Below are 115,343 nucleotides of genomic sequence, written 5' to 3'. Positions count from 1 at the left end.
CGGTGAGTATCGCTTCCGGTACTGCGGGTTGTTTTTGTTGCTCCGGTTGTGGCGATGGGACTTGCTCTGGTGTAGGTGCTTGCGCTTCAGCAATAAAGCAACTGTGTAGTCGTTGTAACAGGCCCATAGCAGACTCCGCTAATCTGTCAAATAATTTACAGGCTAACGGTTATTTTCTGAACAGTCACTGAATATTTCTGCTAAACCCTACAATTAGGGGCCGACATGCGGCCCCTATTACGAAACGGTTATGACATCTTTGTTTGGATGTAATTTTGTAGGCCAATCATCTTGATTAGGCTCACTTGCTGTTCCAACCAATGCATATGATCGTCTTCAGTATCTTCTAACAGCACTTCAAGAATTTCGCGTGTCTGATAGTCGTTATACTGTTCACACAGCTCAATCGCAGTACGCAGGCCAGCAGCAACTTTGTATTCATATTGCAGATCCAGCTCCAGCATTTCCTGTACGTTTTGGCCGATGGTCAATGCATCACGCTTTTCAATATCAGGAGTGCCTTCAAGGAAGAGAATGCGAGAGATCAATTTAGCCGCATGACCGCGCTCATCTTGAGATTCATGGTTGATGCGTTCATACAGCTCATTCAAGCCCCAGTCTTCATACATGTGCGCATGTACAAAATACTGATCCATTGCGGTGAGTTCACCATTGAGCAGTTGATTTAATACTTCAATAATCTTTGGATTGCCTTTCATGGTGATACTCCTATTCCTTGTCCATTTGTGATTGCAGGTAGTTTTCGATAGTGGTGAGTTTGATCAACTCGAACTGCGATTCGAGCCAATCAAGATGCTCTTCTTCGTCTTCCAGCAGATCTTCCAACAAATCACGCGTCACAAAATCTCTTTCCGCTTCACACACGGCGATGGCATTTTTCAGCAGGGTAATTTCGTCTTCTTGCATTGCTTGGTCGCAACTCAACATCTCTTGTGGATGTTCACCAATACGCAATTTGTCGAGTTGTTGTAAATTTGGCAGTCCTTCCAGAAACAACACGCGTTCGATCAGCTTATCGGCGTGCTTCATGTCCTGAATCGACTTTTTATATTCGTGATGGTTCAGCCCAGCTAGGCCCCAGTTTTTAAACATGCGGGCGTGAAGAAAGTACTGGTTGATCGCAGTGAGTTCTGTGGTCAGCACTTTGTTAAGTTGGGCAATAACGCTAGGTTGGCCTTTCATAATGATTTCCTTATGGATAAATCTTGATCTGCATCAATGTTCCAAGCCTATATACAAATCATCAAAGTTTCAATAAAACTTACAATTTCAATCACTTACAAATAAAAATCATTATCATTAGCATAAAAATTAAACACTAGATTGAACTAAGATCAACCGCTTAGCTTCAGCAATAAAAAAGGCGACTTATAAAAGCCGCCTAATAAAATCGTGCTAACCAACTAAATAATGCGATGCTTTGCTAGCTTTTCTTGCCGTTCACGCTCTTTGGCATCACGTGCTTTGCGGCGATCGCAGGGTTCATCGCAATCACAGGCTTTTTCAATGCCGAGAGCCCCTAACCCGCCGCAGCTGCCTTGCACCGCTTTACGCTTGATAAGATAACCCACAGACATCAAAAGGAAAAAAACTAACAAGAACAGAAACGCTGCAATAAAGGTTGCCATAAATTTACCTCACTGCTTCAAGAAGGGTTTAAAGGCTGAGCTGTAGTATACCTTAAATCCATCATCTTGTTTCTCAATTAACATAATGGCTAGGTGCTCTTTCTCGGCTAACGCTAACGATTTTTCGGTCCCAAGTACCATCATTGCCGTAGCGTAACCATCGGCGGTCATACAACGCTCATTCAATACGGTCACCGAGGCTAACCTATGCTTAACGGGATAACCAGTGCGCGGATCAATAATATGGGTAAAACGCTCACCTTCTTCTTCGTAGTAGATACGATAATCACCGGAGGTAGCCACGGCCATATTGCCCGGTTCAATCACCTGCTGTACTTCACGGTCTTCTTCGGTTGGTTTTTCTACCGCGATGCGCCAAGCTAAGTTCCCCGGCTTCACCCCTTTGGCTCTCACTTCACCGCCAATTTCAACTAAGTACCCCTCGGCTTGATAACCATCCAACAGATCTGCCACTTTGTCGACACCAAAGCCTTTGGCAATGGATGACAAGTCCACGTAGAGCGATGCTTTGGTTTTAGTCAACTGATTACCGTCGATGGTAATCCCATCGATGCCAGTGCGTTCTTTCGCGGCAGCAATGGTTTCTGGTGATGGGATCTTAATGGGGCGTTTATCCGGGCCAAAGCCCCAAAGATTGACCAATGGCCCTAAGGTGATATCTAACGCACCGTCGGTGGTATGGTTAAGGCGAATGCCCTCTTTAATCACTTCAACGGTGTCAGCAGAAACCTGAATCGGCTGGCCCGGCTCTAACTGATTAAAACGTGACAGTTCGGAGTTAGGGCGATAGGTGGACATCTGATTGTTGACGTTATCAAGCAGCAGGTCGATACGCGCCTGTAGCAACTGCGCTTCAGGCATACGCTCATTACTCACCACTTTAATGTGATATGTGGTGCCCATGGTGCTGCCTGACAGTGAAATCACTTCAGGTGTTTTTGAACATCCCGCTAGCACAATTACTGTGGTAGTTAACAACAGCAACTGCTTAAGCGATTGGGTTACCGTAGCCTTGAGTGGCAAAACAAACTGCATCATAGATTTCCCTAAAAAAACGGCACAGCGATTGCTGTGCCGAGATTTCTTGTGTGCCGACTAGCCGCCGAAGTCATCCAGTAGGATGTTTTCGTCTTCAACACCTAAGTCTTTCAGCATGGCGATCACTGCGGCGTTCATCACCGGAGGTCCACACATGTAGAACTCACAATCTTCTGGCGCTTCGTGGTGTTTGAGATAGTTCTCGTACAACACGTTATGAATGAAGCCAGTGTAACCGTTCCAATCATCCTCAGGTTGAGGATCAGACAGGGCTACGTGCCATTCAAAGTTGTCGTTCTCTGCGGCCAAACCGTCGAAATCTTCTACATAGAACATTTCACGTCTTGAACGCGCACCATACCAGAAGCTTATCTTACGGTTAGTTTTGATACGTTTAAGTTGATCAAAAATATGCGAACGCATTGGTGCCATACCCGCACCACCACCGATAAATACCATTTCTGCATTGGTGTCTTTCGCAAAGAACTCACCAAATGGACCAGAAATCGTCACTTTATCACCTGCTTTTAGGCTCCAGATGTAAGAAGACATCTTACCGCAAGGCAGGCTCAAGTTACGTGGTGGCGGCGTAGCAATACGCACGTTCAGCATGATGATGCCGTGCTCTTCTGGGTAGTTCGCCATGGAGTATGCACGGATCACTGGCTCATCAACTTTTGATTCCAATTTGAAGAAACCAAAGTGATTCCAGTCACCACGGTATTTCTCAGGCACATCAAAATCTGCATATTTGATGTGGTGAGCTGGTGCTTCAATCTGAATATAACCACCCGCACGGAATGGCACAGATTCACCTTTTGGAATACCGAGTTTCAGCTCTTTAATAAAGGTCGCTTTGTTATCGTTAGAGATAACTTCACATTCCCACTTCTTGATACCGAAGATGTGTTCATCCAATTCGATATCCATGTCAGATTTCACGTTAACCTGACATGACAAACGGCAGCCAGTACGCGCCTCGCCTTTGTTGATGTGGTTCAGTTCAGTGGGCAGAATATCGCCGCCACCGGATTTAACAATCACACGACACTGACCACATGAGCCACCGCCACCACAGGCAGATGACACGAAAATACCGTTGTTAGCTAATGCGCCCAACAGCTTGCCACCGGCTTGTGTGGTGATCGCTTTATCAGGATCACCGTTGATTGAAATTGTAATATCGCCTTCAGATACCAGCTTAGATTTAGCAAATAAAATCACTAACACCAAAACCAGTACGATGGCGGTAAACATACTCACACCGAGGTATACCTCAAGTGGAGTGGACTTAAAAATACCAAGAATATCCATTAACTTATCCTTAGAAGGTCCAGATCGGTTGTTTACCGATGCCGCTTATAAAGAGACACCAGAAAACGACATGAAGCCCAACGCCATCAGGCCAGCAGTGAGGAAGGTTACCCCTAAGCCTCGTAACCCTGCAGGCACGTCTGCATATTTGAGTTTTTCACGAATACCCGCCATCAGCATGATTGCCAATGCCCAACCGGCACCAGAACCAAAGCCGAAGACCACGCTCTCACCCAAGTTGTAATCGCGTTCGACCATGAAAGATACCGCACCGAAGATGGCACAGTTCACCGTAATCAACGGCAGGAAGATACCTAACGCGTTGTATAGTGGTGGAAAGTACTTATCCAATGCCATTTCGAGGATCTGAACTAACGCTGCAATCACCCCAATAAAGGTAATGAACTTCAAAAAGCTTAAGTCAGCGTCAGGGAAACCTGCCCAAGTCAGTGCGCCCGGAGCCAACAAACCTTGATAAATGAGCTGGTTCGCAGGTACTGAGATACTCATTACCACAATAACAGCGATACCTAAGCCAATCGCGGTTTCAACTTTCTTAGATACGGCCAAGAAAGTACACATACCCAAGAAGAAGGACAGCGCCATGTTTTCAATGAAAACAGAACGGATGAACAGACTAATATAATGTTCCATTATGCTTATCCTTTCGCTTCTACTTGATCAGGCTTGTAGGTGCGCAACGTCCAAATCACAAATGCAATCAGGAAGAAGGCACTTGGTGGCAACAGCAACAAGCCGTTTGGTTGGTACCAACCGCCATCAGAAATTTTCTGCAGGATTTGGAAACCAAACAACGAGCCGCTACCCAGTAGCTCACGGAAGAAGCCAACGGTCAGCAAAATTGCGCCGTAACCTAAACCGTTACCGATACCGTCCATAAAGCTCATCATCGGTGGTGATTTCATCGCGTAGGCTTCAGCGCGGCCCATCACGATACAGTTGGTAATAATCAACCCAACGAACACCGACAACTGCTTAGACACGTTGTAAGCGTAAGCTTGCAGGAACTGGTCCACCACGATTACCAGTGACGCGATAATGGTCATCTGTACGATGATACGCACACTGTTAGGAATGTGGTTACGGATCAAAGAGATAAATAGATTCGAAAATGCGGTTACCGCGGTCAGCGCTAACGCCATGACCAATGCGGTTTCCATTTTGCTGGTTACCGCCAGCGCACTACAAATCCCCAGAACCTGCAACGCAATTGGGTTATTGCTGAGAATAGGTCCGGTGAGAACCTGCTTGAGTTCTTTAGCGTCGGCCATTAGCTCAATCCTCCATTGCGTGCTTTCTTGATGAAGTTAGCAAACCCTTCTTCGCCCAACCAGAAGGTCAGCGAATGCTGTACACCGTTACTGGTCAGCGTTGCACCAGACAGCGCATCAACACCATATGGCGTTTCGGCAATTGCAGGGTTTTTAGTTACTGAAATGGCAACATTACCCTGTTCATCAAACAGTTTTTTGCCTTTCCATTTCGCTTTCCACACAGGATTTTCAACTTCGCCACCCAGCCCCGGAGTTTCACCTTGGCTGTAGTACACGAGGTTTTGTACTGTGTTCAGATCTGGCTCAACCGCGAGGAACGCATACATGGTCGACCACAGGCCGTAACCATGCACAGGCAAGATCACGCTGGTCACTTTACCGGCTTCGTCATGAACCAAGTAAACCACAGCATTGTCCGCCACACGTTTAATCGATGCGATGTCGTGCTCAGGAACTGAAGATGTTTCAGGATCACGTGATGCTTTTTGTTGGTCAAAAGTATCTGCATTGACACCAGTCACTTCGTCACCGGTTTTCAAATTGATCACTTTCGCTTCAACAAACTTCTCGTAAGTATCCAAAATCTCTTGCTTGGTGACCTGTGACTTGCTGTCGATCAGGTTAGCCGCTTCAAGGATGTATTTTTGTTTGTCTAATAACTTGTTTTCTTGCTGTGTAGGCTTCAATAACACCGCGGCGGTCGATACGAAGATTGAGCAAATTAAGCACAAGCCGACAACGATAAATAACGTCCGAGCGAACGATTCTTTATTCTTAGCCACGAGCAATCCTCCGTTTGATATTCGCCTGAACCACAAAATGGTCGAACAATGGCGCAAACAGGTTGGCAAACAGAATCGCCAACATCATGCCTTCAGGGAACGCAGGGTTTACTACACGAATGAACACCACCATGGCACCAATCAAAATGCCGTAGGCCCATTTGGCTTTGTTAGTAAATGAAGCCGATACTGGATCGGTTGCCATAAACATCATACCGAAGGCAAAACCACCCAAAACTAAGTGCCAGTACCAAGGCATGGCGAACATTGGGTTAGTGTCAGAGCCGATGACGTTCAGCAGCAAAGAAACGGCAACCATCCCCACCATGACACCACCGACGATGCGCCAAGAAGCGATACGGGTATAGATGATAATCAAACCACCAAGCAGAATAGCTAGCGTTGATACTTCACCCACAGAACCTGGGATAAAGCCCAAGAAGGCATTCCACCAGTTTTGGTCTAAGGCGTAGCTCATTTGACCAGCAGCAGCTTGACTCAGCGCCGTCGCACCCGAGAAACCGTCAGCCACAACCCAAGTTGTATCACCTGACATATTCAGTGGGTAAGCGAAGAACAGGAACGCACGTCCAGCCAGCGCAGGGTTTAAGAAGTTACGGCCAGTGCCGCCGAATACTTCTTTCGCCATCACCACACCGAAGCTGATACCTAAGGCCACCATCCACAATGGGATAGTTGCTGGCAACGTCAGCGCAAACAGTACCGAAGTAACAAAGAAGCCTTCGTTAATTTCATGACCACGCACTGAGGCGAAAATCACTTCCCAAATACCACCGACGGCAAACGTTACCGCGTAGATAGGTAGGAAGAAACAGGCGCCATAAAACATCAAGCCAGCCCAGCCAGTGTTAGCGGTTAAGTCACCACCCAACAACTGAAACAGAGCCACTTGCCATACGTCTGGCGTACCAAAGCCGCCAGCCAAGGCGATTTGCGCTTGTAAACCGACGTTGTACATGCCCACAAACATGGCCGGGAATGTACAGGCCCACACAGTAATCATCATGCGCTTCAGATCGATGTTATCTCGAACATGCGTTGCGCCTTTGTTGACCTTACCCGGGGTGTAGAAAATGGTGGCGGCAGCTTCATAGAGCGCATACCACTTCTCGTACTTACCGCCTTTTTCAAACTGCGGTTCAATACGCTCAAGAAAATCTTTTAAACTCATAGACCTTCCCTCTCGATAGTATCGAGGCAATCACGCAGATAGGTACCGTAGTCATATTTGCCTGGGCAAACAAATGTACACAGCGCCAAATCTTCCTCATCTAACTCCAGTGCGCCGAGAGCCACTGCGCCATCGGTATCACCAGCCAGAAGATCGCGTAACAGCATAGTCGGCAGAATATCCATCGGCACCACGCGTTCATAGTTACCAATCGGTACCATGGCACGTTCTGAGCCGCCGGTGCTGGTCGTCATATTGAACAGCTTTTTCGGGCTCAAATGGCTGAGGAACGCACGGGTAATTGAGAATTTATCTGCGCCGGGCATTACCCAGCCGAAGAATTCTTTCTCGGTGCCTTCTTCCAACAAGGTCACTTGGTTAGTGTAACGGCCAAGGTAGGCATGAGGCCCTTTAGCAGTAGCACCGTAGAGCACTGAACCAGAGATAGTACGCACATCGCCAGTCGCCTTTTCACCAGCGAGCAGCTCATCAGTACTCGCACCAGCAACAGTGCGCACTAAACGAGGGTTGCTTGCTTTAGGGCCGCCGATAGCCACCACGCGTTCGACGTTCAGTTCACCGGTAGTGAACAGTTGGCCGATGGCGATGACATCTTGATAACCGACATGCCACACACTGCGTTTAGAAGATGCAGGCAGTAAGAAGTGAATATGTGTGCCAGCTAAGCCCGCTGGGTGCGGTCCGGCAAACTCTTCAACTTGAGCATTGGCTGAGGGGATATCCGCACCCGGCGCTTTACACAAAAAGACTTTGTCAGTCAGGCGAGAGATAACTTTTAGCCCGTTGCTAAACGCCTCTTTTTGAGCGGCAATCACAACTTGAGGGTCAGCGGCGAGGGGTTGAGTATCGATGGCAGTAACGAAAATTGCTGCCGGAGCCGCATCTACTGCGGGTGCTTTACTAAATGGTCGAGTACGGAATGCAGTCCATAACCCTGATTCAACAAGGTTTTCTCGTACTTTTTCCGCTTCAAGCGTGTCTAGCTGTTGTGCATCGAACTGAGCAAATGAAACAGATTCATTTCCTTCAACTTCGATAACGACAGACTGCAAAACACGTTTGGCGCCGCGGTTGATTTCAGTAACTGTGCCACTGGCAAAAGCGGTATATTTGACGCCAGGATTCTTTTTGTCTTCAAAAATTACCTGTCCCTTGCTCACCTTATCTCCGACACGAACTTTCATGGTCGGGCGAAGGCCAATATACTCTTCACCTAATGTAGCTACGTGTTTGATGGCTGGCCCATCATGGATAACTTGCTTTGGAGTACCTGCAACAGGTAGATCCAATCCTTTCTTGATTGTAATCATATCCACATGCACTACGTTTTGGAGGAAAGACAATGCGCCGCGTTCCTGTCAACACAGAGGAATCACACTTATAAATTCCAGCCCGTTGAGCTAGCGCAGATTTATCTCAGAAATGCGATCGCAATCACGTTGAACGGCGGCATTCTAACCCAATTAACACCTTATCGCCACGAAAATTGTGGTGTTATCCCACTGCATAAATATTCGGCATTTCAGTAACTTCGTCGACATTTTCGCTAATATCGAACAATCTGCAAAACACCGCAACAGTTTGATTATAAAGAGATTCAGCAGCTATTCAGCAAACCGTTTCTTTTTCATGATAAGACGTATCATTGAATAATTTAACGCCGCCATTTCCGTAACACGTAACTTTCTTACAACTAAAGTTGAATACGCAAACCGAAAATTTATTTCAGCAACCCCATTTCCTTGGTCACTAAAGCAGCAATAGTGAATATTACTAGCGACTTTGGATGTTACTAGCGATTAATCAATCATCAACGTGACTTTATTCATAATTGATCAACACCTTTACATCACATTTTAGTAACTTATACCGAAATTTGTGTAAAAAAAAGCGGCTCGAATTATCAAGCCGCTAGTTCATTTGTTGCTAAATTACAGTTTTTGCAAGATCTCATCGCTGAGCTTCAGCTCATCGTTGCGATTCACCTGCACGCCTGACGTGATAACTTCACGAGCAATCGCTTGCGCTTGCTCTAGTGAGTGCATGCTGTAAGTGCCACATTGGTATTCATTCAACTCTGGAATGGCGGCTTGATCTTGTACTTGCAGCACATCATCCATAGCAGCCAGCCAAGCATCGGCAACGCGTTGCTCTGATGGCGAGCCAATCAAGCTCATATAGAAACCGGTACGGCAGCCCATTGGCGAAATATCAATGATTTCCACACCGTTGCCATTCAAATGGTCACGCATAAAACCGGCAAACAGGTGCTCTAAAGTATGGATACCACGTTCACTCAAAATCGCTTTGTTTGGCACACAAAAACGCAGGTCAAACACGGTAATGGTGTCACCGCCTGGGGTGGTCATGGTCTTCGCAACGCGCACCGCAGGTGCGTGCATACGAGTATGATCAACAGTAAAACTATCTAACAATGGCATAATTTCTTACCTCTAATTCAAGTTGTCTCAGGCATTCAAAGGTTAATTAGCCTTTGCACTTTGGCGATGCTGGCACTTGCTGTTCTGATGTCCACTCTGCGGCGGTGTATGTGTGCATCGATAACGCATGCACTCCGTTAGCCAACTCATGGGCCAACGTTTCATTCACTTTACGATGACGCGCCAACAAACGTAAACCATCAAATTCATCGCTAACAATAACCACTTTAAAATGGGTTTCAGAGTTAGGCGGCACATGGTGATTATGGCTTTCATTAATCACTTGCAGATAACTAGGTTGCAGTGCGGCGTGTAACTTTTGCTCAATAACGGCGGCAACAGACATATATTCACCCATTCCTGTAATGACTGCGCGGCAGATTACTGCGTCAGCCGTTAAAGATCAATCCAACGGCGACGCGATCACTGCTGGTGATAAAACGGTATCAACTGACGAAATGTAAGATTAAGCCGATCTGACGCTATTTTTTTACGCTGCGGTAAACTGTGCTGCCAGTGCTGCTGCATGGCTGGCTGCATCACTAACATATCGCCACTCGCCAATGGAATACGATGTCGTTCCGGCCGTTGTTTGTGGCGAATATCAAAGTCACGCGCTGCGCCTATCGAGAGAGAAATCACCAGACTGCCCGCCACCATTTCTGGCTCATCGTCACTATGCCAGCCCATTTTATCTTGGCCGTCACGGTAATGGTTCACCAACACGCCGTTAAACGGCTGATTAAACTCACGTTCTAATTGCTGGCGTAGCCTTGATAAATAATGAGGCCACGGCTGGGCACAAATCATCAAGCCAGAGTAGAGATAATTGCAGCCCGCATCGGCAAACCACGCTTGTTCACGCGGGATAAGATGTTGTTTACCAAATACGGTCAACGTTGGCCGTTCAAATGGGTATGACGCCGCCTCGGCGCGCAATAACTGTTGCTGCTTAGCTGACAAATATTGCGGTATATGTCGCCAAGGCAACACGGTGTTATCCGTTTGCGCTGGCGGTTCAAGTAACGAAAGCTGCGACATAACCTCGGCCAAATTAACTAGGGGCTGTTTACCTTTGATGTTTAATTTTTGTTCAAAAAAATTAACACATTATGAACGAGGCGCAACCAGTGACGCTTAGTCAACTACGTAAGCTGGGAGCTGCAACGTTCAGGAGGCGTTTAAATGAACCCTTCGGGCAGCGCCAGAGCGCAATTTATTCAGCGTTAGGTGCTGTTGGTGGAGAATAACTACACGGCACATCACCTGCCTTGCCTAAATCACGCTCTGTCTGCTGCAAAAACAACCAGCAAAGATAAACAGCCCCTAATATCTTCACAGGCAAGCTTAATTGATCTCGATCGAATACGCTAAACCCCGTGGCTTTTAGCCCAATTACTGCGATAATTGCCGCAGCCAAGAGTTAACCCAATACGTTATGACGACCCAGTTTCAATTAGATGATTTACAACTTACGCTAGCGCGCTACCCCGCCACGGCCAATGCCAACCTGCAAGCTTGGGATGCTGCCGATGAACACCTGCTCAAGGTTATCGCCGCAGAGCCCGCTGCAAATTCCGTATTGCTCATCAACGATAGCTTTGGCGCCTTAGTATGTGGCCTGCGCCAGCGCCAATCTGCGATGCAGATCCATTGGGTAGCCGATGCCAAAACCAGCCATTTAGGCGCGCAGGCAAACCTGCTAGCCAATCATCTCAATAGCGACGCCATCAACTGGTTAACTGATGCTGCACTCACCGGTGTTTCAGCGGACGTGACCTTGCTGAAATTGCCGAAAAATCTCAACTATTTTGCGGAACAACTCAAAGCCTTGAGTCAATGTCTGCCAGCCGGTAGCCGCCTATTAATTGGTGCTAAAGCCAAGAATATTAACCAAGCGCTACTCGTATTAATTGCCCAACATTTTGGCCCTGCTAACGCTAGCCTCACGTGGAAAAAAACACGGGTGATCACCGCGGTTGCCGATGGTAAAGCACGGCCATTAGCAGCACCCGTGCGCTGGCAAACTGATGAACAACTGACGTTAATCGGCATGGCGAACGTTTTTGCTGCGACTAAGTTAGATATCGGTGCGCGTTTTATGTTACAGCATCTACCAGCGGGCGATTTCAAACAGGTGGTTGATTTAGGCTGCGGTAATGGTGTGCTTGGGCTGACGGCTGCCCAACGCTATAGCGAAGCGGATATTCACTTTGTCGATGATGCCTACCAAGCCGTTGCCAGCGCCCAACTCGGCGGGCAAGCCAACAACATTGCCAGCGAACGCTTACATTTTCACTGGGATGACTGCCTGACTAGCTTGCCAGATAGCGTTACTGCCGATTTAGTGCTGTGTAACCCGCCATTTCATCAGGGCGAAGCGATCACCGACCACATCGCATGGCAGATGTTCGTCGACGCCAAAAAACGGTTGCGTGAAGGCGGCATGTTACAAGTGGTCGGCAACCGCCATTTGGGCTACCACATCAAACTGAAAAGGCTGTTTGGCAACTGCGAAACAGTAGCAGGCAATCAGAAGTTTGTTATTTTACGGGCCAAGCGTTAATACACACATTCTGCCTTTGATAGTAAAAAGCCTGACATCAATTCGAGTCAGGCTTTTGCTATTTAGCGCAATTACAGCGCGCGGCGGCGCCAACCGATGAAACCTAACGCAACTAACGCCAACGCCGATAGACTGCCGCCGTGCACCACCACTTCTTCGCCGTAGCTATCATTATCACGATCAAAGCTTTGCAGCGGCAATGCGTAGAGGCTGTTGCTATTATCACTGCTAATGGTCGCCACCACATCGTCATAGCCGTACTCATACAGATCAATCAGCACATCGTAATAATCGGTCGGGAAGCCGCGATCAAGCGAAGTGACCACTTCATAACTGTCATAAGCACTCTCGCCTTGCAGATAGAACACGTCAGTGGTGTGCAGATGGCGCCACTCACCACCGTTACGACTGGTATAAATTACCGCATACACTGGCACTTGCTCACCTGCCGCCGCGCCATAAACATCAGCGTCAATGTTCAGTGAAAAGGTGTGGTAAAAACCATCATAGTTGAAGTCATCCAGCAGATAAGTTTGCACATCGTAAAAGCGAAATTCGTGGTAATAGCTGTGGCTAGCAAAACTTACAGCTTTTAACGGCCCAGTCGATTTGGTCTTGCTCGCTGGCGCTGCGCTTATCTGTTTTTGCATCGCGTCACGCGTAATATTGGGCAAACTGGCCGCCGCTGATTGGGGTAACCGTTCCAATTGCTGCTGTCTCATTTCATCAGCAGGCTGTGAATGGTTGACGCCATACTCAATGGTTTTCACTGCTGAAGCGGCTGCGGCATTGGCAGTAAAAGTTAACCCCAGCATTAGCAGTGCAATATAGTAAGACGTTTTCATAACCTTTCCCTCGATTGGTGTTATGGCGCCATTTAACCTGCCGTTAAATGAATGCAACATGAACGAAAATGTTCAGCCAATGTTCATCTGCATTTTTGATAATCAGCGCTCAATATGATTGTTTTGATCCAGCGAGCGAATCTTTTACACTAACCCCAAATATTTGATGAGCTTGAGTTATGGCACAGCGTTTTCGTAAGTCGCGTTATTATCTGCTTAGCATGCTGATACTACTGGTGTTCGGCATGTCACCGGCTGCGCCCTCGCTGGCAAAAAATCAGCATGGTGATAAAGAACAACAAGCACAATTGCGCGTGCGTAGCGGTAATGAAGCCGCGCAGATCGCGCAACGCCAGTTCGGTGGCAAAGTCCTCAAAGTGCAAAAAAGAAATAACAACTATGTGGTTAAGCTGGTCACTAACGATGGCCGCATCATGTATGTCAATATCAATGCCGTAACCGGTGCAATCGAATAAGAGGTGCTGAGTATGCGGATCTTATTGTTAGAAGATGACCTGCAATTACAACACAACCTCAAGTTACATCTTGAAGAAGCCAGCTACAGCGTCGATACCGCTGCCGATGGCGAAGATGGGCTGTTTTTGGGGCAAGAGTATCCTTATGATGCGGCGATCATTGATATCGGCTTACCTAAACTCACCGGTATTCAAGTGATTGAAGCGTTACGTGCCCAGCAAGTCGATTTTCCTATTTTGATTCTCACCGCTCGTGATAGCTGGCAAGACAAAGTGGAAGGCTTGGATGCTGGCGCCGATGACTATCTCACTAAGCCCTTTCATCCGCTGGAGTTAGTGGCGCGCATGAAGGCGCTGATCCGTCGCGCAGCCGGTAAAGCTAGCCCGATTAGCACCAATGGTCCGCTCGCCATCAATACCAGTGCCGCCGAGGTCCGCCTCAACGACAAAACCGTTAACTTAAGTGCGTCGGAGTATCGGCTGCTGGAATATCTGTTTTTACATATCGGTGAAGTACAATCTAAAACGGTGCTGATAGAACACCTATACGATCAGGACTTTGATTTAGACTCTAATGTCATTGAGGTTTTTATCAGGCGCTTACGCAAAAAGCTCGACCCCGATAACCAACTCAATTTAATTGAAACATTGAGAGGTCAAGGTTATCGCATGAACGCCTTGCCGGCGAGTTAACCCGCCATGGCAATGCTGAAGTCCGCTCGACATTGGTCCCTCAAAAGCCGCATCATCGCCAGCACCCTGCTCCTAAATTTAGTGTTAGTGCCGCTAATCGGCTTTGCCTTGTCTGATGCCTTTCGCATGGAGATGACCAATGCCGAGCAAAGCGAAATGAGTGCCGCAATGTACGGTATTCTCGCCTTGGCGGAGCAAGATAATGGCGAACTTGAACTCCCCGCAGCATTGCAAGACAAGCAGTTTAATATTGATCAATCCGGTGTGTATGCACTGGTGACCGCGCCAGACGGCGACATTTTGTGGCGTTCAGGTTCACTACTCAGCGCACCTGCGCCCACACAACTGCCCTTTCCGCCATTAGGTCAAAGTCAATTTGGGGAGTTTGAGTTTAATCAGCAGGCCCATTTCATCTTCAGCTTTAGCGCCAGTTTTGCCGCGACCAGCGCCGATCAGCCACCGCTGACCTTTGCGGTGCACATTATTAAAACTGAGCAGATCCTCGCCGCCACACAAGCGCAATTTAGCCAAACCATCTGGCGTTGGCTGTTGGTATTGATGTTGATTTTACTGCTGTTTCAAGCGGGCTGGTTGTGGTGGACCATTCGGCCCTTGGCACGTTTTAGACAAGAGCTTATCGCCGTTGAGCAAGGGCAACAGCCGCACATTACCAGTCATTACCCGACCGAATTAGCGCAAGTTGCCGAGCAACTGAACTTGCTGATCAGCAACGAGCAGCGCCAACGGCAACGCTACCGTAACGCGCTATCTGACTTGGCCCATTCGCTAAAAACGCCGCTTGCGGTGCTGTCGAGTATCAAGGCGCTACCAACCGAAGCCCATGAACCGATTCAAACGATTAACGATAGCATCAGCCACCAGCTCAAACGCGCGCAGTCTTCCGGCAATTTGGCATGGCACCGCGGGATCCCTGTAGCGCCGATTGCTGAACGGCTTGGCCGCACCCTGCCGAAAATCTACCGCGATAAATCACTGCAACTACAACTCAACGTGGCGCATGAGGCGCTGTTTTTTGGTGAAGAGGGGGATCTCACCGAACTGTTAGGCAACTTGCTCGATAACGCCTGTAAAGCCGCAAAACAACGTGTTTTACTCACGGTTGTGCAGCAAGCGCACGAACTACAGATAGTAGTAGAAGATGACGGGCCGGGAATCGCTGATGATATGCAACAGCAGATATTTCAACGTGGCGTGCGGGCTGACACCTATGACAAAGGCCACGGTGTTGGGCTCGCCATCGTCAAAGATCTATTGGAAAGTTACCAAGGCCGCTGGCAAATCAGCCGCTCAACCACCTTAGGTGGTGCCCAATTTAGTATTCACTTACCAAAATAAATTGTGCTTTTTTTGAGCTTTCAGCTTATGTTCATCTTGCGTTATATAAGCTCGTCGGTGAACTGATAATTGTGCACACTGTGTGTGCCCTCATGCGAAGGCGGAGGCAACTATGAACACCGTATTCAACGACCAACGCGGCCACTATTTGGCGCAATTAGTGTTGCTAATCGCCCTGATATTTAGCATTAGCAGCATCAGCTATGCCGCAGATGGCAATGACACTGCCTACAGCGATGCCGAAGTCGCGCAGTTGATGTCGCCGATTGCTCTCTATCCCGACTCGCTGCTATCACATGTGTTGATCGCGGCCAGCTATCCACTGGAAGTGGTGCAAGCACAACGCTGGCGCGCCAAGCGTGGCGATTGGGATAATGACAAACTCACTGACGAAGGCGCTAAGCAGGGGTGGGACCCAAGCGTAGTTGCGTTACTCGCTTTCCCTGATGTCCTCGACAAGATGAGCCAAGACTTGGACTGGACGGCCAAGGTCGGTGAAGCATTTGTTGCCGATGAAGGCCAAGTGATGGATAGCATCCAGCAACTGCGTCAAGCCGCCTACAAAGCGGGGAATCTCAGTGATGCGCAAAACATCAAAGTGGAAAACAGCAATGAACGGATTGTGATTGTGCCCAGCAATCCTACTGTGGTGTACGTGCCCTACTATGACACGCGTTATGTTTATGGCGACTGGTATTGGGGCGCGTATCCACCGGTGTACTGGCGCCCATTCCCCGGCTACATTGCCGCCACACACAGCCCATTTTATTGGCGTCACCACGGAGTCTCCATTTCGTTTAACTTCTTCTTTGGACACATGTTCTGGCATGACCGCACCGTGTGGGTAGACTATCGTCACCGTTACACCCGTTATACTCCTGTGCGTCGTAGCCATTCATATGAAGGCCAACGTTGGCATCATCGCCCTGAACATCGCCGCGGCATTCATTACCGTTCAGCCACGTTAAATAAACGCTATGAGCCTAAATTGCATCGTCCCGCACAACGTGACTATCGCCATGTGAATGATGCGATGAAAAACCATCATCTGCGCGATACGCGTCACCTTGAAGGACAACGCCATGACGCCCGAGCCAAAGCGGTGGAATTTAAACGTGAACGTGACCAACGCCAACCGCAACACACAGTGCACAGCACCAATGGTGACCGTAAAGCGGATAAACCGGTGCGGCAGTTCAACTCTCACACTGGCGTGAATGGCAATGACAATACACGCCGTATCACCACTGAGCGGCAGTTTAACTCTCACTCAGGCGTCAACAACAATGCCAATACACGCCACATCACCACTGAGCGGCAACCCAACAATCGACCAACACCAGCACCACAGCGGCTGCAACGGGAAACAAACGTCCCTAAACCACAGCCTCAACAACGAATGCAGCGCGATCTCCGCTCGCAGCATGCGCAACGGCCAGAGCGCGCACAGCGGGAACGTGCACCGCAGCAGATGCATCAGCCACAGCGCCGAGTTGAGCAACGCAGTAGCCCGACACCACAACGTGGCAATAACCAAGTGAGACGCCATGAAAACTAAGGCGTCACCCATAAAAAAATCAGCAAATAATTTGCTGATTTTTTTATGTTTTACGGCGTAATAACTCAGTTATTACAGCGCGATATCATCGTACAAACGCATCTTGGTCAATGCCGCGACTTCATCGATATAAGCGCGGATCCGCTCAGGGAAGACTAACCCTTTAACAAGCGTTAAATTCCGTAAATCAGGGAACAATAAAATATCATCATAGCTTAATTGATTATCACGCTCTGACGGCAAACTAATACCATCCAGCAGCGGCCAACAATGATTAAGCCCACTGATATAAGTACTTGATTTAGCATAAGCATCATCAAAGCTCATACCAATCAGCGTCGACTTGTTTTTGGTATACCAAGCCGCCGCTTCCGGCCGTTCGAACTCGGGTAGCTTGGCCAGCAAGTTGCGCGGAAATCGGAGGCGATTGGCGCAGTAGGACGACTCCTGTTGGAAATGTTGAATCTGCTCACTCCACTGCGCGGGTTGTAACTTACGAGTATCGTTTTGCTTATCCAGATAGGCGACGATATCCAAACTTTCGCCCATAAAACTGCCATCATCCTTTTCTAAAATCGGCACCATATTGGCACCGACCATGGCAATGCGAGCATCAACATCGTGGTTTTGCAGGTAGACCCAATCCACATCTAGATCTTTCCAGCCCGTCATCATCATCGCCCGAACGCAATAAGGGCAATGGTCAAATATAAACAGCTTCACTGTATACTCCTTGCAGTGGTTGGCTTAGCGCTACAGCTAAGCATATTTGACAGATGAATGCACCTACGACCTAAGCCTGAAGCTATCGAGCAAAGCAATGGCGCGGCGAATTACCACCGCTGCTTATTCGTTTGACCCAAAAGGCGACTAACACTCCACGCCACCAATGGCACTGATGCCGCGCAGATTAAGTTGCAGAGTTGAGTTCACATAGATATCGATATCCAGCAGTCCGGACATCACTTTCGTCCGTTGTTTGCCAACGGGTCGCTGCACGCTAATTTCAATCTTGGGCGAGAAGCGTCCGCGCACCTGCTCGGTCGCGGAGATAATTTGCCATTCACCAGCAATATGGCTACTCGGCACCATCTGGCAATAAGGCAAAATATGCCGAGCGCCATCAATCCATAACGCATTGCCCGGAAAGGCGGCAGCAAGCCCATCGACCAGCGTCAACCCGATACGTTGCTGTTGTTGGGTGGAATTTAGCATCAACCACTGCCAGGGTGTTCTATCGCGTTGTGCGGTTGCAAAAAAACTGTACCCTGCGCTCATGCGACTCAGGATCTGCGCCTCATGATTGAGCTGTAAGTCACCACTTGTCATCAAGCCATGATGCTGCTGTTGATAACTCCAGCCAGCGGACACCGCACCACAGCTCACCACAGGTAAACTCAACGGCAGTGGTTGCAGCGCTACTTGCCCCGTGAGCTGCAGTTTTTGGCGCTGCATATTAAGCATGATGTGCCAATCACCCTGCGACTTAACAAAGTTCATCACGCCGCACTGGCTCTCCCCGTGATAGCCACTGGGAGATAGTTGGTGAGCACGCAACGCTAATGGGTTGGGCATGATGCGGCGGGCCTGTTGTCGCACCAAATCGAACACTAGCACCTGTGAGGCTAATGTCTGCGACGATTGCCGTAACAACAGTTGATAGTCAGCGTGTTGCAGCATCACCATTTCAAGCTGGCGATGCTGAGGACGGCTTAATGTACTCAACGGCGTGGGCAATGCACTATTTTTGCTAGCAGCAACTGCCGCCAAAGACGGCACAGCGCCATCAAAATAACCATAGATCGGCTGCTGATCACTGCGTAGCAACGCCGAGGGAGCACGCCGTGTCACAACGGCGCAATATTCCATAACTGCTTCATCTGTTGTCACTTTCGACTCTCCTCCTCATCTCACTGGCTTACTGTAACCTGAACCCCACATAGACAAAAGTTACTCTCCCCGCTAAAAGGCGGTTAACGGCAACAGAAGGACTGTTGCTAACCATGAAATCTGTTATGCTGAGGCCAGTTTTAACCCTTATTAGGCTGTATTTATGAGACTGTTTGTCACCCTAGCAACAGTATCCTATCTGCTAATGGGATGCGCCGCCAATTCACCTAAAACCATTGTATTAAGCCCTGAAATTCCTCAGGTCAGCACCACAGTCACCAGTGCCTCAACCGGCATTGCGTTGGCAAGCCAAGATCAACGCAGCGCCAACTACATCGCGCGTTATCTGGATGGTGACGAAGTCAGTCGTTATGTCAGTGCCGCTGAAGCACCTAACCTGACGCTGGAGCGCGTGTTTAATCAAGCACTGACACATGCGGGTTATCAGATTGATCCCGCCAGCAATCGCTCACTCGCCATTGTGGTAACTCAGGCGGTTACCGATGTCGATGAATCGATGTTGGGATATGAAGCAAAAACGAAGTTAGCGGTTACCATCAATGCGACCAATGAAAATCGCACTTTTAGCAAAAGTTATTCAGCCACCAGCAGCCTCAAAGGCCCGATGTCGGCAGACTTTGCTAGCCTAGAGTTGGATATCAACAAATTGATGACACAACTCAGCAGCCGAATTATTAACGACCCCGAACTTAACCAGTTTCTTCAGTAAACCAGCGAAGGAGTAGCCGTGGGTTGCTGCGGCTTCAATATCACCATGAGCAAATGGCTATTCGCCCTATCGATGCTGCTGTGCTGCCAAGTGGCACAAGCCGAAGTGGATATTCAAAAAGATAATATCTATCCCACCGTGGTGATGGAAACCAGCATGGGCAAGATCGTGGTCGAACTTGACCGCACACGCGCACCGATCACCGTCGATAACTTTCTGACTTATGTGGTGAAAGGTGAATATGACAACACCATTTTTCACCGTGTTATTGCCGATTTTGTGGTGCAAGGTGGCGGCCTAGATGCCCACTACAAAGAACTGCCAACAGGCAAACCCATTGTTAATGAATCGGGCAATGGTTTATCCAACACCATTGGCACCATCGCCATGGCCCGTGAAAAAGACCCGCACTCAGCAATCCGCCAGTTCTACTTCAATGTTGCTGACAATAAAAAGCTCGATCCGTCATCACGTCGTTGGGGCTACGCCGTGTTTGGCGTGGTGACTGAAGGTATGGACGTGCTTGAAAAAATGGCGTTGGTGCCAACGGGCGAAAATAAAGAATTGCGCTGGCAGGACGTACCATTGACGCCAATTATTCTCAAAAAAGCCACATTACTGAAACGCTAACCATCACCAATGAGTGGGCGATACCAATGAAACTCTCCGTTACCACAGTGTTATCGACCACACAGTTCACCGGCCGGCGCTTGCACATCAGTGAGCGCCTCCTTACCCTAAAGCCATTGCCACTGAAGATATTTGATACCCATGTCGGTTGTTTCTAGCATTAAAAATGCACTAGGCGTCTACGCGCATAAGCGTGTGTTGCTCATGCTGCTATTTGGCTTTTCCTCTGGTCTGCCACTAATGCTGGTATTTTCCACGCTGTCATTTTGGTTGCGCGAAGCAGGCATCGACCGCGCGGCTATCGGCTATTTCAGTTGGGTGGCGTTGATGTATGCCTTCAAATGGGCATGGGCACCGTTAGTTGATCGACTCAAACTACCGCTATTAAGCCGTTTATTTGGCCGTCGCCGCAGCTGGATGTTGTTGTCGCAAGTGGTGCTTATTGGCGCCATTATCGGTATGGCGAACAGCGATCCAACGCAGGATTTGCATCATCTGGTCATCTGTTCACTGCTAGTGGCATTTGCTTCCGCCACCCAAGATATTGTGATTGATGCCTACCGCATCGAATCCGCCCCCGAAAACATGCAAGCCGCGCTGGCCGCAGCGGGGCAAGTGGGCTATCGCAGCGCCATGATTATCTCTACCGCAGGGGCCTTAACCGTGGCGGCGTGGGTATCCCCTAATCCCGAGGCTTATGATCTGCGCAGTTGGCAGGTGGCTTATCACATCATGGCCGGTCTGATGGGCATTGGCCTCATCACCACCTTGTTTGCCAAAGAGCCGCAAATCGATAACCGCAGCGTGACGGAAGTAGAACTGGCCGTACGTCACCAGTTATCTGAACGCTTACCTGCGTTGCCAGCAGCATTTTGTGCTTGGGTTTACTCCGCCGTTGCCATGCCATTTATCGACTTTTTCCGCCGCTTTGGCAAACACGCCATCATCATTTTGCTGCTGATCTCTTGCTACCGCATCTCCGACATTGTCATGGGCATTATGGCGAACGTGTTTTACGTGGATATGGGGTTTTCGAAAGAGGAAATTGCCACGCTCAGTAAAGTGTTTGGCTTGATTATGACGCTGGTAGGCTCGGGCGCGGGCGGGATAATGATTGCCCGCTACGGCACTATGAAGATTCTTTATCTGGGGGCTTTTCTGGTGGCAACCACTAACCTGTTGTTCGCACTGCAAGCATATGTGGGTTACAACGTGCCGCTATTAACCTTGGCCATTTCTATTGATAATTTCAGTGGCGGGGTGGCAACGGCAGCGTTTATCGCCTATCTGTCGAGCCTCACAAGCACCGGCTACAGTGCTACCCAATACGCATTGTTATCGTCAATTATGCTGCTGTTTCCCAAGTTTATCGCGGGCTTCTCCGGCGAATGGGTTAACGCCTATGGCTATGTGAACTTTTTCATCAGCGCTAGTATCATCGGTTTACCCGTATTAGTGCTGGTTAAATTGGCACATCGCCAACCGGTTCATCAGCCGAGCAAAACCACCAGCGATGTAGAGCAACAACAATAACGGCGACCAATACAGTCGCCGTTACACCTCGGTTATTAGTCGCGGAAGTTATTAAATTGAAACGCCTGCTCCAACTCGGTGTTACGCACCAGCGCCATCACCGCTTGTAGATCGTCACGTTTTTTACCAGTCACCCGCAGAGAATCACCTTGGATCTGCGTCTGTACTTTAATCTTGCTGTCTTTAATCAGCTTCACCAGCTTTCTGGCGGTATCAGTCTCGATGCCCTGCTTAAAACGCACTTTTTGGGCGAAGGTCTTACCGGTGTGCACAATTTTGTCATCCAGTGCCATCGCTTTAGGCTCAACATTACGCTTACTGAGTTGCCCACGCAGAATATCCACCATCTGCTTACACTGAAAATCTGATTCAGAGCCCAGCGTCACCACCATATCGCTGTATTCCACCGAGAACTCTTTACCACGAAAATCGAACCGAGTATCCAGTTCACGCTTGCTGTTATCCACCGCATTACGCAGTTCAACCGCATCTACTTCCGAGACAATATCAAATGAAGGCATAATTTTTTCTTCTAGATTCATCAAACTTGATGCTGATTTTAACGCAACTTGACACATAGCTGAACCAACATTGGTTTTGCTGATGACAGCTTTCTTTGGTTTGCATATTATGGCGCTTCAACCAATAACTTGTGATATTGCCTTGATAAAACAGCCACTGTTGTTCAAATTCGCTTTAGTATTAGCCCTGATTGTGGTGAGCTATTTAGTATTTTCTAGACCACAGTACCCACAGAATATTCCCGGAATGGATAAAGTGGGCCACGTTGGTAGCTTCTTTATGCTGTCGTGGTTAGCGTATTTAGCCTTTATGCCGCGCTGGTATTGGCTGGTACTTAACGCAGCCATCTATGGCGCACTTATAGAGATCATTCAGCTACAACTGCCTTACCGCAGCGGTGATGTTGCAGACTTTATCGCCGACATGAGTGGTGTGTTATTGTTCTACGTGCTGTTAGCTATTTGCCGTTTCATCAGCCGCCAATGGAAAAGGACCAACCAATGACGATAGCCATATTAGGAGCCGGCGCGATTGGCCAGTTAATCGCCCACCAACTTGCCAATGCCAACGTAGCCCCGCTACTGCTGGTAAAGCCGGACCAGGCAACATCGTCAAATGATCAAACCACCCCATTTGTGCTTGAACAGCAAGATCAACATCAGCACCAACAACATCAGTTTGAAGTGATCAGCACCGGCGACTATCTCACCGCCACCATATTGCCCGACATTGAACTGCTCATTGTCACCTTAAAAGCCTATCAAGTCGTACCTGCCGTCAGTGCGCTGCTACCCAAGCTCAGTAGCAAATGCCATATTTTGCTGCTGCACAATGGCATTGGCAGCCACCTAGAGTTGCAACCACAGTTGGACGGCTTAGGCTTATCACTGGGCACCACCAGCCAAGGTGCGCTAAAGCTTGGCCCTCGCACTGTGCGCCATACCGGTGAAGGCATGAGCCAATTTGGCCATTGCAGTGGCCCCGAGTTATCGGCTGAATTACGTGAATCATTGCTAAGAGCGATTCCCAACAGCAGTTGGGTCGAGCAGATCATGCCCGCGTTGTGGCAAAAATTGGCGGTAAATGCGGTGATTAATCCGCTAACGGCGTTGAACAATGTGCCCAATGGGGCGCTAACCGCCGCACGATATCAGCCGCAAATTGATGCCATTTTAAGTGAGCTGCAGCAAGTGGCGTGGTTGGAGCATATCCGTTTAGATGCCGACAAGTTAGCCTCAACGGTCAGACAAGTCATGGTACTCACGGCCGAAAATTTCTCTTCGATGCATCAAGATGTGTTGCACAAACGCCGCACTGAAATCGACTATATCAACGGCTACCTTGTCAAACGGGCCGCCGCCCACAAACTGGCGTTGCCGATCAACCAACAACTTGTCAGTCAAATTAACCGCTTATCCCCAGCAGCCGCTTAAACTTACCCGATAACGTTCATCACCTCAGTGGATGGTCTGCATCCACTGACCGCTCGCCCAAGCGATAAAATTTGCCCACGCGTAACCAAACACCGCAATTAGCACCGCTAGCGGCATTAATGCCTTGTTGTAGGCACTCGCCACCACTGGGGCCGAAGCGGCACCACCGAGATTACATTGGCTCGCGATAGCAAGATAACTAAACGGCAAACGCAGGCAACGCGTGGCCACCACCAGAATAATGATATGGATCAACAACCATATCGCGCCGATGACAAAAAACCATGGCAGCGACAACAGCATGCGAATATCCATCTTCAATCCCATAATCGCCAGCATCAGATAGAGGCAGACAGCGCCTAGTTTGTCGGCGCCATAAATCGCCAACCGGCGAGCGGGACTCAGCGATAACATGACGCTACCGGTGGTGATGAGAATCATCTTCCACATAAATGGCGAGTCAAATTGATATGCTTTGGCGGCTGGAAATAGCTGGCTAAACCAGATGGCTGTTTCTTCCGCTAATGCGTTGCCAAGACCAGTCAACATTAACGGAATCGAAATCAGTAGCATCAATTTAGGCAAATCAGCCATGGCTTGTGGTTGTTGCTCCGGCGTGGCAACTGACATCAGCGCCTCGCGACACCCTAGCCATTGGTTCAAGCGCTGCTGATGCGGGGCTAATGCCAGCAACAGCGCCATCCAAATGCCCGAAATCAGCACATTCACCGTCACAAATACCGCAAAAATACTGTCGCCAACATGATATAACTGTTTCACGGCAAGCTGATTCGCCGTGCCCCCCACCCAGTTGCCCGCCAAGGTAGTCATGCCACGCCACAAGCTGTTTTCACCGCTGTCTAGCAGTAGCTCCGGCTTAAACATCGCCACCATCTTTAACGCGAATGGTCCTCCGACAAATATGCCCGCACTACCGATAAAAAATAGCAGCAGCAACTTACCGCCACGGCTAAAGATGGTGCGCACATCCAAACCTAACAACAGTAAACAAAGACAACTGGGCATCAAGTACTGCCCCACCAATTCGGGGAGTTGTGAATGTGGTACGGCAATAACACCAAAAGTATTAAGTAGCGAAGGGAGAAAATAGCAGGCCACCATGACGGGCATGATTTTGTAGAACCAATGACAGTAACGGTGTTGTAAGCCATTGGTATAAAAGATCAGCCCGAGCACGATACAGATTGCACCAAACAACTGAAAATCGGTGGTTAACATTAGGACTTGAGCAACTGATTAAGCTGACTAATGGCAAATTCGCGGAAGTTGCAACACACGGGGGATAACTCCTCGTCCGCGCGACGGATCATCCAGTAATTACGCTCGAATCCCCAATCTTCCAGTTTGAGTTCCACCAAATCGCCCCGTTCCAACTCGTCATCAATCGACATATAAGGTAAAACGCTGACGCCATATCCCGTGGCCGTGGCACGTTTAATCGCCCCCAGCGTACTCATGGTGATATCTTGTACCGGCGTGATGCCGCTAGATTGCAATAATTGAATAGCTCTCACTCTAGAAATCGTGGTGGATTCATCAAAATACCACACCTGATGCGACAGTAAGTCGGCCGTCATTGGCATCCTCGCTAACGGATTTTTCGCTCCGCAAACAATGCAGATTCGATCTCGCAGCCAAAGTTCGGACAACACCGAAGCCAAACTAGGCTTGGCATCAACAAACGCCAAATCAAGCTCTCGCTCCACCAACATGCGTTCAATACTGTTGGAATCTTTGATCACTAATTTCAGTTGGGTAGAGTCATAATGGCGGTGAAACGCGGGCAATATACGTGATAGCGCATAGTTTCCTGCCGTTTTACAGGCTCCGATCGTCAACGCGCCACTCACACCAGTAGCGGATGCGGCAAACAACTGCTCAAGCTGCGATCCTGCGGCAAGCATTTCATTGGCATAGGGTAGCAATAGCTCACCTTGACCATTGAGTACCAGCCCGTAACCAGTCCGCTCGAACAAACGACATTGCAGTACATTTTCCAGTTCTTTCAATGCCATACTTGCAGCAGGAACCGACATATACAACTGTTTTGCTGCTTTGGAGATCTGCCCCTCTTGATAAATGGTTCTAAATACCAACAACTGTTTGAGGGTGACTTTCATAATCTTATTCCACCACTGACGATGGCTAGGATAATACCAACCAGCTGATCGACATACTTGGAGCAAAATGAAGAATAGCGGCCTAGATCATGACCGCTATCTAAATAGTGTGAGGTGGGTGTCTAAAACAGATATTTCAGGTGCACAGACAGCTGAGTATCATCAAATTCTTGATAACCTGATGCATCGGTAACATCACCGTCTAAATAGCTCACAATTACCCCGGCAGTGGTCGACTTGGACAATTTGACATCAACGCCAGCAGAAACCATGTAGCTATCAGTATCGGTGACGGACGCAAGACTAGCGACTTTCTTAACCACTTTGCCTAAGCCACTGTTATCACGCGCATACTGGAGTTTGGCGGTGTAATCGCCAAATGGCATCGCGGCGCTGAACAGATAGCTGTTACCACTAAGATTGTCGTACTTATCTGATGAAGCATGCTGCACCAACATCCCCCAATTAACGCCCGCCAATTTAGCAACCACCACCGCACGATACGCATCAAGTTGGTTTAGGCCATCGGCATAAGCGATTGCTGCGTAGTAAGGCGTTTTCTGCAACGCCTTATCACCAAGTGTTGCACTTAACGCATAATCGCCAGAACTGTCAGCAGCACTGTCGGCAAATTGATAAGTTGCCCCAAACTGAACACCTGCTATTTTGGGCGAATAATAGGTCGCCGTATCACCAATACGCGCATTCCCATCAATTAATGCCGCCATATCCGAAGAGGTAATATTAAACAAATCCACCTTACCTTCGGTCTTTTTAAATACGGTATCGTTTCGACCAAACATAAATGTACCGAAACCACCTTCAATTCCTAAATAAGTATTACGTGGTTTAAATAATTCAGACGAGTTATAAAAACCACCTTCATTACCTACTTCCATCACATAAATGATATTAACTTTATCAGTTAATGCTTCTTTACCTTTAACGCCTAAAAAAGACGCATAGTTTTCTAACACCGTGCCATCGGTGCTGCGAGCAGAAATCAAGCCATTATCAGAGTAACTGGTTGCCAACCACATGCGCCCATAGAAATCAGGACTTGCTGCAAAGCTTGATGTTACCGGCAATAACGCTGCACACACGCCGAGCGCAATCATTGTGTTTTTCATAAGAAGGATAATCCCTAGATAGTTATATTTTTCGAACGGAATATTAAAAATATAAACAGGGAATAAACCTTAACAGAATCACACTTAAATATTTAACCATTCAACTTAAGCAAAACAAAAACCACATTAAGAAAAACATAAACATCGATTTAAATAAAACTTAACACCAATTAGTTTTTTAAATAGAGAAAAATAATTAAAACCAACATCAAAAAACAATTTAGAAAAACAAGGAAGAATATAGCCGTTATTAACAATAATCCTAAAAAGGGAGCATTATGAAATTCGCTTTATTGAGTGGGCTTGTGATCGCATGTCTTGCCAGCATTGGCAACGCTAGCGCTGCCAACGACCTTGCGTCATTCCACAGTAAAAATCAGGGTGGCTGCACCGCCTGCCACATCACGCCGGGGAAAGTGAGCGATGACAGTGAAACCCACATTAATCAGCAATGTAAAAGCTGCCACGGCGGCTATGAAGAATTAAAAGATGCCAAACTTGAGATTGATCCGCACAACTCTCACCTTGGCGACATCAACTGTACCAGTTGCCATAAAGGTCACGAGCAATCAAAAGTGTACTGCAACGAATGCCACTCGTTTGACCTAAAAATCCCATTTAATGATGCGAAGAAAAAAGCCGCTTGGGATGCTAAATGGGATCAAGAAAAAATTCAGCAAGCCATTGCCAAAGGTCCAGTAGAAACCACCGAAGTGGTGGTCGTCGGTGCGGGCAGCGCAGGCTACAACGCCGCCATTGCAGCAAAACAAGCGGGCGCCAAAGTCATCCTATTTGAAAAGGCACCGTTTAGCGGTGGTAACTCCATGCTCGCCGCTGGCGGCATGAACGCCGTGGGCACGCCACAGCAAAAAGCGCATCATGTTGAAGATAAAGTGCAATGGTTCGTCGAAGACACCATGAAAGGTGGCCGTTATGCCAACGATCCTAAACTGGTTGATATCCTCGCTCAGCGCTCCGCAGAAGGGGTGAAATGGTTAGAATCTTTGGGCGTCAATATGGACGATCTCAAACGTTCTGGTGGTGCACGCGTCGACCGTACTCATCGCCCAGCCGATGGCCGCAGCGCTGGCCCCACTATCATTCAAACACTGCGCAAAGCCGCAGCAAAATTTGACGTAGAAACACGATTAAATTCTCGCGTTGAAAAACTGGTGCTGAACGATGACCGCCAAATTGTTGGGGTGGTCGTACACGCTAAATACAGTGGCTATTACATGGTTGCCGCTAAATCCGTGGTGTTGACCACCGGCGGCTACGGTTACAACAAGGAGATGATTGCGTATTATCGTCCCACCTTTAAAGACATGACCAGCTCAAACAACATCACTGCCACCGGTGACGGCATTACTCTCGCCAAAGAGATTGGTGCCAGCATGACCGATATCGACTGGATCCAAGCGCACCCAACCGTCGGTATGGACAGCCGCATTTTGATCTCAGAAACCGTCCGTGGTGTTGGTGCCATTATGGTCAATGCCAAAGGCCAACGCTTTATTAGTGAGTTAACCACCCGTGACCGTGCATCAGATGCCATCCTCAAACAACCGGGGAAATTTGCTTGGTTAGTGTTTGATAATCAGTTGTATAAAAAGGCAAAAATGGTACGTGGTTATGACCATCTTGGCATGCTGAAAAAAGCCGACACTATTGACGGTCTAGCCAAATTGACCAACATGGATACGCAGCTATTACAAGGCACCGTGACAAACTACAACCAATATCAACAAAGCGGTGATGATAAAGCCTTCCACCGCGAAGATATGCCACTCAACCTCACCCAACCACCTTACTACGCCGTAAAAGTCGCACCGGGAATTCACCACACCATGGGCGGTGTCGCTATCGATACCAAAGCGGAAGTTCTCGACCTACAAAGCTGGCCTATCAAAGGCTTGTTCGCTGCGGGTGAAGTGACTGGCGGTGTGCATGGCTACAACCGCCTAGGTGGTAACGCCATCGCCGACACCGTGGTATTTGGCAAAATCGCCGGTGAAAGCGCGGCGGCCAATGCCCAACAGAAATAGCGTAAAAACACGGTAATGACCCACTGACGCGGCTGGCGCTTGTGAGCCGCGTCCTTAACCACTTTCACGTGAGTCGAGTTAGACCCACAGCACCAAAATAGCGGCCAAAGCGATCAGCAGAAGGCCGCTCATATCTTTCACCTGCACCGGTTGTTTGAGCCAGAAAAACGAAATCAGCATCATAAAGAACACTTCCACCTGCCCTAGCGTTTTCACATAGGGCACTGCGGTCAGCGACATGGCGCTGAACCAACCAAATGAGCCAAAAAAACTGCTAACACTGGTCGCTAGCGTCAACTTAGGTCGCTGCCACAATGCGTGCAGCGTGCCCTTGTCTTTGCACCATAACCACAGCAACAACAATAGTGTTTGGGTCGTGATCACTAGCGCTAACACCCACGCGGCGCGATGGGGAAACGGTAGATTGAGATTAAGGCTTGCTTCGCGCACCCACAGCGATGTGAGCGCAAAGCTGGCGCCGCTGCCAAGGCCGATGATAATGGTCTTGTAAGATAAGCTGTTGAGTTGACTGCCCGCGCTCAGCAGAAACACCGCTATAGTACCAAGCAATACCCCAAGCCAACCGAGCCAACTCAGCGCCGTACCAAAGAACAGCACGCCAAGAATCGCTGCCACTAACGCTTCGCTTTTGGCAAGCCCAGCCCCAACGGCGAAGTTTTTCAGCTTAAACAACTGCACCATCAGCGCGGTGGCGATGATCTGCATAATGGCGGCGCCGAGGATAAACAACCCGCCCTTGCCCCACAGCTGAGGTAAATCGGTGGGTTGCCACAGATACAAGCCACCAAGATAGAGCCAAGCTAACGGCCCAGCATAAAGGAAACGCGCTAATGTGACGCCAGCGGTTTTAACATCACGACTTAATTGGCTTTGAAAGGCATTGCGCCACGCTTGCATGAACGCGGCGAACAGGGTCAACACAATCCACATATAATGGCATCCATCTTTCCGATGTTGGCGGAGCTAAAAGTTGGGGAGCTAAAAACAACAACGCCCGGCAAAAACCGAGCGTTGCTGAGCATAGCACAAGCGCCTCGGGGCGCTGGGCATTATTTACTGGTATCTAATGCTGGGAAAGATTTCACCAGATCATCCACCGCTTTCATCTGGGTCAGATAACCTTCCAACTGATGCAGCGGCAGCGCACATGGGCCATCACATTTAGCTTGGTCTGGATTTGGATGCGCTTCAATAAACAGACCCGCTAAGCCGAGCGCCATGCCTGAGCGCGCAAGTTCAGTGGCTTGCGCACGACGACCACCAGCTGAATCTTCACGGCCACCAGGACGTTGCAACGCGTGAGTAGCATCAAAAATCACTGGGTAACCGGTTTGTTTCATCTCATCCATACCGAGCATATCAACCACGAGGTTGTTATAACCAAAGCAACTGCCACGCTCGCACAGGATGATTTCATCATTACCAGCTTCGTTGAACTTTTTGATGATGTGGCGCATTTCATGCGGTGCCAAAAACTGTGGTTTTTTGACGTTGATGATGGCACCGGTTTTTGCCATTGCGACCACCAAATCTGTTTGGCGCGCCAAGAATGCTGGCAACTGAATGATATCTACCACTTCGGCCACTGGCGCACATTGGTATGGCTCGTGTACGTCGGTGATCAGCGGCAAGTTAAAGGTGTCTTTGATCTCTTGAAAGATTTTCAGACCTTCTTCCATGCCGGGGCCACGATAAGAGTTCACTGATGAGCGGTTAGCTTTATCGAACGATGCCTTAAACACGTAAGGAATGCCCAACTTAGTGGTCACTTCGGCGTAGGTTTCCGCAATCTGCATCGCCAGATCGCGTGATTCCAGCACGTTCATACCGCCAAACAGCACGAATGGCTTGTTGTTGGCAATTTCAATATTGCCGATTTTGATGCTTTTCATCCTGCTTTTCATCTCTCTACTCATGCCGCCATTGCGGCAATTAACCTAAGCCAAGGTGCGCTTAAATTCGACGCATTCGACGAACTGCCGCACCTTCGCTACTCATTAGTTTCCGACCACTTGCAGCAGTTGACCACATAGCCACGCCATGTAAGTACCCACCGCATAACCAAATACCGCCAACAATACGCCCACTGGCGCCAGTGCGGGGTGGAATGCCGCAGCCACCACGGGCGCAGATGCTGCACCACCGACGTTAGCTTGGCTGCCTACCGCCATATAAAACAGTGGCGCGCGGATCAATTTGGCGACCAACAACATTAGTCCCGCATGCACTATCATCCAAATAATGCCGAGGAAGAAATACTCTGGCGTATCCAAAATTTTGGTGACATCCATATGCAAGCCGATGGTCGCCACCAAAATGTACAGATAGGCGGAACCGACTTTCGAGGCACCGGCCGCTTCTAAATGTCGCGCTGGAGTAAAGGACATCACCAAACCGACCGTGGTCACAATCACCACCAGCCAGAAGAATGATGAGGTCAGGCTATATTTTTCGGTCCACGGATAATGTTCAGTAAAGAACGGCGCTAACCAATCGGCACAGAAATGTGCCACGCCAGTAACACCAAAGCCTACCGCCACAATTAGCATCAAGTCACGCAAGCTCGGAATACGCGCGTTTTCGGCGTGGTACTTTTCCACCTTATGGCGCAGGCTATCAATCGCTGAAGTATCAGCACCGGTGGCGGTATCAATTTTCTTGGCATTAGAGGCCAAAAACAGCAGCACCGCCATCCAGATATTCGCCACAATCACATCCACGGTAACCATCACCGAGAAGATGTTGCCGCCGACTTCATAGACTTCTTTCATCGCCGCTTGGTTGGCGCCGCCGCCAATCCAACTGCCTGCCAAGGTGGTCATACCGCGCCACACCGCATCGGGGCCATGGTTGCCCGTCAGCGCAGGGTCGATGGCAGACATGATCAGCAAGGCAATCGGTCCACCGATAACAATCCCCACGGTGCCGGTAAGAAACATCACCAAGGCTTTCGGGCCGAGGCTAAGAATCGCTTTCAGGTCGACACTTAAAATCAGTAACACCAAACAGGCGGGCAACAGATAACGTGACGCCACGTAATACAGTTTGGATTCGTGACCATCAACAATGCCGAAGGTGTTTAATAAGGAAGGAATGAAGTAACACAGCAGCAGCGCTGGAATAAAACGATAAAACTTTTGCCAGAACGGATGGCTACTGCTGTTGGTGTAGAATACAAATCCTAATATGGCGGCCAGCAAGCCCAGCGCCGTAGCGTCGTTGGTAACCAGAGCGGTCGTCATAAACAAGGGTTCTCCCTGAGGTTAGCGCGTCCTGTGGCGGTTAATGAAATGTCTGCGACTCTTCTCCAAGCTCACGCAGTTGCATTTTAACTAACTCAACCATTGGGTCGTGCGGATTATTATCGATAAAAAATTGTAAGTCAGCAGTGGCAACATGAATCGCCCCCAACTGATGCGCGATAAAGGCGCGTTCGCGGTGCAGATTCAATTCATCCGGATACCACGCCAACATCAAATTACAGCACTCCATGGCCGCTTCAAATTCGTGTGCCAGCACGGCGGCTGATTTCAATTCACTCATCATGCGCATCAAAATCAACTGGTTATTAGCCGGTTTCAGGTAGCGCGCTTTAAATGGGGCGGCGTTACCTAACTCCCCTTTTACCAGTGAGTGCAGATCATGACGCGAGAGGAAACGGCCCGTCAGCGGGTCAATATAGCGAAACTCGCCCGCCATGGTACATACCAGCACGGTAGCACCGGGCAGTAACAGTAAATCCAGTTGCAGATCCAACTGCTTAGCAAGTAATTTCAAGGCGGTCGCTAACGTGGTTGAATTACCGCGACGCAGCATAAAACACATGCCTAAGTCGGCTGCGGCGATGGCAAAATATTCGTCGGCCGTTTGAAAGCCACGCTCTTGGTAAAAAAAGGTCAGCAACGCTTGTAAACGTGCTTCTTCATCTGCCAGATAATGACTCAATACCGCGCCGGATAATTCAAACCATGCCCATTTCGCCTGCTCTGCTGAGTTGAAGCCTAAATGCTCCACCAGCTCGAACGCGCTATCGGGCAAGGTTAACGACTCGTCATTAAAGGAAAACTGTTTCATTACTTAGAAAAATACCACTCGTTTTAGCATCGCCAATTTGGCGGCAAACGCTAACCAAGCCAACGCCCCCACAAAACAGAAAATGCGGTACATGGTGCCTCGGTCAGCTTTCATTGCCATGGCGGCTAATAAAATATAGGCCACAACGGCCACTAGCTTTTCTGTCAGCCAACCGTCCACAATCGGGTATTGGCTCATGATGAAACACAACGAAGCTCCGGAAAGCAACAGCAAGGTGTCTATTGCGTGTGGGGCGATACGCAGCCATTTCTTTTGTAGCAGCGCCGAACCTTTGAGTTTCATGCCAAATCGCGCGATAAACAGCATGACGCTTAAACCAATCATCGTTAAATGAAAGTGCTTAACTGCCATGTAGACCATGTAGGTGTTGTCCATGAAATTCCGCCGTCAAATTTAAAGGCGACAGTGTACCCTATGGTGGTCTGTGGCTCCAACCTGATAACAGAGAAGCGTGGCTTTCGGTTACTGAGATGGGGATAATTTAGGCAACATTCAACCAATAAAGCCCCAATGTTTGCCTAATGTTGCTATGGGTTGAGTTTTACCTTCAAGACAACGGCTTGAGCAAAGATGACGGGAGCCATCTGCTCCCGTATCTGCCAATTGACGAGAAAACTGTGCTCGTTACTGCCAAGTCCCTAACGTACAACGTTCGTTAGAACCGAAATCACGCACCGTGGCAACATTCTGATAGCCTAATGTTTGCAAATGCTGCCGCATGGTTGGCCCTTGGGTGTAACCGTGCTCCAGCAGAATATAACCACCGGGACGTAGATATTGGCGTGCATGTTCGGCGATAAAAAACAGATCAGCAAAACCGTCATTAGCGGCAGTTAATGCACTGCGCGGTTCAAAGCGCACATCGCCGAGATCAAGGTGTTCATCTTGCTCACTGATATAGGGCGGATTGGAAACGATCAGGTCAAACTGACGCCCACTGACCGCGCTAAACCAATCACTTTGCAGCACTTCCACCTGCGGCAGTTGCAGCTGTTCACGGTTAGCCCTAGCCAGCGCTACCGCATCATCCACTTTATCCACGGCGGTCACTTGCCACTGTGGCCGTTCATGCGCCAGAGACAGTGCAATCGCGCCAGTACCCGTACCAAGGTCGAGCGCTGCGCACTCAGTGGGCAACGGCAAGTTTAAGGCGGTCTCAACCAGAATTTCGGTATCAGGACGAGGGATCAGCGTGGAGGCATTCACCATAAACGGCAGCGACCAAAACTCTCGCATACCGATAATGTGCGCCACCGGCGTGCCGCTAACACGCCGTGCAATCAGCTGTTCAAACTGGCATTGCTGCGCCTCGGTAAGCTGGCGCTCAGGCCAGCTGTACAGGTAGCTGCGCGGCTTATCAAGGCAGTGCAGCAGCAGCACTTCGGCATCAATGGCCGCCGATTCAGAGCACAGCTGCAATGCCGCTGCGCCCCATTTGACGGCGGATGCAATCGTCAGTTGCGTCAAGGCACGCACCTTATTCTTCCGACAACGCGGCCAGTTGGTCCGCTTGGTATTCTTGCATCAACGGGTCGATCAACTGATCTAAATCGCCTTCCATAATTTCATTCAGGCGATACAGGGTTAAGTTGATACGATGCTCGCTACAACGGCCCTGTGGGAAGTTGTAAGTACGAATACGTTCAGAGCGATCACCACTGCCCACCAATGAACGGCGAGTAGACGCTTCTTCACTGCGGCGTTTTTCATCTTCTGCCGCTTGCAAACGTGCCGCCAACACACTCAAAGCGCGAGCTTTGTTTTTGTGCTGTGAACGTTCATCCTGACATTCCACCACCAAACCGGTGGGTAAGTGGGTGATACGGATAGCCGAATCGGTTTTGTTCACGTGCTGACCACCAGCACCGGATGAACGGAAAGTGTCGATACGCAGATCGGCTGGGTTGATTTCAACCGCTGCCGCTTCGGGAACTTCGTGCATCACCGCCACGGTACAGGCTGAGGTGTGTACGCGGCCTTGCGATTCGGTTTCTGGCACACGCTGTACGCGGTGACCACCAGATTCAAATTTCAAGCGACCATAAACGCCATCACCAATCACGCGGGCGATAACTTCTTTAAAGCCGCCGTGTTCACCTTCGTTAGAGCTAACCACTTCTACCTGCCAGCGACGCGCTTCGGCGTAACGGCTGTACATGCGGAACAGGTCGCCAGCAAAAATAGCGGCTTCATCGCCACCAGCACCGGCACGAATTTCCAAAAAGGCGTTGGTTTCGTCGTTAGGATCTTTGGGGAGTAATAGGATCTGCAATTCGCCCTCAAGGCGTTCCAGCGCCACTTTGGCCGCCTTCAACTCCTCGTGAGCCATCTCTTTTAGCTCTGGGTCGTCTTCATGCAACATCTCTTCGGCAGTGACCAGGTCTTCCTGCGCTTGTTTAAACGCGGCAAAACCTTTCACGACATCTTCAAGCTGCGCATATTCTTTTGACAGATTGCGGAATTTGTCTTGATCGGAGATCACGCTGGCATCGCTGAGCAATGCCTGCACTTCTTCATAACGCTCCACCAAGCCTTCCAGCTTGCGGATCACGGAATCCTTCATTTAGCTCGCTAACCTTAGTCTTTTTCCAAGCCGAGCGCGGTTCTTAATTGTCCGAGAGCATTGTAATCGCCTTGGCGACTAGCCACAGTTAACGCTTGGGTCGGTGCATGGATCAGTTTATTGGTGAGACGATTCGCCAATTCACGAAGCACCTCTTCGGCGTCGCCGCCCTGAGTCAATTTGTGCACCGCCCGCTCGAGTAATTCGTCCTTGATCTCGTTAGCGTGCGTACGATATTCACGAATGCTGTCGACTGACTGTAACGAGCGAATCCATTCCATAAATTGGAATGACTGCTCTTCAGTAATAAGTTCCGCTTCTTCGGCGGCTTCACGGCGTGAAGCCATATTCTGTTCCACGATGCTTTGCAGATCGTCCACGGTGTACAGATAAGCGTCATCCAAGTCGGCAACTTCTGCTTCTATATCCCGAGGTACCGCAATATCAACCAACAACATAGGTTGATGGCGGCGCTGCTTCAGCGCTTTTTCCACCATGCCTTTACCAAGTATTGGCAGTGGGCTGGCGGTAGAGGATATCACGATATCGGCTTTTGACAGATAGTCTGGTATCTGTTCGAGTGTAATTGCTGTGGCATTGAACTCGTCACACATTGCCTCGGCACGTGAAAGCGTGCGGTTAGCCACCACCATTGAGGCGACGCCGTTCTCTTTTAAGTGCCGAGCCACCAGCTCAATGGTTTCCCCGGCACCAATCAGCAACACCTTGGTATTGCTCAGTGCAGAGAAGATCTGTTTCGCCATGACAACGGCTGCAAACGCAACCGATACGGCCGCCGAACCGATTTCAGTTTCCGTACGGACTTTCTTGGCAACAGAGAATGTATTTTGGAATAAGCGGTCCATAGTGGCAGCCACAGTGCCGGACTCTTTGGCTTTGGAAAATGCCTGCTTAACCTGCCCTAAAATCTGCGGCTCACCCAATACCAACGAATCGAGACCAGATGCCACACGCATCAGGTGCTGTACGGCCTTTTGGCCTTCATGCTGATACAAACAAGGTGCTACATCGTCATGGCTAAGCTGATGGTATTGCTCTAACCAATTAACGACTTTCTGAGCATCTTCGGTGTTGCAGTACAGTTCTGTTCTGTTGCAGGTAGACACAATCACCGCTTCGCCAGTGCCAGTTTCGCCGGCAAGGCTTTTCATCGCTTCGTGGATGGTGTCTGGGGAAAAGGCGACTTTCTCGCGCAAGTCAACAGTGGCAGTTCTGTGGTTAATACCAATTGCTACAAGGCTCATCTGACTCGTTCTGGACTCTTGGCGTGATTCTATTTGTTGGCGCTATTTTACTTAATTGACCAAGCTAAAAACAGAATACGCTTAACAAAACCGAATAAAGGTGAAAAAAGTGCTGAAAACTCTCACTTAATTCGTTTATTTACCAGCACTTGCTTAAAAATTACTCATAACAGCAAATTCTGATAGATGCGGCATTTAGACATATGTTGTGTCGCAACGCAAAGGACTCGTATCATAGATGCCACCAAAAAGCGGAACAGCCACAATTATTTTGAAGCGACTCACAAATTTATCTCATTACATGAGTTTCATTCGCAATAGCAGCTTGCTCATCGCGCTACTTTGGCTCAGCGGTTGCGGCATCACGCCACCGGCCGATTGGCAACCCACGGAAGTGAACCGGGTGCAAGACGCCAAAGCATGGGAGCTGAAAGGCAAAATTGCCGTAAAAACTCCTGAGCAAAAATTCAGTACCAATCTGTACTGGCTGCACACGCCACAGTCGGATGAGCTGCGGCTCACCAGCATGATTGGCTCTACCCTGCTGCTATTAACTAGCGACGCCCGCTCAGCCAGCTTAGAAGTGGACGGCAAAACCTACCAAGGCCGCAACGCCAATGAGCTGGTGCAACACTTAAGCGGCTGGCAAATTCCGATTAGCCAATTACCACAATGGATTGTCGGCCTGCCCGGCGATGCCGACATCGTGGCCCGCGATGCCGCTGGCCAACCAAAGACCTTAATTGAACAACGCCAATCGCCGCCGTGGCAGATTGACTACCAAAGCTGGCAGCAGCTACCGCATCATCAACTGCCGCGGCTATTAACGTTACAACGCCAAGATGTGTCGCTAAAAATCCAGTTAACTGAGTGGCAGGCGCTCACCGAAAAGTTGCCGCAAGGAAAATCCCATGAGTAACCACGCTGTATCGCTGGGTTGGCCAGCCCCCGCTAAACTCAATCTGTTTCTGCATGTGAATGGCCGTCGCGCTGACGGTTATCACGAGTTGCAAACCCTGTTTCAATTTGTCGACTTTGGTGACTGGCTCGATGTCAAAGTGACCGACAATGCCGCGATTGTGCTGCGTAGTAATGTCACTATCGATGTTGCCCCCGAAGACAACTTGATTGTCAAAGCCGCTAAGGCTTTGCAACAAGCTAGCGGCTGTCGCCAAGGCGCGGAGATCTGGCTAGATAAAAAATTACCCATGGGCGGCGGTTTGGGCGGCGGTTCTTCCGACGCGGCCACCACCTTAGTCGCACTCAATGCGCTGTGGCAATGCGGTTTATCCGAAGACGAGTTAGCGGCACTTGGGCTCAAGCTAGGTGCCGACGTTCCCGTGTTTATTCGCGGCCAAGCGGCATTCGCCGAAGGGGTGGGTGAAAAACTGCAACCTGTCGAAATTGATGAACACTGGTATGTGGTGATCGCTCCCGATGTCCACGTTGCTACTGTGGATGTTTTTCAACACCCCGCGCTGCCACGCGATACACCTAAGCTGCAATTGTGTGATTTATTGTCCTCTGAATGGAAAAATGACTGCCAGAAATTGGTCACAGAGCAGTTCGCGCAAGTTGCCAACGCGCTCGCGTGGCTGATAGAATATGCGCCGTCCAGAATGACCGGTACTGGTGCTTGTGTATTTGGTCAATTCGAGACAGAGCAGCAAGCGCGAAGCTGTTTTGCGCAAATGCCATCAACGTTCCGTGGATTTGTTGCTAGGGGTATGAATCGCTCCCCATTAATGAGCCGCTTAGGCGAACTCTGAACCGATTCATCCAAGGATAAAGCGTGTCACTTTATCCCCTAAGTTCTTATACAAAGCAAACGCCCGAGGTTCCTAAAGTGCCCGACATTAAGCTCTTTGCTGGGAATGCCACCCCCAGTCTCGCCAAGAAGATCGCCGATCGTCTTTTTTGTAAGCTTGGAGACGCCGTGGTTGGCCGTTTCAGCGATGGTGAAATCAGCGTACAGATCAATGAAAATGTACGTGGTGCGGATGTATTCATTATCCAGTCTACTTGCGCTCCTACCAACGATAACCTGATGGAACTGGTTGTCATGGTTGATGCTCTGCGTCGTGCTTCGGCAGGTCGTATCACCGCCGTAATCCCTTACTTTGGCTATGCCCGTCAAGACCGTCGTGTGCGTAGTGCTCGTGTGCCTATCACTGCAAAAGTTGTTGCAGACTTCCTGTCTAGCGTTGGCGTTGACCGCGTACTGACTTGTGACCTGCACGCAGAACAAATCCAAGGTTTCTTCGATGTACCAGTAGATAACGTGTTTGGTAGCCCAGTGCTGCTGGAGCACATGCTGTCGAAGAAATTTGAAAACCCTGTGGTTGTCTCTCCAGATATCGGTGGCGTAGTACGTGCTCGTGCCGTTGCCAAACTGATGGATGATGCCGACCTCGCAATTATCGACAAACGTCGTCCACAAGCCAACGTAGCGCAAGTCATGCACATCATCGGTGATGTTGAAGGCCGTGACTGCATTATCGTTGACGATATGATCGATACCGGTGGCACTTTATGTAAAGCGGCAGAAGCACTGAAAGCTCACGGTGCCAACCGCGTGTTTGCTTATGCAACTCACCCTGTATTCTCAGGTAACGCTGCAGATAACATCAAAGACTCAATGATTGACGAAGTGATCATCACTGACACCATCCCATTGAGCCCAGCAATGCAAGCAGTAGGCCGCGTAACGCAGCTGACCATGTCAGCAGTGCTGGCTGAAGCGATTCGCCGCGTCAGCAACGAAGAGTCTATCTCTGCCATGTTCCATCAATAAGCGTTTGCTTGATGGATACAGAAAACGCACCCACGGGTGCGTTTTTTATTGGCTGTTGTTTTAATAGGACTACTTAAACAGAAAGTTCATCCGATTGAATGTGCTACATTCCTACGACGAGCTATGGTTGAAGTGAGTAACGAACCAATCCGCGAGTATCTACGATTTTCCCATCCTCGACGTAACCAAAATGAGCTCCTCCAAGAATTTTATATACTTCATCACCATCGACACGTAAACCTATATCGGGAGAAGTATAGAAAAACTCGCCATCAAAATGACCTAAGTGTTTACCATTAACATCATATACTTGCAGATGAGTTGACGACATTATTAGTTCCTATGTTCGTTGGCCCTGATTCACAGAAATACTAAGCATTTCTGTGCACTCTTTACAGTGCAACTCACCTCGTCTTGTTTAGTTGTTTTGCCTTTTTCTTATCTCTCACCCACAACACAGAACCATTCGTTTTTTTCATTTCAAATAGGTCAATACTTAAAAACAGATCACTTAGTTTCTTATAGCCATAATTTCGTTGATCAAACGACGCTTGGTTAGAAATATGTGTACCAATTGGGCCTAACATAGCCCAACCATCATCTTCTTCGACAGCTTCAATCGCTTGCCGCAGTAAATTGATTAGCTTTGTATCACTTTTAATATTCTTTGTTTGCTTTTGGATAGGCAGTTCTATTTCACTATCTTCATCAAGATAAAGGAACCGAGAACAACTGTTAACAAAAGCTAAAGGCGCTTTACGTTCACCAAAACCAATAACAAACTTTCCATCCGCCAATGAACGAGTTACCAATGGCGTAAAATCACAATCGGACGACACTAAACAAATAACGTCGATATCCTTCGTGTATAGAATATCCATTACATCAATAACCAATGCCATATCTGTAGCATTTTTTCCCTTGGTAAGGTCAAACTGCTGAATTGGCTGTATGGCAAACTCATGAAGCACATCTTCCCAAGGTTTTAAATTTTGATTTTTCCAGTTCCCATATGCCTTACGAATATTCACTACACCATACCGAGCCAATTCAGAGAGAACCTTGTCGATTTTTCTGGCAGGTGCATTATCAGCATCAATAAATAGCGCAATTTTCTCTTTATCTTTCATGGATGCTTCCTCACAACTTTATAGTGAAATAAACGACATCATGTAAGAATTCACTATAGCAATAGAGCTTTTTAATAAGGTTAGATTAGCCAATCTAAGCGCACATCCTATTGAGCACAATAGGTATTTAGCTAAATTGAGCACTATCTATACCAAAGAATACGTTCAAATTCTGAGGCAACATCAATTCCCCTTGGCGCAGCGAAGGAGCGTTGGGCAGCCATTGAGCAATCGAGATATTCGCCGTTCTCGCACATCCTTGTGCTCCACGGCATTAGTACATCCTGTACGTCGATGCCTCGAAGCGATGGTGAGCGAGGGACCGCGAATCAGAGCGATTTGCGAAAATGGCAAACCAGAAGCGCCGCAGCGTTTCGCGACGTCGGGGCGGCATGGGGATTTAGAAGGGCGAATACTCATCGATGATGAGTGTGCTTATGAGCGCGAGCCATGGACGGCGAGCTGGCCGTTAAACATGGATGTTGTTCGAGGCCGTCCAGTCCCCTTGTCTCGTAGTGTGAGCGCGAAAGCTCACGACGTTCGCAACCGCAGGTTGCAATCACGCAGTGATAAATCTCACCAAGCGCAGCTTGGTATGGCGCAGCCATCAGCCTTTAGTAACCGCTGGTTGCATCCCAAGCACCAGCAACTATCCAGCATACCTAAACACGGCCACCAGCATTGGCAGAAAAAATAGCGTACTAAAATACGCCATCATCACCGTTGCCTTTTTACCTACCTGATCAACAGCATAATCAAGCTTCGCTGATTTAAACATGGCAACAATCGACCAGATTATTGCGATACTCAACCACAGATACCAAAACAAAGGATGAGATGACGTGTCCGTTGTATAGGCAAACTGCCAAAATGCAATTAAGCCGATAGAGAAGAAGACAGCATTTGCCATCTCCTCAAGTTTGACCGTCAAAGCGCGCTGATCCTTACCTGAAATCATTTCTGCCAATTTGAACGGAAAAGGCAATACCAGCAGCATGAACGTTAGCCAAAACATGATTTTCCAAAACACGTGACCTCCTCCTTGAGATAAGCTTGCTTTCGCAACGGCTATTTCTTCGCTTGGTAGTAGGCTGACAATTCTGCATCACCAACCGCTTCAATAAAGTAATCCAAATGCGCTATGTGCTCATCAAAAAGCGGCACGGTATCAACTAACGAGAACAATTGATCAAGCACCGTAAAACGCACCTCTTTATTTAATAGCAGCGTTAACAACATGCCCCAAAAATAGAGTTGCGACACGCTGTAATACTTCAGTTGGGTCACGGTTGAATGTTGGAAGTTGGTGCAATAAAGCACTTGCTGAAAGCGGTGAATCACTGTTGAATCATCAGCGAACGGTCTAAATTTATCGACCTTAGCCGCCATGCCGCCCATGTGGCTATATTTGTTCACTTGCGCCCAAGCCTTGAGATATGTCTGGTAAGCGTCATAGTCCTGAGGCAATGGTTCGCTTAAGGCGTGATGCGGCGCCTCACCAAACAACACCAAGGCTTGATAGCGATTAAAATAGGCTTGATGGATGCTTGCGCCATCCCTAAGTTCAGGCAGTAGTTGTTGAAATGCCGACATGAGTAACGGGTAATCAGCTTTAGCTAATTTTTTCGGTACGCGGCCGCCGCGCAGGATCTGCACATAGATCCGCTCGATATCTTGGGCGCTGATCGCGACTTCCTTTTTTGCTTGCTTCAGCAACAGCTCCAAGTCTTCCGCCTCAACACCTTGCTCATGGTTCCGATGCGCTTGTTCTTCAATCTCAAGGATATCTTCAAGTTTTTCATCATCTAAGGTAATGCTGCGCAGCAAGCCGGCCAGATTACGACTGCTGCCGTAGGTAGGGTAAAACACATTACTTCTTTTTAAACGTAGAGACTTAAATCCCATCTAATCCTCTTTAACTCATGGTGCCCATACGGACAATTGCATAACAAACTCGCTCCAACAGCGCCTTTGATTAGCTGGCAAGCGTCCCAAATGCGGCCAACCATTGCGCAGGCATGGCAATGATAAACTCGTAAGTTGATGCATCAGATAAGGTGATACGAATCGCATCAGTAGTGAGCGGCAATATCCCCCCGCCCTTACCAACCGCCGGTTCCACCGAGATAATGGCATCACGTTGGAAATGATAAGGACCAAGGCCAAGTTGCGCGTTAAACGGCACAAAACTCAGTGCTGTTGTGGTTAAAGTCAGCTTGCCGTCTGCTTTTGCTACGCCCATTTGTACCGTAGCGAGTGATGACTTGATCAGTTCATCCACCATAAAACCTCCTTTTCTCATGTGATAGCCACTCACCAACCATTGAGATTGGTTGCAGCTGTAAATGTACCCGTTTAACAGAATCGCGCCTGATTAATCCCACGCGGTCGCTTGTTGTTCAAAGTTTGGGGAACTGTTATTGACCACACAGAACCTTTGCCCCGTCGGCGCTTTCATCACGCACCACGTTTTTAACAGCTTAATAACCTTGGCACCGAGACGTTCAAGACGCTTAACTTCAGCGGCAATATCGTTGGTCTCAATATCAAGATGGACGCGACTAGGGTGATCAACTTGCTGCACTTCGATATGGAGCTGACTATTGGGGTCTAACAGCTGCACATATTGATTGCCTGCCGATGTTGCCGAGTGGGTTGGCATACCCAGCGCTTCGCTCCAGAATAGCGAGGCTGAACGTAAATCCGCGGTATGACAATCGATGATGAATCCAGCTAATTTGCTTTTATGCATGTTGCCAACGTCCTTGATTGTTGCATGCTCAACTATCGCAATCAGCATAATAGTTAACTGACTGTATTAGAACGAACTTATCATCTTTATCGCCAAGACGCCACACTGAACAGAAAGCAAACAGCCCAACTGAGGACAGGCATAAACGACAGAGGCGAACCGACAACGCTTCAACAATCAGCACGACGCCAGACATTCCCAGCAGATACAGGTGATGAGGAGACTCAGAGAAACAAGCAAAAGCAACGAATCGCGTAAGCAACAATAATGAGTGCCATCACCGTGGTGCAAACGACAGCAACGCGAAGACCACGCTACCAAGCGCAATAAATCTAACTAATTTGAAATGGGAAGATAAAACAAGAAGAGAAATGGCTGGGGTACCTGGATTCGAACCAGGGTATGCCGGTATCAAAAACCGGTGCCTTACCGCTTGGCGATACCCCACCTGAGGATTTACATATTGTCGAGCGGAGATTGGCTGGGGTACCAGGATTCGAACCTGGGATGCCGGAATCAGAATCCGGAGCCTTACCGCTTGGCGATACCCCATCCGTGGACAGCATCACCTAACACTTGGTGCTGTTTGATGGTGGCTATGGCGGGATTTGAACCTGCGACCCCAGCATTATGAGTGCTGTGCTCTAACCAACTGAGCTACATAGCCACAAAAGGTCACAAATGGCTGGGGTACCTGGATTCGAACCAGGGTATGCCGGTATCAAAAACCGGTGCCTTACCGCTTGGCGATACCCCACCTGTGATTTGTGCTGGGAGAAAATGGCTGGGGTACCTGGATTCGAACCAGGGTATGCCGGTATCAAAAACCGGTGCCTTACCGCTTGGCGATACCCCACCAACTTAAAAGTTATACTTCATCATTCGCGAAAATGGTACGGGAGGAGAGACTTGAACTCTCACACCTTGCGGCACCAGAACCTAAATCTGGCGTGTCTACCAATTTCACCACTCCCGCATTTCGGAATGATGCATCCTAAAAGGATGGTGGCTATGACGGGATTTGAACCTGTGACCCCAGCATTATGAGTGCTGTGCTCTAACCAACTGAGCTACATAGCCGCTACAACTTTCTGCCCTCTCTCCCGAGAGAACGGGGCGTATTATGCTTATTCGGTCCAAACAGGTCAACAGCTTTTTTCGTGTTAATTCCCGCTTTTAAGCCGTTCGCTTATATTGTCACCAAACTGGGCAGCCAGTACACAATTATAAGCTAAATCAGCAGCATTTCTGCTGCTGACGAACAATTTAGCTGATTAAACGTTAAAGAGGAAGTGCATCACATCGCCATCTTTAACGATGTAAGTTTTGCCTTCTACGCGTAACTTACCTGCTTCTTTCGCGCCGTTCTCACCTTTAAATTGCACAAAGTCGTCATAAGACATTACTTGCGCACGAATAAAGCCGCGTTCAAAGTCAGTGTGGATCTTACCCGCTGCTTGTGGCGCGCTAGCACCAACAGGCACAGTCCAAGCACGCACTTCTTTTACACCCGCGGTAAAGTAAGTTTGCAGGTTCAACAGTTCGTAACCCGCGCGGATCACGCGGTCAAGGCCTGGCTCTTCTAAGCCAAGGTCAGCCATGAACTCATCACGCTCTTCGGCATCCATCTCAGCCAGCTCTGATTCAATTGCCGCACAAACCGGTACCACTACCGCATTTTCTTTGGCCGCGATGGCGCGTACGGTATCTAAGTGTGGGTTATTTTCAAAACCATCTTCAGACACGTTAGCAATGTACATCGTTGGCTTCAGAGTCAAGAAGTTCAGGTAAGCCACGGCTTCCAGCTCTTCTTTGGTTAACTCAAGCGTACGCAGCATGTGGCCTTCATCGAGTACGGGTTTCAATTTTTCCAATACTTCGACTTCAAACTTAGCGTCTTTATCACCACCTTTGGCGCGTTTTTGCTGACGAGTGATAGCGCGTTCGCAGCTGTCTAAGTCAGCCAATGCCAATTCAGTGTTGATGACTTCAATATCTGATGCTGGGTTAACTTTGTTAGCCACGTGCACGATGTTGTCGTTCTCAAAGCAACGCACCACGTGACCGATAGCGTCAGTTTCGCGGATGTTAGCGAGGAATTTGTTACCTAAGCCTTCACCTTTTGATGCGCCAGCAACCAAACCTGCAATGTCGACAAACTCCATGGTGGTTGGCAACACACGTTCTGGGTTTACAATTGCAGCTAATACATCCAAACGTGGATCTGGTACGGGTACCACGCCGGTGTTTGGCTCAATCGTACAGAAAGGAAAGTTGGCCGCTTCAATGCCAGCTTTAGTTAACGCGTTGAACAGAGTCGATTTACCGACGTTTGGCAAACCCACGATGCCGCATTTAAAACCCATGTTAATACCCTTTTTCAATCAAATTCCGGCGGATAACCGGCTATAAAATCGTTGTAAAATTACTGCGCCTTGAACGCGTGCAGGCGATTCATGGCTTTGGTTAAATCATCTGTAAGCAGAATATCGGTAGCGCGCACCGCTTCATCAATGGTGGCATCCAGCAGTTGTTGCTCAGACTGTGGCGCTTTACCCAACACAAAACCGCTGACTAAGTTTTTATCGCCGGGATGACCAATACCAATCCGCAAACGATAAAAATCTTTGTTATTGCCCATTTTGGCGATGATATCTTTCAAGCCATTGTGGCCGCCATGGCCTCCACCCAACTTAAATTTAGCCACGCCCGGAGGCATGTCTAATTCATCATGGGCGACCAAAATCTGCTGTGGCTCGATTCTAAAAAAGTTAGCTAAAGCGGCAACCGCTTTACCACTTAAATTCATAAACGTGGTGGGTATCAGTAAACGCACATCGCGCCCTTTTACCGTTAACCGCGCAGTTAAGCCAAAGTATTTGCTGTCGGGCACCAAGGTTGCGCCATATTGACGCGCTAGTTGCTCAACATACCAAGCACCAGCATTATGGCGGGTCCGTTCATATTCGGCACCAGGATTTCCTAATCCAACAATCAGCTTTATATCTGTCATGAAATTCTATCGTCACTGCTAGGACTATTTGGCATTCGGCCATAAACCAAAATGCCGCGAACTGAAAACGCGGCATTTTAGCACTCTAATCAAAAGAACAACAAATCGGCGCGTTGGCGGCTAGGAGAGGCCTAAGGCGTATTTCAGCACTTTTTGTTTGACCGGATTATTAAAATTCGCCAGTTTTAGCCCAACATTACGCGCGAGCTTGAGCGGCAGTAAGTCGTTGCTAAAGCCTGCGTAGAACAGATCCATGCCGGTCATCATCAACTGATTATCAAACCAGCGGCTGCGTTGGTACTGCTCTAAGGTGCTGGTTTGCCACCACGTTGGCGCATCGGCTTTGAGGGCACTCGCTACTGAATCAATCAGCGCTTCGACATCTTTAAAACCTAAGTTAACGCCCTGCCCCGCCAGCGGGTTAATGGTGTGGGCGGCATCGCCAAGCAGCACCAGATGATCTTTAAAGTAGCGATTGGCGTGGCGACGGGTCAGCGGGAAACTGCCTTTGCTGACCACCTCAAAACGGCGATCGAGCCGCTCAGGGAAGTGTTTATCAATCTCTTGCTTTAACTGTTTATTGTTAAACTGCGACAAGGCATTGATACGTGCAGCTTGGTCGTACCAAACCAATGAGGCGTTATTGCCCGGCAATGGCAGTAACGAACGTGGGCCATTGGGGGTAAATTGTTGCCAAGTGACATCTTGCTCGGCGCCCTCGGTGGCGATGTTGATCAACATGCATGACTGGCGATAATCCCAGCCAGTAACACCAATGCCCGCCCATTGGCGCACCATAGAGTTGGCACCATCGGCCCCCACTAACAGATGTGCGTCCAACACCTGACCGTCATCTAAACTCACTTCAATACCGCTGCTAGCCCGTACTAGACGGCTGACTTTGGCTGGGCAATATAAGTGGATGTTGTCGTGCGCGGTAAACTGCTGCCACAAGGCCAACTGCACTAAACGGTTTTCGACAATATGACCGAGGTGCGACATTTTTAACTGTGAAGCGTGAAACTGGGTAATACAACCGTCCATTTCCCAGGTTTCTAAGCCGCGATACGGCACGCTACGCATCTGCCACAGGGCATCCAACGCGCCCAAACGGGCTAACAGATTTTCGGAAGCCACGCTGATAGCCGATACGCGCACATCCAGCGGTTGCGCCGCATCGTACGCCTGCGGTTGACGATGTTCCACCACTGCCACGGACAGTCCCAATTGCGCTAAGCCCAATGCTGCGGCTGCGCCCACCATGCCACCACCTATGATGACTACGTCGTGTTGGATATGTTGTTTTGTCACGTTCTCGTTCCTGCAGAAGCGCTCATCACCTGTGTGGTTGCGGCTCATGCTTCATTGATATTGTCTACAGCTTAATGCTGTGCTGCTACTGGCTGTACTGGCGCACAGCGAACAGACCGAAAAGGAAGTCATTACTATAACTTACGCGGGTTGGCGCTATTATGCCGCAAATCAATATTTGAGAAAACGTCAGCGAGAGATTCGAGCAGCTCGCGACTCGCAACGCTTAACTCGCAACTGCTTTTCGGTTATTTTAGCCAGATCCTGCACGGACTATTGGCATGCTGGCGCCATCACAGGTAAAATAGCGCGCTATTTTTCCCAGCGGTACGAGAGAGCACGGCAAAACTGATGAGCAAGAAACTCCATATCAAAACCTGGGGCTGTCAGATGAATGAGTATGACTCAGCAAAGATGGCCGACCTGTTAAACGAATTTCAGGGCTATAGTCTGACCGAAGATGCGGAAGAGGCTGACGTTCTGTTGCTTAATACCTGCTCGATTCGTGAAAAGGCTCAGGAAAAAGTTTTTCATCAGCTTGGTCGCTGGAAAAACCTGAAAGACAAGAATCCCGATCTGATCATCGGCGTGGGCGGTTGCGTAGCTTCGCAAGAAGGTAAAGCAATTAAAGACCGTGCCCAATGCGTAGATATCGTGTTTGGTCCACAAACCTTGCACCGTCTGCCAGAGATGATCAATCAAGTGCAAGGCGGTAATAAAGCCGTTATCGACGTGAGCTTCCCAGAGATTGAGAAGTTTGACCGTCTGCCTGAACCACGCGCCGAAGGCCCAACCGCGTTCGTTTCCATCATGGAAGGTTGCAGCAAATACTGCTCTTTCTGCGTGGTGCCATACACCCGCGGTGAAGAAGTAAGCCGTCCGTTAGATGACGTGATTTTGGAAGTGGCGCAACTGGCTGAACAAGGCGTGCGTGAAGTTAACCTACTCGGCCAAAACGTGAACGCTTACCGTGGTGCGAAACACGATGGCGAGATCTGTAGCTTTGCCGAATTGCTGCGTTTTATCGCCACTATTGATGGCATCGACCGTCTGCGTTTCACCACCAGCCACCCGATTGAATTCACTCAAGACATCATTGATGTGTATGAAGACACCCCTGAGTTGGTGAGCTTCCTGCACTTGCCGGTGCAATCAGGTTCAGACCGCATTCTGACCCAGATGAAACGTGGTCACATGGCAATTGAATACAAATCGATTATTCGTCGTCTGCGTAAAGCACGCCCTGACATTCAAATCAGCTCTGACTTCATCGTTGGCTTCCCGGGTGAGACCGCGCAAGACTTTGAAGACACCATGAAGCTGATTGAAGAGGTTAACTTCGACCATAGCTTTAGCTTTATCTATAGCGCGCGTCCGGGCACGCCAGCGGCAGATCTGCCAGATGATGTCGACTTGGAAGAGAAAAAGCAGCGCTTGGCGCGCCTGCAAGACACCATTACGCACCAAGCGATGCGTTACAGCCGCCAAATGCTCGGCACCGTGCAACGCATTCTGGTGGAAGGCCCATCGGTGAAAAACCCAATGGAACTGCGTGGCCGTACCGAAAACAACCGCGTAGTGAACTTTGAAGGCCAACCGCATCACATCGGCAAGTTTGTCGATGTTGAGATTATGGATGTCTACACCAACTCACTGCGTGGCAAATTTGTCCGTGGCGAAGATGAGATGGACCTGCGTAAAAGCCTGCGTCCGGTCGACATTGTTGCCAAACATCAGAAAGAAGATACCTTAGGCGTGGGCACTTACACGCCATAAGACAGCAACGAAAGGCGGCGTAAGTCGCCTTTCTCGTTTAAGGTCGCTTGATTTTCCATTAGCATTTCCAGCGACAGGCTCGTAAACTGAACTTTTACGTTGTAAGTAATAAGTGGAGTTATTTTTGTCCAACAAACTGACTGCGATGGACCTCTATCTGGAACCGGCAGACACCCGCCGCCTGGCCTCTCTCTGTGGTCCTTTTGACGATAACATCAAACAGATCGAACGTCGTATTGGCGTGGAGATCAGCTACCGTAACAACCATTTTCGCATCGTGGGTCAACCGCAAGGGTGTTTATCAGCCACTCAACTGCTGAAAACGCTTTATGTTGAAACCGCGCCAGTAAAAGGCAATCTGCCAGATTTAGATCCTGAGCAAGTGCATATCGCCATTCAGGAAACCGTGTCACTGGAAGCTGATGCCGACAGCGAACAGCCAAAAGAGCACTTCATCAAAACCCGTAAAGGGGTGATTAAGCCGCGTAACCCAAATCAGACGCAATACGTGAGCAACATTGTACGCCACGATATTAGCTTTGGTATCGGCCCAGCCGGTACGGGTAAAACTTACTTGGCCGTTGCCGCCGCGGTAGACGCGTTAGAGCGCCAAGAAGTGCGCCGTATTTTGCTGACCCGTCCAGCGGTTGAAGCGGGCGAAAAGTTAGGCTTTTTGCCAGGGGACTTAAGTCAGAAAGTCGACCCGTACTTGCGGCCACTGTACGACGCGCTGTTTGAGATGCTCGGTTTTGAAAAAGTTGAACGTCTGATTGAAAAAAGTGTGATCGAGATCGCCCCGCTGGCCTACATGCGTGGTCGGACACTCAACGATGCCTTTATCATTTTGGACGAAAGCCAAAACACCACCGTGGAACAGATGAAAATGTTCCTCACCCGTATCGGCTTTAACTCAAAAGCGGTGATTACCGGTGACATCACTCAGATCGACTTACCTAAACATGTCAAGTCTGGCCTGCGCCACTGTATTGAAGTGCTGTCAGAAGTAGATGAAATCAGCTTTAACTTCTTCCAATCGAAAGACGTGGTACGCCATCCCGTGGTGGCACGTATTGTTGAAGCCTATGAAAAACACGAGCAACTAGAGCAAGCCGCTAAAGCTGCCAAAGAAAGAGCCCGTGAGCAACGTGAATCTGTAACGGAAACTAACCATCATGAGTCTTGAACTCGATTTGGATTTGCAAATCGCTTTTGAAGCACCAGATCTGCCCACGCAGGCAGATTTTGAGCAATGGGCCACGCTGGCCATTGGCAACGCGATGCCAGTCGCTGAAATGACTATTCGCATTGTCGATGAAGCGGAAAGTCAGCAGTTAAATAACGATTATCGCGGTAAAGATAAGCCAACTAACGTGTTATCTTTTCCGTTTGAAGCCCCACCGGAAATAGAACTGCCGTTGCTGGGTGATTTAGTAATTTGTGCGCCCGTGGTGGCGCGTGAAGCTGCCGAGCAGCAGAAACCATTACAAGCCCACTGGGCACATATGGTTGTGCATGGTTGCCTGCATCTGCTAGGTTATGATCATATTGAAGATGACGAGGCTGAAGAGATGGAGTCTATTGAGACCCAACTAATTGAAAGTCTTGGTTTTACCGACCCATACAAGGAGCAATAGTTGTCTGCCCGTCAGACACAGGAAACATTATGAGTGACGACATCCCCCCGAGTACGAACGCCCAAAAGAAAGGCTGGTTAGACAAAGTTAGTCAGTTGTTTCAGGGCGAACCCCAGAATCGTGAAGAACTGGTAGAGGTTATTCAAGACGCAGAGCAGCGCGACCTCATTACCGAAGACACCAGCGAGATGATCAAAGGTGTTCTGGAAGTCTCGGATTTACGCGTACGGGATATCATGATCCCACGTTCGCAGATCGTAGCTATTCAATATACTGATGGTGTGGATGAAATCCTCAACACCGTCATCTCTTCCGCACACTCTCGTTTTCCGGTAGTGAACGAAGATAAAGACCATATTGAAGGCATCCTACTGGCCAAAGATCTTATCCCTTACGGCTTTAACAATGGCGACGAGCCATTTTCACTGGAACAGGTGATCCGCCCAGCCGTAGTTGTGCCAGAAAGCAAACGGGTTGATGTATTACTGAAAGAGTTTCGCTCCCAACGTTACCATATGGCTATTGTGGTCGATGAATACGGTGGTGTATCGGGTCTGGTGACCATTGAAGATATTCTGGAAGAGATTGTCGGTGAGATTGAAGATGAGTTTGATCATGACACCGAAAACGAGCCCGATATTCGCAAAGTCGGTGGCCGAGTATTTATGGTCAAAGCGCTTACTGCTATTGATGATTTTAACGAACACTTTGGCTGTAACTTTAGCGATGATGAGTTCGATACCGTTGGTGGTTTAGTGAGTCACGCCTTTGGCCGCCTACCGGAACGCAACGAAAAAATCACCATTGGCGGCTATGAGTTTAAAGTGATTAGCGCCGACACTCGCCGTTTAGTGCAATTACGGGTTAAACTCCCAGATCAGGATGAATCTGAAAGTAGTAATGACTAGTGTTGCACACGCTCTCGCGCGGTAAAGCCGCGCTCTGTTACGCGCTGATGTTTGCCATCGGCGCGCTTACCGCCCTCGCCTACGCTCCCTACAACATCTGGCCGATTGTGCCATTGGCTGTCGCCGCCGCACTCTGGCTCACCGATAAGTTACCGTTATCCCCCACCAAACTGTGGTGGTGTTTTGGCTTTGGTAGTTTTGCCACCGGCATCAGTTGGGTGCACGTCAGCATGGTGCGCTACGGCGAACTGCCGCTGATTGTCGCAGTGATTCTCATGGCGTTACTCTGCGCCTATCTCGCGTTATTTCCGGCACTCGCAGGCTGGTGTTATGGCAAGTTAAGCCAACCGCATAAAACTGAGCGTGCCACTGCTCGCCCAGCTTCCAGTTGGCGGCTATGTTTGCTGTTTCCCGCATTATGGGTATTAACCGAGTGGGCGCGCGGCTGGGTGCTGACCGGCTTTCCGTGGCTGTGGCTCGGTTACAGTCAAACCGAAGGGCCATTACGGCCATTGGCCGCCGATATCGGCACCTTGGGATTGAGCTTTGTGCTAGTGAGTCTCGCTGGCGCGTTGGTGTTGTTGCTGCGTAAAAAGCCGTTGTTTTTGCCGTTGTGGTTGGCGGTATTAGCCACAGTTGTCTTCACCGCACCATATTACAGCGCCATCAAGCGCACCGGTGAGAGCGTCAACGTGGCGTTAGTGCAGGGGAATATTCCGCAAAGTATGAAATGGCACCCTGAAGCACTGTGGCCAACCTTGCTCAAGTATATGGATTTAACCCGACCACACTTTGCCGATAGCGATATCGTGATTTGGCCGGAAGCGGCAGTGCCCTCACTGGAGTTTGATAGCCAAGAGTTTCTCGACAACGCCAACCGCGCCGCCAATCTTAACAACAGCGCCATTGTGACGGGGATTCCTAGCATGGTGAATGGCAAGTTTTATAACGCGGTGATTGTGTTGGGTAACTACCAACAATCACAGCAAGCGGCGGGCGATTATCAGTTGGATAACAACAACCGTTATCGCAAACACCACCTACTGCCAATTGGCGAATTTGTGCCGTTCCAATCATTGCTGCGGCCGATTGCCCCCTTCTTTAACTTGCCAATGTCATCTTTCAGCGACGGCCAATATCAGCAGACTAATTTGATGGCCGCTGGTCATACTTTAGCGCCAGCGCTTTGCTATGAAATTGCCTTCCCTGAACAATTGCGTGACAACGTCAACGAACACACTGAGATGCTATTAACTGTGTCCAACGACGCGTGGTTTGGTGAGTCCAATGGCCCACTGCAACACATGCAGATTGCACAGATGCGCGCGGTGGAATTAGGTCGTCCACTGCTGCGTGGCACTAACAACGGTGTCACCGCTGTCGTCGATGAACACGGCAATATTACCGACCGTTTACCGCAGTTTGAGTCAGGCGTATTAACTAGCAAAGTCGCACTGGTCAGTGGCATGACCTTGTTTAATCGTTTCGGCCAGTTACCGCTACTGTTGTTCGCCGCTGCGGTAGTGCTAATTAGCCTCGCCAGAAAAAAGTTTAAATTTTAATTCCACACTAAATCAGCGGGTTAATTGTTTTAACCCGCTAAATTTTTGACCCATAAGCAATTCTTAAGCTTCCGCTTCTAATTTTTATGTGAGATACATCACAGCGGAGTGGCTTTATGAATCAAGCATCTGGTAATAGCTATCCGTCAGTGGAATCGGCTTCCCAAGTTCTTGCGAGCATCACTGAACGACCTCTATTTACCCTTACCGTGCCACAGCAGTCACAACGCCAAGCTGCTGAGCAATTTATTGCCGAGCAATTCAAGTCAGTGCATCAAGCGCATATTCACCGCTTTATGCCGTTATTGCTGTCATTACTTACCCCAGAACAACAGATAGTCGCCGCCTTTGGCTTGCGTCCCGGCACCGAAACACCGCTGTTTCTGGAGCAATATCTGGCGCAACCGATTGAGCAGTTAGTTGCCAGCCAATTTAAGCAGCCGGTTGACCGATTGCGCTTGGTCGAAGTGGGCAACCTCGCGGTCACGCAAAAAGCCTATGGCCCGAGCTTAATGGCGGCATTAGCCACCCTGCTGCATTTATGCCAGTTTGAGTGGATGGTGTTTACCGCCACCAGCCAAGTACAACGCTTGATGTTAATGCTGGGCTTCTCGCCAATTCCGCTGTGTGTCGCCGATCCCGCCAAACTGCGTGACGACGAAGAGGACTGGGGCAGCTACTACCTGAATCAACCTACGGTGATGGTTGGCAGTATTAAAACTGCCATAGCCGTCGTCGAACAACATCCGCGGCTGCGTCGTATTCAGCAGCAACTGCTACCCGATATCACCCGCGCCGCGAATACCATTTTGCCGCAATTGCAGCAGTCACGTTGAGGTAATCACTAGATGACGTATACCTTTCAGCAGCTCGCCGAACAGTTTGCCGACCGCCCAGCCATCACTGATGGCGATTTGCAACTGAGCTATCAACAACTATATGAGCGAGTGCAAGCACTCAGTGAAACCTTTAGCGCCCTGCAACTGCGCAGCATCGCTCTGCACGGCGGCAACAGTATTGATTGGGTCGTAGTCGATTTGGCCTGCCAACAGGCCAACATTGTGCTGCAGCCACTGCCGCCATTTTTCTCACTAAGCCAGATTGACGCCTGTCTTGAACAGGCTGGCTCACAACTGCTATTGAGTGAAGATGCCGGTCTCGCCAGCAAACTGCAGCAAACCGTGTCGCTAATGAGCAGCCAAATTGCCCGGTATCATGCGGTCAGTATTACGCCCAAAAAGCCAGCACAGTTGCCGCAAGGCACCGCCAAAATCACCTTTACTTCAGGTTCGACCGGCAACCCCAAAGGTGTGTGTTTAACCACCGAACACCAATGGCGGGTAGCCCAATCGTTAGCGACCGTGACGGCGCTGAACCAACCCAAGCACTTAGCGTTACTGCCACTAAGCACACTGCTGGAGAATATCGCCGGTGTTTACAGTCCACTGTTGTGTGGCGGCATGGTGATTGTGCCGTCGGAGCAACAACGCGGCATGCTCGGCAGCTCGAAGTTAGATCATAAAGCCCTGCTTGCCTGTATCAGCCAATGGCAACCGAATAGCATCATTATGATCCCGCAGCTGTTACTGCTACTGGTGAATGCCTGTTTGCAAGGCTGGCAGCCACCAGCAAGCCTTCAATTTGTCGCGGTTGGCGGCGGTAAGGTCAGTCCGACGATGTTGGCGCAAGCGCACCAACTGGGCTTGCCAGTCTACGAAGGCTACGGCTTATCTGAATGTGGCTCAGTGGTCGCGCTGAATACCTCCACCCAACAAGTTGATGGCAGTGTGGGCCAAGTGCTGCCGCACTGTCAGGTCAATGTCGTCAACAATGAAGTGGTCGTCAGCGGCGCCTGTCATCTGGGCTACGCCGGCGTGCCGAGCAGCTGGTATCCGCAACAAGTTCACACTGGCGATCTGGGGCAATGCCGTAACGGTTGGTTGTGGATTAACGGCCGCAGTAAAAACCTGCTGATCTCCTCTTTTGGCCGCAACATCAGCCCTGAATGGGTTGAATCGGAAATCATGGCTGAGCCGTTTATGCGCCAATGTATGGTGCTCGGTGATGCCGAACCCTACTTAAGCGCCATTGTCAGTTGTAGCGAACTGGTCGATAACGTGCAACTCGCCAGCTACATGGCACGGGTGAATCAACAGTTACCAGACTACGCGCAAGTGTGGCATTGGCTGCGCGTCAGCCCCGCACAACTCGCACCATTTACCACCGCTAACGGCCGCCTAAAACGCGATGCCATTTTATCCGCCTTTGCCGACCAGATTGCCGCCTTGTATCACGGCGAATCTGCCGCTAGCTAATCATCGAGGTTTGTTATGACTTTTTATCAACAACTGCAACAAGCTACCGTGGACGCCCGCAATTACCTGTTAAGCGCGCCGATTATCCAACGCTGTTTGACCAGTGAAATCACCCTTGATGAATATGTAGCCTTTTTGCAGCAGGCCTATCATCACGTCAAACACACCTCGCCGCTGCTGATGGCAACCGGCGCCCGTTTGCCAGAAAGCAAAGAGTGGCTGCGCGCCGCCGTGGCGGAATACATTGAAGAGGAGCAAGGCCATCAAGAGTGGATCCTCAACGATATTGCCGCCTGCGGTTTTGATAAAGAAAAAGCCCGCCGCAGCACGCCAAACTTCAGCACGGAGCTAATGGTCGCCTATGCTTACGACATGGTGAATCGCATCAGCCCACTCGGCTTCTTCGGCATGGTCAACGTGCTTGAAGGTACTAGCATCAATATAGCCACGCTGGCCGCTGGTCGTATTCAATCCGCGCTGGATTTGCCTAATAAAGCCTTTAGTTACCTCAACTCGCACGGCGAACTCGATCAGCAACATATCAAGTTTTTCGAGGGGTTGATGAACAAGATTACCGATAGCGATGAACAGCAGTTGATCATTCATGCCGCTAACAACTTCTACCGCTTATACGGCAATATTTTCCGTGAGTTAAGCGGTGAGCAGGCGCAGTTAATCCAACTGTCCGCAGCGCCAGTAGCGCACGCGGTGTAAGGAGTGCTATGAACTTTTCTGAACAACGTTGGGTGATTACCGGTGCCAGTGGTGGTATTGGTGCCGCCATTGCCAAAGAGTTAGCACAGCGCGGCGCCACATTGCTGTTGTGTGGCCGCAACCAAATAAAGCTGGCGCACTTGAAAGCCAAATTGGTGGGCCAACATCAACTGTTTGTTGGCGACCTCACCCAAGCCTGTAGCTTGGGCGAATTGCAGCAAGCGGCCGACCGCTTCAACGCCAACGGGGTGATCAACTGCCTCGGTGTCAATCAACTGCAAACCTTTGTGCAAAGCAGCAACGCCGATATACGGCAGATGTTGGACACCAACTTACTTACGCCCATCAGCGTCTGCCAAGCGCTACTGCCACGGTTACAAACTCAGCCGAGCGCCACCATCGTCAATGTTGGCTCGATTCTCGGCAGTATCGGTTATCCGGGGTCGGCGCTTTATTGCGCCAGTAAGTTTGGCCTACGTGGTTTTACTGAATCGCTGCGGCGCGAACTGGCAGATAGCCACGTCAACGTGTTGTATTTTGCGCCGCGAGCCACCGATACCGAAATCAACAGCCCAGCGATGCAACAGCTTAACCAGCAGTTAGGCAATAAGAGCGACTCACCCATGTGGGTAGCACAACAACTGTGCCAACGCTTACAAAGCGCGCCCAAAGGTGCCGCTTATTTAGGCTGGCCAGAAAAGTTGTTTGTGCGTATCAACGCCCTCTTCCCCGGCCTTGTCGATGGTGCCAGCCTCAAACAATTGCCGATTATTAAACGTTTTTGTCAGCAACAGCCCAGCAGCTCGGCTGCCACAGGAGAACACCATGAAGCTTCTTAATGCATTGCTCGCGACCGCGTTGTTGGTCGGTTCGGCCAACAGCTTTGCTGAAGACACCGCCACCCCGTTACAACAATTGCAGCAACAATGGGCCACCAACAACTACCAACTCAAAGGTGGCGTACAGGAAAAAGCCTTTGAAAAACTGTTGGAAACCGCAGACACCACGCTAGCGGCCTATCCCGATGACGCCGAAATCTTAATTTGGCACGGCATCATTAACTCGACCTTTGCCGGTGTCACTGGAGGTTTAAGTGCCATGAAGTACGCCAAAATCGCTAAAAAAGATTTTGAAAAGGCGCTCAAGATTGACGACACCGCGCTGCAAGGTTCGGCCTATACCAGCCTCGGCGTGCTGTACTTTAAAGTGCCCGGTTGGCCGATCGGTTTTGGTGATGACGATAAAGCAGCGGAGTTATTGAAAAAGGCGTTAACCATCAACCCTGACGGGATTGATAGCAATTACTTCTACGGTGAGTTTTTACGTGATGATGGTCAATACCAGCAGGCAAAACCTTACTATGAAAAAGCCTTAGCCGCCGCCCCGCGTGCTGGCCGCGAAACCGCCGATGCTGGGCGCCGTGAAGAGATCAATAACGCGCTCGCCGATGTGAATAAACACATGAAATAAGCAGTGCTTGGTGATGTTTTCGCCGTCATTTCCCATTAAAAAACGCAGCCGAAGCTGCGTTTTGTTTTGTTTGTGGACTAATTCCTAAGGCTGCAACGCCTCACGAGTAAACTCACGGTTATCACAATGCGGACATTCCGGAATGATATCGGTAAATTCGATATTCATGGTATTGCCACATTTAGTACAACTTAAGGTGCCTTGGCTGACCACATCCCCCGCGTGGTAAAGCCCTTGTTGCTCAAACTGCCGTGATAACTCATGCCATTCCACTTGGCTACGGTCACTGATTTCCCCCAGCCAGTGCCAGAGCGAGTTTTCAAACTCAATCACACTCGGGCTGTAGCTCAAATCGCTGTCCATCTTTTGTTTGATAAACGAGGCGATATCACGCTTTAAAAAGGCTTCCACCAAGGTTAACTGTTCTTCGGTAGCCTCAGTCTTAAGTACCAGATATTCACGGCTTTGCGTGATCGCTTGGTACAAACCATTAATGCTGAGCGAGCTGTCTTGACGATATTGCTCTGCGACTTGGTCCAACAGCGCTTGATACAATCCCAGTAATTTTTCACTTTTCTCGTTCATGACCACGACTCCTTAACTCCGGTCTTTGTTAAAGACTCACTTCTGGTTTATCCTATGCGGATTTAAAGCGCCCCAAAGCGCCAAAATCACTTAATGGGCGGCAATGCCGAGAATCTTGATGCAAGAACAATACAATCCTTCAGAAATTGAAGCCCGCGTACAGCAACACTGGGCTGAGCACAAAACCTTTGAAGCAAAAGAAGATCCAAATAAAGAAAAATTCTACTGTCTTTCAATGTTTCCCTACCCATCTGGTCGCCTCCATATGGGGCACGTCCGCAACTACACGATAGGTGATGTTGTCGCTCGTTTCCAGCGTTTACAGGGTAAAAATGTGCTGCAACCTGTAGGTTGGGATGCTTTTGGTCTGCCAGCAGAAAACGCGGCCATCAAGAATGCGTCTGCCCCAGCGCCTTGGACTTACGAAAATATCGATTACATGAAAAACCAGCTGAAAATGCTGGGTTTTGGCTACGACTGGAGCCGTGAAATCGCCACCTGTACCCCGGAATACTACCGTTGGGAACAATGGTTTTTCACTAAGTTGTATGAGAAAGGCTTGGTCTACAAAAAGACCTCTTCAGTGAACTGGTGTCCAAACGACCAAACCGTACTGGCTAACGAGCAGGTACAAGATGGTTGCTGCTGGCGCTGTGACACCAAAGTAGAGCAAAAAGAAATTCCACAGTGGTTTGTTAAAATCACTGACTACGCCGAAGAACTGCTGAACGATATCGACACGTTGGAAGGTTGGCCTGAACAGGTAAAAACCATGCAACGCAACTGGATTGGCCGTTCAGAAGGTGTAGAAATGACCTTCGCGGTTGATGGTAGCGATGAAACATTCGATATCTACACTACCCGTCCAGATACCGTTTACGGCGTGACTTACGTGGCAATCGCTGCGGCGCATCCACTGGCAATCAAAGCGGCAGCTAACAATGCCGAGCTGGCAGCCTTTGTTGAAGAATGTAAACAAAGCACCGCCTCAGAAGCTGAATTGGCGACCATGGAGAAAAAAGGCGTGGCCACAGGCCTGTACGCTATCCATCCGCTGACAGGCGACAAAGTGCCAGTATGGGCAGCTAACTTTGTATTGATGAACTACGGTACTGGCGCCGTCATGTCAGTTCCTGCACACGACCAACGTGACTACGAATTTGCCGTAAAATACGGGTTAAACATCAAAGCCGTGATCAAGCCTGTTGATGGTGACGCTGACGTATCAACCGCAGCTTACACCGAAAAAGGCGTGCTGTTTGATTCAGCAGAATTCTCTGGCTTAGCGTTCGCCGAAGCGTTTGATGGCATCGCCAACAAACTGGAAGCCGCAGGCAAAGGCAAACGCCAAGTAAACTACCGTCTGCGTGACTGGGGCGTGAGCCGCCAACGTTACTGGGGCGCCCCAATTCCAATGGTGACCTTGGAAGACGGCACTGTGATGCCAACACCAGAAGATCAACTGCCAGTGATCCTGCCAGAAGATGTGGTGATGGACGGCGTGCAAAGCCCGATCAAAGCCGACAAAGAGTGGGCGAAAACCACAGTCAACGGTCAACTGGCGCTGCGCGAAACGGATACCTTCGATACCTTTATGGAATCAAGCTGGTACTACGCCCGTTACTGCTCACCAAAAGCAGACCAAATGCTGGACCCAAGCAAAGCCAACTACTGGCTGCCTGTGGATCAATATATCGGCGGTATCGAGCACGCGTGTATGCACCTGCTGTACTTCCGTTTCTTCCACAAGCTGCTGCGTGATGCAGGCTTGGTTAACTCAAATGAACCAGCAAAACGCCTGTTGACCCAAGGTATGGTACTGGCAGACGCCTTCTACTACACCGACGACAAAGGCGCGCGCGTGTGGGTATCACCACTGGATGTTAACGTTGAAGAACGTGACGACAAAGGCCGTATCGTGAAAGCGGTAGACAGCCAAGGCCATGAACTGGTGTATACCGGCATGAGCAAAATGTCGAAATCGAAAAACAACGGTATCGACCCACAACTGATGGTGGAAAAATACGGCGCCGACACCGTACGTCTGTTCATGATGTTTGCGGCCCCACCAGAAATGACGCTGGAATGGCAAGAATCAGGCGTAGAAGGCGCGCACCGCTTTATCAAACGTCTGTGGAAACTGGCCTTTGAACTGACGGCTGCCGGTACTGCACCAGCGCAGGATGTGAAGGCCCTGAATGCAGATCAAAAAGCGCTGCGCCGCGAACTGCACAAAACCATCGCTAAAGTGACTGACGATATCGGTCGCCGTCAGATGTTCAACACTGCCGTTGCTGCGGTAATGGAACTGATGAACCATCTGCAAAAAGCACCACAAGATAGCGAGCAAGATAAAGCACTGTTGGCTGAAGCATTGAACGCGGTAGTACGTTTGCTGTACCCAATCACGCCACACTTGAGCGCCACGCTGTGGACTGAGCTGGGCAACACTGCAGCGATAGAAACTGCGGCTTGGCCAGAAGTCGACGAAAGCGCCTTGGTGGAAGACAGCAAGCTAATCGTGGTGCAAGTGAACGGCAAACTGCGTGCTAAAATCACCGTTGCCGCTGATGCGACCAAAGAGCAAGTAGAAGCGTTGGCTATGGCTGAAGAACCGGTACAGAAACACCTTGAGGGTGTCACCATCCGTAAAGTGATTTTTGTCCCAGGCAAACTGCTGAACATCGTCGCTAACTGATAAGGGATTTCATGCTGAAAACTATGATGCGTTTGAAGCCTCTGACAACCTGCTTACTGGCACTGGTCATCATGACCAGTGCTGGCTGCGGTTTTCATTTACAGGGCAGTTATTCCATTCCCAAACAGTTGCGGGTATTGAGCCTGCAAACTCAGGATGAATATAGTGAACTGAGTCGCTTAGTCAGCGAGCGGCTACGCCTGCATAACATCAGCGTGCAACCTGTTAGCAAAGATCTGCCACGGCTAACGTTGATCAAAGACTCGCTGGAGCGTTCCACCTTGTCACTGTACGCCACCGGTAACGTGGCGGAATATGAGCTGATCTACCACGTAGATTTCAGCGTGGCGTTGCCAAATAAAGAAGCGCAAAAATTTACTGCCGAGATCCGCCGTGACTACCAAGATGACCCGCGCACCGCGCTGGCAAAAAGTCGCGAGATGAATCTGTTAGTCAAAGAGATGCGCGCCCAAGCGGCCGACTATGTGATTCAAACATTGGCTTCTATCGAGGTTAACTGATGCGGGTGTATCCGGATCAGTTGCCTCGGCAACTCAATAGACTCAAACCTTGCTATCTGCTCTTTGGCGATGACCCATGGTTATTAACCGCCGCCAAAGGGCAGCTTATCGAAGCGGCCAAAGCCCAAGGCTTTGAAGAACGCGTACAACTGGAACAAGACAACAGCTTTAGCTGGCAAGATCTCGCCAACGAATGGCACGCCATGAGCCTGTTCGCCAGCCGCCGCATCATTGAATTAAACCTGCCTAATGCCAAACCCGGCACCGATGGCAGTGCCATGTTGCAACAGCTATTGGCGCAGCCCAATCCCGATATTCTATTGATTATCACCGGCCCTAAGTTGGCGCGGGAACAACAATCCAGCAAGTGGTTTAAAAGCCTCGATCAGCAAGGGATTTTTGTGCCCTGCACCACGCCAGAAGGCGCGCAATTTCAGCGCTGGTTGGATGGCCGCACGCAGTTTTATCGGCTCAACCTGCAAGCCGATGCGCGCGCCCTGCTCGCCAACCTCTATGAGGGCAACTTGCTCGCGGCAGATCAAGCGTTGCAACTGCTGCAATTACTGGCAGCGAGTCGGCCAATTAGCGCCGATGAACTGGCGCAATATTTTGAAGATCAATCACGCTTTAACGTGTTCCAATTAGCCGATGCCTTGCTGGAAAATCAGCAAGATAAAGCGCAGCACATGTTGCAACAGCTCAAAGCCGAAGATACCGCCATGCCGATTATCCACTGGGCGGTGCAGAAAGAGTTGACCACCTTATGGCAACTGCAATTAGCCGCTAGCCAGCGTCAACCATTAGCGCCGCTGTATAACAAACTGCGTATTTGGGATAAGCGCCAGCCGCTGTATCAACACGCACTGGCACGACTGCCATTGGCAGCGATTGAGTGGATGTTATCGCTGTGTTCCGATTTAGAACTCAAACTGAAACAACAAGGGATTGAAGATTGGACCGGCCTAAGCCATTTGTGTCTGCTGTTTGATCCTAAAACTCATGCTCGTTTGCGAGCATTTGGACAGCATTAATGAGAATTGGCATTTTAGGCGGCACCTTTGATCCGGTGCATTATGGCCATTTACGTCCTGCTGAAGCGGTACGCCAACAACTGCAGTTAGACGAACTGTGGCTGATGCCGAATCGCATTCCACCGCACAAAGCCGCCACCAGCGCCACTAGCACACAGCGGCTAGCGATGTTAGCACTGGCGCAACAGGAGTTTCCGGCGTTTTCGATTTGCGATATCGAACTAACCCGCGATGCACCGTCTTATAGCGTTATCACCTTGGAACAGTTGATCCACGCCCAACCACAGCACACCTTCTATTTTATTATGGGCACCGATTCGCTAGTGCAATTGGCAACATGGCATCAGTGGCAGCAACTGTTTTCACTGTGTCATATAGTGGTGTGCGGTCGCAGTGGCTGGCAACTGACGCCAGATAATCCGGTATGGCCGCAGTATCAACAACGACAACTGAGTGCCAGTAACCATCTGACGCAGCACACAAATCTGCGGGCTGGCGATATCATCCAGATGGAGATTGAACTGCAGCCCTTTGCCTCAACGCAACTGCGTCAGTGGCTAGAGCAAGGTCAACTGCAACGCTGCTTAACCGCCGTCCCCGCCGCAGTGCTTGATTACATTGTTGCCGAACAGCTTTATCAGAGCTGATACAAACCTTATTTGCCGCTATACTAGCGCGCCCAATGAATTGAATGAGGAAACCGCGCGTGCAGAGCACGGAACTAAAAGCCTTTGTAATAGACAAAGTTGAAGACATTAAAGCGAAAGATGTAGTGGTACTGGATGTTCGTGAAAAATCGAATATCACCGATTACATGGTGATCTGTACCGGTACCTCGAATACCCATTTGCGCGCTATTGCCGATAACGTAGTACGTGCCGCCAAAGCCGCTGGCGTTGAACCGCTGGGCGTTGAAGGCCGCGATAGCAACGAGTGGGTGTTGGTTGACTTAGGTGATGTGGTGTTACACGTCATGCAAGACGCCGTGCGCGAGCAATTCCAGCTCGAAAAACTGTGGTCTGAAGTCTAAACGTTATGAAACTACAACTGATTGCCGTTGGCACCAAAATGCCCGATTGGGTCACCCGAGGTTTTGAGGAATATCAACGCCGTTTTCCGCGTGATATGCCGTTTGAACTGGTGGAAATCCCAGCGGGAAAACGTGGTAAAAACGCCGACATCGCCAGAATTCTGCACAAAGAAGGTGAAGCGATGTTAGCGGCGGTGCCCAAAGGTAACCATATCGTATCGTTAGACTTACCCGGAAAAAACTGGACCACGCCCGAGTTGGCCGACAACCTGAGCAAATGGCAACTCGACGGCCGCGATGTGAGTTTACTGATCGGCGGTCCAGAAGGGTTAGCGCCCGCGTGCAAACAAGCCGCGACACAAAGTTGGTGTTTGTCAGCATTAACTTTGCCCCATCCGCTAGTACGGGTAGTGGTGGCAGAAAGTCTCTACCGCGCGTGGAGCATCAATAATAATCATCCCTACCATAGGGAATAGTTGTAGCCGACAAGCGATAAAGGACGGAGAGACGTAGTGCTTCCAAAAAAGCGGATCACCATGCACAACCATGCGGCCGAGGCGTCTTTATTTAAACGTCGCGCATTGTTCACTTTTGTTAGCGTGTTACTGCTTATTGGCGTCCTTATTGGCAACCTGTATCACCTGCAAGTTACCGACTACAACGACTACACCACCCGCTCCAACGATAACCGCATTCGCGTGATCCCTATCGCGCCTAGTCGCGGCTTAATCTATGACCGTGACGGTAAAATGCTGGCAGAAAATCAGCCGTTCTACTCGTTGGAAGTGGTGCCAGAACGTGTCAAAGACATGCCAACCATGCTCGATGAGCTGAATAAGATTATTCCCCTCAGCGCTGACGAACGCGAAGATTTTCTCGAAGCGTTGAAATTCCATCGTCGCTTTAAGCCGTTGACACTAAAAAGCCGCCTGACCGAACAGCAAGTTGCCGAGTTCAGCGTTAACCAGTTTAAGTTTGACGGCGTGTCTGTTGAAGCGGGGCTGGACCGTTTTTACCCGCAAGGGATGTTACTGACCCATGTGCTGGGATATGTGGCACGTATTAATAACCGTGACCGAGCATCGCTAGAAAAAGCGGGTGTTTGGTCCAACTATGCCGCCACCAACAATATTGGTAAGCAAGGCATTGAAAAATTTTATGAAGAGCTGCTACATGGCAAACCGGGGCATATGGAGGAAGAGGTCAACAACCTTGGGCGCCACATTCGCACCCTCAAAGTAGAAGCGCCAGAACCCGGGCAAGATATCTACCTGACGATAGATTTGGCACTGCAGAAAAAAGCGATGGAATTGCTCGCAGGTCGGCGCGGCGCCATTGTGGCTATCGACCCACGTGATGGTGGCATTTTGGCGATGGTATCCAGTCCAAGCTATGACCCGAACCAATTTGTGCATGGCATTACCAGTAAGGATTACCGCGAGTTATTGAATTCGCCAAACCACCCGCTGATCAACCGCGCCACTCAAGGGCAATATGCGCCAGCGTCAACCATCAAACCGATCATGGCATTGATGGGCTTGGACGATAAAGTGGTGTCCGAGAAAACCCGCGTATGGGACCCCGGCTTTTGGCAGATCCCCGGCGTTGACCGTAAATATCGCGACTGGAAACGTTGGGGTCACGGCTGGGTAGATGTGTACAGTGCCATTGTGAACTCCTGTGACATCTACTTTTATGAGTTAGCCTATAAATCGGGCATCGACCGCATCAGCGCCTTTATGGGCCAATTTGGTTTTGGGCAGAACACTGGCATCGACATTTTTGAAGAATCAGCCGGTAACATGCCATCGCGCGATTGGAAAAAGCTCAAATACAACCAACCTTGGTACATTGGTGACACCATCTCTATCGGTATCGGCCAAGGCTATTGGACCACTACGCCGCTGCAATTGGCCTCCGCAGTGACCATGTTGGCGAATAAGGGCCAGCATTTCACGCCACATCTGCTGAAATCGATTAAAGATGCCACCTCTAAAATTGATACGCCTATCGATCAGCAACCGCCATTGATCTTGAACAATCAGCACAACTGGGATGTGATTGCCGAAGCGATGCGACAAACCGCCATCCACTCCCGCTTTAAAGATGCGCCCTATACCGCCGCGATGAAAACCGGTACCGCTCAGGTATTTAGCGTGGCGGAAGATGAGAAATACGATGCCGACACCATTGATGAAAAGCTGCGTGATAACGCCTTGATTGTGGCCTACGCACCGTTTGAGCAGCCTAAAATTGTTATCGCCATGGTGTTGGAAAACGCCGGTTGGGGTGGCGCCAACGCGGGGCCGCTTGCCCGCGAATTGTTAGATTCGTATATGCTGCGAGATCAGTGGGAGTTAAAAGATGCAGAACAATAAGCCCAACCTCTGGCACAAACTCCACATCGACCTACCGCTGCTGCTGGGTTTGATGGCGCTGATGGGCTATGGCCTATTTATTATCTATTCCGCCGGTGGCGAAGATATGGGCATGCTCGATCGCCAAGTGATCCGCATGGGCTTATCGCTGGCGTTGATGTTTTTTTTAGCGCAGATTAACCCCGAAGTTTACCGCCGCTGGGCGTTACCTATCTATGTGGCCGGGGTTGCCTTGCTGCTGGCGGTAACATTTTTTGGTGAGATTAACAAAGGCGCACAGCGCTGGCTTAACTTAGGTTTTATGGAGTTTCAGCCGTCGGAGCTGATGAAGCTCGCCTTTCCGATCACCATGGCGTGGTATATCAGTAAATTCCCGCTACCACCGAAGAAGCGCTACCTTGCGGGCGCGGCGATCATTTTGCTGATCCCCACCCTGCTGATTGCCAAACAGCCTGATTTGGGCACCTCTATTTTGGTGGCCGCATCTGGCGTATTTGTGCTGTTTCTTTCCGGTATGAGCTGGCTGATTGTGGGCGGCATAGTGTTGTCGGTATTGGCGTTTTTGCCGATTTTGTGGTTCTTTTTAATGCACGACTACCAACGCAATCGGGTACTGACGCTGCTCAATCCTGAAGCCGATCCGCTCGGCACCGGTTACCACATTATTCAATCCAAAATTGCCATTGGCTCTGGCGGTTTGTGGGGCAAGGGCTGGCTAGACGGCACCCAGTCTCAATTAGAATTTTTGCCTGAGCGTCACACCGACTTTATCTTTGCCGTGATTGGTGAAGAGTTCGGTTTGATTGGCAGCTTGTTTCTATTAGCGCTGTATATCTATGTGATTGGTCGCGGTTTGGTCATCGCATCGCGCGCACAAACCAGCTTTGCCCGCTTATTGGCAGGCTCAATCACCCTTACCTTTTTTGTGTACGTATTTGTGAATATCGGCATGGTATCCGGCATTTTGCCAGTGGTGGGCGTACCGCTACCACTGATCAGTTATGGCGGAACGTCGATGCTGACTTTGATGGCCGGTTTTGGCATCCTAATGAGTATTCACACCCATAGACGCTTTATCGACAGATAGGATCACTGTATATGCCGATGACTAAGCGGCTGCTCGCGCCGTTGCTGATGGCTAGTTTGTTAAGCCCAGCTGTGTTCGCCGCGCCCTCTCCAGAGCAGCTTGAGCAACAATTTATCGACAGCCAAAGCCAACAAGGTTTTACCCGTGAACAGGTGCAGCAATTTCTCGCCTCAGCCAAATATGAGCCGAAAGTGATTGAAGCCATCACCAAACCATGGGAAGCCAAACCGTGGTACAAGTACTACCCGATTTTTCTCACCGATGACCGCCTGCAAGCTGGGCTAAAATTCTGGCACCAGCATGAAGCCAGCATCGCCCGCGCCGCAGAGCAATACCAAGTCGACCCACAGATTATTGTGGCGATCATCGGTATTGAAACCAAATACGGTCAAGTAATGGGCAACTATCCGGTCAAAGATGCGCTGTATACCCTCGGTTTTTACTATCCGCCACGCGCTGATTTTTTCCGCCGCGAGTTCGGCAAGTTTATGGAACTCGCCCAGCACGAACGCTTAGATGTGAACAACACTCTCGGCTCCTACGCTGGCGCGATGGGCTTTGGTCAGTTTATTCCGTCGAGCTATTTGGCCTACGCCGTCGACTTTGATGGCGATGGCCGCCGCGATCTGCTCAACAGCCCAGACGATGCTATCGGCAGTGTCGCCAACTATTTTCATCGTCACGGTTGGCAACGTGGCGGCTTAGTCGCCCTGCCGCTAACCGCCAACAATACCCCTCGCGCCGCCATCTGGAGTGGTAAACCACTCGAGCAAACGGTGAACGATATTCTGTCTCCCGATGTGGCGCTGGCGCACAGTGTTGACCTTGATGTATCGCAACCGGCCATGTTGATCGCCTTAGAACAACCGGAGCAGCAACAATACTGGTTAGGTTTGAAGAATTTTTATGTCATTACCCGTTACAACCGTAGCCCGCTGTACGCCATGGCGGTATATCAATTCAGTGAACAGTTGAGGAAAGCCCATGCTGCGCAATAGTCTTTGTTGTATGTTGCTCGCGCTGCTGCTCGCGGGATGTGCCAACCAGAACACTAGCGACACGGGGAGCACTAATACCCAAAGCGGTCGCTACAAAATGGACAAAGATAAAGCGCCGGACGATGCGCCAGATCTGTCAAACGTGCAAGATGCTGAGCCGCGCTATGAACCTTATAGCAAGCAAGGTAATAAAGATTACGAGGTTTGGGGTAAATCATACCAAGTGATGCCAGATGCCGCTGGTTATAGCGAAGTGGGCATGGCCTCATGGTATGGCATGAAATTTCACGGCCATTTGACCTCTAACGGCGAAACCTACGACATGTACGCCATGTCTGCCGCGCATAAGAGTTTGCCGCTACCAAGTTATGTGCGCGTCACTAACCTGAAAAACAATAAAAGTGCAATTGTCCGAGTGAATGACCGTGGACCGTTCCACTCATCACGCATTTTAGATGTGTCCTATGCGGCCGCCTACAAGCTTGGCATGTTAGATACGGGGACCACCGAAGTTAAGGTTGAGGTGATCATGACCGATTCACCAGAAAGCCGCGCCGTATCCAACAGCAAAACCGTGAAAGTGAATTTCTATATTCAGGTATTTGCTTCCAGTTCCAAGCAAAAAGCGCAGCAATTGGCGGCACCGCTGGAGCAAAAATTCAGCTTGAAGAGCCGTATCATACAGCGCGATGACGTGTATCGCCTGCAGCTAGGCCCGATCAATAATGAAGATATTGCTAGCAAAATGTTAGATAACATTCGTCAACAAGGTTTCAATCAAAGCTTTATGGTGCGTGACGGCGTCACCAAATGAGCAAATATTGAGCGGTTTCATTAAGATGAAGGAACCTTCACTGATCTATGTTGTCCACTAATGGTATACTCGCGCTAGCCAACTTTAACTTACCAAGCGACGCAATCTGCCAATGATGAATTTTGTAAAACGTCCAATCGCTACACTAGCTGTCGTAGCTGGTGTATTTGTCTCAGGTGTTCAAGCTGAGCCAGTCCCTGTTCCTAATGCTGCTGTTACTCCTCAACAAGCGCCGATGGTGATTCCTGATGCGCCAGAAGTGGCAGCCAAAGCCTATGTGTTGATGGACTACAACTCAGGCCGCGTCATTGCACAAAGCAATGCTTATGAGCAACTGAACCCAGCCAGCTTAACCAAAATGATGACCAGCTACGTGATTGGTCAAGAGATTAAGCGCGGCAATATTTCGCCTGATGATGAAGTCACCATCACCAAAAATGCTTGGTCGAAGAACTTCCCTGACTCTTCCAAGATGTTTATTGAAGTCGGCAAAACCGTCAAAGTGTCGGATTTGAACCGCGGTATCATCATCCAATCGGGTAACGATGCTTGCGTAGCGATGGCTGAACATATCTCTGGTACTGAAGGCGCGTTTGTTGATCTGATGAACTCATGGGCCAAACAACTGGGCATGAAAGATTCACACTTCGAAAACGCCCACGGTCTTGATGCTGAAGGCCACCACAGTACCGCTTATGATATGGCGCTGCTGGGTGCGGCACTGATCCGCGACGTACCAAACGAATATAAGGTGTACAAAGAAAAGTCGTTCACCTACAACGGTATCACCCAATACAACCGTAACGGCCTGCTGTGGGACAACAGCATGGAAGTGGACGGCATCAAAACCGGTCACACCTCAGGCGCAGGTTATAACCTTGTTGCCTCAGCCACCAACGACGGTATGCGTTTGATCTCTGTGGTGATGGGAACTAAGAGTGAAGCCGCCCGTAAAGCCGAAAGCAAAAAACTGCTGACTTACGGTTTCCGTTTCTTTGAAACCGTGACGCCATACAAAGCCGGTGATGAATTTGTTAGCCAAAACATTTGGTACGGCGACACCGACACAGTGAAACTGGGCGTGTTAACTGACACTCCAGTCACCATTTATCGTGGTCAAGCCAAGAACCTCAAAGCCAACTTTGAGCTGGACCAAGAGCTGGTAGCGCCACTGCCTAAAGGCAAAACAGTTGGCCGCGTCTACTTCCAACTTGATGGTAAAGATATTGCCCAGTTCCCATTGGTCACTTTGAATGAAGTGAATGAAGGCAGTTGGTTCAGCAAGCTGATGGATTACTTCAAGCAGATGTTTAGTAAATGGTTCTAAGCCTCTGAATACTAAAACCGCTCCTTGGAGCGGTTTTTTTATGGTTATTAGCTATCAATAACCTGAGCTAAGGCCAATAAGCTTTCTTGCTTGGTCGATTATTTGCTATACTCCGCGCCCGCTTGTTGTCCTACTTGCCGCGAGGCAACACTGCAAGCATTACGGTACTGATTGAGGAAACCCGCATGAAATTCGAATCTTATAGTTTTGCCCCGGAGATCCTCCGAGCACTCACCGAATGTGGCTATGAGAGCATGACGCCGATTCAACAGCAGGCTATCCCGCCAGTGAGACGCGGCCAAGACGTATTGGCTAGCGCGCAAACTGGCACAGGTAAAACCGCCGCCTTTGTGTTGCCACTGCTGCAACGTATGCTTGATGAGCCTAAAGTCCGCGTCAGTGGTCAACCACGCGCCTTGATCCTCGCGCCAACGCGCGAGCTGGTCGCCCAAGTGGCCGCCAACGCCAAGGACTACGCCAAGCATTTAGATATCGAGAGCATCAGCCTGATTGGCGGTGTGAAAACTACCAGCCAAGCCAGCAAGCTGCGCCGTGGTGCCGACATCGTCGTTGCCACCCCTGGCCGTTTGGCCGAGCACATTGCCCAAGGCAATATCAGCCTAGCGCAAATTGAATTTCTGGTACTTGATGAAGCCGACCGTATGTTAGATATGGGCTTTATCAACGAAATTAACAAAGTGCGCCATTTAGCGAATGCCAACTGCCAAACCTTGATGTTCTCTGCCACCTTCAGTGGCGGCGTGCGTCAACTCGCGCAGCAGATTTTGAAAAAGCCAAAAGTCATCACCGCGGATGCACACAACACCACGGCGGTGACAGTTAGCCAAGTGGTTTATCCGGTTGAACAACGCCGTAAAAGCGAGTTGCTGTCTGAACTGATCGGCCGTAAAAACTGGCACCAAGTGCTTGTGTTTTCAGCCACCCGTGAAGACGCTGACCACCTTGCCAAAGAGCTATCAACCGATGGTATTCCAACGGTTGCGGTACACAGCGAGAAAACCCACGGTAGCCGCCGTCGCGCCTTGGCCGACTTTATGTCGGGCAAAATTCGCGTACTGGTCTCAACCGAAGTCGCCGCCCGTGGTTTAGATATTAAAGACCTCGACTACGTGGTGAACTACGATATGCCATTTTTGGCTGAAGACTATGTGCACCGCATTGGCCGTACAGGCCGCGCTGGTAAGAGTGGTACCGCTATCTCCTTCGTCAGCCGTGAAGAAGAGCGCATTTTGAGCGACATTGAGCAGCTGATCGGTCAGCGTTTGAAACGTATCGTCATGCCCGGCTATGAAATGGAGCTGCGCGAATCGTTACTCAAACAGCTACAACGTCGTCGCCGCTTTGGTAAAAACCGCCCAGGCGAGAGTGAAGCACAGCAGCAGGTTGTGGCAGAGAAACGCATGAGCGGCCGCCGCGTCAAAGTAAAAGTTGGCGCCAGCAACAAGCCGAAGAAACTCAAATAACCGTTGCTACTGACATTAAAATGCCGACTTCATGTCGGCATTTTTGTTGGGTTTGGCACCGCCTATCAGCTAGCAGCTGTTTAACACTATAGCGTGCAGCCGCTAGCTGCTATGATTGCCGTAAAGCTTGCTACCGATAACCTTATGATCCGTGCTATTACCCCATCAGATTGGTCAGCGATTCTCGATATTCAGCAACAGTGTTATGCCGATGTAATCAATGAATCACAAGCCGTGTTGCAACGTAAACAGCAACTTGCCAGTGACTGTTGTTTTATCATGCACAGCACTGCACCAATGCAGGGTTACTGTTTTGCCCACCCGTGGCAACTCGGGCAACCACCCAAATTGAACCAACTGATCACCCTGCCAGCCAGCGCAAATACCTTGTATGTCCACGATGTGGCGGTGGCAAAGCATGCCCAAGGGCTTGGCCTCGCCGCCGAAGCCCTGTACCATCTGCGCGACTTGGCGCTCAAGCAGCAACTTGGCAGCTTGTCACTGGTGGCCGTTAACGGCGCCGCAAGTTACTGGCAACGGTTTGGCTTTGTTCGCCAACCACTTGCCGAGGCATTATCCAACTATGGCGATAGTGCCGAATATATGGTTTTGCCATTATCCAATGGCTGATGTTCACGTTTAGGAGATGTTATGGCACGACAAGTTGCCTATACCTTTAAAGGCGTTGCCAAAGTGATTAACTTTAGCTTCGACAAATACCACGATATCTATGAGGCGGCAGCGGCGGCAGAAGGCATCGATTTAACGCGTTTTTTGGCAATGGAACAACAAGTAGCCATGACAGCCAAAGGCAAAGGCGCATTGCGCAGTTATCGCTTAACTGAGTTTCAACGCATGGGTTTCAGCGACCTACGCCTACTGAAAGATGAAGATGAAAGTGACGGCAAAGCCTAACTATCAACTGGCAGGATTGCCGCGCGCGGGTTTTATGCCACGTTTAGGCGCGGCAATTTATGATGTGCTGTTAGCCTGTGGTGTCTACGCCTTGGCGGGCATGTTGGGCTTAGCGCTGATTGCGATGCTACAGCACTGGGGCTGGTTGACGCTGGCACCACAAGCGGAATTGGCGGTGGCGCTACAACAAACGCCTGTGGTGCACGGTGTTTATCAACTGTGGCTGTTGCTGTGTGTTGTCAGCTTTTACAGCTACTTTTGGAGCCGCTCCGGCCAGACTCTCGGCATGAAAGCTTGGCGGTTGCGGGTGCAACATCCCAACGGGCAAAACCTCAGCCCGATTACCGCCGTGGCACGCTGCTTTTGGAGCCTGCTTGGGCTAGGCAACTTGCTGCTATTAGTCAGTCGCCAGCAACTCGCCCTGCAAGACCGACTCGGTAATACCGAAGTGGTGCAACTGCCAAAATAAAACGCCCCGACAACTGCGCGGTTGGCAGTGTCGCTGAAATATCGAGGGTAGCGCTTAACGCGCTAAATGGAAGCAATGTTAACCTCAGCGACGCCAACCGAACACGGGGCAAAACCTGAATACTCACCAGTGGCGAATACGGTGACCTTTCACGGCGTAAAACAGGATGAAAGCGTAACAAGGCACGGTCATCAAATACGCCTCTTGAATACCAAAGTAATCGGCGCACACGCCAAACAGTAGCGGCAGCACCGCGCCACCCGCAATGCCCATGATCAATAACGCTGAACCGCGCGCGGTGAAGTGACCAAGCCCAGCCAATGCCAGCGGCCACACTGCTGGCCACACAATGGCGTTTGCCAAGCCCAGCAAGGCAATACATGCAATAGGATCGGGCAGTTCACGAATTCCCAGCCAGCCCCACAATACCGCCGACAATTGGGTGCTTTGTGCATCCAACAACGGGATAACTAGCGCCAATACAATACCCAGACCGGCGGAGATCATCAGCATGGATTGCTGTGAAATCAGCCGAGGGATCAGCACCAACCCCAACAAGTAACCCAGCACCATAAAACACATGGTAAACGAGGTCAGCGATAGCGCCCCATCCACCCCCAACTCAGAACCCGCTAGGCCGATAGTATCGCCAGCGATGACTTCTACACCGACATAACAAAACAGCGTCATCACGCCCAAGACGAGGTGCGGAAACTGCAACACCGAACTGTGCTCTGTGTGTTGGCTCGCAAGCGCGGTATCCTCTTCATGAAGATCAATCTCTGGCAAGCCGGAGTAACGCAGCGCCACGGCGAGGATCACCAATGCGACGGCCATGCCCAGATAGGGATAAACTAAACTATCCGCCAAAGATTGGATTTGCAGCGCCCGCTCCGCTTCTGATAGTGCAGCAACACTTTGCTGGGTAATACCGGCAAATTGGCCCATCACCAGCACCGCAAAAATCTGTGGTGCAGCCCAACCAGCACCTTTATTTAATAACCCCATAATTGAGATGCGCGCGGCGGCACTTTCTGGCGAGCCAATCTTCACTAAATACGGGTTAGAAGCGGTCTGCAAAATGGTTAAGCCAGAGCCGACAATAAACTGCGCCACAATAAACAGCGAAAACTGCCGTGTTTCTGCCGCGGGGGCGAATAACACGCAACCGAGTGCAATCAAGCCCAGCCCGAGTGACATGGCGTTGCGATAACCGGTGCGGTTAAGCACATACGACATGGGCAACGCCATCACCACATAGGCGATATAAAAGCTGGAGGAGATCAACAACGCTTCGGTGCCGCTCAAATCGCACACGATCTGCAAAAACGGCACCAGCGCACCATTGAGCCACGTGACAAAACCAAACACAAAAAACAGCGTACCGATAATGGTCATCGGCAGCCAAGTGCTCTGTTGCGGGGTATCGCGGGTGAGAGTGGTCATGATGCTTCCTTGTAATCTGTTGTTATTGTTAAAAGCGTTGTTGTTCACCGTGAAGCCAGCATTGCTCAATCGCCAATTGGTCATTCAGCAATAACATATTGGCGGCACAGCCCGGCTGCAGTTGGCCGAGTTGTTGCTCAAGGCCGAGGAAAGTGGCTGGCGTTTTGGAGGCCATATTCAGGGTTTGCGCTAATGCAAAGCCCAAGTCGTTATGGGTATTTTGTACCGCCTCAATCATCGACAATACCGAGCCCGCAATGGTGCCATTGTCCAATGTCAGCCGATTTTGCTGGCGATATACCTTCACGCCTTGGTAGAAGAAATGGTCGATGTCACTGCCGACCGGCGCCATGGCATCGGTGATCAACATCAGCCGTTGCTCGCCTTTGACTTTGATTGCCAAGCGGCTATTGAGTGGATGCACATGGTGATGATCGACAATCAAGCCGCAATACACTTGCTCGCTATCCAGCGCGGCGCCGACCAGCCCAGGGCTGCGGCCAGTGAGTTGTGACATGGCATTAAACAGATGGGTAGTGCCTGTTGCCCCAGCGGCAAAAGCGGCCAAACACTGCTCGGCACTAGCATCGGAATGACCTAGGCTAACAATCACGCCAGCATCGGTAAGTTCGGTGATCATCGCTGGCGATACGGTTTCAGGCGCTACGGTCAATAACACTTGGCCGAGATCTTGCCGACAGAAGATATCGATATCCTGCCGAGTGATCTGCCGAATACAGTCGGCGCTGTGCATGCCTTTTTTGGCTAAGCTGAGATGCGGCCCTTCAAAGTGCACACCGACAATACTGCCGTGAGGATACTGCTTGCGGTAGGCGGCGATGGCATCGGCGCCCTGCTGCATCACCTCAAATTGGTCGGTAATCAAGGTCGGCATCATGCTGGTCGTTCCGCAGGCCAAATGCGCCTGCGCCATCTGCGCCAAGGTGGCAACTGATGGCGCTTGGTTAAACTGTACGCCGCCGCCACCGTTAACTTGCACATCTACCAAACCGGCCACCAAGGTGCCGCGCAATGGGGTGACGTCGGAGGCTTGGCTGTCAGGCGTCATGGCACTAATACGGCCATTGTCGATGGTTAACAGCACTTGCGCTAACCATTCATTGCCATCAAATAACCGCTCTACTAAATATTGGGTCATAAGCTACCTACACAGTTTCGGTGACTTTTTTCAGCCCTTGGGGCTTGTCAGGATCTAATCCCATAAACGCCGCCGCCAATTCGATATCCAGATAAAAGCGCTGCATGATCAGTAATGGCGCTAACAGCGGTGGAATATCACCAAAGTCCCATCCCAATTCAAAGACCATAGCGCCGCGTTGTTTAACTTCATCAATCTGCTGCTGATGGAATGACGCGGAAGCATCGGGGATTTTGATATCCAATACCGTCAGGGCGCGGTTAAGCAGGGAAATGGGGCCATGCAAAAACTCGGCGCTACTGAAGGCTTCCGCCTGTACGCGGCACACCTCTTTCATCTTTAATGCCACTTCGCGGGCGATGGCGTAACCAAAGCCACGGCCAAGTACCACGCAGCGCTCTAACGCTGCCACTTCTTGCGCAGGCAGTTGTGGTGGCAGCGTGATGGTTTGCTCAAGCAATTGCGGCAACAGCGCCAGCGCATCCAACAAACGAGTGTCGGTTTTCACATAGGCCACAATGCTCAGCAAGGCGGTCAAGCTAGCCAAATAACTCTTAGTCGCGGCCACCGCCAATTCTGGGCCGGCATGTAGCGGCACAAAAAAATCCACCAGCGCTTCAAGTTTCGGCGCGCTGTCATTCACTAACGCAACACACAATGCACCGGCGCGTTTCGCCATTTCCGTCTGCGCCACAATGTCTGGGCTTTTGCCCGACTGGGAAATCACAATCACCAACGCACGTTTTAAATTGAGCTGTTTACCAAACACACTGTTAACCGATGGCGCGGCGTGACACACCGGCAACCCCAACTCAGTTTCAATCAAATATTTGGCAAACACACCGGCATGATCTGAGGTGCCGCGGCCAATCATGTACACAAATTCCGGCTGAAATTGTTGGATGTGCTGGGCCAGCAGTTGATACTGCGCCTGATTGTTTTGCAATTGACGTCTTACGACCTCAGGCGTTTCACTCGCTTCAAACGCCATACGAGTTTGAGCTTTCGTCATCATGATTCCTTAAACATCTGTTTGGCTAAGGCGACCGCCCCGTATTCCGGTGAACACAGCGGCGACTTCAATAAACTTTTGCTGCTATCAGGCAGCCATTCCAACCATCGATTGGCTAAACCGCCAATCACCGAGATCCGCTCCGGTTGCTGTTCCAGCAGACGGCCAATGAGTTGCTGCAAGTAATCCGCGCCCTCTTGCATAATGGCAACGGCCTGAACATCTTGCGCGGCAGCGGCTTTAATCACCACCGGGGCTAAGGTGGCGTAATCCTTGGGCAAAAAGCGCAACGCTTTAGTGACCAAGTCATCGGCCGATGCCACCTGCAAGCTGCTACAGATATCGTGCACAAAAGCACTTTGTGGCAGTAAGCCATCAAAGGTATCCAACACCACGCCGATGGCGCGCCAGCCAAGCCAAGCGCCACCAGCTTTATCCCCTAGCGGAAAACCATGTCCGCCGAGTAGTAGTTGCTTGCCCGCCACACTGGCAAAGGCGGAACTCCCGGTGCCGGTGATGACAATGGCGCCCTCATGACCGCCGTGCGCACCCAAGCAGGCAATATGCAGATCGGTGGTGATAAAGCGTTGCTTAAACGGATGTTGCCACGCTTCGAGCAGGTGGTAATACTGGGGAATATTGACGCCAGCCAAGCCCAAGACCGCATGCACTTGCGACAAATCATTGGCTGAAAAGCCCGCATTGATTAACGCATCACGTGCGGCAGAGGCGATTGAGTCAAAGGCCAACTCAGCGTCATGCACCGGGTTAGCCGGTCCAGCAATGCCCTCACCTAGCAGCTCGCCGTTGGCCAACTCGAGTCGCGCCTTACATTTGCTGCCGCCACCATCAATCCCAAGGTACAATTCGTACTTCATCAACTACCCTTTCGTTAAGTCATTCGTCCACTGAACCACTGCATCCATCTCACCGCCTAACGCGCTACCGGTTAGATCTTGATAAATATCTGTTTGCGATAGAGCCACCACACTGGCACAGCGCACACGGCAAAGAACAACACCGCCCACAGGCCAACACTAACAAACTGGCTCATCCCGAGGCTTTGGCTCCAGCTTACATAGCTGTCGTGTACCGACTGTTCGCCAAGTTTCCAATCGAGCAGCTTTTCAATCACCACATGTAACACGTACGCAGTGATGGCATTGGCACCGAACACCAACGGCAGATAGGTGCCAAAACGAAATTGTTTAATGTCGGTGTACCACAGCAGCGCTGCAAGGCTCATGGCACCTAAGCCACCAGTGACCAATACAAACGAGCTAGACCAGATCTGCTTGATCATAGGAAACGCTAGGCTCCATACGCAGCCAAGACAAAACAGCGCGAAGCCCATCAGAAACAACTGCATGACCCGCTCGGTCAGCGGTGTAGATGCCATAACAATTCGTCCCATCAACAGGCCGATAATGCCGGTAACAATTGCCGGGAAAGTACTGAGTAAACCTTCTGGGTCCCAATCACCACGCCACAACATGCCGGGCATGAACTGATCGAACCAATTGATAATGTTTTGCCCACGGTCCAACTGCCCCGCTGTTAGCCCCGGTGCTGGCACCCATAAGATAAACAGCCAATACAACACGAGGATGGCGGCGCCAAGTTGCACCAGTTGCTTGGTAGAGCAATAGATAGCGAGAAAGCAGCAGGCGCAATACACCAAGGCGATACGTTGCAACACGCCGAGCACACGAATTTGCTCAAAGTGGGTGTAAAACAGGTTCACCACCATGCCGAGCACAAACATGATCAGCGTACGTTTAACGACCTTGCGCACCACCGGCCCGATGTCGCCGTTGGCAGCGACATTTTTAAAGCCGAGACTCACGGCGGCCCCCACAATCAAAATGAAAAACGGAAAGATGAGATCGGCAAAGTTAACGCCGATCCAATAGGCATGGGACAACTCGCCATACGTGTCAGGGCTGTTGACCACAATCATGGCCATCATGGTCAGTCCGCGAAAAAGATCGAGCGCAATGAGACGCTGTTTTGCCGATGATTTAGTCATAGTTATTTGTTTTATTTTCGAGCACTTTTTATTAACCTAACGTTATCATGTCAACGTTGTCAACCATTAAACCAATATCAGCCGTCAGTTAAATAATCGTCAGTTGTTAACGCTATGTATTCCATTGCGATGTTGTGTCAATCACCGTATGCTGACCAAGTCTTATTCATTGAGGTTTACCCACTCTATGGCGCCAATCACCAAGAAGCCCACCATCAAAGATGTAGCCAAACTCGCAGGTGTCTCGTTTAAAACAGTTTCCCGCGTAGTTAATAATGAGGCCAGCGTCAGCGATGCAGTGCGTGACAAGGTGAATGAGTGCATTAACAAGCTGAACTACCGCCCTAATCACACCGCCAGAACCATGCGTAAAGCGCCGTTTTCACTGGCGTTTGTCTATGACAACCCTAACAGTAACTATGTGATTCAAATGCAAAATGGCATTATTTCTCAGTGCCGTAAGCAGGGGTTCGAACTGGTGATCCGCCCGACAGACTCCAAGGCTGAAGATGTCGGTAAAGAGTTGGCGGCCATGATTGGCTCGAATCAGATTGGTGGCGTGATCCTCACGCCGCCGTTGTCAGAGAACCGCGCCTTGGTGACCTTTTTGCTCAACCAAGGGGCGAAAGTGGTGCGCATTCTGTCTGGCAGTGAGCCACCGGATGATTTAGCGCCAGTGATCTACGTTGACGACATCGCCGCCGGTGATGACATTACTGCCTATCTGCTACAACTCGGGCATCGCCGCATCGCCTTTTTAGGCCATAACCCGGCCCACGAATCGAGCCGTGGCCGCCTGCAGGGTTATCAACAAGCACATGATAAACAAGGCGTTAGTGTCGATAAAAACTTGATTATTGAAGGGGAATTTACCTTTGAGTCCGGCATGAAGATGACCCAAACACTGCTAGAGAATAACCCACAGCGACCAACCGCCATCTTTGCTTGTAACGATGAAATCGCCGCCGGTGCCGTGTTTATGGCACGCTTGCAAAACCTCCGTATTCCCGAAGATATCTCCATTGTCGGCTTTGAAAACAGCCCGTTTTCAGTACAAACCCTGCCACACCTCACCACCATGGATCAGCCTAATTTTGATATTGCTGCCAGCGCAGCGGCGTTGGTCATCTCATTGATGCAAGAACAAAAAGAGATGAAAACATCGTCAAAAGGCTTTAATCCTAAACTACTTATCAGAGACTCTGCTACCCAACCCGCCACCAGCAAGTAACAGCCGAACAGACCGCGCTAGCGACGTTTTTTTACGCATTCTGTGAGCGCTATAGCGCCTTCTTTTGCGTTGCCGCCACCATTAATCGTACAAATCCTCAGCAACAATTAACAACCTTAACAACAGCAACCATCGACAAACATTTTTGCCACAAATGCGTTTGACAACGTTGACAAGCAATGTTAGCGTCAAATCGCAATGGTGAAAAAATCACCTTAACAACAAAACAAAAATTGCACTTTCAGCTGTTTCGACATCGGTTGAATCGTTATCAACAAGTAGTGAAAAGCAGGTAGGACACCATGACAATGTCACCAACATTCGCTCCGCCCAAACCCTCCATGCTCGCAAGCGCTATCGTTTGCGCCTTAGGTTTTATGCCATTGGCCCACGCTGAAGATACCCCCAAAACTTCAGACGATGAGCAGATAGAACGCATTTCAGTCACCTATCAAGCGAGCTTGGCAAAAGCCGCGTCGATGAAAAAGGAAGACACTAAAGTTACCGATGTCATCACGTCTGAAGATATTGGTAAATTTCCGACCGAGAACATTGCCGAGGCGATTCAACGCATCCCTGGGGTGCAGATTTCGAATATTAACGGCCGTGGCTCAACCATCAGTGTGCGTGGGCTAGGGGCGCAGTACGCCAAAACCACCGTCAATGGCCAGACGTTAGCCAGTGCTGACTTCACCAGCGGCTTTCGCTACGACATCATTCAATCGGAACTGGCTTCATCAATTGAAGTGATCAAGTCCCCCACCGCCGATATGGATACCGGTGGTTTGTCGGGCACAGTGAATATCGATACCACCAGCCCGCTGTCTTACACTGAACGCAAGATTTTGACCTCAATTAAGGGGCAATATTCAGAGTATTCCCCCACTGACAATGTCACCCCCAAAGGCAACGTCACCTACATCGACCAATTCAATGACAATACCCTCGGGGTGTTTTTGAATGCCGGTTATCAGAAATTGGATGACCGCGTTGATAACGCGTGGATGGGACGTTGGTTTACAACCGACGATGGTGATTACTTTCCACGGCGGCCACGTTTTCGGCGTATCGACCGTGAGACTAACCGCTATTTAGGCAACGGAGCAATTCAATGGCGTCCATTCGATCACTTCGAAACTAAGTTGACCGCTATCTACGCCAAAGATGAAACCGACCAAGACTTAAACCAACAAGTGTTTTTGTTTAACCGGGACCAGATTGAGTTACAAGGCGAGCCGACCGATGGCGTCTATACCAAAGAAATCATTCGCGATTTCACCTTAGAAAATAACCGCCAGATGGAAGAAAACAGCGCCACCAGTGAAGCTTTCACTTGGGACGCTAAGTACGATACCGATTACTGGACTTTCTCCGGCGTGGCGCATTACACCAAAGGTAAAGCTACCCACAGTGAAGAGGCGGCGATTCTTGCCACCGTTATCCCTGAAGCAACGCTGGATATCTCCAATCGCTCTATGAGTTTTGCCCTGTCAGAAGATCTGACTGATCCGGCGCTCTACCCAATGGATATGCCACGTAACGAATATCCGAACGGTCAAACGCAATTTATGAACGCCGATGAAACCGCATTCCAAGCCGACGCACTGCGCACCTTTGATGACGGTTTGTTACGTTCGATCAAATTTGGGGTGAAATACCGCAAAGAGAAGTTTGAACGCAGTGTCTACCGTACCGACCGTGCTGCCATTGGCGAAGCGGCCGATGAAGATCTGCCACCGATGAGTGACTATAACTTTATGGTGCGTGACTTCCTCGACGGTGAAATGAATATTCCCAGCGCGTGGATTGCGCCCGATATTCAAGCCTATCGTGATGCGCTCGCCGCTGAAGGCGTGGTGGTGCCGACGTTCTTCGCCGCCCAATCCAGCTACAGCGTGACCCGTAACATTCTGGCGGCATACGCCGAAGCAAACTTCGATACTTTCATCGGCGACATGCCATTTCGTGGCAACGTCGGCATGCGTTATGAAACCACCGACCGCGATATTGATACTTACCTGACCGGTGATGTGAATCCGCAGAACGAAGAGATCCGCGAGGTGATTGGCACTTACACCACCAATTACGATTATCACAACTTTCTGCCGAGCATGAACTTAGTGTTGGAGATGACCGATGAAGTATTGGCACGTGTAGCGGCCGCCAAGGTGTTGGTTCGGCCAATTCTGACCTCAAACACCCAGATTGCCGCGTCAGAAAGCTCATCGGCTAACTCTTTTGGTACCCGCACCTACACTATCAACTTAGGCCAACCTGAGATGAAAGCGATGACCGCCAACCAAGTCGATTTGGGGTTGGAATGGTACTACGGCAACGGTAACAGCCTGACCATGACCTTGTTTTGGAAAGAGATCATGAACGGCACAGTGACCGACTTTGTCTGTCCATCGCAATACAACGGCACCGAGCTAACTGGCACCGGCGCGGAGTGTACTGACGTCGATGGCAATATCTTCGAGATCTCTAGCACCTACAACACCTCCACCAGTATCGACTTGAAAGGCTACGAAATTGGCTGGAACCAGTCATTAGACGCGTGGCTGCCGATAGCGGGTTTTGGTATCAACGCCAACTTCACTTACATCGACGCCGATGAATCGGAAGACTTTGAGCTGACCAACTCATCGGAACGCACTTGGAACGTTATCGCCTACTGGGAAAACGACACTTTCAGCGCTCGCGTAGCGATGAACCATCGTAGTCCGTATGTGCAAGATAGCTCTGATTCGTTCTTCGCCCGCGAAGGTCGTGTGGTGGATGGCCGTGAGCAAGTGGACGTGATTTTAGGCTACAGCCCAACCGAGAACATTGATATCCGCTTTGGCGCTATCAACGTCACCGGCAAAAACGAAGAAGCCTACTTTGCCGACACCATGAAAGTGTGGCAAACCACCAGTGCCATTGGCCGTAGCTACTACATGAACCTGATGTATAGCTTCTAACGCCGTACGCCAGCAGCGGGTCAGCGCATTAGCCGACCCGTTGCTGTTTTTAGCCTTTGTTCAGCGACAGGAATTTATATGCCGCAAACATCTTCGCAATTTTTCAGTACCTTGGGCTTAATGATGAGTCTGTCGGTAACCTTTGCCAGCCAAGCCGCAGCGCCCGTCAGCAGTGACGCCAGCGCTGCCAAAGCCGTGTTACAACGGGTAACTGGCTCTCCACTGTCCCATGTCGATATGACCTTAGTGAGCGATAACAACACCGATGACTGGTATCAAGTGTCAGCGCAGCACGGCGTATTAAACATTAGCGGTAACAGCAACAACGCCATCACTTATGGCGCTTATCAATATCTGCGCTCGCAAGGCTCGCTCTCCGTCAGTTGGGAAGGCAAACGGGTAGCGCTGCCGCAAAATTACGCCGATGTAACACCGTTTAAAGTGAGTTCGCCATTCGCCGAGCGCGCTTATCTCAATGTTTGTGCGTATGGCTACACTACGCCATGGTGGGATTGGTCACGCTGGCAGCAAGAGATTGACTGGATGGCGATCCACGGCGTCAACAACCCCGTAGCAATGGAAGGCCAAGAATATGTATGGCAGCAGCTGTGGCGTGAATTTGGCGTAGCGGATCAGCAATTAGCTGACTATTTCTCTGGCCCGGCATTCGCACCGTGGCAACGCATGGGCAATATCGAAGGCCACCAAGGCCCATTACCGCAAAGCTGGATTGATAAAAAGCACCAACTGCAACTCAAAATTCTCGGCCGTATGGCCGAACTTGGGATGGAGCCAGTGGTGCCCGCCTTTAGCGGCTATGTGCCGAAGCAGTTCAAAACCCTGTTCCCTGACGCCAAAATCTATGAAATGCCAAAATGGAGCGGTTTTGCGCATGAAACCTATTGGCTCGATCCGGCCGACCCATTATTTGCCAAAGTGGCTAAGCGTTTTATTGAGCTTTATACCCAAGCCTATGGCAAGCATAAATACTATCTGTCCGATGCTTTCAACGAGATGTTGCCGCCAGTATCCAAAACCAACCGTGAGGCTGACCTAGCAGATTATGGTCAACGTCTTTATCAGTCGATTCACCAAGCAGCACCGGAAGCGACTTGGGTAATGCAAGGCTGGATGTTTGGTGCCGATCAAGCGTTTTGGGATGATAAAGCGGTGGCCGCATTCCTCAGTAAAATCCCTGATGACAAAATGATGATCCACGATATCGGCAACGACCGCTTCCACGTCTGGCAAGGCACTGATGGCTTTAAAGGCAAACCGTGGATCTTTGGTTTTATTCACAACTACGGCGGCAGTGACCCAATCTACGGTGACTTTGGCGATTACGTCACCCAGCTTAATACCGTCACCACAGCGAAAAACGCGGGCGACCTGCAAGGCTTTGGTGTGTTTCCAGAAGGGCTACACAGTAACTCGATTGTGTATGAGTTTCTGTTCGACTTGCCGTGGCAACAGCAACCCGATATCAACCAGTGGTATCAGCAATACAGCCAAGCACGCTACGGCAAAAGCACCGCTGAACTGCAAGCAGCTTGGCCCCAGCTAGTAAAAGGGGTGTATCAAGTCGCCTATTGGCATTCGCGTTGGTGGGAAGGTTCTGCTGGGGCCTATTTGCTGATGAAACGCCCTACCGCAGCCACCGCCGAGTTTCCCGCCCATCCCGGCGATTTAACTCAGTTAGATACGGGTATTAATCAATGGCTCAGTTTCGCTAATGACTATGCCAACGCGCCGCTATTCCAATACGATCTGGTCGACTTGGTGAAACAGTCAGTGTCGCTTCACAGTGATGCCCTACTGCAACAAGCGGTCGCGGCCTATCAAGCAGGCGATATTAACGCGGGGGATGCCGCCGCGAACAAGTTTGCCGTGCTGCTCACTAAACTCGATAAACTGATGGGACTGCACCAAGAAACACTACACACTTGGTTAAGCGATGCTGCCGCCTATGGTGATAATCCGCAGGAAAAAAGCTACTACGTGCATAATGCCAAACTGCAAATCACCCAATGGGGCGGCACCAAGCTCAAGGACTACGCTTCCAAAGCGTGGCAAGGCATGTACGCCGATTACTATCTGCCGCGCTGGCAGTTGTACCTGCAACAGTTGCGGCAGGCGCAAATCAGCAAGCAACCATTGGATGATGCCGCAGCGCAACAAGCATTAATCGATTGGGAAACACATTGGATTAACGACCCAAGCATTCCCGCACAAGAGATACCGCACGCACCAGTAACATTGGCGCGAGAATTAATGCAGTTAGTGGCAAAATAGCCAGCCGTAAAAGAAACAGCCCAGCGATATCGCTGGGCTGTTTCTTTTTATATGCATTTACTTACGAATGTAATACAAGGCGGCACCGGTAAATAACACACTTGGCATAATAGCACCGAAAAAGGCTGGTAATTCATATACTAAGGTCAGCGGGCCGAAGATTTCGTTGCAGATATAGAACACAAAGCCCGAAATCACCCCGAGGACAATGCGCGCGCCCATGGTTTGTGAGCGCAGCGGGCCGAACACAAATGACAACGCCACCAGCATCATCACCGCCACCGTTAACGGTTGGATCAGCTTATGCCAAAAGGCCAGTTGATAACGGCTCGAATCTTGATTGTTCGACGCCAAATAATCGATGTAATCCACCAAGCCCTGAATCGATAGTGCATCGGGCTTAATCGATACCACACTTAATTTGTCTGGCGTTAAGGTGGACTCCCAACGCTGTGTTGGTTGCTGCTCTATCACCACTTGGTCTTGTTCAATAGCGGAGCGCTGCGTCTGCTGCAAATTCCACGCATTGTTATCGTAGTAAGCGTCTTTAGCGTGAATCACATATTGCAGGTGCAGATTGTCATCAAAACCATATAACGTAACGTCGGCTAAATGATCGATACTTTCAATGCGGCCAATGTTGATAAACATGTTGCCATCACGCGCCCACACGCCGCGATGCGCTTTAATCAAATTACCGCCAGAGACCTTGGTCGCTCGCAGCTCTTTGGCTTTCATCTCCGCAGCAGGTGCCCCCCACTCGCCCAGCACCATGATCATCAACATCAATGGCACGGCGGTTTTCATCGCCGATAACGCGATTTGAAAACGTGACATTCCGGAGGCTTGCATCACCACTAACTCAGAGTTAGATGCCAACATGCCCATACCAATCAAGGCACCGAGCAATACCGCCATGGGGAAAAACAGCTCAATATCCCGAGGGATCAAGTACACCACGTACATCGCCGCATCAAACATGCTGTAACTACCGCGGCCAACAAGGCGCAGTTGGTCCACCCATTTGATGATACTGGAGAGACCCGTAAGCACCAGCAAACACAAGGCTGAAGAGCCAAGCAATACGCGGGCGATGTACCAATCTAAAATTTTCATCATGCCGCCATACCCCGTCGCCGCAACAGCCCCATCAATCTCACACCTAAAGGTCGCTCTTTGCTTAACAGCAATACGCCTATTAATAACGCCGCGCCGTGGATCCACCACATACCAAGCGCCAACGGTATCACTTCGTCTTGCAACGCTTTGCGGCCAGCGACTAACAGGCCAAAATAGCCGAGATACAACAAAATGGCGGGAAACAGCTTGGCAAATTTGCCTTGGCGCACATTCACCCGTGCTAACGGCACCGCAATCAAGGTCACTAACAAAATCGCCACTGGCACCGCCATACGCCACTGCATTTCGGCCACCGCTTCAGGGGTGTCGTTGTCGAGTAACTCGGCAGTCGACAACGCCGATAGTTTACGGTCACGTTCGTCGACTTCTTGTTCCTTAATCTGCGTTTGATAGGCGCCAAACTCGATGATTTGGAAGTCTTTACGGTGTAATGAACCTTGATAACGCACACCATCGTTAAGCTTCAAACTTTCACCGCCTGCGTCATCTTCCGTGACACGGCCACCTTGCGCGACCACCAAGTTGGCCACACCAGCGTCATCTTCAGGATCTGGCTGTTGTGCGACAAAAACACGCTCAAGTTCGTTATTTTTGCCTATTTTCTCAACAAAGATAACGGCACGGCCGTTAGGACTCGCCTGAAAACGCCCCTGGATCAACGCCGCCAAACCTGCTTCAGATTTGGCCTTTTCTAATACGATATTCTTCTGCTCTTCCGCCCACGGAGTGATATATAAAGACAATGCCGCAGCAACAAAGCAGTTAAATACCGCCACCAACAACATCACTCGTGCGACATACCACTCACTGATGCCAACACTATGAAAAATAACCATTTCATTTTCGGCATACATACGGCCATGAGCGAGCAAAATACCAAGAAAGAGACTGAGCGGCAGAATCAAACCCGCCAATTCGGGCATGTTAAGACCAATGAGCTTCATCACTATCGACGCAGGGAAATCACCATCGGAAGCATCGGCGAGAATACGCACGAATTGTTGGCTGATAAAAATAGCCAGGAGCACGGAGAGCACTGCCGCTTGGGACTTAAGTACTTCTCGGATTAAGTATCTGAATACAATCACAGGCAGGATCCGCTTTCTAAACTTATCTTTTTGCTGGTAACAGAGTATCTTTTATGTAAACTGTCAACTTTTGACAATTTTCTGTCATTTTCAGTTATTGCCGCCTTTTTTAACAGGCAAATTCAATGGCCTGCTTACTTTTCAGACAATGACTGTAACAGAAGATTCCGCCGTTTGCGGATGCAGGCGGTCATTATCTAATAAATAAAAATATTTGTCTTTAAAAGAATCTAGGAGAGCTCATGGAGTTTAGCGTTAAAAGCGGTAGTCCAGAGAAACAACGCTCTGCGTGTATCGTGGTCGGCGTCTATGAACCACGCCGCTTGTCTGGTATCGCAGAACAACTGGACAAAATCAGCGAAGGCTACATCAGCAACTTGCTACGCCGTGGCGATTTGGAAGGTAAATCTGGCCAAATGCTGCTGTTACACCATGTGCCTAACGTACTGAGTGAACGTGTTTTACTGGTTGGCTGCGGTAAAGAGCGCGAGTTAGACGAGCGCCAATACAAGCAGATTATCGCCAAAACTATCAACACTCTGAACGACACAGGTTCAATGGAAGCCGTGTGTTTCCTCACTGAGTTGCATGTAAAAGGTCGCGATACCTACTGGAAAGTGCGTCAAGCGGTAGAAACTACCAACGCTTCTCTATACAGCTTCGACAGCCTAAAAACCCGCAAAGGTGAGCCACGTCGTCCACTGCGTAAAATGGTATTCAACGTGCCAACACGCCGTGAACTGACCGTAGGTGAACGCGCTATTGCCCACGGTACTGGCGTATCTGAAGGGATGGCACTGTGCCGTGACGTGGCTAACATGCCACCGAACATCTGCAATGCCGCTTATCTAGCGACACAAGCGCAACAGTTGGCTGAAACCTGCGACGCCTTGAGCGTGACCACCGTTGGCGAAGAAAAAATGGCTGAGCTGGGCATGCACTCTTACCTCGCAGTAGGCCGTGCCAGCGCCAACGAATCGCTGATGACCGTGATGGAATACAAAGGAGATAAAGACAGCAACGCCAAACCTATCGTGTTGGTAGGTAAAGGCCTGACTTTTGACTCTGGTGGTATTTCATTGAAGCCAGGCGATGGCATGGATGAAATGAAATACGACATGGGCGGTGCCGCTGGCGTACTGGGTACCATGAAAGCCATCTGTGAGATGAAGTTGCCAGTCAACGTGATTGGTATTCTGGCAGGTTGTGAAAACATGCCAGCGGGTGATGCTTATCGTCCGGGTGACATCCTCACCACTATGAGCGGTCAAACCGTAGAAGTGCTCAACACCGACGCTGAAGGCCGTTTGGTGCTGTGTGACGTACTGACCTACGTTGAACGCTTTGATCCAGAAGTGGTGGTGGACACCGCTACGCTGACAGGCGCGTGTGTGATTGCACTGGGTAAACATGCTAGCGGGCTGTTCTCGTCACATAATCCATTGGCACACGAGCTACAAAACGCTGGTGAGCAAAGTGGTGACCGCTGCTGGCGCATGCCGCTGTGGGATGAATACCAAGACCAGTTGGATAGCCCATTTGCCGACATGGCAAACATTGGTGGCCGTCCAGCAGGTTCAATCACCGCCGCTTGCTTCCTGTCACGCTTTACCAAGAAGTACAACTGGGCGCACTTAGATGTAGCCGGTACGGCTTGGAATAGCGGTGCGAATAAAGGCTCAACTGGCCGTCCAGTGCCGTTGTTGACCCAATTCGTGCTGAACCGTTCAGGGGTAGAACAAGGCGAGTAATTCGCAGTAGTCATGAAGAAACGAGGCCAAGTGCCTCGTTTTTTATTGCCCATCAAATCGGCAATAGCACCGTTGATGAAATATTCAGCAATGCGTTGCATTTAAGATTTTGTTACTAATTCTTCATTGGACTACGTGATTTAGATCAAGTACCTTTCGTGCTTATCTAACATTGGCAAACTCTGATTAACGACTTTGTTGCAGCATCTGATCAAGCGAAATAGCACATGGCTAGCACTGTTAATGGTGCTTTGGCTGACTGCATGGCAGTCGGTCGCTATTGCGCACGCCACTGATCAACCGCTGAATCACGATCACACTCACTGTTTGCTGTGTAACTTTAGCAGTCAACCCACCACAGGCCCGGTTGATGCGCCTACTCCCAATATTACAGCTGTACTGGTTACTGTTGTTGCAGAACCGGTCTACAGCCAACCTACCGTAGTACATACTCGTCGCCAACAAGCCCGCGCCCCACCTGCCTTTGCATAAGCTCAAACCACAATTTCACATTTAATATTTATGCTTATCAAAAAGGACAGGCACAATGAAGCTTGCTGTATTAACTCTGGCACTGGCATCTGCTGGTGTGTCATCTACTGTGTTCGCGGCGCAACTACAAGGCAAAGTTACCGATAACCAAGGCAAAGGCATTGCTAATGCTGTGGTTGCCGTAGACGGCGGTTCACAAACCACTACCGATGCCCAAGGCAACTACTCACTGAATGTGGCCGATAACAGCCACCTGCATCTGCACGTTAGTAACAACAGCTACAAACATGCTGAACGCGACGTACAAAGCGGCAGCGTTACACTGACTGAAAACTTTACCTTGGTCAGTTCTAAGATTGAGAATATTGTCGTTACCGCGTCACCACTGGGGCGTTCTGCCTTAGAAAGCAGTACCCCGATTTCGGTACTGACCGAAGACCAACTAAAACTCAACACCGAACCAACACTCGGCGATACCTTAGATAAATTGCCTGGTGTACAAGCTACCCACTTTGGTGCCGGGGCTAGCCGCCCTATCATCCGCGGTATGGATGGCCCACGGGTACAAGTGTTGGAAAATGGTTTGTCAGTGGGTGATGCGTCAACCGTTTCGGCCGATCACGCCGTGACCTCTGAAGCCGCCTCTGCGCAACAGATTGAAATCCTGCGCGGTCCGGGCACCCTGATGTACGGTAACGGCGCCATTGGTGGCGTAGTTAACGTGGTTGATAAACGCATTAGCGAACAACCTGTGACGGACTTCAACGGCAGTGTCGGCGCGCGCTATGACTCCGCCAGTGATGGCAACACCGTTAATGCCGACCTCAACGGTGGCAATGGTGGCTTTAACTGGCACGTTGATGGCACCCGCCGCCGTACCAATTCATACGATATTCCGGGCAATGCCATCAGCGGTGATGACAGCAGCCACGGTAACGTCGACAACTCACAATTGGAGTTGGATGAATACGCTGGCGCAGTTGGCTATACCGGTGACCAAGGTTTTATCGGCGTATCGGGTGTGCGCACTGAATCTAACTACGGCATTCCGCTTAAAGGTGAAGCAGACGAACCTAACATCACCATCGATTTGAAGAAAACCGCATGGCAGCTGCATGCTGGTCTGCTCGATCCGTTCGCTGGTTTTGCCAAAGTCCGCGTTGATGCCGGTTATACCGACTACCAACACGCGGAAGAGGAAAATGGCGATGCTGATACCTTCTTCTATAACAAACAAACTGAAGCGCGTTTGACCTTGAACAACAACCCTTGGGGCGAATGGCAAGGTAGCATGGGCTTACATGTGGTGCACCGCGATTTCTCCGTCGTGGGTGAAGAACAACTTACCCCAAACAGCAACACCGATACCCTCGCTGCCTTTATTGTGCAAGAGCGTAAAGTGGGCGATTTCCGTTTTGAGTTAGGCGGCCGCATCGAGCACTACAAACTCGATCCAGAAGCGATGACGTTAGACACCTTGTCAGGTGAAGAAGAGTATCAACCAGAGCAATTGTCCGACACCAATATCACCGCTTCTGCCGGTGTGGTGTGGGACTTTGATCCCTCTTACAACTTGAGTGTCGCGTTGACTCGTGCCGAACGTTCAGCCACCGCTGAAGAGCTGTTCAGCTACGGCGCGCACGATGCTACCCAAAGCTTTGAGCTGGGTTCGGCGTTCCAAGTGGTTAATGGCAACATTGTCACCAACGCATCTAGCGCCGATAAAGAAGTTGCCAATAACATCGACGTGACGTTGCGCAAGCTGGATGGTGCGTGGACCGGCTCGTTAAGCATGGCCTACAACCGCGTGGATAATTTCTTCTACGAAAACAACACCGGTTTAGTCGCATCAGACTTAGTTAACAGCGATGAAGAAGGCGATATGCCGGTGTACCAGTATCAGCAAGGTGATGCTGAGCTGTTCTCGATTGAAGCCCAAGCCAACATTCCATTTAACGATATTTGGTCATTAGCGCTGTTTAGTGATTACACCCGCGCCAAGCTGGTTGATGGCGGTAATCTACCACGGATTTCACCACTGCGTTTCGGCTCAACCCTGAACTTTGACCTGCAACAATGGCATGCTGATGTCGGCATGGTGGCTTATTCAAAACAAGACAAAACCGGTGAAAACGAAACCGAAACCGCGGGCTACACCTTAGTGAACGCCGCAGTGACTTATCGTTTATTTGCTGACAGCAGCGATGTGTTTGTGTACTTGAAAGGCAATAACCTCACAAACGTTGAAGCGCGTCCACATACCTCATTATTGAAAGACTATGCCCCATTAATGGGACGTAATTTGATGGTGGGTATTAACTACAACTTCTAAGCTGTAGCCCCAGTTATCGTGTAAGCGGCGTACTCACGCCGCTTTTTTTATCACTGCATTTGACATAAACCGCAGTAATTCAGCAGCACTCTCGCCATTGTTCTCCTCACTTCTGTACCGTTACAACATTACATTTACATCAAAAAATGTAGCGTTTTACCTATCGTTAGCTCAATAGAACTTGAAATTTATTGAGCTTTTTTCAGTGCAAAAGCCCGAAAATGGTGCAGACATTGACCTAAAACTATGCAACACTCGCCATTAACCTTGCGTAAACATATGTAATTCATGCAATTAACATATGGCATGGTTCATGCTCTACCTAGTTTGCCTATCCATTATCGAATCTATAACAACAAGGAGTTATCTAATGGCAAAGAGCGACGCCCCAAATACCCAACGTCGTCAGTTTCTGAAACTTTCAGGAGCGTTGGCTGGTGGCGCAGCACTGACAGGACTCTCATCAGTTGCTGTGGCAAAATCAAGCGAAGCAAGCAAAAGCTTTACTCCCCCTACGGCGGATAAGCCAATTCGTATTTGTTGGAATGAAAACCCACTGGGCATGTCACCCAAGGCGCAAGAAGTTGCCCGAGCAACCGTTACCTTAGGTAACCGCTACCCCATGGGCGATATGGTGACGTTGCAAAAAATGTTGGCTGACGAACACGGTGTACCCGCTGACCACGTGTTACTGACGGCTGGCGCCACCGAAGGTATTCGTGCCGCAGTAGAAGCGCTGGCATCGCCCGATGTGCAACTGGTGGTACCTGAATTGACCTTTGATGCTGCCGAAGCGGGCGCTAAAGTGAATGGCATCACCAAGATCACCCGCATTCCTATGTTGAAAGATTGGGGCATCGATCTGGCGGCAATGAAAAAAGCGGTCGCCGATTATAACGGCCCATCATTGGTGTACGTGGTCAACCCAAACAACCCAACCGGTGCCATTGTTAAAGCCGGTGATATTGAAGCGTGGATCAACAGTAAACCAGCCAACACCATGTTCTTGATGGATGAAGCTTACGCAGAATTTGCTGATGACCCGAATTTCCGTTCCGTGTCGCCACTGCTGAAAGCTGGCGCGCAGAACATCGTGCTACTGAAAACCTTCTCTAAACTGTTTGCGATGGCCGGTATGCGCGTCGGTTGGGTGGTATCCACCCCAGAGGTGATTGGTAAGATCCGTGATAAAACGGCGTCCAACATGCTGAACTTCCCTGCGGTGAAAGCAGCGATTGCCTCGCTCGAAGATAAGCCATTTATCACCTACAGCCGCCAAAGCAACGAAACCGCACGTAAAATTTTGTTGGAAGCCTTCCACAAGTTGAACATCGAATACGTGCCATCAAACACTAACTTCATCTTCCAAAAGCTGGATGTGCCATTAAAAGACTACCAAGAACACATGAAACAAGCGGGCATTTTGGTGGGACGCGCCTTCCCGCCTGCGGATGAATACTGCCGAGTGTCGCTAGGCACCCCAGAAGAGATGACCTTTGTTGCCCAAACTTTGCTCGATTTCCGTAAGAAGGGCTGGGTGTAACCCCGTAACCATTCGTCCAAGAGCCGCCAATGTGCGGCTCTTGTCATTACTGCCGCGTCAAAAACACATCAAACGTCAATATAATGACAACAACTAATTGATTAACAATGCATTTTATCTATTTATTCCACGCAAATTAGGTCAATTTGACCCATTTCATCAAACGCTGTCGCAATTTATTAGTGCCAACTAACATTCCCATATAAATACCTCTAATTAGGTATATTCCTTGTGATATAAACAGCACACAATTTGCCGTTTAAAAAGTAAGCCCTTTCTGTTGAATTTTATGAAAATAATTCAAAACCTTAGTTTCAAAGTGAAGCTAATCCTACTCATCATCCCGCCCATGATAGGTGCCATCCTTTTCAGTGCGATTCAGTTGCAACAAGTTATCAGCAATCGCCATGTCATCGAACAGGTTAAGCCGTTAGTACAACTCTCGATCATCGGCGGCAAAATCGTGCACGAGTTACAGAAAGAACGCGGTATTACCGCAGGCTTTGTTGGCTCCTCTGGTCACAGCTTTGCTGACAAGTTACCCCAACAACGCCGTCTTACCGATAGCGTACTGGCGCAGCAACAAGCGCCGCTCAAGGTGCTGTTAGCTGAGTTGGCCGAGTCACAGCCGGAGGTGCATCGTCAAATCAGTGCGATTCAAACTGAGCTGGCAAAACTGCCCCAATTTCGCGCCAAGGTGGATACATTCACCGTGCCAGTAAAAGAAGCCGCTGCCTTTTATACGCAACTCAACGCCCAATGGTTAGCACTCAATGCCACCATTGCCAAGTTGTCCACCTTTAACCAGCTCACGGCTGACTTGCGCAATTACGCCACCTTCATGCAGGCCAAGGAATATGCAGGGCTGGAACGCGCCATCTTGAGCGTGGTATTTAGCAAAGACCAATTTCAAGCAGATCAGTACTATAATTTTGTGCATCTGTTTACCTTACAAACCGCCTATTTGCAGTCGTTCGAACAGTTTGCTTCAGCCGAACAAGTTACTGCGCTCAAGCAAATCGACCAAAATAGCGTCATTAAACAGGTCGACCACTATCGCAATATCGCCAACCAAAGCTATATCAACGGCAAGTTTGGGATCTCAAGTACCGATTGGTTTACCGCCTCAACTGCGCGCATTGACCTGCTGAAACAGTTGGAAGATCAGATTGCTACCCAGATCAGCGCACAAGTGCAGCAGCTGAGCCACGACGCACAGCAACGCTTGATGCTGACCATTGCCACCACCTTAGTACTAACGTTAGTCACCATTGTACTGACCATTAGCGTTAGCAAAACTCTGATTAACCAAACCCAAGCACTGGCACAGACCATGGATCAAGTGAGTCAAAGTCGCGATCTGTCGTTACGAGTCACGGTGCAATCGCAAGATGAACTGGGGCGCGGCGCCGCAAGCTTCAATACGCTGCTGCAAGTGTTAAGCAATATGCTCAACGAAATTACCAGCAGCAGCGTACAGCTGGTCACCGCCGCCGAACAAACTAGCGCCGCCATCAAAGAGAATAGCCGCCAGTTGGATCGACAAAGCCATGAGACAGAATATGCCGCGACGGCGACCGAGCAGATGAATGCCACGGTGCATGAGATCGCTCACAGCACCACCTTAACCGCAGATGCTGCGAGCAAGGCGGCAGCGCTATCGTCAGCCGGGGTAGTCGAAGTACAAAGTAGCACTCAACGTATGCAGCAGCTCAACGAGCAGATGTCGTGGGCCAATACCGTGGTGCAACAACTGCGTGACTCCAGTAGCGCCATCAATGAGATTGTTGATGTGATTAAAGTGGTGGCCGAACAGACCAATTTACTGGCGCTTAACGCTGCCATTGAGGCGGCCCGCGCGGGGGAACATGGCCGCGGTTTTGCGGTAGTAGCAGATGAAGTGCGCACGCTCGCGCAACGCACCCAAGACTCAACTCAACAAATTGATGCGCTGGTCAGCCGCTTTCAAACCGATGCGAGTAGTGTGTCATCCGCCATTGAAGCCAGCTTTGAACACGTAAAAGCCTGCACCAGCCAAACGCAATCGGTGCAAGCTAAGCTTGGCGATATCAATAGCGCCATTGAGCAGATCACCGACATGTGTACTCAAATCGCCACCGCTGCCGAGCAGCAAGTTGCCACCACCAATGAGATTGCGCAAAACATTCGTACCATCAATGATATTGCGGTCAGCAGCGCCAGCATGGGGGCGCAAATCGCCACCGCCGCGCAACAACAGACGGTATTGGCCACCGAGCAACAAACGTTAGTTAATCGCTTCACCCTCGCCTAACGTCCAAGCAAAAAGGCCATTCATCTGAATGGCCTTTGGGGTCGAGTCGGATTTGTTAGAAATCCATCGAGATGCGGGTGAAGTAGTAACCACCGTTCCAATCCACCACCGAATCGTCGCGGTAGATACGGCCTTGGCCAGTTTCGAACAGCCCTTTATCTGGATAGGTATCAAAGATGTTGCGAGCGCCGACAGTTAACTTGATCACCTCGGTGATTTGATAGGACGCTTCAAGGTCAATCAGCATCTCATCACCAAATTTCTGCTTATCCAACACCTCAGCATCTTCACCGTCAGAGTTCTGATACGAACCGTAGTAGTTAGCACGCGCGGTCACGGTAAAGTCACCAATGTTGTGATTAACCGTAAACACACCACGCCATTTTGGCTTAGAGTTTTCAAAGTCGAAGGCATCTTCATTATTAAACGCGCCAGTTTTATCGTCTGTGATCTCTTGCTTGTTGTAGTTGGCAGATAAAGTGAATGAGGTATAACCCATGGCGTTATCAAAACCATAGTTGGTCACAAAATCCATGCCGGTGGTGCGCGTATCAAACATGTTTTGGAAGTAGAACACGCCACCGATAGATTCGGCGCCCGATACTCCAGCGTTAGATAACGCCAGATAGTTATCATAGCCAGAAGCCCCAGGCGTGGCACTGACATCCATAGTGGAGATCGCGTACATGCGGTCTTTCAAATCGATGCGATAGAAGTCCAGCGTTACGCCCAAACCGCTGTCAAAGTCAGCCGTAAAACCTAAGGTGTAGTTGGTGGATTTTTCTGGTTTGAGCGGATCGGCACCCAACGCGCCAGCAATAGGACCGCCAGCAGGGAACAACCCAGTAGCTACCGGCATACCGCCAGTAATACGAGTGGATACGTTGGTAGTACCTTGTTGGCCCGGTGTTGGCGCACGGAAGCCCGTACCGTATGAAGCTCGCACACCAAAATGATCGGTCAGACGATAGTTACCGGCAATCTTACCTACCAATTCTGAGCCAAAGTCAGAGTAATCTTCCCAACGGAAAGCGGTTTGCAAGAACAGCTTTTCGGTAACATCAGCACTGAAATCCACATAAGCAGCGTAAGAATCACGTGAGTATTTGCCACTGTACATCGGTGAATAACCAGGGAAACCGTTAGACCCCACGCCCAGCACTTGGTAAACCGGATCATCTGGATCAGCACAGTTCAGCGTTGAGCCATTACCAATCACCCCTAAACCTGCGGCGGTAGCACTGCCATCGGCATTACAGAAGCCCCAAGGATCAACAGCGGAATAAGGACCAGCTTCATAAGAGGCTTCGTCGCCACCTTCCAACTCATAGGATTCATCCATGTAGCTGGCACCAAAGGCAAACAGTAGCGGGCTAGCAAACGCCCCCACGTTGAAGTCTAAAGTAAAGTCGGCTTGTACTTGTTTCTCCTTGTTGATCAACGCCCCAGGGTGGAACAGCGTTGGCGTGGCATCTCCCATCGATGGGTTGATGGTATTTGCCATGGTGTACTCGATTTTGTCTGAACCATAGCGGCCGCTGATATCGTAGCTCAGGCCATTTTGCAGCATGCCTCTGGCACCAATCACGCCAGAGTAGTCAGTGATGTCACCAGAGAACTGCGGCGTAAAACCACCGGGGAAAATCTCCATCGCGTTCCATGTTGAACCATCCTCTAAGCGGATATTCTCAATGGTGCCGTTGCCCGGATAACGGTAGTAGAACAAGCCGCTGGCGGATTTGTCGGTGTAGCTACCAAAGGAATACAACTCCAGCGTATTGCTGACGGTGTAACCGGCGTTATAGAAAATCGCGGTCGAGTCTGAACTTGGTTGACCCCAAGGTTGCACATATTTCTTGCTGGTCATCGATGCCGATTGCCAGTTTTGCGCATAGTCGTCGTAGCTACCAAAGCCTTCAGCAGGATAAGTGCTTGGATCGGTCACGCAGAAGTAATCTTCACAATATTGTTGTGCACGTACGGTAGGATCGGAATCAGTATATTCAGCAGAAATACTGAAAAAACCTTTGTCACCCAATGCAAAACCTTTGTTGGCACTGAGGGTGAAAGCTTCGCCATCGCCTTCGTAGAATTGACCCCAGTCAGCAGTGAATGAACCGCCTTCGCTGTTATCTTTCAGCTGGAAGTTGATCACCCCAGCAATCGCATCGGAACCATACTGGGCTGCGGCACCATCACGCAGCACTTCCACAGTTTTTAATGCTGAAGATGGAATAGTTGAGATATCTGGCCCTTGGCTACCTGAACCACCAATTTGCACCAATGCGGCGCGGTGGCGGCGTTTGCCATTAACTAACACCAAGGTTTTATCGGTATCCATGCCACGCAAGGTCGCAGGACGGATAAAGGTGGCGCCGTCGGACAGCGGTTCACGCGTCACAGAAAACGATGGCACCAAGGTTTTCAAAATATCGTTGGTATCGGAGAAGCTGACTGACTTGAGTTCGTCATCAGCAATCACATCCACTGGTACTGGCGAATCTTTCACGGAACGTGCAGCACCGCGAGAACCAGTCACCACCATCTTCTCAATCTTACCTGCCGCCGCAGCGGCCACCGCCGCCTCTAGCGCATCGTCCTCTTCTTCGGCATGCGCTTGACCAATAAAAGCGATGGAAGCATATGACAACGCAATAGCATATGGCAGCGCTTTTTTGATTGAACGACTGAGCAACTTCTGTTTGATCATACCAACCCCTTCCATTTTATTTTTTGAAATGCTTATGACCGCCATCGCTGGCACTAACTAACCGCAAATTGATCCCGAAAGTACGTTGCCTGAGTTGTATGGCTGCAGTTTGCAGCGGTGATTTAGCGCAATCTTGCCGCCGCTGCCGTCATACAAAATTCATGTAACGGTAAAAATGGATTTCAAATAGCGTGCCCAAATTGCAAACAAAGAAACATTTCAGCAACATTAGAAACGAAATTACAGCGATAAAATGATCAGTGCAGAGTGATGTAAGCCAATAAATTCGGGAGGTGCAGCGTGTCGCCGCTGAGGCATTTCTATTCAGTGAATTAGCAGATACGCAAGGAGATAAATCATCGCGCCAATCACAACAGCACGAGGTAAAAAAGCAACCACATGGTTAAAATCGCACCAAAAAAACGCGACTCGCACCATAATGAAACAACATAAAAATAGGGATTGCACTGATGATTGTTAGCTACAGATGCAGTTGGAACAGTACATTATGCAAAACAACGGCAAGCACAGTAATGGATAGCCAAAAGCAGAGAGATGTTATAACGGATAAAATTTGGCCGTAAAAAAGCCCGCAACGCGGGCTTTCATAATGAAGAGACAAGTTAGCTTTTCAGGTCTTGGAAGAACTTCTTCACTCCGTCAAACCAGCCTTCTGCTTTCGGGCTATGTTTGCGAGCTTCACCACTGAGCGTGGCTTCAAATTCCTGCAACAACGCTTTCTGCTTATCCGACAAGTTGACTGGTGTTTCCAGTACAACTTTACATAACAAGTCGCCAATCGCACTGCTGCGAACAGATTTCACCCCTTTACCGCGCAGACGGAACATGCGGCCGGTTTGGGTTTCAGCAGGGATCTTCAGATTAACTTTGCCATCGAGCGTTGGTACTTCAATCTCACCGCCCAGCGCAGCCTTAGCAAAGGAGATTGGCACTTCACAGTACAAGTTGTTACCGTCACGCACGAAGATTGGGTGTTCACGTACGGTTACCTGTACATACAAGTCACCGGCTGGTGCACCAAACTCGCCCGCTTCGCCCTCGCCTGCCAAACGGATGCGGTCGCCGGTATCTACACCAGCAGGGATTTTAACGTTAAGGGTTTTGCTTTTCTCTACGCGACCATCGCCATGACATTTGTTGCATGGATCTTTGATGATCTTGCCGCGACCATGACAGGTTGGACAGGTCTGTTGTACCGCGAAGAAGCCTTGGCGCATCTGCACTTGACCAGCACCATGACAGGTGCCACAAGTGGTTGCTGACGTGCCTTTTTTGGCACCCGAGCCGCTACACACATCACAGGTTGCCAGTGTCGGAATACGCAATTCACGGCTCACACCACGAACCGCTTCTTCTAACGACAACTCTAGGTTGTAGCGCAAGTCTGAACCGCGCGCAGCCTGACGTTGACCGCCACCGCGACGACCACCACCGAAAATATCCCCAAATACATCGCCGAAGATGTCGCTGAAGTCAGCACTACCACCACCGAAGCCGCCACCGCCCATGCCGCCTTGTTCAAAGGCTGCATGACCGTACTGGTCGTAAGCGGCTTTCTTCTGATCATCGGTCAGAATCTCATACGCTTCTTTAACTTCTTTAAATTTGGCTTCAGCTTCTTTGTCGCCTGGGTTGCGATCCGGGTGAAATTTCATCGCCAGACGTTTGTACGCCTTTTTGATATCCCGTTCGCTAGCGTCGCGGCCGACGCCTAATACTTCGTAATAATCTCGCTTTGACATAATCTCTACGTTTTCTCAACTGGTGCAAGTACGAACGGGCGTTAGGGTTTCCCCGTAACGCCCGCCTGTAGTTAACCGGGGATAAACGCCCGATTATTTTTTGTCATCTTTAACTTCTTCAAACTCAGCATCAACGACATCATCGGCAGCGGCGTTAGCACTTTGTTTGCCGGCATCAGCGCCGCCTTGTGCTTGCTGTGCGTTAGCTTGTGCAATTTCAGCCAGCTTTTGCGAAGCTTGGATCAGCTCTTGAGTTGCGGTTTCGATAGCGTCTTTGTCGCTACCACGAGTCGCTTCTTCCACTTTGCTGATGGCCGCTTCAATCTTAGCTTTTTCATCGCTTGGCAACGCTTCGCCAACTTCTTCAACTTGTTTCTTAGTGGCGTGTACCAAACCATCAGCTTGGTTACGTGCAGTCACTAATTCTTCAAATTTCTTGTCGTCTTCTGCGTGCGCTTCGGCATCACGTACCATTTGTGCCACTTCTTCGTCTGACAGACCAGAAGAAGCTTTAATGGTGATCGCTTGTTTCTTACCAGTTTTCTTATCGGTAGCAGAAACATTCAGAATACCGTCAGCGTCCAAGTCGAAGGTTACTTCAATCTGTGGCATGCCGCGTGGTGCTGGCTCAATGCCTTCTAAGTTGAATTGACCCAGTGATTTGTTGGCGCTAGCTTGCTTACGTTCACCTTGCAGTACGTGAATAGTCACGGCGCTTTGGTTGTCGTCAGCAGTTGAGAACACTTGGTTCGCTTTAGTAGGAATCGTAGTGTTTTTCTCAATCAGCTTGGTCATTACGCTGCCCATGGTTTCGATACCCAGAGACAGTGGCGTAACGTCCAGCAGCAGTACGTCTTTCACGTCACCCGCCAGTACACCACCTTGGATAGCAGCACCAACAGCAACCGCTTCGTCAGGGTTCACGTCTTTACGTGGCTCTTTACCGAAGAACTCAGTCACTGCCTGTTGTACTTTAGGCATACGAGTTTGACCCCCCACCAGAATCACTTCGTTAATGTCTGAAACAGACAGGTCTGCGTCAGCCAAAGCAACTTTCAGTGGTTCCAAAGAACGTTGGATCAAGTCTTCAACCAAAGATTCTAGTTTCGCACGTGTGATTTTCACTACCAAGTGTTTAGGACCTGTTGCATCAGCAGTGATGTAAGGCAGGTTCACTTCAGTTTGGCTAGCGCTAGACAGTTCAATCTTCGCTTTTTCAGCCGCTTCTTTCAGACGTTGCATTGCCAGTGGGTCTTTACGCAGATCCAGACCTTGCTCTTTCTTGAATTCGTCAGCCAGATAGTTGATTACACGGTTATCGAAGTCTTCACCACCTAAGTGAGTATCACCGTTGGTTGCCAATACTTCGAAAGTTTGGTCGCCATCAGCGCTATCAATTTCGATGATAGAGATATCGAAAGTACCACCACCCAAGTCGTAAACAGCGACTACGTTATCGCCTTGTTTTTTGTCGATACCGTAAGCCAATGCTGCTGCAGTTGGTTCGTTGATGATACGTTTAACTTCCAAGCCAGCAATACGACCAGCGTCTTTGGTAGCTTGACGTTGTGAATCGTTGAAGTATGCAGGTACGGTGATTACTGCTTCGGTGACTTTCTCACCCAAGTAATCTTCTGCAGTTTTCTTCATTTTTTTCAGCACTTCAGCAGAAACTTGCGGCGGTGCCATTTTTTTACCGCGGCTTTCTACCCAAGCGTCACCATTGTCAGCTTTAACGATGCTGAATGGCATGATGTCCACGTCACGTTGAACTTCGTCATCAGTAAAACGACGACCGATCAAACGTTTGATTGCAAAGAAGGTGTTTTGTGGGTTGGTTACAGCCTGACGTTTTGCAGGTTGACCTACCAGGGTTTCATCTTCTGTATATGCAATGATAGAAGGTGTGGTGCGATCGCCCTCAGCATTTTCCAGCACTCTGGGTTTGTCACCGTCCAGTACGGCCACACAAGAGTTGGTTGTGCCCAAGTCGATACCAATAATTCTGCCCATGAGGTCCTCCGAAAATTTTTCGCACTTAAATTTGTTATCTGTTAGTGGATATAGGGTCAAATAGGCTGATTTCAAGCGCTATTTTTAACTCCCGTATCGCGTCTTAACCCCTTTATGGGGGCGCGATTTGGCTTTACAAGGGCGAATTTAAAAAAATTACGCTTTATTGGGTCTTTTTTGATCTTTTTCGATAAAGCACCGCTAGAATAAGCCAAATCACTAGCGTAAACGCGACTAACACTGGGATGTTGTAGCGTTTTATATGAGTAGCATTCATTGAAAACATCTTATTGGGCCATCGCTTACGGCCTTGGTGCGGTATTACTCTGGTCCACGGTTGCTACCGCCTTCAAAATCGCCTTGGGCTTTTTTAGTCCGCTGCAATTGGTGTGGGTCGCCACCATTGCCTCATCGGTAGTACTGCTGCTGATTCTGGTACTGCAAGGCAAGCTAACCCTGATCAGCAAACAGTTTCGGCAAACGCCGCTGCTGTATTTGCAAACCGGGTTGCTTAATCCGTTTCTCTATTATTTGGTGTTGTTCAAAGCCTACGATCTGCTGCCGGCGCAGCAAGCGTTGTCGCTCAACTACACTTGGGCAATCCTATTGCCGCTATTGGCGGTACCGATGCTGCGCCAAAAACTGCGGCGCACCGATCTACTGGCAGCAATACTGGCATACTCGGGTGTGGTCATCATCGCTACTGGCGGCAATATCGCCGGGCTGCAGTTTGATAATCCCTTAGGTATTGCGTTGGGGCTGACCAGCACGTTGCTGTGGTGTCTGTACTGGATTATTAATACCCGCGACAAGGGCGACCCCGTAGTTAGCCTGTTGCTGAGTTTTCTGGTAGCGCTGCCGTTAATCACCCTCACCTTGGTGCTAACACAGCCGCTGCCACAGTTCAGCACTAAGGCGCTAATGGCTGGCGCTTATGTCGGGCTATTTGAAATGGGCTTCACCTTTGTGCTGTGGTTGATGGCGCTAAAAACCGCCGAGCGCACCGCGACTGTGAGCAATTTAGTGTTTTTATCACCCGTTCTATCGATGTGCTTTATTGCCGCCATTTTAGGTGAGACTATTGAACGCGCGACGATTTACGGTCTGAGCTGCATTCTGCTCGCGCTATTGCTGCAACAACTATTGCCGTATATGAACAAGCGCCGCGTGCGACGAGCGTTATAAATTAGGAGATAGAAGTTTGACTCCAGCCATTGATTTAGCCACCAAGAAGAAAGTGGCTTTTACGGTGCATGAATATCACCATGATAAAAACGCGCCCTCTTACGGCGAGGAAGCCGCCAGTGCATTGGGATTAGATCCCAACCGCGTGTTTAAAACCTTGCTGGTCAGTGTGGATGAAAAGTCCAATCCGTTGGCTGTGGCGTTAGTGCCGGTCAACCATCACCTCAGCTTGAAAGCCGTCGCCAAAGCGCTGAAGCAGAAAAAGTTAGTGATGGCTAATCCGCAACTAGCGCAGAAATCATCGGGCTATTTGGTGGGCGGCATTAGTCCACTGGGGCAGAAAAAGCAGCTTCCGACCGTCATTGACAGCAGCGCCAAAGACTTTGATAACATCTACGTGAGTGCTGGCCGTCGTGGACTGGAGATCTGTTTAAGTGCTGAGGACTTAGCCGCGTTATGTCGTGGCACGTTTGCTGATGTAAAAGCGGAAGATTAACGGCTACAACATTCATAAAAAAGCGCGCTAACAATGACTGTGAGCGCGCTTTTTTGTATTTGGGAGCCGTTAACTTCTGGCGGTGTAATCACCCACGCCCAGCCACTTATAGGTGGTTAACGCCTCCAGCCCCATCGGGCCACGAGCGTGCAGTTTTTGCGTGCTCACGGCAACTTCGGCACCAAGGCCAAATTGACCGCCATCGGTAAAACGGGTGCTGGCATTGAGATACACCGCCGCTGAGTTCACTTCATTCATAAAGTGGGTGGCCGCTGCAATATCGTCAGTTAAAATCGCTTCGGAGTGACCACTAGAGAACTGGCGAATATGGTCAATGGCGTGGTCGATATCGCCGACCACTTTAATGCCGATAGTCAGGCTCAACCACTCAGTAGCAAAGCTGGTATCGTCGGCCACCGCCACATCAAAGCCACTAAGCAGACCACGAGTAATCTCGCAGCCGACCAGCTTCACACCTTTATCCGACAGTGCTTGCGCCAACAGCGGTAGATACTGCGCCGCCACTTGCTCGTGCACCAACACGGTATCCAGCGCATTACACACAGTTGGCCGTTGCACTTTGGCATTGATGATCACATCAGTGGAACGCGCTAAATCTGCCGCTTTATCGACATACAGATGGCAAATGCCGATACCACCAAGGATCACCGGAATGGTGGCTTGCTCAGCGCATAAACGCTGCAACTTATCGCCACCACGCGGCACAATCATATCAACGTATTGGTCGAGTTTGAGTAAGCCGGTAACTAAAGCGCGGTCTGGGTTATCAATCAACTGCACCGCGTCTTCAGGCAAACCACAACTTGCCACCGCTGCGCGAATCACTTTTGCCAACGCCCGGTTTGAGTTAAGGGTTTCTTTGCCGCCACGCAAAATTACCGCGTTGCCGGTTTTCAGTGCTAACACGGCAATATCGACCGTCACATTCGGGCGCGCTTCATAAATCACGCCGATAACCCCTAGCGGCACGCTACGGCGACATAAACGCATGCCGTTATCCAGCAAACGCGAATCAAATTCGCGGCCGATGGGGTCAGCCAGTGCAATCACATTATCAATATCAGCGATGACGCCCGCTAAGCGGGTTTTATCCAGCAACAAACGGTCAATCATCGCTTGGTTCAAGCCCGCCGCTTTAGCGGCCTCAACATCTTGCTGGTTGGCGGCGACAATCTCGTCTGCTGCCGCGGTTAACTGCGCCGCAATCGTGCTAAGCAGCGTCGCCTTTTGTGGCGCTGATAAGTTGGCCAGCGCAAAACTCGCTTGCTTGGCTTGTTGACCTAAAATTTGCAAATACTGTTCATTCATAACACCACCATGTCGTTACGATGTACCACTGCATCACCGTAGTCATAACCTAAAATCGCTTCAATTTCGCTGGAGTGCTTACCCGCAATCAAACGCAGCGATTTGGCGCTATAACGGCAGATGCCCTTAGCAAAACGATGCCCTTGTTGGTCATGCAGGTCAACCGTCATACCGCGATCAAAACTGCCTTCCACCGCGACAATCCCTTTAGAGAGCAGGCTGCGGCCTTTTTCAGACACTGCGCGCACCGCGCCTTCATCCAGCACAATTTTCCCTTTGGCTTTCGGGCCAGCCAAAATCCATTGTTTGCGGCTTTCTAGCGGGTTTTCAATCGCGCTGAAGTGGGTGCCCACGCTTTCATGCGCCATCAGTTTTAAAATCACATCGGGGTGGTGCCCGGAGGCAATCATCACCTCAATACCAGCGCGGCGGGCGATATCGGCCGCTTCCAACTTGGTCGCCATGCCGCCAGTGCCTAAGCCAGAAACCGAACCACCAGCAATTTCACGCAGATGGTCGTCAATGCCGGTGACTTCGGCAATCAATTTCGCCTCAGGGTTAGTACGCGGGTCAGCATCGTATAGCCCTTTTTGATCGGTCAGTAGCAGCAATGCATCGGCGTCGCATAACAGAGCAATACGAGCGGATAAGTTATCATTATCACCCACTTTGATTTCACTGGTGGCGACAGCATCGTTCTCATTGATGATGGGAATAATGTTCTGCGCTAACAGCGCGTGCAGCGTATCGCGCGCGTTGAGGTAACGTTTGCGGTCTTGCAGATCGGCGCGCGTCAGTAGCAGTTGTCCTACATGTAAACCATAGATACTGAACAGTTGTGACCAAGCCAAAATCAGTTGGCTTTGACCAACCGCAGCAAGCAGCTGTTTATTGGGCATGGTGTCAGGCAGTTGCGGATATAACAGGTGCTCTCGTCCGGCCGCAATAGCGCCAGAGGTGCACAGCACCACTTCAACACCATCACGCATCAGTGCTGCCATCTGCCGAGACAGCTCCACCATATGCGCTTTATCTAATTTTTTACTGCCCGAGGTAAGCACGCTCGTGCCCAGTTTTACCACCACTCGGCGATAACGGGTTTTGCTGGATATATCCATTTACATCAACACAACGCTGAAAATGACACAGGAAAGTCTTCCCTTATACCCAATAGCAACCAATATTCCTAGTTGGATTGTCTGTAAATCAATAAAATTCGCTTATAGATTGAAAATCTGCCATAAAAAAAGGCCATCACTTAGGATGACCTTTCTAAACGGCAGTTTTGTTACAGAAACAATACTTTACCTAAGAACAGCAAAGCGATAACAGTAATACCGATATTCAAATCTTTATAGCGACCACACAACACTTTGATGATGGCATAAGAGATAAAGCCCAGAGCGATACCGTTAGCAATTGAGTAAGTAAATGGCATGACCAAGGCAGCGACCACCATAGGTGCGGCTTCGGTTAAGTCATCCCACTCAACATGTAACAGGCTCGACATCATCAGAATGGCAACATAGAACAATGTACCGGCAGTCGCATATGGTTGCACCATGCCCGCCAGTGGCGAGATAAACAGTGCCGCAAGGAACAACAAACCCACGACAACCGCAGTCAACCCCGTACGACCACCAGCACTGACACCAGCGGTACTTTCAATATAACTGGTCGTGGTTGAGGTACCCAATGCCGCACCAGCCATGGTTGCAATTGAGTCTGCAGTCAGCGCGCGTTTCAGACGTGGTAAACGACCATCTTGCTCCAATAACCCGGCACGATGCGCTACCGCAACTAAGGTGCCAGAGGTATCAAACAGGTCGACAAACAGGAAGGCGAACACGATGGAGATCATGCTGATATCCAGTACGCCACTCAAATCCATTGCCATAAAGGTTGGCGCTAGCGAAGGCGGCGCTGAAAACACACCTTGGAACTCCACCCCACCGAATATCACGCCCAGCACGGTAATGGTTAGAATACTCATGATAACCGCAGCTTTATAACCGCGTTGTACAAAAGCAATAATCAGGAAGAACCCCAGCGCTGACATCGCCACAGGGAAAGCTTTCAGCTCGCCCATACCCACCAGAGTTGCCGAGTTATCGACCACAATACCAGCACTACGCAAGGCAATCAGCGCGAGGAACAAGCCGATACCAGCGGCAATGCCCATCCGCAAGGACATTGGAATGGAGTTCACGATCCATTCGCGGATTTTCACCAACGACAGGATCATAAAACAGCAACCTGATAGGAACACCGCACCCAGTGCCGTTTCCCAGCTATATCCCATGTCGCCCACCACACTGAAGGTGAAGAAGGCGTTTAAACCCATCCCTGGGGCCAACGCGATTGGGTAGTTGGCCAGCAGTCCCATCACGAAACAGCCCACAGCCGCAGCAATACAGGTCGCAGCAAATACCGCACCTTTGTCCATCCCCGCTTTAGCTAAAATATCTGGGTTAACAAAAATGATGTATGCCATCGTTAAGAAGGTAGTGAAACCAGCCAACACTTCCTGCTTGAGGGTCGTTTGATGCTCTGAGAGCTTAAACAGTTTTTCCAACATGGAACGAGGTTCCTTGATATAAGTTTAATGTAGGGTTTTATATGTAACAGTTAGTTAACACAGCTATTTTGCAGCGGCCGATTATAAATGCCCTTATCTATCAGATTCCAGCAATATTGCCGTAGTGCCGGACAAGGATCACGCAATTGGCACTTAGCGCGAGCTAACTAATTGATAAATTTCTGACAAAAAAAAACCTGCTCAATGAGCAGGTGAAGAGATGTAACAAAACGCCCATAACATGGGATTTAATAACCATTTGCACAAACAGATTCTGATGGGTTGGTGTCCATCTAAATCTTTTAAGCAACTACTTAAAGAAGCAGTTACAGGTGAAAGCTGTGATCCGGAGTGAAATCAACAACCAACACAAGCGGAGATAACAGATTACTGGCGCTGGAATTTCGTATCACATAGCACCGACCAAAGTAACCATGTGTTGGGGAGAAATTCCGACAGTACATCGAGGTTGGGGATTCTCATCAGTACCATCAAACTCCAGTAACGACTGACCACATCTCATGTCTTGCGTCACCGTTGGTATTAATAATACACGCGTGAAATATTATTACAATATCAAATGCTATTTTTTTTAAAATAGCCCTATTTATTGAAAGTTAATTACATGCGAACGACTTTTAAAACCGTCACATTTACGATAATAATCATTTATTTTCATATGGTTAAGCAAATTAGCGTGTTAAAGCAACGCTGCTGTGTCGTGTAGGTTTCAGATCATTGACTATCGAAAAATCAGTAACATAGCGCATCGTTTAGCGAGGATACTTGCAATCGAGTAGGAGGCGGGCTCACTTCACCTTGCCGGGTGTGTAGAGGACTTTCACCTCCAAGTCACCAATTTGACTATCACAGTCAAACCAGTTGCGCTTAAGCGCAACGCGCCATGCTCGGCGCACGAAAAAGGCATGAAAGCTGACGCTCTCATGCCTTTTCGTTAGTACAGCTCAGTATGGCTAACTACGCCATGCGTGAACGATTACTAGAAATACAAACCGATATTAATGTTCAAGCGTGAATGCCAACCGTTGTCGCCATCGTCAATACCGATACCTGGGCCATTAGCAAACCACATATTTTTGCCAGCAATCCAATCGACGTAGGTATAGAACTTACCCGCAGTAAGCATACAGCCAGTGACGTTTTGGATGGAGTCATCTAAACCCTCACCCGATGCGGCCGTCATCGAGAAGTCGTTATAGCAGTTGATGCTAGACACCGGCCCCCAGTCAACATCCATGCTGTGTGACACGTTAGCCGTATAAACATCGGCCTTAGCCGCAATTTCGAATGGGTAAGAGAATGCCGACATTGCCATACGTTCGTCTGGCATATCGTAGTCATAATGGATGTACTGCAATTGGCCTTGCCAGTTATTCCAATCGACTTGGTAATGCACCGCAGCGGCGTAACCATCAGTGTCCTTACCCGCGACAGCATCATCGCTGGCGACATAATCGAACTGACTAAATTGGAACGATGCTCCCAGCTTATGCTGTACATCACCGGTGTCGATCAGCCGTTCAATACGGGCATTATACTGCCCTGCTTCTTCATAAGGACGCGCACTTGTGTAGGCGACGTCAAATGAGTAGCGGTCGTAACGGCTGCCATCGCCATATTCGTCATTGGCAAAATAGGCGATGTCGTAACGCCAGCCGTTAGCTTCGTGTTGCAGGTGAATCCCCGCATCGTAATCATCTTCGAAGCCGAGATAATAAGTAGAACCAAACCAGAAGGAGTGCGATGCCACATCCAATAAACCGAAAGGCACTAAAGTGATGCCGAGTTTTACCGTGGTTTCATCGGAGAACTTATAACCTGCCCACGCATGGTGTACCACTTCTTGATCTTGGTACCAGCGGTACTGCGCCGAGGCTAACAGTTTGTCATCTTTATAATTTACATCGACACGAAACAGCTCAAATTCAAACTTATCATTGTCATCATAGTCTTTCCAACCATAGTTCAGACGCACCGCACCACCAATGTCGAGCTGGTCGGTAACAGGTACAGCCAAAGATGAAAAAGAACACATAAGAGAAAGAGATACGATACCAACACGGGTACTAAGCTTCATTGTTTACTCCCCTAGTCTGATAAGTCACAAAACAATACATAGTATGAATAGAAATGAGATATTTTCCTTGTTGTTGAAAAATAAAAGCGGTGTTGCCACCGCCAGAGAAGGTGCAAATCAGTCACATGCGCTCACCATAAAGGCCGTTAGTTAGCCTTTAAATGCTCAGGGCTGTTCGCCATAAATGTGGAGTTTCAGCAGTTATGATTGAAACACCGCGGCTGAGCCTATATGCCCGAGCCTGCGGCGATCTGTGTACACTTTCCCTAATCCATATCCAGCGTAATACCGTCCATCGATCCCGATGAACCAGCATTGCCGCTTTCCAATTTTATCATCAAACGCAAATCATTTGGAGAATCAGCATGATGCAATGCATCGGCGTAGCTGATTTCGCCCTCTTTATAGAGTTGGAACAGCGCTTGATCAAAGGTACGCATACCCTGCTCACCAGACTTTGCCATCACCTCTTTGAGTTGATGTAGCTCATGGCGTTGAATCACACTGGCAACACGCGGCGTGTTGATCAAAATCTCGATGGCGGCACGACGACCATTGCCATCAGCCCGTGGCACCAGCTGTTGCGCCACAATGCCGCGCAGGTTGAGCGACAAGTCAAACAGCAACTGGGCGTGTTTGCTCTCGGGTACTAAGTGCATAATGCGATCGAGCGCTTGGTTGGCGTTGTTGGCGTGCAACGTGGCTAAACACAGGTGCCCGGTTTCCGCAAACGACAGCGCAAACTCCATGGTTTCCTGACTGCGGATCTCACCGATTAGAATCACATCCGGCGCTTGGCGCAGTGAGCTTTTTAACGCCGCATCAAATGATTCGGTATCAATGCCCACTTCACGCTGGGTGATAATGCACTTGTTATGTTGGTGGACAAATTCCACCGGATCTTCAATGGTGAGAATGTGCCCTTTGGTATTGGCATTACGGTAACCAATCATCGCTGCCAACGAAGTCGATTTACCGGTACCGGTCGCCCCGACCATGATCACCAACCCGCGCTTGGACATGACTAAGTCTTTCAACACTGGCGGTAGGTTGAGGTCTTCCATTGTCGGGATCTTGGTCTCGATACGACGCAGCACACAACCTGCGGCTTCGCGTTGCCAGAAAGCACTGACACGGAAACGCCCTAGCCCTTTGGAGCCGATAGCAAAGTTACACTCTTTGGTTTCATGAAACTCCTGCTTATTCGCAGGCGTCATCAGCGATTCAACAAACTCCAACGCTTGCGCTGGGGTAAAAGCGTTTTCCGCCAAGGGACGTAACGAGCCATCAACTTTCGCGCTGGGCGGAAACCCTGCGGTGATAAACAGATCTGACGCCTTACGTTCAACCATCGCCTCTAAAAAAGGTCTGACGTCCATCAACTGACTCCTTAGAAATTCACTTGCTTGTTCGAGCTTTTCGACAAGGCATCTTCGCGGGTAATCACACCGCGACTAACCAACTGTTGCAGGCTTTGCTCTAGGGTTTGCATACCATGCGCCATACCGGTTTGAATGGCAGAATACATCTGCGCCACTTTATCTTCACGGATCAGGTTACGGATAGCAGGTGTACCAAGCATGATTTCGTGCGCCGCCACACGGCCACCGCCAATTTTCTTGATCAAGGTTTGTGAGATTACCGCCTGTAGCGACTCAGATAACATGGTACGCACCATGTCTTTTTCACCAGCGGGGAACACGTCAACCACACGGTCGATGGTCTTAGCCGCCGAGGTGGTGTGCAGCGTACCAAATACTAAGTGACCGGTTTCTGCCGCAGTTAGCGCCAAACGGATGGTTTCCAAGTCACGCATTTCGCCCACCAGAATGACGTCAGGGTCTTCACGCAACGCACTACGCAGTGCCGCTTCAAAGCTCCAAGTATGGCGGTGGACTTCACGTTGGTTGATCAAACATTGCTTGTTTTGATGGACGAATTCGATAGGGTCTTCAATGGTCAGAATATGGTCGTGGCGATTGTCGTTCACATAGTCAATCATGCCGGCCAAGGTGGTACTTTTACCCGAACCCGTCGGTCCAGTCACCAGCACCAAACCACGTGGGTAAGAGGCAATTTTTTTGAAAATCTCTGGGGCGCCGAGCTGCTCAAGTGACAGAATCTCAGTAGGAATGGTACGGAATACCGCCGCACTACCACGCGATTGGTTAAAGGCGTTAACCCTGAAACGCGCCAAATTGGGCACTTCAAAGGAGAAGTCGATCTCTAGGTGCTCCTCGTAATCCTTACGTTGTTTATCATTCATGATATCGTAAACGAGGCGGTGCACATCCTGATGTTGCAATGCTGGCACGTTGAGCTTTCTCACCTCACCGTCGACACGTATCATAGGGGGAACACCCGCTGAAAGGTGTAGATCTGACGCTTTGTGCTTTACACTAAAAGCCAATAATTCAGTGATTTCCATAACTTGGTATATCCGTTAAACCAAAGATAACAACATGACAACAATAGCAGACAGACTGTCACTCGCCCAGCAGCGGATCGCCGCCGCAGCGACAAAATCCGCCAGAACTGCTGATGAGATCCAGCTTCTGGCCGTGAGCAAGACTAAGCCTGTATCAGATATTTTAGCTGCTTATTCAGCTGGACAACGCCGCTTTGGTGAAAACTATGTGCAGGAAGGCCAAGAAAAGGTCGTCGCCTTGGCGAAACAATGTCCGGATATTGAATGGCATTTCATTGGCCCGCTGCAATCGAACAAGAGCCGTATCGTGGCGGAGCATTTTGATTGGTTACACACGGTTGATCGCAGCAAGATAGCTGAGCGCCTGAACGCGCAACGCCCCACCGATTTGGCCCAGCTCAATGTCTGCATTCAGCTCAACATCAGTGGCGAAGCGAGTAAATCCGGCATTGTCGATGAAGCCAGCATGTTGGCATTAGCTAAGCAGATTACTGGCCTACCACAATTAAAACTGCGCGGTTTAATGACCATACCCAGCCATGAAGATGAGCAGCAGTTACGCCACGAGTTTGGCCGTATGCAGCAACTCTACCGCACGCTACAGCAGCATTATCCCGCGGTCGATACGTTATCAATGGGCATGAGCCAAGACTTAGAACTGGCGGTGGAATATGGCTCGACCATGGTGCGCATCGGCAGCGCCATATTTGGTGCGCGCGATTACAGCAATAAGGCATAGAGCCTTGTTTTTCAGCTTACGCGCCCAAATACTATAACTACGCCACTTAGGTGGCAGGTACTTATCAATAAAAGAGGAACGCATGACTTCTAATAAAATCTGTTTTATCGGCGCCGGCAATATGAGCCGCAGTATCATCAGTGGTTTAGTGACCAGTGGCTATCCAGCCGACTGCATTGAAGCCACCAATCCCAGCACACCTAAGCTGGATGCGCTCAAAGCAGATTTTGCCATCAACACCAGCAGCGATAATGCCGCTGCGGCGGCTCGTGCAGATGTGATTATTCTGTCGGTGAAACCGCAACTGATGCAGCAAGTGTGTGAAGCTCTTGCCTCACTCGACCTATCACACAAGTTAATCATCACTATCGCCGCCGGTATTCCTGCCGCCCGTTACCAAGACTACTTTGGTCAAGCGATTCAACTGATCCGCGTCATGCCCAATACCCCAATGCAGTTGGGTGCCGGTATGTCAGGGCTATACGCACCAGCCAATATCTCTGACGAGCAAAAAGCCATTGCCGAAGCGATTGTTAAAACCGGTGGTGACGCCGTGTGGGTTGATGATGAAGACGGCCTAAATCTGGTTATCGCCCTTGCAGGCAGTTCACCAGCTTATTTCTTCCTGTTCGTTGAAGGCATGATTAATGCGGGCATCTCCATGGGGATGGAAGCAGATAAAGCGCGTACCTTGGCACAACAAGCGGCGCTGGGTGCTGCACGTATGTTGATAGAAAACCCCGAATTAACCGCCGAGCAATTACGCCAAAATGTCACCTCTAAAGGCGGTACGACTCACGAAGCAGTAGAGACCTTTAAGCGCGGTGATCTGCATGGTTTAACCGCTAAGGCTATGGCAAACTGTATTGCTCGCGCACAAGAGATGGCGAAACAATTTTAACCTCGAAGAGAGCTAATTCGTTATGAATGACCCATTCGTTTTTTTGATCAGTACCCTGTTCGATTTATATCTGATGGTGGTAATACTGCGTATTTGGCTACAGTTGGCCCGTGCAGATTTTTATAACCCATTTAGCCAATTTATCGTCAAAGCCACTCACCCCATCGTTAAACCGCTGCGTCGAGTGTTGCCTCCCATCGGTAATTTGGATACTGCATCGGTAGTGTTAGCCTTGGCGGTGGTGGTACTTAAAATCGTGCTGATCACGCTGATTGCTGGCGGCCAATTCGATATTGTTGCCGTGTTGCTATTTAGCATTGTCTCCGTGATTAAACAGGCCGGTGTATTACTGTTTTATCTGTTGATTGTAC

General features: G+C 49.7%; 107 protein-coding genes and 7 tRNA genes (2 of these 114 running past the window's edge). 52 read left to right on the top strand and 62 right to left on the bottom strand.

All coding sequences use genetic code 11. From position 1 onward, the window contains the following. The 14 genes from L9G74_RS01565 to L9G74_RS01500 all read right to left on the bottom strand — a co-directional run. Positions 1-127: the 5' portion of a hypothetical protein gene (locus tag L9G74_RS01565; protein WP_238894518.1), read on the bottom strand. The gene continues 38 nt to the left of window position 1, outside the view; only the first 127 of its 165 coding nucleotides appear in the window; the start codon lies at positions 125-127; its stop codon lies beyond the left edge, outside the window. A 121-nt stretch (positions 128-248) separates the two neighbouring features. Further along, positions 249-719 carry a bacterioferritin gene (gene bfr, locus L9G74_RS01560; protein WP_238894517.1) on the bottom strand — a complete coding sequence of 157 codons (471 nt, stop codon included), beginning with the start codon at positions 717-719 and terminating at the stop codon, positions 249-251. A gap of 10 nt (positions 720-729) precedes the next feature. Next, positions 730-1,203 (bottom strand): bacterioferritin, encoded by a 474-nt coding sequence (gene bfr / locus L9G74_RS01555; protein WP_238894516.1) that lies wholly within the window; start codon positions 1,201-1,203, stop codon positions 730-732. A gap of 221 nt (positions 1,204-1,424) precedes the next feature. Next, positions 1,425-1,649, bottom strand: coding sequence for a (Na+)-NQR maturation NqrM (nqrM, locus tag L9G74_RS01550; RefSeq protein WP_238894515.1), 225 nt, complete (start codon positions 1,647-1,649; stop codon positions 1,425-1,427). A gap of 9 nt (positions 1,650-1,658) precedes the next feature. Beyond that, positions 1,659-2,705, bottom strand: coding sequence for an FAD:protein FMN transferase (locus tag L9G74_RS01545; protein WP_438944539.1), 1,047 nt, complete (start codon positions 2,703-2,705; stop codon positions 1,659-1,661). 60 nt (positions 2,706-2,765) lie between these two features. After that, positions 2,766-4,022 (bottom strand): NADH:ubiquinone reductase (Na(+)-transporting) subunit F, encoded by a 1,257-nt coding sequence (gene nqrF / locus L9G74_RS01540; RefSeq protein ID WP_238894513.1) that lies wholly within the window; start codon positions 4,020-4,022, stop codon positions 2,766-2,768. 45 nt (positions 4,023-4,067) lie between these two features. Then, positions 4,068-4,676 (bottom strand): NADH:ubiquinone reductase (Na(+)-transporting) subunit E, encoded by a 609-nt coding sequence (nqrE, locus tag L9G74_RS01535; protein ID WP_238894512.1) that lies wholly within the window; start codon positions 4,674-4,676, stop codon positions 4,068-4,070. 5 nt (positions 4,677-4,681) lie between these two features. Continuing rightward, the gene (locus L9G74_RS01530; protein WP_238894511.1) at positions 4,682-5,314 is read right to left on the bottom strand and encodes an NADH:ubiquinone reductase (Na(+)-transporting) subunit D; all 633 of its coding nucleotides are present in this window, start codon (positions 5,312-5,314) and stop codon (positions 4,682-4,684) included. Next, complete coding sequence (locus L9G74_RS01525; RefSeq protein ID WP_238894510.1) at positions 5,314-6,099, bottom strand: Na(+)-translocating NADH-quinone reductase subunit C; 786 nt, start codon at positions 6,097-6,099, stop codon at positions 5,314-5,316. The genes L9G74_RS01530 and L9G74_RS01525 overlap by 1 nt, the downstream gene beginning before the upstream one ends. Beyond that, the gene (locus L9G74_RS01520) at positions 6,092-7,291 is read right to left on the bottom strand and encodes an NADH:ubiquinone reductase (Na(+)-transporting) subunit B (RefSeq protein WP_238894509.1); all 1,200 of its coding nucleotides are present in this window, start codon (positions 7,289-7,291) and stop codon (positions 6,092-6,094) included. Before L9G74_RS01520 ends, L9G74_RS01525 begins: the two co-directional genes overlap by 8 nt. After that, a complete protein-coding gene (locus tag L9G74_RS01515; RefSeq protein WP_238894508.1) occupies positions 7,288-8,622 on the bottom strand; it encodes a Na(+)-translocating NADH-quinone reductase subunit A in 1,335 nt (444 codons plus the stop codon). Before L9G74_RS01515 ends, L9G74_RS01520 begins: the two co-directional genes overlap by 4 nt. Before the next feature lie 621 nt (positions 8,623-9,243). Next, complete coding sequence (gene luxS, locus L9G74_RS01510) at positions 9,244-9,753, bottom strand: S-ribosylhomocysteine lyase (protein WP_238894507.1); 510 nt, start codon at positions 9,751-9,753, stop codon at positions 9,244-9,246. A 46-nt stretch (positions 9,754-9,799) separates the two neighbouring features. Beyond that, entirely contained in the window at positions 9,800-10,099 is a 300-nt protein-coding gene (locus L9G74_RS01505) for a BolA family protein (RefSeq protein WP_238894506.1), read from the bottom strand. Between the two features lie 77 nt (positions 10,100-10,176). Further along, the gene (locus L9G74_RS01500) at positions 10,177-10,794 is read right to left on the bottom strand and encodes an alpha-ketoglutarate-dependent dioxygenase AlkB family protein (RefSeq protein ID WP_238894505.1); all 618 of its coding nucleotides are present in this window, start codon (positions 10,792-10,794) and stop codon (positions 10,177-10,179) included. Between the two features lie 397 nt (positions 10,795-11,191). On the opposite strand from L9G74_RS01500, the gene L9G74_RS01495 reads away from it, so the two are divergent. Beyond that, the gene (locus tag L9G74_RS01495) at positions 11,192-12,319 is read left to right on the top strand and encodes a methyltransferase (RefSeq protein WP_238894504.1); all 1,128 of its coding nucleotides are present in this window, start codon (positions 11,192-11,194) and stop codon (positions 12,317-12,319) included. A gap of 71 nt (positions 12,320-12,390) precedes the next feature. On the opposite strand, the gene L9G74_RS01490 is transcribed toward L9G74_RS01495, so the two are convergent. Then, positions 12,391-13,164: a choice-of-anchor H family protein gene (locus L9G74_RS01490; RefSeq protein ID WP_238894503.1), complete on the bottom strand. Its 774-nt coding sequence runs from the start codon at positions 13,162-13,164 to the stop codon at positions 12,391-12,393. 179 nt (positions 13,165-13,343) lie between these two features. Here L9G74_RS01490 and L9G74_RS01485 point away from each other — a divergent pair, with 179 nt between their 5' ends. The 4 genes from L9G74_RS01485 to L9G74_RS01470 all read left to right on the top strand — a co-directional run bounded on the left by L9G74_RS01485 (position 13,344) and on the right by L9G74_RS01470 (position 17,247). Continuing rightward, on the top strand, positions 13,344-13,640 hold the full coding sequence (locus L9G74_RS01485) for a PepSY domain-containing protein (protein WP_238894502.1): 297 nt from the start codon (positions 13,344-13,346) through the stop codon (positions 13,638-13,640). A gap of 12 nt (positions 13,641-13,652) precedes the next feature. Continuing rightward, positions 13,653-14,333 carry a response regulator transcription factor gene (locus L9G74_RS01480; RefSeq protein WP_238894501.1) on the top strand — a complete coding sequence of 227 codons (681 nt, stop codon included), beginning with the start codon at positions 13,653-13,655 and terminating at the stop codon, positions 14,331-14,333. Positions 14,334-14,345: 12 nt separating this feature from the next. After that, on the top strand, positions 14,346-15,689 hold the full coding sequence (locus L9G74_RS01475; RefSeq protein ID WP_438944538.1) for an ATP-binding protein: 1,344 nt from the start codon (positions 14,346-14,348) through the stop codon (positions 15,687-15,689). Between the two features lie 112 nt (positions 15,690-15,801). Further along, positions 15,802-17,247, top strand: coding sequence for a DUF3300 domain-containing protein (locus tag L9G74_RS01470; RefSeq protein WP_238894499.1), 1,446 nt, complete (start codon positions 15,802-15,804; stop codon positions 17,245-17,247). 72 nt (positions 17,248-17,319) lie between these two features. On the opposite strand, the gene grxB is transcribed toward L9G74_RS01470, so the two are convergent. Beyond that, the gene (gene grxB / locus L9G74_RS01465) at positions 17,320-17,970 is read right to left on the bottom strand and encodes a glutaredoxin 2 (RefSeq protein WP_238894498.1); all 651 of its coding nucleotides are present in this window, start codon (positions 17,968-17,970) and stop codon (positions 17,320-17,322) included. 147 nt (positions 17,971-18,117) lie between these two features. After that, a complete protein-coding gene (locus L9G74_RS01460; RefSeq protein ID WP_238894497.1) occupies positions 18,118-19,137 on the bottom strand; it encodes a DUF2804 family protein in 1,020 nt (339 codons plus the stop codon). Positions 19,138-19,300: 163 nt separating this feature from the next. Here L9G74_RS01460 and L9G74_RS01455 point away from each other — a divergent pair, with 163 nt between their 5' ends. The 3 genes from L9G74_RS01455 (at position 19,301) to L9G74_RS01445 (ending at position 22,030) form a co-directional block, all read left to right on the top strand. Continuing rightward, complete coding sequence (locus tag L9G74_RS01455; protein WP_238894496.1) at positions 19,301-19,867, top strand: YajG family lipoprotein; 567 nt, start codon at positions 19,301-19,303, stop codon at positions 19,865-19,867. 45 nt (positions 19,868-19,912) lie between these two features. Next, positions 19,913-20,497: a peptidylprolyl isomerase gene (locus tag L9G74_RS01450; RefSeq protein ID WP_238894713.1), complete on the top strand. Its 585-nt coding sequence runs from the start codon at positions 19,913-19,915 to the stop codon at positions 20,495-20,497. 141 nt (positions 20,498-20,638) lie between these two features. Beyond that, a complete protein-coding gene (locus tag L9G74_RS01445) occupies positions 20,639-22,030 on the top strand; it encodes an AmpG family muropeptide MFS transporter (RefSeq protein WP_238894495.1) in 1,392 nt (463 codons plus the stop codon). Between the two features lie 35 nt (positions 22,031-22,065). Here the strand turns inward: L9G74_RS01445 and L9G74_RS01440 are convergent, their stop codons facing one another. Continuing rightward, complete coding sequence (locus L9G74_RS01440; RefSeq protein WP_238894494.1) at positions 22,066-22,551, bottom strand: YajQ family cyclic di-GMP-binding protein; 486 nt, start codon at positions 22,549-22,551, stop codon at positions 22,066-22,068. Between the two features lie 109 nt (positions 22,552-22,660). On the opposite strand from L9G74_RS01440, the gene L9G74_RS01435 reads away from it, so the two are divergent. Next, the gene (locus tag L9G74_RS01435; RefSeq protein ID WP_438944528.1) at positions 22,661-23,056 is read left to right on the top strand and encodes a VanZ family protein; all 396 of its coding nucleotides are present in this window, start codon (positions 22,661-22,663) and stop codon (positions 23,054-23,056) included. Continuing rightward, positions 23,053-23,985 (top strand): ketopantoate reductase family protein, encoded by a 933-nt coding sequence (locus L9G74_RS01430; protein WP_238894493.1) that lies wholly within the window; start codon positions 23,053-23,055, stop codon positions 23,983-23,985. The genes L9G74_RS01435 and L9G74_RS01430 overlap by 4 nt, the downstream gene beginning before the upstream one ends. 24 nt (positions 23,986-24,009) lie before the next feature. Here the strand turns inward: L9G74_RS01430 and L9G74_RS01425 are convergent, their stop codons facing one another. The 3 genes from L9G74_RS01425 to L9G74_RS01415 all read right to left on the bottom strand — a co-directional run bounded on the left by L9G74_RS01425 (position 24,010) and on the right by L9G74_RS01415 (position 27,256). After that, positions 24,010-25,224, bottom strand: a complete 1,215-nt coding sequence (locus L9G74_RS01425) for a DUF819 family protein (RefSeq protein ID WP_238894492.1) — start codon at positions 25,222-25,224, stop codon at positions 24,010-24,012. Next, positions 25,224-26,126, bottom strand: coding sequence for a LysR family transcriptional regulator (locus tag L9G74_RS01420; RefSeq protein ID WP_238894491.1), 903 nt, complete (start codon positions 26,124-26,126; stop codon positions 25,224-25,226). The genes L9G74_RS01425 and L9G74_RS01420 overlap by 1 nt, the downstream gene beginning before the upstream one ends. 122 nt (positions 26,127-26,248) lie before the next feature. Beyond that, positions 26,249-27,256 carry a porin gene (locus L9G74_RS01415; RefSeq protein ID WP_238894490.1) on the bottom strand — a complete coding sequence of 336 codons (1,008 nt, stop codon included), beginning with the start codon at positions 27,254-27,256 and terminating at the stop codon, positions 26,249-26,251. A gap of 278 nt (positions 27,257-27,534) precedes the next feature. Between L9G74_RS01415 and L9G74_RS01410 the strand changes: the two genes are divergently transcribed. Continuing rightward, entirely contained in the window at positions 27,535-29,301 is a 1,767-nt protein-coding gene (locus L9G74_RS01410; RefSeq protein WP_238894489.1) for a flavocytochrome c, read from the top strand. 78 nt (positions 29,302-29,379) lie between these two features. On the opposite strand, the gene L9G74_RS01405 is transcribed toward L9G74_RS01410, so the two are convergent. The 8 genes from L9G74_RS01405 to hemA form a co-directional block, all read right to left on the bottom strand. Next, positions 29,380-30,252 carry an EamA family transporter gene (locus L9G74_RS01405; RefSeq protein WP_238894488.1) on the bottom strand — a complete coding sequence of 291 codons (873 nt, stop codon included), beginning with the start codon at positions 30,250-30,252 and terminating at the stop codon, positions 29,380-29,382. Between the two features lie 119 nt (positions 30,253-30,371). After that, the gene (gene kdsA, locus L9G74_RS01400) at positions 30,372-31,214 is read right to left on the bottom strand and encodes a 3-deoxy-8-phosphooctulonate synthase (RefSeq protein WP_438944527.1); all 843 of its coding nucleotides are present in this window, start codon (positions 31,212-31,214) and stop codon (positions 30,372-30,374) included. A gap of 105 nt (positions 31,215-31,319) precedes the next feature. Further along, positions 31,320-32,564, bottom strand: a complete 1,245-nt coding sequence (locus L9G74_RS01395; RefSeq protein WP_238894486.1) for a DUF819 family protein — start codon at positions 32,562-32,564, stop codon at positions 31,320-31,322. A gap of 40 nt (positions 32,565-32,604) precedes the next feature. Next, a complete protein-coding gene (locus L9G74_RS01390) occupies positions 32,605-33,396 on the bottom strand; it encodes a transglutaminase family protein (RefSeq protein ID WP_238894485.1) in 792 nt (263 codons plus the stop codon). A 3-nt stretch (positions 33,397-33,399) separates the two neighbouring features. Then, positions 33,400-33,792 (bottom strand): SirB2 family protein, encoded by a 393-nt coding sequence (locus L9G74_RS01385; protein WP_238894484.1) that lies wholly within the window; start codon positions 33,790-33,792, stop codon positions 33,400-33,402. 249 nt (positions 33,793-34,041) lie between these two features. Next, positions 34,042-34,884: a peptide chain release factor N(5)-glutamine methyltransferase gene (gene prmC / locus L9G74_RS01380; RefSeq protein ID WP_238894483.1), complete on the bottom strand. Its 843-nt coding sequence runs from the start codon at positions 34,882-34,884 to the stop codon at positions 34,042-34,044. A gap of 10 nt (positions 34,885-34,894) precedes the next feature. Beyond that, positions 34,895-35,980, bottom strand: coding sequence for a peptide chain release factor 1 (prfA, locus tag L9G74_RS01375; protein WP_238894482.1), 1,086 nt, complete (start codon positions 35,978-35,980; stop codon positions 34,895-34,897). 14 nt (positions 35,981-35,994) lie between these two features. Next, complete coding sequence (gene hemA / locus L9G74_RS01370; RefSeq protein ID WP_238894481.1) at positions 35,995-37,245, bottom strand: glutamyl-tRNA reductase; 1,251 nt, start codon at positions 37,243-37,245, stop codon at positions 35,995-35,997. 301 nt (positions 37,246-37,546) lie between these two features. On the opposite strand from hemA, the gene lolB reads away from it, so the two are divergent. The 3 genes from lolB (at position 37,547) to L9G74_RS01355 (ending at position 40,039) form a co-directional block, all read left to right on the top strand. Then, the gene (gene lolB / locus L9G74_RS01365; RefSeq protein WP_238894480.1) at positions 37,547-38,164 is read left to right on the top strand and encodes a lipoprotein insertase outer membrane protein LolB; all 618 of its coding nucleotides are present in this window, start codon (positions 37,547-37,549) and stop codon (positions 38,162-38,164) included. Next, positions 38,157-39,014 carry a 4-(cytidine 5'-diphospho)-2-C-methyl-D-erythritol kinase gene (gene ispE / locus L9G74_RS01360; RefSeq protein ID WP_238894479.1) on the top strand — a complete coding sequence of 286 codons (858 nt, stop codon included), beginning with the start codon at positions 38,157-38,159 and terminating at the stop codon, positions 39,012-39,014. Before lolB ends, ispE begins: the two co-directional genes overlap by 8 nt. Positions 39,015-39,091: 77 nt before the next feature. Continuing rightward, positions 39,092-40,039, top strand: a complete 948-nt coding sequence (locus L9G74_RS01355) for a ribose-phosphate pyrophosphokinase (RefSeq protein WP_238894478.1) — start codon at positions 39,092-39,094, stop codon at positions 40,037-40,039. A 121-nt stretch (positions 40,040-40,160) separates the two neighbouring features. On the opposite strand, the gene L9G74_RS01350 is transcribed toward L9G74_RS01355, so the two are convergent. From L9G74_RS01350 to L9G74_RS01275, 16 genes are all read right to left on the bottom strand, one after another. Beyond that, a complete protein-coding gene (locus tag L9G74_RS01350) occupies positions 40,161-40,370 on the bottom strand; it encodes a hypothetical protein (protein WP_238894477.1) in 210 nt (69 codons plus the stop codon). A gap of 73 nt (positions 40,371-40,443) precedes the next feature. Further along, a complete protein-coding gene (locus tag L9G74_RS01345; RefSeq protein WP_238894476.1) occupies positions 40,444-41,169 on the bottom strand; it encodes an NYN domain-containing protein in 726 nt (241 codons plus the stop codon). 649 nt (positions 41,170-41,818) lie between these two features. After that, positions 41,819-42,199 (bottom strand): hypothetical protein, encoded by a 381-nt coding sequence (locus L9G74_RS01340; protein ID WP_238894475.1) that lies wholly within the window; start codon positions 42,197-42,199, stop codon positions 41,819-41,821. 38 nt (positions 42,200-42,237) lie between these two features. Next, positions 42,238-43,074 (bottom strand): hypothetical protein, encoded by an 837-nt coding sequence (locus tag L9G74_RS01335; protein WP_238894474.1) that lies wholly within the window; start codon positions 43,072-43,074, stop codon positions 42,238-42,240. Positions 43,075-43,144: 70 nt separating this feature from the next. After that, entirely contained in the window at positions 43,145-43,453 is a 309-nt protein-coding gene (locus tag L9G74_RS01330) for a hypothetical protein (RefSeq protein WP_238894473.1), read from the bottom strand. 90 nt (positions 43,454-43,543) lie between these two features. Then, positions 43,544-43,921, bottom strand: coding sequence for a VOC family protein (locus L9G74_RS01325; RefSeq protein WP_238894472.1), 378 nt, complete (start codon positions 43,919-43,921; stop codon positions 43,544-43,546). Between the two features lie 372 nt (positions 43,922-44,293). After that, positions 44,294-44,368: transfer RNA gene (locus L9G74_RS01320), tRNA-Gln, on the bottom strand. Between the two features lie 31 nt (positions 44,369-44,399). Continuing rightward, a tRNA-Gln gene (locus L9G74_RS01315) sits at positions 44,400-44,473 on the bottom strand. Between the two features lie 38 nt (positions 44,474-44,511). Then, positions 44,512-44,588 (bottom strand) — tRNA-Met (locus tag L9G74_RS01310). Positions 44,589-44,603: 15 nt separating this feature from the next. Further along, positions 44,604-44,678 (bottom strand) — tRNA-Gln (locus L9G74_RS01305). A 24-nt stretch (positions 44,679-44,702) separates the two neighbouring features. Further along, positions 44,703-44,777: transfer RNA gene (locus L9G74_RS01300), tRNA-Gln, on the bottom strand. Positions 44,778-44,812: 35 nt separating this feature from the next. Further along, a tRNA-Leu gene (locus L9G74_RS01295) sits at positions 44,813-44,897 on the bottom strand. A 27-nt stretch (positions 44,898-44,924) separates the two neighbouring features. After that, positions 44,925-45,001, bottom strand: a tRNA-Met gene (locus tag L9G74_RS01290). A 194-nt stretch (positions 45,002-45,195) separates the two neighbouring features. Beyond that, complete coding sequence (gene ychF / locus L9G74_RS01285; RefSeq protein WP_238894471.1) at positions 45,196-46,287, bottom strand: redox-regulated ATPase YchF; 1,092 nt, start codon at positions 46,285-46,287, stop codon at positions 45,196-45,198. Between the two features lie 59 nt (positions 46,288-46,346). Beyond that, positions 46,347-46,934, bottom strand: a complete 588-nt coding sequence (pth, locus tag L9G74_RS01280) for an aminoacyl-tRNA hydrolase (protein ID WP_238894469.1) — start codon at positions 46,932-46,934, stop codon at positions 46,347-46,349. A 120-nt stretch (positions 46,935-47,054) separates the two neighbouring features. Further along, a complete protein-coding gene (locus L9G74_RS01275) occupies positions 47,055-48,245 on the bottom strand; it encodes an FAD-dependent oxidoreductase (protein ID WP_326521498.1) in 1,191 nt (396 codons plus the stop codon). A 351-nt stretch (positions 48,246-48,596) separates the two neighbouring features. Between L9G74_RS01275 and miaB the strand changes: the two genes are divergently transcribed. The 10 genes from miaB to L9G74_RS01225 all read left to right on the top strand — a co-directional run bounded on the left by miaB (position 48,597) and on the right by L9G74_RS01225 (position 58,624). Continuing rightward, positions 48,597-50,021 carry a tRNA (N6-isopentenyl adenosine(37)-C2)-methylthiotransferase MiaB gene (gene miaB, locus L9G74_RS01270; RefSeq protein WP_238894468.1) on the top strand — a complete coding sequence of 475 codons (1,425 nt, stop codon included), beginning with the start codon at positions 48,597-48,599 and terminating at the stop codon, positions 50,019-50,021. Between the two features lie 124 nt (positions 50,022-50,145). After that, on the top strand, positions 50,146-51,204 hold the full coding sequence (locus L9G74_RS01265) for a PhoH family protein (protein WP_238894466.1): 1,059 nt from the start codon (positions 50,146-50,148) through the stop codon (positions 51,202-51,204). Then, positions 51,194-51,655, top strand: a complete 462-nt coding sequence (gene ybeY, locus L9G74_RS01260; protein ID WP_238894464.1) for an rRNA maturation RNase YbeY — start codon at positions 51,194-51,196, stop codon at positions 51,653-51,655. The genes L9G74_RS01265 and ybeY overlap by 11 nt, the downstream gene beginning before the upstream one ends. A 29-nt stretch (positions 51,656-51,684) precedes the next feature. Continuing rightward, complete coding sequence (gene corC, locus L9G74_RS01255; RefSeq protein WP_238894462.1) at positions 51,685-52,563, top strand: CNNM family magnesium/cobalt transport protein CorC; 879 nt, start codon at positions 51,685-51,687, stop codon at positions 52,561-52,563. Between the two features lie 47 nt (positions 52,564-52,610). Further along, positions 52,611-54,125: an apolipoprotein N-acyltransferase gene (gene lnt, locus L9G74_RS01250; RefSeq protein ID WP_238894710.1), complete on the top strand. Its 1,515-nt coding sequence runs from the start codon at positions 52,611-52,613 to the stop codon at positions 54,123-54,125. 116 nt (positions 54,126-54,241) lie between these two features. Next, entirely contained in the window at positions 54,242-54,961 is a 720-nt protein-coding gene (locus tag L9G74_RS01245; protein WP_238894460.1) for a thermostable hemolysin, read from the top strand. Positions 54,962-54,973: 12 nt separating this feature from the next. Continuing rightward, positions 54,974-56,440: an AMP-binding protein gene (locus tag L9G74_RS01240; protein ID WP_238894459.1), complete on the top strand. Its 1,467-nt coding sequence runs from the start codon at positions 54,974-54,976 to the stop codon at positions 56,438-56,440. A 15-nt stretch (positions 56,441-56,455) separates the two neighbouring features. Continuing rightward, the gene (locus L9G74_RS01235) at positions 56,456-57,154 is read left to right on the top strand and encodes an iron-containing redox enzyme family protein (RefSeq protein WP_238894457.1); all 699 of its coding nucleotides are present in this window, start codon (positions 56,456-56,458) and stop codon (positions 57,152-57,154) included. Between the two features lie 8 nt (positions 57,155-57,162). Then, positions 57,163-57,993 carry an SDR family oxidoreductase gene (locus tag L9G74_RS01230; RefSeq protein WP_238894455.1) on the top strand — a complete coding sequence of 277 codons (831 nt, stop codon included), beginning with the start codon at positions 57,163-57,165 and terminating at the stop codon, positions 57,991-57,993. Then, positions 57,980-58,624 (top strand): tetratricopeptide repeat protein, encoded by a 645-nt coding sequence (locus L9G74_RS01225; RefSeq protein ID WP_238894454.1) that lies wholly within the window; start codon positions 57,980-57,982, stop codon positions 58,622-58,624. Before L9G74_RS01230 ends, L9G74_RS01225 begins: the two co-directional genes overlap by 14 nt. 84 nt (positions 58,625-58,708) lie before the next feature. Here the strand turns inward: L9G74_RS01225 and L9G74_RS01220 are convergent, their stop codons facing one another. Further along, a complete protein-coding gene (locus L9G74_RS01220; RefSeq protein ID WP_238894452.1) occupies positions 58,709-59,209 on the bottom strand; it encodes a zinc ribbon-containing protein in 501 nt (166 codons plus the stop codon). Between the two features lie 118 nt (positions 59,210-59,327). Here L9G74_RS01220 and leuS point away from each other — a divergent pair, with 118 nt between their 5' ends. From leuS to L9G74_RS01145, 15 genes are all read left to right on the top strand, one after another. Next, positions 59,328-61,907: a leucine--tRNA ligase gene (gene leuS, locus L9G74_RS01215; protein ID WP_238894709.1), complete on the top strand. Its 2,580-nt coding sequence runs from the start codon at positions 59,328-59,330 to the stop codon at positions 61,905-61,907. Between the two features lie 26 nt (positions 61,908-61,933). Beyond that, positions 61,934-62,428 (top strand): LPS-assembly lipoprotein LptE, encoded by a 495-nt coding sequence (locus L9G74_RS01210; protein WP_238894708.1) that lies wholly within the window; start codon positions 61,934-61,936, stop codon positions 62,426-62,428. Next, entirely contained in the window at positions 62,428-63,459 is a 1,032-nt protein-coding gene (gene holA, locus L9G74_RS01205) for a DNA polymerase III subunit delta (protein WP_238894450.1), read from the top strand. Before L9G74_RS01210 ends, holA begins: the two co-directional genes overlap by 1 nt. Next, the gene (nadD, locus tag L9G74_RS01200) at positions 63,459-64,106 is read left to right on the top strand and encodes a nicotinate-nucleotide adenylyltransferase (RefSeq protein ID WP_238894449.1); all 648 of its coding nucleotides are present in this window, start codon (positions 63,459-63,461) and stop codon (positions 64,104-64,106) included. The genes holA and nadD overlap by 1 nt, the downstream gene beginning before the upstream one ends. A gap of 59 nt (positions 64,107-64,165) precedes the next feature. Beyond that, complete coding sequence (gene rsfS / locus L9G74_RS01195) at positions 64,166-64,489, top strand: ribosome silencing factor (RefSeq protein ID WP_238894448.1); 324 nt, start codon at positions 64,166-64,168, stop codon at positions 64,487-64,489. A gap of 5 nt (positions 64,490-64,494) precedes the next feature. Further along, the gene (rlmH, locus tag L9G74_RS01190) at positions 64,495-64,965 is read left to right on the top strand and encodes a 23S rRNA (pseudouridine(1915)-N(3))-methyltransferase RlmH (protein WP_238894446.1); all 471 of its coding nucleotides are present in this window, start codon (positions 64,495-64,497) and stop codon (positions 64,963-64,965) included. A 36-nt stretch (positions 64,966-65,001) separates the two neighbouring features. Next, the gene (gene mrdA, locus L9G74_RS01185; protein ID WP_238894445.1) at positions 65,002-66,867 is read left to right on the top strand and encodes a penicillin-binding protein 2; all 1,866 of its coding nucleotides are present in this window, start codon (positions 65,002-65,004) and stop codon (positions 66,865-66,867) included. Further along, complete coding sequence (gene rodA / locus L9G74_RS01180; protein ID WP_238894443.1) at positions 66,854-67,954, top strand: rod shape-determining protein RodA; 1,101 nt, start codon at positions 66,854-66,856, stop codon at positions 67,952-67,954. Before mrdA ends, rodA begins: the two co-directional genes overlap by 14 nt. Positions 67,955-67,965: 11 nt before the next feature. Continuing rightward, positions 67,966-68,952, top strand: a complete 987-nt coding sequence (gene mltB, locus L9G74_RS01175; protein ID WP_238894441.1) for a lytic murein transglycosylase B — start codon at positions 67,966-67,968, stop codon at positions 68,950-68,952. Continuing rightward, on the top strand, positions 68,939-69,766 hold the full coding sequence (locus L9G74_RS01170; RefSeq protein WP_238894439.1) for a septal ring lytic transglycosylase RlpA family protein: 828 nt from the start codon (positions 68,939-68,941) through the stop codon (positions 69,764-69,766). Before mltB ends, L9G74_RS01170 begins: the two co-directional genes overlap by 14 nt. A 115-nt stretch (positions 69,767-69,881) precedes the next feature. After that, the gene (locus tag L9G74_RS01165; RefSeq protein WP_438944537.1) at positions 69,882-71,093 is read left to right on the top strand and encodes a serine hydrolase; all 1,212 of its coding nucleotides are present in this window, start codon (positions 69,882-69,884) and stop codon (positions 71,091-71,093) included. Positions 71,094-71,278: 185 nt separating this feature from the next. Then, positions 71,279-72,577 carry a DEAD/DEAH box helicase gene (locus L9G74_RS01160; RefSeq protein ID WP_238894435.1) on the top strand — a complete coding sequence of 433 codons (1,299 nt, stop codon included), beginning with the start codon at positions 71,279-71,281 and terminating at the stop codon, positions 72,575-72,577. A 144-nt stretch (positions 72,578-72,721) separates the two neighbouring features. Continuing rightward, complete coding sequence (locus L9G74_RS01155) at positions 72,722-73,207, top strand: GNAT family N-acetyltransferase (RefSeq protein WP_238894433.1); 486 nt, start codon at positions 72,722-72,724, stop codon at positions 73,205-73,207. A 21-nt stretch (positions 73,208-73,228) separates the two neighbouring features. Continuing rightward, on the top strand, positions 73,229-73,492 hold the full coding sequence (locus tag L9G74_RS01150) for a DUF2960 domain-containing protein (protein WP_238894431.1): 264 nt from the start codon (positions 73,229-73,231) through the stop codon (positions 73,490-73,492). Beyond that, positions 73,470-73,961, top strand: a complete 492-nt coding sequence (locus tag L9G74_RS01145) for an RDD family protein (RefSeq protein ID WP_238894429.1) — start codon at positions 73,470-73,472, stop codon at positions 73,959-73,961. The genes L9G74_RS01150 and L9G74_RS01145 overlap by 23 nt, the downstream gene beginning before the upstream one ends. Positions 73,962-74,084: 123 nt before the next feature. On the opposite strand, the gene L9G74_RS01140 is transcribed toward L9G74_RS01145, so the two are convergent. The 5 genes from L9G74_RS01140 to L9G74_RS01120 form a co-directional block, all read right to left on the bottom strand. Beyond that, the gene (locus L9G74_RS01140) at positions 74,085-75,407 is read right to left on the bottom strand and encodes a sugar MFS transporter (protein ID WP_238894427.1); all 1,323 of its coding nucleotides are present in this window, start codon (positions 75,405-75,407) and stop codon (positions 74,085-74,087) included. 28 nt (positions 75,408-75,435) lie between these two features. Next, on the bottom strand, positions 75,436-76,566 hold the full coding sequence (gene nagA, locus L9G74_RS01135; protein ID WP_238894426.1) for an N-acetylglucosamine-6-phosphate deacetylase: 1,131 nt from the start codon (positions 76,564-76,566) through the stop codon (positions 75,436-75,438). A gap of 7 nt (positions 76,567-76,573) precedes the next feature. After that, the gene (nagB-II, locus tag L9G74_RS01130) at positions 76,574-77,578 is read right to left on the bottom strand and encodes a glucosamine-6-phosphate deaminase NagB-II (RefSeq protein ID WP_238894424.1); all 1,005 of its coding nucleotides are present in this window, start codon (positions 77,576-77,578) and stop codon (positions 76,574-76,576) included. Further along, entirely contained in the window at positions 77,578-78,456 is an 879-nt protein-coding gene (locus tag L9G74_RS01125; protein ID WP_238894423.1) for a glucosamine kinase nucleotide-binding domain-containing protein, read from the bottom strand. The genes nagB-II and L9G74_RS01125 overlap by 1 nt, the downstream gene beginning before the upstream one ends. 71 nt (positions 78,457-78,527) lie before the next feature. After that, positions 78,528-79,547, bottom strand: coding sequence for an acyltransferase family protein (locus L9G74_RS01120; protein WP_238894421.1), 1,020 nt, complete (start codon positions 79,545-79,547; stop codon positions 78,528-78,530). A gap of 247 nt (positions 79,548-79,794) precedes the next feature. On the opposite strand from L9G74_RS01120, the gene L9G74_RS01115 reads away from it, so the two are divergent. The 3 genes from L9G74_RS01115 to L9G74_RS01105 all read left to right on the top strand — a co-directional run bounded on the left by L9G74_RS01115 (position 79,795) and on the right by L9G74_RS01105 (position 86,093). Beyond that, on the top strand, positions 79,795-80,838 hold the full coding sequence (locus L9G74_RS01115; protein ID WP_238894420.1) for a LacI family DNA-binding transcriptional regulator: 1,044 nt from the start codon (positions 79,795-79,797) through the stop codon (positions 80,836-80,838). Positions 80,839-81,146: 308 nt separating this feature from the next. Beyond that, the gene (locus tag L9G74_RS01110; RefSeq protein WP_238894418.1) at positions 81,147-83,801 is read left to right on the top strand and encodes a TonB-dependent receptor; all 2,655 of its coding nucleotides are present in this window, start codon (positions 81,147-81,149) and stop codon (positions 83,799-83,801) included. Positions 83,802-83,879: 78 nt separating this feature from the next. After that, positions 83,880-86,093 carry an alpha-N-acetylglucosaminidase gene (locus L9G74_RS01105; RefSeq protein WP_238894417.1) on the top strand — a complete coding sequence of 738 codons (2,214 nt, stop codon included), beginning with the start codon at positions 83,880-83,882 and terminating at the stop codon, positions 86,091-86,093. Positions 86,094-86,150: 57 nt separating this feature from the next. On the opposite strand, the gene lptG is transcribed toward L9G74_RS01105, so the two are convergent. Then, positions 86,151-87,209, bottom strand: coding sequence for an LPS export ABC transporter permease LptG (gene lptG / locus L9G74_RS01100; RefSeq protein ID WP_238894707.1), 1,059 nt, complete (start codon positions 87,207-87,209; stop codon positions 86,151-86,153). Further along, the gene (gene lptF, locus L9G74_RS01095; RefSeq protein ID WP_238894416.1) at positions 87,209-88,321 is read right to left on the bottom strand and encodes an LPS export ABC transporter permease LptF; all 1,113 of its coding nucleotides are present in this window, start codon (positions 88,319-88,321) and stop codon (positions 87,209-87,211) included. The genes lptG and lptF overlap by 1 nt, the downstream gene beginning before the upstream one ends. Before the next feature lie 242 nt (positions 88,322-88,563). On the opposite strand from lptF, the gene pepA reads away from it, so the two are divergent. From pepA to L9G74_RS01070, 5 genes are all read left to right on the top strand, one after another. Then, entirely contained in the window at positions 88,564-90,072 is a 1,509-nt protein-coding gene (gene pepA / locus L9G74_RS01090) for a leucyl aminopeptidase (RefSeq protein ID WP_238894414.1), read from the top strand. A 243-nt stretch (positions 90,073-90,315) separates the two neighbouring features. Beyond that, the gene (locus L9G74_RS01085; RefSeq protein WP_238894412.1) at positions 90,316-90,564 is read left to right on the top strand and encodes a hypothetical protein; all 249 of its coding nucleotides are present in this window, start codon (positions 90,316-90,318) and stop codon (positions 90,562-90,564) included. Positions 90,565-90,619: 55 nt separating this feature from the next. Next, complete coding sequence (locus L9G74_RS01080; RefSeq protein ID WP_238894411.1) at positions 90,620-92,896, top strand: TonB-dependent receptor; 2,277 nt, start codon at positions 90,620-90,622, stop codon at positions 92,894-92,896. Positions 92,897-93,266: 370 nt separating this feature from the next. Continuing rightward, the gene (locus tag L9G74_RS01075) at positions 93,267-94,439 is read left to right on the top strand and encodes an aminotransferase class I/II-fold pyridoxal phosphate-dependent enzyme (protein WP_238894409.1); all 1,173 of its coding nucleotides are present in this window, start codon (positions 93,267-93,269) and stop codon (positions 94,437-94,439) included. Positions 94,440-94,788: 349 nt separating this feature from the next. Next, on the top strand, positions 94,789-96,732 hold the full coding sequence (locus tag L9G74_RS01070; protein ID WP_238894408.1) for a methyl-accepting chemotaxis protein: 1,944 nt from the start codon (positions 94,789-94,791) through the stop codon (positions 96,730-96,732). Positions 96,733-96,787: 55 nt separating this feature from the next. On the opposite strand, the gene L9G74_RS01065 is transcribed toward L9G74_RS01070, so the two are convergent. The 3 genes from L9G74_RS01065 to dnaK form a co-directional block, all read right to left on the bottom strand. Then, positions 96,788-99,442 (bottom strand): TonB-dependent receptor plug domain-containing protein, encoded by a 2,655-nt coding sequence (locus L9G74_RS01065; RefSeq protein ID WP_238894406.1) that lies wholly within the window; start codon positions 99,440-99,442, stop codon positions 96,788-96,790. Between the two features lie 623 nt (positions 99,443-100,065). Next, positions 100,066-101,205: a molecular chaperone DnaJ gene (dnaJ, locus tag L9G74_RS01060; RefSeq protein ID WP_238894405.1), complete on the bottom strand. Its 1,140-nt coding sequence runs from the start codon at positions 101,203-101,205 to the stop codon at positions 100,066-100,068. 93 nt (positions 101,206-101,298) lie between these two features. After that, positions 101,299-103,218 (bottom strand): molecular chaperone DnaK, encoded by a 1,920-nt coding sequence (gene dnaK / locus L9G74_RS01055; RefSeq protein ID WP_238894402.1) that lies wholly within the window; start codon positions 103,216-103,218, stop codon positions 101,299-101,301. 276 nt (positions 103,219-103,494) lie between these two features. Between dnaK and L9G74_RS01050 the strand changes: the two genes are divergently transcribed. Next, positions 103,495-104,403, top strand: a complete 909-nt coding sequence (locus L9G74_RS01050) for a DMT family transporter (protein ID WP_238894400.1) — start codon at positions 103,495-103,497, stop codon at positions 104,401-104,403. Between the two features lie 16 nt (positions 104,404-104,419). Continuing rightward, positions 104,420-104,899, top strand: a complete 480-nt coding sequence (gene ybaK, locus L9G74_RS01045) for a Cys-tRNA(Pro) deacylase (protein WP_238894398.1) — start codon at positions 104,420-104,422, stop codon at positions 104,897-104,899. 69 nt (positions 104,900-104,968) lie between these two features. On the opposite strand, the gene L9G74_RS01040 is transcribed toward ybaK, so the two are convergent. From L9G74_RS01040 to L9G74_RS01015, 6 genes are all read right to left on the bottom strand, one after another. Further along, positions 104,969-106,228, bottom strand: coding sequence for a glutamate-5-semialdehyde dehydrogenase (locus L9G74_RS01040; protein WP_238894396.1), 1,260 nt, complete (start codon positions 106,226-106,228; stop codon positions 104,969-104,971). Further along, positions 106,225-107,346 (bottom strand): glutamate 5-kinase, encoded by a 1,122-nt coding sequence (proB, locus tag L9G74_RS01035; protein WP_238894394.1) that lies wholly within the window; start codon positions 107,344-107,346, stop codon positions 106,225-106,227. Before proB ends, L9G74_RS01040 begins: the two co-directional genes overlap by 4 nt. Before the next feature lie 170 nt (positions 107,347-107,516). After that, entirely contained in the window at positions 107,517-108,806 is a 1,290-nt protein-coding gene (locus L9G74_RS01030; protein WP_238894392.1) for an NCS2 family permease, read from the bottom strand. A gap of 1,000 nt (positions 108,807-109,806) precedes the next feature. Continuing rightward, the gene (locus L9G74_RS01025; protein WP_238894391.1) at positions 109,807-110,904 is read right to left on the bottom strand and encodes a hypothetical protein; all 1,098 of its coding nucleotides are present in this window, start codon (positions 110,902-110,904) and stop codon (positions 109,807-109,809) included. 266 nt (positions 110,905-111,170) lie between these two features. Then, positions 111,171-112,283 carry a PilT/PilU family type 4a pilus ATPase gene (locus L9G74_RS01020; RefSeq protein WP_238894389.1) on the bottom strand — a complete coding sequence of 371 codons (1,113 nt, stop codon included), beginning with the start codon at positions 112,281-112,283 and terminating at the stop codon, positions 111,171-111,173. An 11-nt stretch (positions 112,284-112,294) separates the two neighbouring features. Next, positions 112,295-113,332 (bottom strand): type IV pilus twitching motility protein PilT, encoded by a 1,038-nt coding sequence (locus L9G74_RS01015; protein WP_238894387.1) that lies wholly within the window; start codon positions 113,330-113,332, stop codon positions 112,295-112,297. A 34-nt stretch (positions 113,333-113,366) separates the two neighbouring features. On the opposite strand from L9G74_RS01015, the gene L9G74_RS01010 reads away from it, so the two are divergent. From L9G74_RS01010 to L9G74_RS01000, 3 genes are all read left to right on the top strand, one after another. Next, the gene (locus L9G74_RS01010) at positions 113,367-114,071 is read left to right on the top strand and encodes a YggS family pyridoxal phosphate-dependent enzyme (protein ID WP_238894385.1); all 705 of its coding nucleotides are present in this window, start codon (positions 113,367-113,369) and stop codon (positions 114,069-114,071) included. Positions 114,072-114,153: 82 nt separating this feature from the next. Beyond that, the gene (gene proC, locus L9G74_RS01005; RefSeq protein WP_238894383.1) at positions 114,154-114,972 is read left to right on the top strand and encodes a pyrroline-5-carboxylate reductase; all 819 of its coding nucleotides are present in this window, start codon (positions 114,154-114,156) and stop codon (positions 114,970-114,972) included. Positions 114,973-114,994: 22 nt separating this feature from the next. Further along, on the top strand, positions 114,995-115,343 hold the 5' portion of the coding sequence (locus L9G74_RS01000; protein ID WP_238894381.1) for a YggT family protein. The gene runs 203 nt beyond the window's last position; only the first 349 of its 552 coding nucleotides appear in the window; it begins with the start codon at positions 114,995-114,997; its stop codon lies off the right edge, out of view.

The organism is Shewanella electrica, from assembly GCF_022321485.1.
Classification (GTDB): domain Bacteria; phylum Pseudomonadota; class Gammaproteobacteria; order Enterobacterales; family Shewanellaceae; genus Shewanella; species Shewanella electrica.
The sequence above is the reverse complement of the archived record's forward strand: the minus strand, read 5'-3'. Positions and strand labels throughout refer to the sequence as shown.

Bases quoted from the DNA above. Each gene is read 5' to 3' on its own strand.
- lolB (WP_238894480.1), top strand. From the start codon at position 37,547: ATGAGTTTCATTCGCAATAGCAGCTTGCTCATCGCGCTACTTTGGCTC.
- L9G74_RS01075 (WP_238894409.1), top strand. From the start codon at position 93,267: ATGGCAAAGAGCGACGCCCCAAATACCCAACGTCGTCAGTTTCTGAAA.
- luxS (WP_238894507.1), bottom strand. From the start codon at position 9,753: ATGCCATTGTTAGATAGTTTTACTGTTGATCATACTCGTATGCACGCA.
- L9G74_RS01445 (WP_238894495.1), top strand. From the start codon at position 20,639: ATGTCGGTTGTTTCTAGCATTAAAAATGCACTAGGCGTCTACGCGCAT.
- L9G74_RS01165 (WP_438944537.1), top strand. From the start codon at position 69,882: ATGAATTTTGTAAAACGTCCAATCGCTACACTAGCTGTCGTAGCTGGT.
- L9G74_RS01530 (WP_238894511.1), bottom strand. From the start codon at position 5,314: ATGGCCGACGCTAAAGAACTCAAGCAGGTTCTCACCGGACCTATTCTC.
- L9G74_RS01495 (WP_238894504.1), top strand. From the start codon at position 11,192: ATGACGACCCAGTTTCAATTAGATGATTTACAACTTACGCTAGCGCGC.
- L9G74_RS01105 (WP_238894417.1), top strand. From the start codon at position 83,880: ATGCCGCAAACATCTTCGCAATTTTTCAGTACCTTGGGCTTAATGATG.
- L9G74_RS01430 (WP_238894493.1), top strand. From the start codon at position 23,053: ATGACGATAGCCATATTAGGAGCCGGCGCGATTGGCCAGTTAATCGCC.
- L9G74_RS01170 (WP_238894439.1), top strand. From the start codon at position 68,939: ATGCTGCGCAATAGTCTTTGTTGTATGTTGCTCGCGCTGCTGCTCGCG.
- kdsA (WP_438944527.1), bottom strand. From the start codon at position 31,214: ATGAAAAGCATCAAAATCGGCAATATTGAAATTGCCAACAACAAGCCA.
- nqrF (WP_238894513.1), bottom strand. From the start codon at position 4,022: ATGGATATTCTTGGTATTTTTAAGTCCACTCCACTTGAGGTATACCTC.
- L9G74_RS01240 (WP_238894459.1), top strand. From the start codon at position 54,974: ATGACGTATACCTTTCAGCAGCTCGCCGAACAGTTTGCCGACCGCCCA.
- L9G74_RS01435 (WP_438944528.1), top strand. From the start codon at position 22,661: ATGGCGCTTCAACCAATAACTTGTGATATTGCCTTGATAAAACAGCCA.
- L9G74_RS01085 (WP_238894412.1), top strand. From the start codon at position 90,316: ATGGTGCTTTGGCTGACTGCATGGCAGTCGGTCGCTATTGCGCACGCC.
- proB (WP_238894394.1), bottom strand. From the start codon at position 107,346: ATGGATATATCCAGCAAAACCCGTTATCGCCGAGTGGTGGTAAAACTG.
- L9G74_RS01325 (WP_238894472.1), bottom strand. From the start codon at position 43,921: ATGCATAAAAGCAAATTAGCTGGATTCATCATCGATTGTCATACCGCG.
- L9G74_RS01420 (WP_238894491.1), bottom strand. From the start codon at position 26,126: ATGAAAGTCACCCTCAAACAGTTGTTGGTATTTAGAACCATTTATCAA.
- L9G74_RS01070 (WP_238894408.1), top strand. From the start codon at position 94,789: ATGATAGGTGCCATCCTTTTCAGTGCGATTCAGTTGCAACAAGTTATC.
- L9G74_RS01515 (WP_238894508.1), bottom strand. From the start codon at position 8,622: ATGATTACAATCAAGAAAGGATTGGATCTACCTGTTGCAGGTACTCCA.
- bfr (WP_238894517.1), bottom strand. From the start codon at position 719: ATGAAAGGCAATCCAAAGATTATTGAAGTATTAAATCAACTGCTCAAT.
- L9G74_RS01065 (WP_238894406.1), bottom strand. From the start codon at position 99,442: ATGATCAAACAGAAGTTGCTCAGTCGTTCAATCAAAAAAGCGCTGCCA.
- nqrE (WP_238894512.1), bottom strand. From the start codon at position 4,676: ATGGAACATTATATTAGTCTGTTCATCCGTTCTGTTTTCATTGAAAAC.
- L9G74_RS01120 (WP_238894421.1), bottom strand. From the start codon at position 79,547: ATGATGGCCATGATTGTGGTCAACAGCCCTGACACGTATGGCGAGTTG.
- L9G74_RS01505 (WP_238894506.1), bottom strand. From the start codon at position 10,099: ATGTCTGTTGCCGCCGTTATTGAGCAAAAGTTACACGCCGCACTGCAA.
- L9G74_RS01345 (WP_238894476.1), bottom strand. From the start codon at position 41,169: ATGAAAGATAAAGAGAAAATTGCGCTATTTATTGATGCTGATAATGCA.
- L9G74_RS01015 (WP_238894387.1), bottom strand. From the start codon at position 113,332: ATGGAAATCACTGAATTATTGGCTTTTAGTGTAAAGCACAAAGCGTCA.
- lptG (WP_238894707.1), bottom strand. From the start codon at position 87,209: ATGAAAATTTTAGATTGGTACATCGCCCGCGTATTGCTTGGCTCTTCA.
- L9G74_RS01415 (WP_238894490.1), bottom strand. From the start codon at position 27,256: ATGAAAAACACAATGATTGCGCTCGGCGTGTGTGCAGCGTTATTGCCG.
- dnaK (WP_238894402.1), bottom strand. From the start codon at position 103,218: ATGGGCAGAATTATTGGTATCGACTTGGGCACAACCAACTCTTGTGTG.
- nqrM (WP_238894515.1), bottom strand. From the start codon at position 1,649: ATGGCAACCTTTATTGCAGCGTTTCTGTTCTTGTTAGTTTTTTTCCTT.
- ispE (WP_238894479.1), top strand. From the start codon at position 38,157: ATGAGTAACCACGCTGTATCGCTGGGTTGGCCAGCCCCCGCTAAACTC.
- L9G74_RS01230 (WP_238894455.1), top strand. From the start codon at position 57,163: ATGAACTTTTCTGAACAACGTTGGGTGATTACCGGTGCCAGTGGTGGT.
- L9G74_RS01330 (WP_238894473.1), bottom strand. From the start codon at position 43,453: ATGGTGGATGAACTGATCAAGTCATCACTCGCTACGGTACAAATGGGC.
- proC (WP_238894383.1), top strand. From the start codon at position 114,154: ATGACTTCTAATAAAATCTGTTTTATCGGCGCCGGCAATATGAGCCGC.
- rlmH (WP_238894446.1), top strand. From the start codon at position 64,495: ATGAAACTACAACTGATTGCCGTTGGCACCAAAATGCCCGATTGGGTC.
- L9G74_RS01155 (WP_238894433.1), top strand. From the start codon at position 72,722: ATGATCCGTGCTATTACCCCATCAGATTGGTCAGCGATTCTCGATATT.
- L9G74_RS01490 (WP_238894503.1), bottom strand. From the start codon at position 13,164: ATGAAAACGTCTTACTATATTGCACTGCTAATGCTGGGGTTAACTTTT.
- L9G74_RS01410 (WP_238894489.1), top strand. From the start codon at position 27,535: ATGAAATTCGCTTTATTGAGTGGGCTTGTGATCGCATGTCTTGCCAGC.
- L9G74_RS01145 (WP_238894429.1), top strand. From the start codon at position 73,470: ATGAAAGTGACGGCAAAGCCTAACTATCAACTGGCAGGATTGCCGCGC.
- L9G74_RS01520 (WP_238894509.1), bottom strand. From the start codon at position 7,291: ATGAGTTTAAAAGATTTTCTTGAGCGTATTGAACCGCAGTTTGAAAAA.
- lnt (WP_238894710.1), top strand. From the start codon at position 52,611: ATGTTTGCCATCGGCGCGCTTACCGCCCTCGCCTACGCTCCCTACAAC.
- pth (WP_238894469.1), bottom strand. From the start codon at position 46,934: ATGACAGATATAAAGCTGATTGTTGGATTAGGAAATCCTGGTGCCGAA.
- corC (WP_238894462.1), top strand. From the start codon at position 51,685: ATGAGTGACGACATCCCCCCGAGTACGAACGCCCAAAAGAAAGGCTGG.
- L9G74_RS01335 (WP_238894474.1), bottom strand. From the start codon at position 43,074: ATGGGATTTAAGTCTCTACGTTTAAAAAGAAGTAATGTGTTTTACCCT.
- L9G74_RS01450 (WP_238894713.1), top strand. From the start codon at position 19,913: ATGAGCAAATGGCTATTCGCCCTATCGATGCTGCTGTGCTGCCAAGTG.
- L9G74_RS01030 (WP_238894392.1), bottom strand. From the start codon at position 108,806: ATGTTGGAAAAACTGTTTAAGCTCTCAGAGCATCAAACGACCCTCAAG.
- rodA (WP_238894443.1), top strand. From the start codon at position 66,854: ATGCAGAACAATAAGCCCAACCTCTGGCACAAACTCCACATCGACCTA.
- L9G74_RS01480 (WP_238894501.1), top strand. From the start codon at position 13,653: ATGCGGATCTTATTGTTAGAAGATGACCTGCAATTACAACACAACCTC.
- L9G74_RS01220 (WP_238894452.1), bottom strand. From the start codon at position 59,209: ATGAACGAGAAAAGTGAAAAATTACTGGGATTGTATCAAGCGCTGTTG.
- L9G74_RS01350 (WP_238894477.1), bottom strand. From the start codon at position 40,370: ATGTCGTCAACTCATCTGCAAGTATATGATGTTAATGGTAAACACTTA.
- L9G74_RS01245 (WP_238894460.1), top strand. From the start codon at position 54,242: ATGAATCAAGCATCTGGTAATAGCTATCCGTCAGTGGAATCGGCTTCC.
- prfA (WP_238894482.1), bottom strand. From the start codon at position 35,980: ATGAAGGATTCCGTGATCCGCAAGCTGGAAGGCTTGGTGGAGCGTTAT.
- dnaJ (WP_238894405.1), bottom strand. From the start codon at position 101,205: ATGTCAAAGCGAGATTATTACGAAGTATTAGGCGTCGGCCGCGACGCT.
- L9G74_RS01405 (WP_238894488.1), bottom strand. From the start codon at position 30,252: ATGTGGATTGTGTTGACCCTGTTCGCCGCGTTCATGCAAGCGTGGCGC.
- L9G74_RS01425 (WP_238894492.1), bottom strand. From the start codon at position 25,224: ATGTTAACCACCGATTTTCAGTTGTTTGGTGCAATCTGTATCGTGCTC.
- L9G74_RS01080 (WP_238894411.1), top strand. From the start codon at position 90,620: ATGAAGCTTGCTGTATTAACTCTGGCACTGGCATCTGCTGGTGTGTCA.
- nadD (WP_238894449.1), top strand. From the start codon at position 63,459: ATGAGAATTGGCATTTTAGGCGGCACCTTTGATCCGGTGCATTATGGC.
- L9G74_RS01140 (WP_238894427.1), bottom strand. From the start codon at position 75,407: ATGACCACTCTCACCCGCGATACCCCGCAACAGAGCACTTGGCTGCCG.
- L9G74_RS01125 (WP_238894423.1), bottom strand. From the start codon at position 78,456: ATGAAGTACGAATTGTACCTTGGGATTGATGGTGGCGGCAGCAAATGT.
- L9G74_RS01010 (WP_238894385.1), top strand. From the start codon at position 113,367: ATGACAACAATAGCAGACAGACTGTCACTCGCCCAGCAGCGGATCGCC.
- ychF (WP_238894471.1), bottom strand. From the start codon at position 46,287: ATGGGTTTTAAATGCGGCATCGTGGGTTTGCCAAACGTCGGTAAATCG.
- L9G74_RS01545 (WP_438944539.1), bottom strand. From the start codon at position 2,705: ATGCAGTTTGTTTTGCCACTCAAGGCTACGGTAACCCAATCGCTTAAG.
- holA (WP_238894450.1), top strand. From the start codon at position 62,428: ATGCGGGTGTATCCGGATCAGTTGCCTCGGCAACTCAATAGACTCAAA.
- ybeY (WP_238894464.1), top strand. From the start codon at position 51,194: ATGAGTCTTGAACTCGATTTGGATTTGCAAATCGCTTTTGAAGCACCA.
- L9G74_RS01475 (WP_438944538.1), top strand. From the start codon at position 14,346: ATGCTGAAGTCCGCTCGACATTGGTCCCTCAAAAGCCGCATCATCGCC.
- L9G74_RS01020 (WP_238894389.1), bottom strand. From the start codon at position 112,283: ATGGACGTCAGACCTTTTTTAGAGGCGATGGTTGAACGTAAGGCGTCA.
- miaB (WP_238894468.1), top strand. From the start codon at position 48,597: ATGAGCAAGAAACTCCATATCAAAACCTGGGGCTGTCAGATGAATGAG.
- L9G74_RS01115 (WP_238894420.1), top strand. From the start codon at position 79,795: ATGGCGCCAATCACCAAGAAGCCCACCATCAAAGATGTAGCCAAACTC.
- L9G74_RS01440 (WP_238894494.1), bottom strand. From the start codon at position 22,551: ATGCCTTCATTTGATATTGTCTCGGAAGTAGATGCGGTTGAACTGCGT.
- L9G74_RS01385 (WP_238894484.1), bottom strand. From the start codon at position 33,792: ATGGACAACACCTACATGGTCTACATGGCAGTTAAGCACTTTCATTTA.
- L9G74_RS01110 (WP_238894418.1), top strand. From the start codon at position 81,147: ATGTCACCAACATTCGCTCCGCCCAAACCCTCCATGCTCGCAAGCGCT.
- L9G74_RS01235 (WP_238894457.1), top strand. From the start codon at position 56,456: ATGACTTTTTATCAACAACTGCAACAAGCTACCGTGGACGCCCGCAAT.
- leuS (WP_238894709.1), top strand. From the start codon at position 59,328: ATGCAAGAACAATACAATCCTTCAGAAATTGAAGCCCGCGTACAGCAA.
- L9G74_RS01500 (WP_238894505.1), bottom strand. From the start codon at position 10,794: ATGTCGCAGCTTTCGTTACTTGAACCGCCAGCGCAAACGGATAACACC.
- bfr (WP_238894516.1), bottom strand. From the start codon at position 1,203: ATGAAAGGCCAACCTAGCGTTATTGCCCAACTTAACAAAGTGCTGACC.
- mltB (WP_238894441.1), top strand. From the start codon at position 67,966: ATGCCGATGACTAAGCGGCTGCTCGCGCCGTTGCTGATGGCTAGTTTG.
- L9G74_RS01210 (WP_238894708.1), top strand. From the start codon at position 61,934: ATGCGTTTGAAGCCTCTGACAACCTGCTTACTGGCACTGGTCATCATG.
- L9G74_RS01390 (WP_238894485.1), bottom strand. From the start codon at position 33,396: ATGAAACAGTTTTCCTTTAATGACGAGTCGTTAACCTTGCCCGATAGC.
- L9G74_RS01150 (WP_238894431.1), top strand. From the start codon at position 73,229: ATGGCACGACAAGTTGCCTATACCTTTAAAGGCGTTGCCAAAGTGATT.
- L9G74_RS01040 (WP_238894396.1), bottom strand. From the start codon at position 106,228: ATGAATGAACAGTATTTGCAAATTTTAGGTCAACAAGCCAAGCAAGCG.
- hemA (WP_238894481.1), bottom strand. From the start codon at position 37,245: ATGAGCCTTGTAGCAATTGGTATTAACCACAGAACTGCCACTGTTGAC.
- pepA (WP_238894414.1), top strand. From the start codon at position 88,564: ATGGAGTTTAGCGTTAAAAGCGGTAGTCCAGAGAAACAACGCTCTGCG.
- L9G74_RS01160 (WP_238894435.1), top strand. From the start codon at position 71,279: ATGAAATTCGAATCTTATAGTTTTGCCCCGGAGATCCTCCGAGCACTC.
- nagB-II (WP_238894424.1), bottom strand. From the start codon at position 77,578: ATGACGAAAGCTCAAACTCGTATGGCGTTTGAAGCGAGTGAAACGCCT.
- L9G74_RS01025 (WP_238894391.1), bottom strand. From the start codon at position 110,904: ATGAAGCTTAGTACCCGTGTTGGTATCGTATCTCTTTCTCTTATGTGT.
- L9G74_RS01485 (WP_238894502.1), top strand. From the start codon at position 13,344: ATGGCACAGCGTTTTCGTAAGTCGCGTTATTATCTGCTTAGCATGCTG.
- L9G74_RS01470 (WP_238894499.1), top strand. From the start codon at position 15,802: ATGAACACCGTATTCAACGACCAACGCGGCCACTATTTGGCGCAATTA.
- L9G74_RS01225 (WP_238894454.1), top strand. From the start codon at position 57,980: ATGAAGCTTCTTAATGCATTGCTCGCGACCGCGTTGTTGGTCGGTTCG.
- L9G74_RS01455 (WP_238894496.1), top strand. From the start codon at position 19,301: ATGAGACTGTTTGTCACCCTAGCAACAGTATCCTATCTGCTAATGGGA.
- L9G74_RS01395 (WP_238894486.1), bottom strand. From the start codon at position 32,564: ATGACGACCGCTCTGGTTACCAACGACGCTACGGCGCTGGGCTTGCTG.
- nagA (WP_238894426.1), bottom strand. From the start codon at position 76,566: ATGACCCAATATTTAGTAGAGCGGTTATTTGATGGCAATGAATGGTTA.